General features: G+C 67.3%; 72 protein-coding genes and 1 riboswitch. Of the genes, 29 read left to right on the top strand and 43 right to left on the bottom strand.

The annotated features are described in order from the left end of the window. Positions 1-73: 73 nt before the first annotated feature. From ABD866_RS12300 to sucC, 8 genes are all read right to left on the bottom strand, one after another. A complete protein-coding gene (locus tag ABD866_RS12300; protein ID WP_345065402.1) occupies positions 74-553 on the bottom strand; it encodes a pilin in 480 nt (159 codons plus the stop codon). Between the two features lie 146 nt (positions 554-699). Beyond that, positions 700-1491 carry a 3',5'-cyclic-nucleotide phosphodiesterase gene (locus tag ABD866_RS12295; protein ID WP_345065399.1) on the bottom strand — a complete coding sequence of 264 codons (792 nt, stop codon included), beginning with the start codon at positions 1489-1491 and terminating at the stop codon, positions 700-702. A 9-nt stretch (positions 1492-1500) separates the two neighbouring features. Continuing rightward, entirely contained in the window at positions 1501-3801 is a 2301-nt protein-coding gene (locus ABD866_RS12290; protein ID WP_345065397.1) for a CHASE2 domain-containing protein, read from the bottom strand. A 7-nt stretch (positions 3802-3808) separates the two neighbouring features. After that, entirely contained in the window at positions 3809-4465 is a 657-nt protein-coding gene (locus tag ABD866_RS12285) for an FHA domain-containing protein (protein WP_345065394.1), read from the bottom strand. Positions 4466-4507: 42 nt separating this feature from the next. Further along, positions 4508-5299 (bottom strand): Stp1/IreP family PP2C-type Ser/Thr phosphatase, encoded by a 792-nt coding sequence (locus tag ABD866_RS12280; protein ID WP_345065392.1) that lies wholly within the window; start codon positions 5297-5299, stop codon positions 4508-4510. Between the two features lie 17 nt (positions 5300-5316). Beyond that, positions 5317-7770 (bottom strand): protein kinase domain-containing protein, encoded by a 2454-nt coding sequence (locus ABD866_RS12275; RefSeq protein WP_345065390.1) that lies wholly within the window; start codon positions 7768-7770, stop codon positions 5317-5319. Between the two features lie 385 nt (positions 7771-8155). After that, complete coding sequence (gene sucD / locus ABD866_RS12270) at positions 8156-9052, bottom strand: succinate--CoA ligase subunit alpha (protein WP_345065388.1); 897 nt, start codon at positions 9050-9052, stop codon at positions 8156-8158. A gap of 18 nt (positions 9053-9070) precedes the next feature. Next, positions 9071-10231 (bottom strand): ADP-forming succinate--CoA ligase subunit beta, encoded by a 1161-nt coding sequence (sucC, locus tag ABD866_RS12265; RefSeq protein ID WP_345065385.1) that lies wholly within the window; start codon positions 10229-10231, stop codon positions 9071-9073. Positions 10232-10405: 174 nt separating this feature from the next. Here sucC and argC point away from each other — a divergent pair, with 174 nt between their 5' ends. Further along, complete coding sequence (gene argC, locus ABD866_RS12260; RefSeq protein WP_345065382.1) at positions 10406-11344, top strand: N-acetyl-gamma-glutamyl-phosphate reductase; 939 nt, start codon at positions 10406-10408, stop codon at positions 11342-11344. A 175-nt stretch (positions 11345-11519) separates the two neighbouring features. Here the strand turns inward: argC and recX are convergent, their stop codons facing one another. Together recX and recA are read right to left on the bottom strand one after the other, a co-directional pair. After that, positions 11520-12038, bottom strand: a complete 519-nt coding sequence (gene recX / locus ABD866_RS12255; protein ID WP_345065379.1) for a recombination regulator RecX — start codon at positions 12036-12038, stop codon at positions 11520-11522. Between the two features lie 608 nt (positions 12039-12646). Then, a complete protein-coding gene (recA, locus tag ABD866_RS12250; RefSeq protein ID WP_345065375.1) occupies positions 12647-13714 on the bottom strand; it encodes a recombinase RecA in 1068 nt (355 codons plus the stop codon). A gap of 174 nt (positions 13715-13888) precedes the next feature. On the opposite strand from recA, the gene ABD866_RS12245 reads away from it, so the two are divergent. Continuing rightward, positions 13889-14440, top strand: coding sequence for a MarR family winged helix-turn-helix transcriptional regulator (locus ABD866_RS12245; protein ID WP_345065372.1), 552 nt, complete (start codon positions 13889-13891; stop codon positions 14438-14440). A 138-nt stretch (positions 14441-14578) separates the two neighbouring features. Next, positions 14579-15490: an N-formylglutamate amidohydrolase gene (locus ABD866_RS12240; protein ID WP_345065370.1), complete on the top strand. Its 912-nt coding sequence runs from the start codon at positions 14579-14581 to the stop codon at positions 15488-15490. 159 nt (positions 15491-15649) lie between these two features. Here ABD866_RS12240 and ABD866_RS12235 read toward each other — a convergent pair whose 3' ends face one another. Then, positions 15650-15952 (bottom strand): flagellar basal body protein, encoded by a 303-nt coding sequence (locus ABD866_RS12235; protein WP_345065367.1) that lies wholly within the window; start codon positions 15950-15952, stop codon positions 15650-15652. A 181-nt stretch (positions 15953-16133) separates the two neighbouring features. On the opposite strand from ABD866_RS12235, the gene ABD866_RS12230 reads away from it, so the two are divergent. After that, positions 16134-17750 carry an outer membrane protein assembly factor BamB family protein gene (locus tag ABD866_RS12230; protein WP_345065364.1) on the top strand — a complete coding sequence of 539 codons (1617 nt, stop codon included), beginning with the start codon at positions 16134-16136 and terminating at the stop codon, positions 17748-17750. Between the two features lie 101 nt (positions 17751-17851). Here the strand turns inward: ABD866_RS12230 and ABD866_RS12225 are convergent, their stop codons facing one another. Beyond that, positions 17852-18841 (bottom strand): LysR family transcriptional regulator, encoded by a 990-nt coding sequence (locus tag ABD866_RS12225; RefSeq protein WP_345065361.1) that lies wholly within the window; start codon positions 18839-18841, stop codon positions 17852-17854. Between the two features lie 152 nt (positions 18842-18993). Here ABD866_RS12225 and aptA point away from each other — a divergent pair, with 152 nt between their 5' ends. From aptA to ABD866_RS12195, 6 genes are all read left to right on the top strand, one after another. Next, positions 18994-20364, top strand: coding sequence for an omega-aminotransferase AptA (gene aptA / locus ABD866_RS12220; RefSeq protein WP_345065358.1), 1371 nt, complete (start codon positions 18994-18996; stop codon positions 20362-20364). A 135-nt stretch (positions 20365-20499) separates the two neighbouring features. Then, positions 20500-22017, top strand: a complete 1518-nt coding sequence (locus ABD866_RS12215) for a CoA-acylating methylmalonate-semialdehyde dehydrogenase (protein WP_345065355.1) — start codon at positions 20500-20502, stop codon at positions 22015-22017. 126 nt (positions 22018-22143) lie between these two features. Beyond that, on the top strand, positions 22144-23283 hold the full coding sequence (locus ABD866_RS12210; protein WP_345065352.1) for a sensor domain-containing diguanylate cyclase: 1140 nt from the start codon (positions 22144-22146) through the stop codon (positions 23281-23283). 182 nt (positions 23284-23465) lie between these two features. After that, positions 23466-25781: an NADP-dependent malic enzyme gene (locus ABD866_RS12205; RefSeq protein WP_345065349.1), complete on the top strand. Its 2316-nt coding sequence runs from the start codon at positions 23466-23468 to the stop codon at positions 25779-25781. A 369-nt stretch (positions 25782-26150) separates the two neighbouring features. Further along, a complete protein-coding gene (locus ABD866_RS12200; RefSeq protein WP_345065346.1) occupies positions 26151-26558 on the top strand; it encodes a guanyl-specific ribonuclease in 408 nt (135 codons plus the stop codon). A gap of 141 nt (positions 26559-26699) precedes the next feature. After that, on the top strand, positions 26700-27125 hold the full coding sequence (locus ABD866_RS12195; protein WP_345065343.1) for a barstar family protein: 426 nt from the start codon (positions 26700-26702) through the stop codon (positions 27123-27125). Between the two features lie 976 nt (positions 27126-28101). Here ABD866_RS12195 and rsmA read toward each other — a convergent pair. The 3 genes from rsmA to ABD866_RS12180 all read right to left on the bottom strand — a co-directional run bounded on the left by rsmA (position 28102) and on the right by ABD866_RS12180 (position 32767). Further along, on the bottom strand, positions 28102-28863 hold the full coding sequence (gene rsmA / locus ABD866_RS12190) for a 16S rRNA (adenine(1518)-N(6)/adenine(1519)-N(6))-dimethyltransferase RsmA (RefSeq protein ID WP_345065340.1): 762 nt from the start codon (positions 28861-28863) through the stop codon (positions 28102-28104). A gap of 64 nt (positions 28864-28927) precedes the next feature. Further along, entirely contained in the window at positions 28928-30319 is a 1392-nt protein-coding gene (locus tag ABD866_RS12185; RefSeq protein WP_345065337.1) for a peptidylprolyl isomerase, read from the bottom strand. Between the two features lie 6 nt (positions 30320-30325). Beyond that, the gene (locus tag ABD866_RS12180; RefSeq protein ID WP_425549590.1) at positions 30326-32767 is read right to left on the bottom strand and encodes an LPS-assembly protein LptD; all 2442 of its coding nucleotides are present in this window, start codon (positions 32765-32767) and stop codon (positions 30326-30328) included. Between the two features lie 53 nt (positions 32768-32820). Between ABD866_RS12180 and ABD866_RS12175 the strand changes: the two genes are divergently transcribed. The 3 genes from ABD866_RS12175 (at position 32821) to ABD866_RS12165 (ending at position 36160) form a co-directional block, all read left to right on the top strand. Then, positions 32821-33930 (top strand): aminoglycoside phosphotransferase family protein, encoded by a 1110-nt coding sequence (locus ABD866_RS12175; protein WP_345065335.1) that lies wholly within the window; start codon positions 32821-32823, stop codon positions 33928-33930. Between the two features lie 64 nt (positions 33931-33994). Beyond that, positions 33995-34774: a 16S rRNA (uracil(1498)-N(3))-methyltransferase gene (locus tag ABD866_RS12170; RefSeq protein WP_345065332.1), complete on the top strand. Its 780-nt coding sequence runs from the start codon at positions 33995-33997 to the stop codon at positions 34772-34774. A 225-nt stretch (positions 34775-34999) separates the two neighbouring features. Beyond that, positions 35000-36160 carry a GGDEF domain-containing protein gene (locus ABD866_RS12165; protein ID WP_345065329.1) on the top strand — a complete coding sequence of 387 codons (1161 nt, stop codon included), beginning with the start codon at positions 35000-35002 and terminating at the stop codon, positions 36158-36160. A gap of 19 nt (positions 36161-36179) precedes the next feature. Here ABD866_RS12165 and ABD866_RS12160 read toward each other — a convergent pair whose 3' ends face one another. Then, positions 36180-36773: a DUF3617 domain-containing protein gene (locus ABD866_RS12160; protein WP_345065327.1), complete on the bottom strand. Its 594-nt coding sequence runs from the start codon at positions 36771-36773 to the stop codon at positions 36180-36182. Positions 36774-36944: 171 nt separating this feature from the next. After that, entirely contained in the window at positions 36945-37391 is a 447-nt protein-coding gene (locus ABD866_RS12155) for an IPTL-CTERM sorting domain-containing protein (RefSeq protein WP_345065325.1), read from the bottom strand. Positions 37392-37711: 320 nt separating this feature from the next. Between ABD866_RS12155 and ABD866_RS12150 the strand changes: the two genes are divergently transcribed. After that, positions 37712-38032 (top strand): heavy metal-binding domain-containing protein, encoded by a 321-nt coding sequence (locus ABD866_RS12150; protein WP_345065323.1) that lies wholly within the window; start codon positions 37712-37714, stop codon positions 38030-38032. Positions 38033-38367: 335 nt separating this feature from the next. Continuing rightward, entirely contained in the window at positions 38368-39573 is a 1206-nt protein-coding gene (locus ABD866_RS12145) for an MFS transporter (protein WP_345065322.1), read from the top strand. Positions 39574-39578: 5 nt separating this feature from the next. Here ABD866_RS12145 and ABD866_RS12140 read toward each other — a convergent pair whose 3' ends face one another. The 4 genes from ABD866_RS12140 to otnI all read right to left on the bottom strand — a co-directional run bounded on the left by ABD866_RS12140 (position 39579) and on the right by otnI (position 45152). Beyond that, on the bottom strand, positions 39579-40520 hold the full coding sequence (locus ABD866_RS12140) for an alpha/beta hydrolase (protein ID WP_345065319.1): 942 nt from the start codon (positions 40518-40520) through the stop codon (positions 39579-39581). A gap of 20 nt (positions 40521-40540) precedes the next feature. Further along, a complete protein-coding gene (locus tag ABD866_RS12135) occupies positions 40541-42043 on the bottom strand; it encodes a M20 family metallopeptidase (RefSeq protein WP_345065316.1) in 1503 nt (500 codons plus the stop codon). Between the two features lie 133 nt (positions 42044-42176). Beyond that, positions 42177-44177 carry a methyl-accepting chemotaxis protein gene (locus ABD866_RS12130; protein WP_345065313.1) on the bottom strand — a complete coding sequence of 667 codons (2001 nt, stop codon included), beginning with the start codon at positions 44175-44177 and terminating at the stop codon, positions 42177-42179. Between the two features lie 159 nt (positions 44178-44336). Next, on the bottom strand, positions 44337-45152 hold the full coding sequence (gene otnI, locus ABD866_RS12125) for a 2-oxo-tetronate isomerase (RefSeq protein WP_345065310.1): 816 nt from the start codon (positions 45150-45152) through the stop codon (positions 44337-44339). Between the two features lie 132 nt (positions 45153-45284). Between otnI and ABD866_RS12120 the strand changes: the two genes are divergently transcribed. Together ABD866_RS12120 and ABD866_RS12115 are read left to right on the top strand one after the other, a co-directional pair. Continuing rightward, the gene (locus ABD866_RS12120) at positions 45285-45695 is read left to right on the top strand and encodes a MerR family transcriptional regulator (protein WP_345065308.1); all 411 of its coding nucleotides are present in this window, start codon (positions 45285-45287) and stop codon (positions 45693-45695) included. 130 nt (positions 45696-45825) lie between these two features. After that, positions 45826-46467 carry an NAD(P)H-dependent oxidoreductase gene (locus tag ABD866_RS12115; RefSeq protein ID WP_345065305.1) on the top strand — a complete coding sequence of 214 codons (642 nt, stop codon included), beginning with the start codon at positions 45826-45828 and terminating at the stop codon, positions 46465-46467. Between the two features lie 29 nt (positions 46468-46496). Here the strand turns inward: ABD866_RS12115 and ABD866_RS12110 are convergent, their stop codons facing one another. The 4 genes from ABD866_RS12110 to ABD866_RS12095 all read right to left on the bottom strand — a co-directional run bounded on the left by ABD866_RS12110 (position 46497) and on the right by ABD866_RS12095 (position 50377). Continuing rightward, positions 46497-47708: a glycerophosphodiester phosphodiesterase gene (locus tag ABD866_RS12110; RefSeq protein WP_345065303.1), complete on the bottom strand. Its 1212-nt coding sequence runs from the start codon at positions 47706-47708 to the stop codon at positions 46497-46499. 105 nt (positions 47709-47813) lie between these two features. Continuing rightward, a complete protein-coding gene (gene metW / locus ABD866_RS12105; RefSeq protein WP_345065301.1) occupies positions 47814-48398 on the bottom strand; it encodes a methionine biosynthesis protein MetW in 585 nt (194 codons plus the stop codon). Then, entirely contained in the window at positions 48395-49582 is a 1188-nt protein-coding gene (gene metX / locus ABD866_RS12100) for a homoserine O-acetyltransferase MetX (RefSeq protein ID WP_345065299.1), read from the bottom strand. The genes metW and metX overlap by 4 nt, the downstream gene beginning before the upstream one ends. 228 nt (positions 49583-49810) lie before the next feature. Further along, on the bottom strand, positions 49811-50377 hold the full coding sequence (locus tag ABD866_RS12095) for a TMEM165/GDT1 family protein (RefSeq protein ID WP_345065297.1): 567 nt from the start codon (positions 50375-50377) through the stop codon (positions 49811-49813). A 10-nt stretch (positions 50378-50387) separates the two neighbouring features. Then, positions 50388-50577, bottom strand: a riboswitch (yybP-ykoY riboswitch). 223 nt (positions 50578-50800) lie between these two features. Between ABD866_RS12095 and ABD866_RS12090 the strand changes: the two genes are divergently transcribed. Beyond that, complete coding sequence (locus ABD866_RS12090) at positions 50801-51169, top strand: RNA-binding regulator (RefSeq protein WP_345065295.1); 369 nt, start codon at positions 50801-50803, stop codon at positions 51167-51169. 276 nt (positions 51170-51445) lie between these two features. Beyond that, positions 51446-51934, top strand: coding sequence for an RNA-binding regulator (locus ABD866_RS12085; protein ID WP_345065293.1), 489 nt, complete (start codon positions 51446-51448; stop codon positions 51932-51934). A gap of 437 nt (positions 51935-52371) precedes the next feature. On the opposite strand, the gene ABD866_RS12080 is transcribed toward ABD866_RS12085, so the two are convergent. From ABD866_RS12080 to ABD866_RS12055, 6 genes are all read right to left on the bottom strand, one after another. Next, a complete protein-coding gene (locus ABD866_RS12080; RefSeq protein ID WP_345065291.1) occupies positions 52372-52692 on the bottom strand; it encodes a P-II family nitrogen regulator in 321 nt (106 codons plus the stop codon). After that, the gene (locus ABD866_RS12075) at positions 52689-53630 is read right to left on the bottom strand and encodes a sodium-dependent bicarbonate transport family permease (protein WP_345065289.1); all 942 of its coding nucleotides are present in this window, start codon (positions 53628-53630) and stop codon (positions 52689-52691) included. Before ABD866_RS12075 ends, ABD866_RS12080 begins: the two co-directional genes overlap by 4 nt. A 72-nt stretch (positions 53631-53702) precedes the next feature. Further along, positions 53703-54488: an SDR family oxidoreductase gene (locus ABD866_RS12070; RefSeq protein WP_345065286.1), complete on the bottom strand. Its 786-nt coding sequence runs from the start codon at positions 54486-54488 to the stop codon at positions 53703-53705. A gap of 56 nt (positions 54489-54544) precedes the next feature. Beyond that, complete coding sequence (gene lptC / locus ABD866_RS12065) at positions 54545-55156, bottom strand: LPS export ABC transporter periplasmic protein LptC (protein WP_345065284.1); 612 nt, start codon at positions 55154-55156, stop codon at positions 54545-54547. An 11-nt stretch (positions 55157-55167) separates the two neighbouring features. Beyond that, positions 55168-55749 (bottom strand): KdsC family phosphatase, encoded by a 582-nt coding sequence (locus tag ABD866_RS12060; protein WP_345065282.1) that lies wholly within the window; start codon positions 55747-55749, stop codon positions 55168-55170. Beyond that, positions 55749-56750 carry a KpsF/GutQ family sugar-phosphate isomerase gene (locus ABD866_RS12055; RefSeq protein WP_345065278.1) on the bottom strand — a complete coding sequence of 334 codons (1002 nt, stop codon included), beginning with the start codon at positions 56748-56750 and terminating at the stop codon, positions 55749-55751. The genes ABD866_RS12060 and ABD866_RS12055 overlap by 1 nt, the downstream gene beginning before the upstream one ends. 49 nt (positions 56751-56799) lie before the next feature. Here ABD866_RS12055 and ABD866_RS12050 point away from each other — a divergent pair, with 49 nt between their 5' ends. Further along, positions 56800-58785: a monovalent cation:proton antiporter family protein gene (locus tag ABD866_RS12050; protein WP_345065275.1), complete on the top strand. Its 1986-nt coding sequence runs from the start codon at positions 56800-56802 to the stop codon at positions 58783-58785. A 13-nt stretch (positions 58786-58798) separates the two neighbouring features. On the opposite strand, the gene ABD866_RS12045 is transcribed toward ABD866_RS12050, so the two are convergent. Beyond that, positions 58799-61882: an EAL domain-containing protein gene (locus ABD866_RS12045; RefSeq protein ID WP_345065272.1), complete on the bottom strand. Its 3084-nt coding sequence runs from the start codon at positions 61880-61882 to the stop codon at positions 58799-58801. 164 nt (positions 61883-62046) lie between these two features. Here ABD866_RS12045 and ABD866_RS12040 point away from each other — a divergent pair, with 164 nt between their 5' ends. Then, the gene (locus ABD866_RS12040) at positions 62047-62601 is read left to right on the top strand and encodes an adenine phosphoribosyltransferase (protein ID WP_345065269.1); all 555 of its coding nucleotides are present in this window, start codon (positions 62047-62049) and stop codon (positions 62599-62601) included. A gap of 28 nt (positions 62602-62629) precedes the next feature. Here the strand turns inward: ABD866_RS12040 and ABD866_RS12035 are convergent, their stop codons facing one another. The 7 genes from ABD866_RS12035 to rpmH form a co-directional block, all read right to left on the bottom strand. Beyond that, on the bottom strand, positions 62630-63601 hold the full coding sequence (locus tag ABD866_RS12035) for a hypothetical protein (protein ID WP_345065266.1): 972 nt from the start codon (positions 63599-63601) through the stop codon (positions 62630-62632). 97 nt (positions 63602-63698) lie between these two features. After that, positions 63699-64190 (bottom strand): Crp/Fnr family transcriptional regulator, encoded by a 492-nt coding sequence (locus ABD866_RS12030; protein WP_345065263.1) that lies wholly within the window; start codon positions 64188-64190, stop codon positions 63699-63701. Positions 64191-64313: 123 nt separating this feature from the next. Beyond that, positions 64314-65699 (bottom strand): tRNA uridine-5-carboxymethylaminomethyl(34) synthesis GTPase MnmE, encoded by a 1386-nt coding sequence (gene mnmE / locus ABD866_RS12025; protein ID WP_345065260.1) that lies wholly within the window; start codon positions 65697-65699, stop codon positions 64314-64316. A gap of 89 nt (positions 65700-65788) precedes the next feature. After that, positions 65789-67495, bottom strand: a complete 1707-nt coding sequence (yidC, locus tag ABD866_RS12020; protein ID WP_345065257.1) for a membrane protein insertase YidC — start codon at positions 67493-67495, stop codon at positions 65789-65791. 5 nt (positions 67496-67500) lie between these two features. Then, complete coding sequence (gene yidD / locus ABD866_RS12015) at positions 67501-67788, bottom strand: membrane protein insertion efficiency factor YidD (RefSeq protein ID WP_345065254.1); 288 nt, start codon at positions 67786-67788, stop codon at positions 67501-67503. Continuing rightward, a complete protein-coding gene (locus ABD866_RS12010) occupies positions 67785-68276 on the bottom strand; it encodes a ribonuclease P protein component (RefSeq protein ID WP_345065251.1) in 492 nt (163 codons plus the stop codon). The genes yidD and ABD866_RS12010 overlap by 4 nt, the downstream gene beginning before the upstream one ends. A 62-nt stretch (positions 68277-68338) precedes the next feature. Continuing rightward, positions 68339-68473: a 50S ribosomal protein L34 gene (rpmH, locus tag ABD866_RS12005; RefSeq protein ID WP_005798102.1), complete on the bottom strand. Its 135-nt coding sequence runs from the start codon at positions 68471-68473 to the stop codon at positions 68339-68341. A 507-nt stretch (positions 68474-68980) separates the two neighbouring features. Between rpmH and dnaA the strand changes: the two genes are divergently transcribed. The 3 genes from dnaA to gyrB all read left to right on the top strand — a co-directional run bounded on the left by dnaA (position 68981) and on the right by gyrB (position 74472). Next, positions 68981-70405, top strand: a complete 1425-nt coding sequence (dnaA, locus tag ABD866_RS12000) for a chromosomal replication initiator protein DnaA (protein ID WP_345065247.1) — start codon at positions 68981-68983, stop codon at positions 70403-70405. Between the two features lie 171 nt (positions 70406-70576). After that, the gene (dnaN, locus tag ABD866_RS11995; RefSeq protein ID WP_345065244.1) at positions 70577-71695 is read left to right on the top strand and encodes a DNA polymerase III subunit beta; all 1119 of its coding nucleotides are present in this window, start codon (positions 70577-70579) and stop codon (positions 71693-71695) included. Between the two features lie 155 nt (positions 71696-71850). Beyond that, a complete protein-coding gene (gene gyrB, locus ABD866_RS11990; RefSeq protein WP_345065241.1) occupies positions 71851-74472 on the top strand; it encodes a DNA topoisomerase (ATP-hydrolyzing) subunit B in 2622 nt (873 codons plus the stop codon). 322 nt (positions 74473-74794) lie between these two features. Here the strand turns inward: gyrB and ABD866_RS11985 are convergent, their stop codons facing one another. Next, positions 74795-75355, bottom strand: a complete 561-nt coding sequence (locus ABD866_RS11985; protein WP_345065238.1) for a hypothetical protein — start codon at positions 75353-75355, stop codon at positions 74795-74797. Positions 75356-75548: 193 nt separating this feature from the next. Between ABD866_RS11985 and ABD866_RS11980 the strand changes: the two genes are divergently transcribed. Together ABD866_RS11980 and ABD866_RS11975 are read left to right on the top strand one after the other, a co-directional pair. After that, on the top strand, positions 75549-77195 hold the full coding sequence (locus ABD866_RS11980) for a sensor histidine kinase (RefSeq protein ID WP_345065235.1): 1647 nt from the start codon (positions 75549-75551) through the stop codon (positions 77193-77195). Between the two features lie 16 nt (positions 77196-77211). Beyond that, positions 77212-77922, top strand: coding sequence for a response regulator transcription factor (locus ABD866_RS11975; protein ID WP_345065232.1), 711 nt, complete (start codon positions 77212-77214; stop codon positions 77920-77922). Positions 77923-77948: 26 nt separating this feature from the next. Here the strand turns inward: ABD866_RS11975 and ABD866_RS11970 are convergent, their stop codons facing one another. From ABD866_RS11970 to ABD866_RS11960, 3 genes are all read right to left on the bottom strand, one after another. Continuing rightward, positions 77949-78164, bottom strand: a complete 216-nt coding sequence (locus ABD866_RS11970) for a heavy-metal-associated domain-containing protein (protein WP_345065229.1) — start codon at positions 78162-78164, stop codon at positions 77949-77951. Positions 78165-78201: 37 nt separating this feature from the next. Beyond that, the gene (locus ABD866_RS11965; protein ID WP_345065226.1) at positions 78202-80493 is read right to left on the bottom strand and encodes a sensor domain-containing diguanylate cyclase; all 2292 of its coding nucleotides are present in this window, start codon (positions 80491-80493) and stop codon (positions 78202-78204) included. A gap of 123 nt (positions 80494-80616) precedes the next feature. After that, positions 80617-81945, bottom strand: coding sequence for a M48 family metalloprotease (locus tag ABD866_RS11960; RefSeq protein WP_345065223.1), 1329 nt, complete (start codon positions 81943-81945; stop codon positions 80617-80619). Between the two features lie 281 nt (positions 81946-82226). Here ABD866_RS11960 and ABD866_RS11955 point away from each other — a divergent pair, with 281 nt between their 5' ends. The 3 genes from ABD866_RS11955 (at position 82227) to ABD866_RS11945 (ending at position 84200) form a co-directional block, all read left to right on the top strand. Then, the gene (locus ABD866_RS11955; protein WP_345065220.1) at positions 82227-82979 is read left to right on the top strand and encodes a M48 family metallopeptidase; all 753 of its coding nucleotides are present in this window, start codon (positions 82227-82229) and stop codon (positions 82977-82979) included. 28 nt (positions 82980-83007) lie between these two features. Further along, positions 83008-83415: a YkgJ family cysteine cluster protein gene (locus tag ABD866_RS11950; RefSeq protein ID WP_345065214.1), complete on the top strand. Its 408-nt coding sequence runs from the start codon at positions 83008-83010 to the stop codon at positions 83413-83415. A gap of 371 nt (positions 83416-83786) precedes the next feature. Beyond that, positions 83787-84200, top strand: a complete 414-nt coding sequence (locus ABD866_RS11945) for a VOC family protein (protein WP_345065210.1) — start codon at positions 83787-83789, stop codon at positions 84198-84200. The last annotated feature ends 139 nt before the right edge of the window (positions 84201-84339 follow it).

Here is an 84339-nt window from a genome sequence, read left to right as displayed (position 1 = left end):
ATACGTCAGATTGTTCCAGAGAAAAAAGAAAGAGGCCGCGCAGGGCGGCCTCCTCGGATAGCAAGATCAGCAATCAAGCAGCCTTGCAGGAACCGGGCAGATACCTAGCGGGCATCGGATTCGTAGCAGCCGGACCACAACGCCATTCGGTGATCACTCGACCACCATCGTTCGTACCGTTGACGAGGTTGGCACCGATGTACGGCCGCAGCATAATCGAATTGGTAGTTGCCGACACGTTACCGCCGAGTGCTGTCGCACTACCAACAACCGTAATCACCCCGTTGGCGTCGGAAATACCGCTGACCACCATTTTGGTAGACGAAATCGCGCAGCCTTGAATAGCGGATCGCGCGTCAGCATTAGGAGACGTCTGCAGGGCTTCAGTGACGGTTGTACGGCACGACGACGCCGCAAGAATCACTTCGGATACACGTGCGCGCACCGTGTAGTCTTGATAAGCAGGCAGAGCCACTGCGGCCAGAATACCGATGATCGCCACCACGATCATCAGTTCGATCAGGGTAAAACCCTTTTGAATAGAGCGCTTCATGAATACCTCCTAGGATAGCTGCGAATGCGCTCAAGTCAGTGCAAATCGCATGCCTAGAGGCTCCTCTAGGGAGCAAGGTCTGCAGCCGGGGCGTGCTCGTCAATTTGTGGCACCCGCCCGAGATCTGATCGACAAAATTGTCCGTCTCAGACGTACATGACCTGACCAGCTGCCAGCATCTGGATGTCCACCGCACGACCGCCTTGCTGACGCTGACCAGCGGTGATGTGCCGAATTTCCTGAACGATGGGATCCGCTTCAGAGGGCTTCGTGTGGGAGATGAAGATCGGGTAGTCCGGATCACTAGGCCTACCGGCCAACTCCTGCGCCAGCGCGGGGGACGACAGATGCCCGCTTCGCTCCGCCAGCAAGGCCTCATTGCCGCTAAAGGCCGTTTCGATTACCAACACAGCGACGTCCATCCGCTGCAGTCGCGCCCAGAGTGCGGGGTTTCGCCCGGTGTCTCCACTGAAGACCCACCAACCCCGCTCACCGCGCAGGGCATAGCCCACTGCCGGCACTGTGTGCTTGGCAGGCAATACCTCGATCTCGAGACCATCCACGCTCATGCAAGCCCCGGTATCCAGAGGGCAGTACTGCAAAAATGGCCGGTCCGGGGAAGGAATCCGGGCGAAGTCTGGCCAAATCACGTTGTTGAAAACATGTGCCTTCAGAGCCTCCAACGTCGCCGATAACCCGTGCACCTGCAATGGCGCACGCAGGCGGGCACCGATGGCATCTAGCATCAGCGGCAAAGCGGCCACATGGTCGAGATGAGAATGCGTGAGAAAGACATGCCGCACGCACGCCATCTCATCCAGCGACAGGTCGCCGACTCCAGTACCGGCGTCAATCAGTATGGAGTCGTCTACGAGGAACGACGTTGTTCGACAGTCCCGCGCAATGGCGCCAGAACACCCCAGCACACGGATCTTCATAAGCAGCTCTCACTTGAAGTCCAGACGGGTGACGCCGTCCCAATCCACATCCAGCGTCTGATCGCGCAGCGCTTGGATACGTTGCGCATACAGCTCCAGCAACCCGCCAAAGGCAGTCACACCCTTCAGGTCGGCCATCAGCACATCGCATTGCGCCCACTCCTGATGGCGGTAGGCCACAAGCAAATCGCGCCACACCCTGGGAGCGTCATCATTCTGGGCCATGAATGGACGCGCGGGTGTGAAAATCTGCACGGGATCTTGCTTGCCCTTGACCTGCACTCGGTCCAATTCCATCCAGAGCTCGGCTTGGCAGAGACTCCGCGTCGCATCGCTCGCAACGATTGACACCCCATACAGCTTGCAAAGGCCCTCTAGACGCGAGCCCAGGTTCACCGCATCTCCGATGACGGTGTAGCTGAGACGGACGTCCGAGCCCATATCGCCTACACACATAGGTCCGGTATGCAGCCCGATTCCCACCCCGATGACTGGCAAGCCCTGTGCTTCATGCTCGCGGTTGATGTGCTCAACGGCCGCCACCATGTCCAAAGCGGCGGCCAGTGCGCGCTCCGCGTGGTCGGGCATGCTCACCGGAGCCCCCCAGAAGGCCATCACGCAATCGCCCATGTACTTGTCGATCGTGCCACTCTGGCGACTGATCGCGTGGCTCAGACGCGTGAACACCCGATTCAACAGTTGTTGTAAAGCCAAGGGGTCCATTCGCTCGGAAAGCGCCGTAAAGCCTCTCATGTCGCAGAACATCACCGTCAACTCAGCTTGACGCGCCTGCATGGAGTAACGCTCAGGCTCGAGCATCATCTGATCCACCAATTCAGGCGGGACATAACTTCGGAATCGTTCGGCCAGCCCCCGCTTGGCGCGGCGCTCCACCCAGTACCCCCAGGCGCTGTTGAGCAGGAACAGCATCAGGCACACTGCGACACAGGCGGCTGCGGGGAGGGCGAGACCCTGGTGTACAAACAAAAGGAAGTTTGCCCCGGCAAGCCCAGCGACCACGCACACTGTGGCTATACCCGCGGCCAAAGGTGCCATCCAGGGCAAGGCGATAGCCAGCGCACCCGCCACCAGGAGCTGCTGCACCAGGTCAACTCCCTGGGCATAGTCAGGCTGCACGACGGTCATACCGTCTAGCCAACCCGACAACAGGTTCGCATGGACCTCGACCCCCGGATAGACCCTGCCCGCCGGCGTCACTCTCAGATCCTGCAGCCCTGGTGCTGTTGAGCCCACCAGCACGACAGTCCCTGCCAAACTGCCTGGCGATAGCTTCCCATCTAGGATGGTGGCCGCCGATATGTATCGGAATGAACCGCCCTGGGGCCCACCAGCGCCCCGAAACGGAATCTGCACCGCCAACCGCGTATCGACCGGAATCTCAAAGCGCCGCTCACCACTGACCAGTGCCACAGCCCGAAGAACATCGAAAGACCCAGCGGGATGGTGCTGTGCATACAAGGGCTGCACGGCCGGTTGCTCCAGCAATTGCCTGAACATGGCCAAGGCGAGAGACTCGTAGTAATGGCCGCCGAACTCCGCTAGAACTGGTGTGGCTCGAACAACGCCGTCGCGGTCGCTGATCGCATTGAAGAAGCCTGCCCGGCCAGCGGCAGCCATCAGCTCTGGGAGATTGGCGCCAAACCCGTTCCAGTGCGTACTGGCCAAAGGCGGCCCGCGCAACTCACGGGACGTCATGACCGGTGTGGGCAAGGTGCCACGGGCGTATCCCTCTCGGTCGCTTGTGAAGTAGTACCCCAACACCACTGGTCGCGACGCGATCGAGCGCGCAAACCGTGCATCGAAATCGAGCGTGGGCGCCAGCGTACGCCATTCAGCCAAAAAAGCTGCACTGTCCCGCAGCGGCCCGGAGGCGAGCTTTTCCAGATGGCGCAGACCCGAGCTACCGTCAGGCTCCGCAAATAGCACGTCGAAGCCGACCAGTGCAGCACCCTGGCGATCAACGAGCTCCTCTACCAGCGCCGCCAAACGGTCTCGCCCCCATGGCCAATGCCCAATCTGGTTCAGACTGGACTCATCAATGTCAACGATGACGATCCGCGGGTCCAGGCTCTTGGGGGCCTGCAGGGACCAACGCACGTCGTACCACCACAAGTCCAGCTGCTCCAGAGCAGGCTGCGGCAACACCCCCAACGTGTCCAATACCCCAAGGGCCACGATCGCGAGGCCTGCAAGCATTCGGGTAGCGCGCAGGCGCAACAACCGCCACATCGCCATACCGCCCGTGCGCAGCGGACCCCGATCGACCCGGAAGACGTCCGGGCGTTTCATTTCCAGCTCAGAGCTGTTCGAACTGCATGGCTGTGCCCGCCAGCTCCAGGCGGTCGCCGGTCTTCAGCGGCACGGGAGAGGCGCCAATCGGCGCCCCGTTCAACGATGGCATCTCGGGCCCTTCCACGTGCGCCAGCACAAAACCCTGGTGCCTGCGGGTGATGGAGGCTACAGCGACCCCTGGCTTGCCAATTGTGGTGACCACCTTCTGAAGAGAGACCTCCCGCCCAGCCGCAGCCCCAGAAAGCACCCGAATAACCGCCTGAACGGGGGCGGCTCCCAGAGGGGCAGGACGGGAGTTGCTCACTCCTGCAGCCACCGCAGGCGGCACCATGCCCGGTTTGAAGACCATCGTCTTTTCAAAGTTCTCCGCATCCTGGTCTTGCAGGAATCGGATCTTGTACTTGCCCACTTCGATCATGTCGCCATTGCGCAAGCCCTGCCGCTTGATAGATCGGGCGTTCACATATGTGCCGTTGGTGCTTCCCAGATCTTCGATCTCCACTGCATCGCCCTGCATGTGCAGCACTGCATGTTCGCCGCTGACAGCCAGGTTATCGATCACCACGTCGTTGTATGGGCGTCGACCCAGTGTCGTACGCTCTTTGGTCAGCGCCACTTCCTTGATGACGACGCCGTCGATGGAAACAATCATTTTCGGCATGGTCTACTCCTGCATTGGTGTTTTTGGGTGTATCGGTTGGCCTCAGGCTTGGCCCAAGAGGCGTGACATCAATCCGCGCCGCTTGCCGGGCATACCGCTGGCCTGCACCAGCAGCACGCTGACATTGTCGCGACCGCCGTATGCGTTGGCAGCGTCTATCAGGTGCGCCGCTGTTTCTTCGAGGGGCGCGGCCCGTCGCACCATATCGGCGATGTCATCGTCGGCCACCATATCGGTCAAGCCATCAGAGCACATGAGAAAGAGGTCTTGCGGCAGAACCTCGAACTCGTTGACTTCGAGCTGCACCTCGGGCTCGACACCGAGCGCGCGCGTCACCAGATTGCGGTTGGCAGACACGGCAGCTTCCTCAGGGGTCAGTAGGCCCGCATCAATCTGCTCCTGCAGCCAGGAGTGGTCGCGCGTGATCTGCTGCAGTACTCCCTCGCGCAAACGGTAGCAGCGCGAGTCCCCGATGTGTCCAAGGATCAACCGTGAACCCAGAAAGGCACCCACGACCAAGGTGGTGCCCATGCCAGAGTACTGGGGATTGGACAATGCGGCCCCGAGGATCGCATGATTGGCATTGTCCACGCAATTCTCCAGAGCCTGTCGGAGCTCTGTAGCCGTTGGCTCCGTACGAGACTCGTTGAGCCAACGCACCATTTCCGTCCGAATGAAGGTTGTTGCCATGCCACTGGCCACCTCGCCGGCGTTGTAGCCACCCATGCCATCGGCCAGTATGGCAAGCTGCGCGTCTCGGTCCACGGCCACCGCATCCTCGTTGTTGCTGCGCACGCGGCCGCGATCGGTTTGGGCGAAGAACTCGTAAGTCATGGAGGCTGCGGCTTGCGTCATGGAGCGCCGGTCAAGGAAGTGTGGAGGGTGCCGCGGTCTGCGGAGCGCGACTCCATCACGGTTTCCTGGAAATCGGCGGAGCCGTCGCTGCCGGGCGAACCGTGCTGATCATAGTCGACCGCAGCCCCGTTGCTGTCTCCGGATATCGGCTGAACAGAGCCGATCACCGCCTTCAATGCCTCCGCCATCGCCCGCCCTGTCTGAAACCGAGATTCGGGTGATTTGGCCAGCGCTTGGCTTAGCACCTGGGCCAATGCCTCGGGAAGTTCGGGGCGGATGTCGCGAAGATCCGGCGCTGGCTGTTCCACGATGGCCTGCAACAGTTGCGGCAAGCTGTTGCCCTGCAGCGGCAAACGTCCGGTGAGCAACTGAAAAAGCGTGACTCCCAAAGCGTAAAGGTCTGAGCGGCCGTCGATGCGCACGCCCTGAACCTGCTCGGGCGACATGAAGCTGGGCGTTCCCAGGACCAGCCCCGTGCGGGTTCGAAGTGCATCGGTGAGCCGAGCCACGCCGAAGTCCACGACCTTGACCTGCCCAGTTTCAGGATTCCAGCGCAGATTGGCTGGCTTGATATCGCGATGCACCACCTGGTGCTCATGGGCGTAGTCGAGTGCGAGCGCGACTTCTACGCCCAGTGCAATCACCCGATCGGTCGGCAACAGGTGCCCAGGCACTGCCCTGGCAGCCAGATCGCTCCCGGGCAGATACTCCATCGCGATGTAAGCCACGCCCTGTTCCTCGCCTGCACCGAACACCGTAACGATACCCGGATGCAGCAATCGCCCCGCCGCCTTGGCCTCACGGAAGAATCGCGCCCGGGCTTCTTCGAGCGAGACACCTTCAAACTCACGAGACAGCGCCAGGGTCTTGAGCGCGATAGGACGACCGACCTGCGCGTCGTGGGCTCGGTATACCGCCCCCATCGCGCCCTGACCCAGGAGGGCGTCCACGCGGTAAGGTCCGATCTGGGTGGGCAGAGGGGCTACTGCTGGCACAGCTTCGCCAGATGCAGCGAGTCCATGCCCTGCCGCCTCCTCCTTCAGGCGCGCACGCAGCGCCTGGTACCGCTTGCGACCCTCACGGTGATGCCGGTCGCGCCGCAAAAGAAACTCGTAAACCTGCCGGGCCTGGGGCCAACGCTGTTGCCGCTCCAGATCTAGAGCGAGGTGCAGCACATTGTCGAGCAATGCTGGTGTCACCGGCGCACGCTGGTAATGCTGAAGGGCCCCCCTCCAGTCACCCTGGCCTTGCCGAACCAAACCGAGCATGCGTTCGCTGTCGTCCGACTGACCCTGATGGCTGTTGCGCAGAGAGGGCGCGATCTTGAGCAGACGGTCCACAGAACCCAACACAACGCCACCCACTGCGCCACCCAAAAGCATCAGCGGCACCGCCAGTGCTGTTGGAAACGACCAACCCGACTGCTGGAAACCGAGCCACGGCGCTCCCACACCCGCCACAGTGAGCAGCCCCAAGCCCGACCAAGCCGCCCCGGCAGATCGCCCCAGCAGCCGGGGCCAATACAGCAAGCCTGCCGCAACGAACATCAATGCAAGGCCGGTCACCCATCGCCCCCAGGAGGGTACGCTGACCACCGCTCCATGCCGCATTGCCGATACGACCTGGGCCAGCGCCTCGGCTTCCGATACTTGGCGCCCATTGGAGAGACTGACCAGTGCAGCACCTGTCCCGGTACGACTCGCGGTCACGATGGCCGTACGGTCTTCCAGTAGGCTTCGGTCCACCACGCCATCCATCACCGCAAGCGCCGCCACAGGTTGGGATGGTTCGCCCCACAGAGGGCGCAGCTGGCCATGCGCATCCACCGGGAGCTTGACCGCCCCGAGTTGCAGTTCGGCAGGTGTCGCCACGCGCCGCACATCGCGCAGACCGAGGTGCCAGTGCCCCAGCGCCGCCACGAGCGCAAGACTCGGGATGCCCACGGAATCATGGCGCCATAGCAATGGAACGCTGCGCAACTGGCCATCGACATCCGCTGGCGCAGCCCAGGGGGCAGCGCCAGCGGACAACGACAGCCAGACGTCGTCCGGATACTTCAACGGCGGCGCGGCAGGCGCGAGAGCCCCAGGGTCCGGCAGCGCAGTACGCCTTTGCAGGGCGGACAAAGGAAGCGCACCGGACACCGGCGCTGTGACCCGCGATGTCTCGATGCGAAGCCAAGTGACCCCGGAACGCTGAAGCGCCTGCTCCAAGGTTGGCGATACCAGACTCTCAGCGCTGCCACCCGACGCATCGCCCCCTGGCGCAGGCCCGTTGAACGGGGTCGATGGTGTCGCAGCCGTGGGCAGAGGCGCGAGATACAGCACCTGACGCACACCCGCCTCCGTCAGGCGCTGGAGCAACTTGGCATGTGCCTCTGGCAAGACCGGGGCAGCCCCCCAATCGACTACCGTCGCCACAGAAGGAAGTGCCACGGCGGAATGGGACATGGCATGGTCCTCAAGTGCCTGCGTGGCCGAACCCAGCAGGCCGGACGCAAAGGCTGCTGCGGCCAGCACTGCGCCGGACGCCAGCGCCCACAGTCCCTGCCGCCCCTCCCTCCACTCTCCCGAAGGGCCCTGATTCGCCACTCGTGTCCCACCCACTGCGTGCCTGTGTACTCAGAAGTTATGGGCTGTGTTTTAGCAATAATCAAGCCCAATCTCCGGACCGTGGCGCACGCCTGCGCAAGCCCCTCTGGCCGCCGCAAGCTGTCACCATCGCGCCAAACGGCGGCTCTTCGAACACGCCTGTCCTGACTTTTTTGTCACAGAAAGCACAAAGGCGCTCTGGCCGAAGCCAGAGCGCCTTCGAGGTCGATGCCGCAGGACCGAATCAGCGCAGCTGGGCCTTGAGCAGCTTGCCCAGTTCCGACGGGTTGCGCGTGACCACAAAGCCGCACTCTTCCATGACGGCCAGCTTGGCGTCGGCCGTGTCGGCACCACCCGAGATGAGGGCGCCGGCGTGGCCCATGCGCTTGCCCGGAGGGGCGGTGACGCCCGCGATGAAGCCAACCACGGGCTTCTTCATGTTGGCCTTGCACCACTGGGCGGCTTCGGCTTCGTCAGGACCGCCGATTTCGCCGATCATGATCACGGCGTCCGTGTCCGGATCGTCGTTGAAGGCCTTCATCACGTCGATGTGCTTGAGACCGTTGATCGGGTCACCGCCGATACCCACGGCGCTCGACTGGCCCAGGCCCACTTCCGTCAGCATGGCCACGGCTTCGTACGTCAGCGTGCCCGAACGGCTCACCACGCCGATGCGGCCCTTGCGGTGGATGTGACCCGGCATGATGCCGATCTTGATTTCGTCGGGCGTGATCAGGCCGGGGCAGTTGGGGCCGAGCAGCAGCGTCTTCTTGCCGCCAGCGGCTTCCTTGGCCTTCATCTTGTTGCGCACTTCCAGCATGTCGCGCACCGGAATGCCTTCGGTGATGCAGATCGCCAGGTCCAGGTCCGCTTCCACGGCTTCCCAGATGGCGGCTGCAGCGCCGGCGGGCGGCACATAGATCACGGACACAGTAGCGCCTGTCTGCTGTGCGGCTTCCTTGACCGTGGAGTAGATCGGAATGTTGAAAATCGACTCGCCCGCCTTCTTGGGGTTCACGCCGGCCACAAAGCAGTTCTTGCCGTTCGCGTACTCCTGGCACTTTTCCGTGTGGAACTGGCCGGTCTTGCCCGTGATGCCCTGGGTGATGACCTTGGTGTCTTTGTTGATGTAGATCGACATGAGTGTTCTCCGGGCTACTTACTTGACGGCGGCCACGATCTTGGTGGCGGCTTCGGCCATGGTGTCGGCAGCAATGATGGGCAGGCCCGACTCGGCCAGCATCTTCTTGCCCAGCTCTTCGTTCGTGCCCTTCATGCGCACGACCAGCGGCACGTTCAGGTTCACGGCCTTGCACGCGGTGATCACGCCGGTGGCGATCGTGTCGCACTTCATGATGCCGCCGAAGATGTTGACCAGGATGCCCTCGACCTTGGGGTTCTTGAGCATGATCTTGAAGGCTTCGGTGACCTTCTCGGGGGTGGCGCCGCCGCCCACGTCCAGGAAATTGGCCGGCTCGCCGCCGAACAGCTTGATGGTGTCCATGGTAGCCATGGCCAGGCCCGCGCCGTTCACCAGGCAGCCGATGTTGCCATCGAGGCTGATGTAGGCCAGGTCGAACTTGGAGGCTTCGACTTCGGCCGGATCTTCTTCGTCCAGGTCGCGCAGGGCCACGATTTCGGGGTGGCGGAACAGCGCGTTGGCGTCAAAGTTGAACTTGGCGTCCAGGGCGATCAGGTTGCCCTTGCTGTCGCAGTTCAGGGGGTTGATTTCCACCAGCGACGCGTCGGTGTCCATGTAGCACTTGTACAGCTTGGCGAACAGGTCCACGGCCTGGTCGACCGAAGCACCGCTCAGGCCAATGGCCGCGGCGATCTTCTTCGACTGGTCGGCAGTGATGCCGGTCAGCGGATCAATGTACTCGGTGATGATCTTCTCGGGGGTGGCATGGGCCACTTCCTCGATGTCCATGCCGCCTTCGCTCGATGCGATGAAGGCCACCTTCTGCGTGGCGCGGTCAGTCACCAGCGACACATACAGCTCGTTCTTGATGTCGGCGCCGTCTTCGATGTAGAGGCGGCGGACCTTCTGGCCTTCGGGGCCGGTCTGGTGCGTGACGAGTTGCATGCCCAGAATCTGCTCGGCCAGCTTCTTGACGTCGTCAATGCTCTTGGCCACCTTCACGCCGCCACCCTTGCCGCGGCCGCCTGCGTGGATCTGGGCCTTGACCACCCACACCGGGCCGCCGAGTTTTTGAGCGGCTTCCACGGCCTCTTGCACCGTGAAAGCGGGAATGCCACGGGGTACGGGCACACCAAAACTGCGCAAGATTTCCTTGCCTTGGTATTCGTGAATCTTCATGAGGTCTCTCTCAGAAAGGGTGGTTGGGTCCCGTTTGCCATCAATGTCTGGCCCCGGGCTTGGGACATGGCAACCCACGACTGTATCATGCTGCATCGCACCATCCCTTGTGCCAAACTTACAGGCGCACAGCGGCGCAGCCCCCCTTTTCCACCGGATCCACAGGAGCACACCATGTCCAAAGTCTTCATCGACGGCGAAGCCGGCACCACGGGTCTGCAGATCCGCGAACGCCTGGCCGGCATGGCGGGTGTGGAGCTGGTGAGCATTGCGCCCGAGCGGCGCAAAGACCCGGCCGCCAAGCGCGCGCTGATGGCCGAGGTGGACCTGGTCGTGCTCTGCCTGCACGACGACGCCGCGCGCGAATCGGTGGCCATGGTCGACAGCATCGAGGCCGAAACCGGCCGCCGCATCAAAATCATCGACGCCAGCACGGCGCACCGCACGGTGACCGGCTGGGTGTACGGCTTCCCAGAACTGTCGGCCGAGCAATGCGCCGCCGTGACCACCGCCCAGCGCGTGGCCAACCCTGGCTGCTACGCCACTGGCGCCATCGCGCTGCTGCGTCCGCTGGTGGATGCCGGGCTGCTGCCTGCCGACTTCCCCGTTGCGCTGCCCTCGGTCAGCGGTTACTCGGGTGGTGGGCGCACCATGATCGAAGCCTACGAGGCCGGTACCGCGCCGCTGTTCGAGGCGTATGCCCTCACGCTGCAGCACAAGCACCTGCCCGAGATCATGAAGTACACGGGCATGACGCGCCGCCCGATCTTCGTACCGGCCGTCGGCAACTTCCGCCAGGGCATGCTGGTGCAACTGCCGCTGCACCTGGATCTGCTGCCCGGGGCGCCCAAAGCCGCCGACCTGCACGACGCGCTGGCCGCCCACTACGCACGCAGCAACACCCCACAGCAATGGGTGCGTGTGCTGCCGCCCACCGACGACGGCAAGCTCGACGCCACCGCGCTCAACGACACCAACGGCCTAGAGCTGCGCGTGTTCGCCAACGAAGCGCACCGCCATGCCGTGCTGATTGCGCGGCTGGACAACCTGGGCAAGGGCGCGAGCGGCGCGGCCGTGCAGAACCTGCAGCTCATGCTGGGCCTCAAGGGCTGACAGCCGCCGCGCCGCAGGGCCGCCACTTGGCGGCACACTGCGCCACCGGGCGATCGCCCACGCAAGGCGGCGGGCCAACACCAGTGCCGCCTTGCCCGACTCGCCCGCGGCGGCAGAACAGACGTTCGCGGGGCTGCCGCCCAGGCGCCAGCAGACCTGAGCCAGCCGACAAGACCTACCAGTCGCCTGCGCCGTCGCCGCCGTGCGTGCCGTCCAGTTCGGCATCGTCGGCCTTTGTGGTGCAGCGGGGCACCGTGCGGTAGGCAATGGCCGAAGCGAACCCCCGGGCGATGAGGAAACGCAGCTGACGCGCCCGCTCGGCGGCATCGCGGGGAGGCTCTCCAAAGCGGCGCTGCCAGGCGGCCTGCGCGCGCTCAGCCTCGGTGGCCTGCAGCGCGCTCACGGCCTCGCCGACCAAGGCGGCGTCTACGCCCTTGGCTTGCAGTTCCTGCCGGATGCGTGCCGCGCCGCGACCGGGAGCCCGGCGATACACCAGCGACGCCACCGCCCGCTCGTCGCTCACAAACCCCTTGTCCTGCAATTCGCGCAGCAGGGCATCGAGGTCGTCGCCCTCCTGCAGGTGCGGCTGCAGCTTGCGCGCCAGCTCGGCGCGCGAATGCTCGCGCTGGCTCAGCAGCCGCAAGGCGCGGCCCTTGAGCGACAGCGATGGTGCAGATGGACGGGATGGCGGCATGTACCCTGAGGGATATTGCTATTATTTCTATAGCTGCTCGTGCTTATCAAACAAGCACGAACAGCCAAAATCGCTGCGAACGTCGGCCGGACTGCCCCACCGCGGCCGCCCGGTTGCCCGGTTGCCCGGCAGGCTGCGCGCGGCAGCCGAGGCAGACAGGGCATGCGGCAGGCCGTGCGAAGGTTCAACGCCGTTGCGGCCCGGCTCGCGCCTCGACACCTGCACCGGCTTGCATCAGTGCAGGTGACAGCAGGGCGATGCCCAGCTGCTCTCGCACTTTGTTTTATCGAACCTGCAGCGAACTCGGCTTGCGCCTCGTCTGCCGCCTCCTGCGTCGGCAGCAGGGGAATCGCAAGCGATTCCCGGACCTTGTTTTTTCGAAGCAGCGGCCCCGCTCGGCTTACGCCTCGTCACCTGCACCGGCTTGCGCCAGTGCAGGGGGCAGCTGGGCGATGCCCAACTGCTCTCGCACTTTGTTTTATCGAACCTGCGGTCGAACTCGGCTTACGCCTCGTCACCTGCACCGGCTTGCGCCAGTGCAGGGGGCAGCTGGGCGATGCCCAACTGCTCTCGCACTTTGTTTTATCGAACCTGCGGTCGAACTCGGCTTACGCCTCGTCACCTGCACCGGCTTGCGCCAGTGCAGGTGGCAACTGGGCGATGCCCAGCTGCTCTCGCACTTTGTTTTCAATCTCTCGGGCGAGGTCGGGGTTTTCGCGCAGGAACTCGCGGGCGTTGTCGCGGCCCTGGCCGATCTTTTCGCCGTTGTAGGCGTACCAGGCGCCGCTTTTTTCGATGATGCGGGCGTTCACGCCCATGTCGATGATCTCGCCCTCGCGGCTGATGCCCTCGCCGAACAGGATGTCGAACTCGGCCGTCTTGAACGGCGGGCTGACCTTGTTCTTCACGACCTTGACCTTGGTCTCGTTGCCAATTGCGTCTTCGCCCTTCTTGATCGTGCCGGTGCGGCGGATGTCGAGGCGCACCGAGGCGTAGAACTTCAGCGCGTTGCCGCCCGTGGTGGTTTCGGGGCTGCCGAACATCACACCGATCTTCATGCGGATCTGGTTGATGAAGATGACCATGCAGTTGGTCTTCTTGATGGTGGCGGTGAGCTTGCGCAGTGCCTGGCTCATCAGGCGGGCCTGCAGGCCGGGCAGGGCGTCGCCCATTTCGCCTTCGATTTCGGCCTTGGGCGTGAGGGCGGCCACCGAGTCCACGATGATCAGGTCCACGGCGCCCGAGCGCACCAGGCTGTCCACGATCTCCAGCGCCTGCTCGCCAGTGTCGGGCTGGCTGATCAGCAGGTCGGGCACATGCACGCCCAGCTTTTGCGCGTACTGGATGTCGAGCGCGTGCTCGGCATCGACGAAGGCGCAGACGCCGCCCTGCTTTTGCATTTCGGCCACGACTTGCAGCGTGAGCGTGGTCTTGCCCGAGGATTCCGGGCCGTAGATTTCGATCACGCGGCCGCGCGGCAGGCCGCCCACGCCCAGCGCGATATCGAGGCCCAGCGAGCCGGTGGAGACGACCTGGATGTCCTCGATCGCCTCGCCCTCGCCCAGGCGCATGATGGTGCCCTTGCCGAACTGCTTTTCGATCTGGGCCAGCGCGGCCTGCAGGGCCTTGGCTTTTTCCGAATTGGCGGCCAGTGCGCCGTTGCTCTTGGTGTCCATGAAGCGCTCCTTGAAGGATGAATGCGGTGCGGCAGCGGGCTGCCGGGGCGCCTGCGGTTAATCACAGGCTGTATGCGTGGACAGTAGTTTAGAGGCGACTCGTTCGCCCAGAACGATTTATTTGGTCAGTTTGCCTGACAATTGGCAGCAGCTGCAAACTGCCAGTGCCACACCATGCCCCGCTCCATCCCCCTGCGCCCAGCCCGAAACCCTGCCTCGGTGACTCAGGCCCAGGGCGGCAAGCCGCCACACGGAGTCGCCGCCGGCGACGGCTGGCGCCTGACCCACCTGGGCCGGCTGCTCGGCCATGCGATGCGGCGTTTTGATGCGCGGGTGCTGCAGCTCATGGCGCGCAATGTCGAAGTGCCGCTGGCGTTGTCGCACCTGGCTGCGCGCGAGCAGGTGACGGCCGCGCACGTGCACATCACGCGCCACCTGTCGCTGACCGGCGACCGGCTGACCGACCTGGCCGACCGCGCGGGCATGACCAAACAGGCCATGGCGCAGGTGGTGGACCAGTGCGAGGCCTGGGGCCTGGTGCAGCGCACGCCAGACCCGCACGACGCCCGCGCGCGCCGCGTGCAGTTCACGCCCACGGGGCTTGCCTGGCTGCAGGCGTTCCGCGACGCCGTGGCCCAGGCCGAGGCCGAGTTTCGCGACGCGGTGGGCGAGGAGATTGCCACCGTGGTAGCCATCGGACTGGAGGCGTATGCGAGCGGCGGCTGAAGCGACACCCTGCCCTGTGCACAGGCAAGGCCGCTATAGCGGCAGGCCCGTCGACCGCGAGGCCTGCACTGCACCCGGTGCATCCAGCGCGCTCCACACACGCGACGCAGCCGACGCACAATGCAGGCTGTGACCTCCATGACCGACGACGACCGATCCCCACACCAGACCTCGGCCGCCCGCACGGCGCTGGAAGGCGGCTTTCCGGCCCCGGCCGTGACCGCCGTGCCCGGCTCCACCCCGCTGGTGCTCGACTCGCCGCACAGCGGCACCCACTACCCGGGCGACTTCGGCGCGGCCCTGCCGCTGGCCACGCTGCGCCGGGCCGAAGACACGCATGTGGAGCAGCTCTACGCCTTCGCGCCCGCGCTGGGCGTGGCCTGGGTCGAGGCGCATTTCCCGCGCATCTACCTCGACGCCAACCGCGATGTGACCGAAATCGACGAGCAGATGCTGGACGCCGCATGGCCCGGCCCGCTGGCCACCGACGAGCGCGTGCGCGCCAAGGTGCGGCTGGGCAAGGGCCTGGTATGGAAGTTCACCGACGAGGGCGTGCCCATTTACCAGCGGGCGCTCTCAGTGGCCGAGGTGCAAGCGCGCATCGACCGCTGCTGGCGCCCCTACCACGCAGCCGTGGCCGCCGCCATCGACGCCGCCCACGCGCGCCACGGCTACAGCCTGCACATCAACTGCCATTCGATGCCCGCCGTGTCGGCCAGCCACGCAACAGACTTCCCGGGCCTGGTGCATGCCGACTTCGTGGTGGGCGACCGCGACGGCAGCACGGCCACCCCCGCGCTGTCGGCGCTGGTGTGCGATCACCTGCGCGCGCGCGGCTACAGCGTCGAATACAACCACCCCTACAAGGGCGTGGAACTGGTGCGCCGCTACGGCCGCCCGGCCGAGCACCGGCACAGCATCCAGCTGGAAATCAACCGCAAGCTCTACATGGACGAGGCCACGCTCGCGCCGCTGCCTGGCGGCATGGCGCGGCTGCAGGCCGACCTGCAGGCGCTGGTGCGCATGCTGCTGGCCACCGACCCGCGCTGAGATCCGCTGGTCAGCGCGCCTGACCGTGCGCCTGGCCCTGGACTTGACGGGCCAGGCTGGCCGCAGGCCCCAACAAAAAAGCCGCGCCAGAAGACGCGGCTTGATCGCGGACGATCGTGACCGACCGCTCGCCCGGGCGAGTCTCCGCGCCCTTCGTGGTCAGGCCTTCACGTCCAGCAACGCACCCATCATCCGGTCCTGCGTACGCAGGGTCTGCAGATTGGCCTTGAAGGCGTAGGTGGCGGCCATCTGGTCCACCGCCTCCTGCTCCAGGGCCACACCCGGGGTGTCGGCCTTGCGCAGCGACGCCTGCACCCCCGCCCCACCCGGCGCCTCGGTCTGCACCACTTCCTGGCGGCGGAAGTTGCCGGTGTTCACATTGGCCACGTTGTGCGCGGCGCTGTCCAGGCGGAGCTGGGCGGCTTGAAGACCGGAACTGGCAGCTGTGATGAGGTTACCCATGGATATCTCCGTTGGCGCTTGCATTTGGTCGAACCGAAATCGCCAGTCATAAGCGTAGTGAGCACGCGACAACCATGCAATCGTCTGGTCCGCTGATTCGAAGACGGGCGATAGCTGGAACCTACAATCGTCTTCCCTGCGCGATGCAGGAAATATATCGACAACCAAGAGGGAGGACTCCGTGAAACATATTGCGTTATTACTGGCGTTGGTTTTGGCTGGCTGTGGCGGCGGGGGCGGAGATACAGCCACGCCAAGTCCTGCACCGTCGCCTGCCCCAAGCCCAGCACCAGCACCAGCACCAGCACCAGCACCAGCACCAGCACCAGCACCCAGCGTTTCCCTGTCTTTCTTGCCGACGGTACTGAACCTCACCACATTTGAGGGAGAGCCCAAGACGGTTTCTATTGCGGCAAAAGTAAGCCAAGACATAGACGACGCCATGTTTGCGTCGGTATCTTACCTAACCGATTTTGAGGCACCTGCCTCACCAATACCCATCAATAGCCTTGATTTCCAGATCAGGCTTCGCACTTCGCCATCGCTGAAAGCTGGAATTAAAACCGGAGCAATCAACGTTGTCTTGATCGCCAGTAAAACCGGCGTGATCCATCGGGCACAGTTGCCTTACCGAATCGAAGTCGTTGCCGCACAACCTGGGCCATCAGCCCTGCAACAGCTTGATGGCGCAAGCCATTGGTCGTCGAGACATGGAAACGCCGGCAATACTGGATATGTGGCGACGTCCACCAAATTGAATCCAGCGTCGTTTCGGCTCCGCTGGCGGACTGCTGATATCGTGTACAACCTACACCCCGTGGCGAGTGGTGGACAAATTTTTCTCCAAAACGGTGGGCAAATGGAGGCTGTCCGCGAAATTGACGGAGCAAGCCTATGGAAAACCCAATCCAGCATCCAATCCACTGACGAAGCCGTTATCGCATCTAGCCGAGTATTCGGAAATGATTCACGAAACGGTGTTTATGGCTACGCGTTCAACAGTGGAGCCCGGGATCTCTTACTGCCGCACAGAGCGGGACGCCCTCAGACGGATGGGAACACCGTTTACATGGGAGCGCCAGCAGCTAGCGGTTCCGGCAGCATTATCTCTGCATTTGATGCTCGCACTGGAAGTCTGCGCTGGACGACACCTACAGACGTCTCTTCGTCCATTTCTGCCTATCAGAGATTTGCAGTCGATGGGCAACACCTCTATTCCTTCTCATTTAATAAGCTACGCGCTTATCGAGTGACCGATGGCGCAGAAGCGTTGACGATCCCTCACAACCTTGGCGAGACTTCTATTTCTCGGCCATTGACTGCGATCGCGTATGGCAATCAGAAGGTGATCGGCGGCTATTACACCTGGAGTCAGGCGTATTTGGCAGCATTCTCGATTCCAGACAAAAAGCAGAACTGGGAAGTAAGGGATGGATTTCGTAGCCTACCAAGCGTTGCTGACGGCTTGTTCTACATCGCAGCGGCTCAACCAAACACTAATACTGTGATGCCAGTGTTGCAGGCCCGTTCTCTCGATACCGGTGCTGTGGTCTGGAGCGCCGCACTACCTGACGACAAAGAGAGCACACGCGACGAAAACTATGAGGTCGTCACCGTCGGCAATATGATCTTTGTCTCATCGGATCGCATCGCCGGCGGCGCAACATACGCGATTGATCGCGATTCGAAGCGGGTTGTATGGAGCTATCCAGTTAACGGGCAGCTCGCTGTCACAGCTTTCGGTACCTTGTTGATCAAAACCATCAACGGCAATATTTTTGCGATTGCTTTGCAGTAGTCGAGCTGCAGGCCACGTGTCTGGCAATGCTCGGCAAGTTGCAGATCCTTGCCCTCTTATCGCGGCAACATAAACCACGCAGTCTTTGACCAAAGGGCCGCTCACGCCCCCCCATGCGCGGCCACCAGGCACTGCGCAAAGGCCTGCGCCGCGCGCGTGGGCTGGGGGGAGCGGCGCAGCACGCTGACGAACTGGCAGCGGTAGAAAAACAGCGCCGGGTGCACGGCCTGCATCTGGCGCTGGCGTTCGAAGCTTTCGGCGTAGTGGTCGGGCAGAAAACCGAGGTAGCGGCCCGAGAGGATCAGCGTGGCGATCGATTCCTGGTCGAAGCCGGTGGCCTTGCGCGGCAGGCGGGCGCCGTGGCTCAGCTCCATGTTGGGCGAGTGGTAGCCCAGCCCGGCGAACTGGTAGGCGCGCAGCGACTGCCAGGTGAGCGCCGCGTGGTCTTGCCCGAACAGCGGGTGGCGCGCGCCGCAGTACAGGCGCATGGTTTCGTCGAACAGGTCGGCATACACCAGGCTCTGCGAGCTGCGGTGCGCCGGAATGATGCCCACGTGGAAGCTGCCGTCGATGAGCCCGCGCTCGATGGCCGGGATGGAGGCCACGTGCATCTGCAGGCTCACTTCGGGCGCGGCCTGCGCAAAACGGGCGATGGCGTCGCCGATGCGGGCGGCCGGGTTGCTGGCGGTCTTGTCGAAGATGGCGACTTCGAGCCGCCCGCCCATGCGGTGGTGGATGTCGTCGATGCTGCTGCGGAAGGCCTCCACCGCGCTCAGCAGGCGCAGGGTTTCGTCGTACACGCGCTGGCCCTCGGGCGTGAGCGCAAAGCCCGCGCGGCCACGGCGGCACAGGGTCAGGCCCAGGCGCGTTTCCAGGTCCTTCATGTGGCGGCTCACGGTGCTGGTGCCGATGTTGAGCTCCAGCTCGGCCGCGGCCATGCCGCCGCACTCGACCACGCTTTTGAAGACCTGCAGCAGGCGCAGGTCCATGTCGCTGAGCTGACCCAGCACAGCGCGCTGGCGGGGCGTGGGGGCGGCAGCAGTGGCCACGGGTGCGGCCAGGGCCGGGGCGGGCGGGGCTTTTACTTGCATAAACCGTCAAGTAAACATTGATATTGGGCTATTGGAGAGATTAACACCGCCCTCCACAATGCCACGCATGGCCGCCGCTGCCGCAGTGCGCCACCCTGTGTGCCGCCAGACGTGTCTGGCTGCGCGTTTGATGCCCCAGAGGAGATGCTTCCATGAGTTTTGTGGACCTTGACGCCCCCGCCAGCCCCGCCCCCGCCGACACCGCCTTGCGCATGGACCCGGCCTGGCTGGAGGCGCACTGGATGCCCTACACGGGCAACCGCAACTTCAAGGCCAACCCGCGCATGATCGTGGAGGGCAGCGGTGCCTATTACACCGACGCCGAAGGCCGCAAGATTTTTGACGGTCTGTCGGGCCTGTGGTGCGCGGGCCTGGGCCACGGCCGCCGCGAGATCGCCGAGGCGATTGGCCGCCAGGCCATGAAGCTGGACTACTCGCCGGGCTTTCAGTTTGGCCATCCGCTGTCGTTTGCATTGGCCAACCGCATCAAGGACCTGATGCCCCAGGGGCTGGACTACGTGTTCTTCACCGGTTCGGGCTCGGAGTCGGCCGACACCTCGCTCAAGATGGCGCGCGCCTACTGGCGTGCCAAGGGCCAGGCGAGCAAGACGCGCCTGATCGGCCGCGAAAAGGGCTACCACGGCGTGAACTTTGGCGGCATTTCGGTGGGCGGCATCGTGGGCAACCGCAAACTGTTTGGCCAAGGCGTCGAAGCCGACCACCTGCCGCACACGCAGCCGCCGGCCGGCTCGTTTCACAAGGGCATGCCACCCACGGGCAAAGAGCTGGCCGACCGCCTGCTCGACGTGATTGCCCTGCACGACGCAAGCAACATCGCCGCTGTGATCGTGGAACCGTTTTCGGGCTCGGCCGGGGTGGTGATTCCGCCCGTGGGCTACCTGCAGCGCCTGCGCGAGATCTGCACACAAAACAACATCTTGCTGATTTTTGACGAGGTGATCAGCGGTTTTGGCCGCAGCGGCGCCTGGACAGGGGCCGAGGCCTTTGGCGTGACGCCCGACATCCTGAACTTTGCCAAGCAGGTCACCAACGGCGCGCAGCCGCTGGGCGGCGTGGTGGCCACCAAGGAGATCTACGACACCTTCATGGCCGCGGGCGGGCCCGAGTACATGCTCGAATTTCCGCACGGCTACACCTACTCGGCCCACCCGGTGGCCTGCGCGGCGGGCCTGGCGGCGCTCGACATCCTGGAGCAGGAGGACATGATCGGCCGCGTCAAGGCCCTGGCCCCGTACTTCGAACAGGCTGTACACAGCCTCAAGGGCGCCAAGCACGTGCTCGACATCCGCAACTTTGGCCTGGCGGCGGGCTTCACCATCGCGCCGGTGCCGGGCGAGCCGGCCAAGCGGCCCTACGAGATCGCCATGGCCTGCTGGAAGAAAGGCTTCTACGTGCGCTACGGCGGCGACACCATCCAGCTGGCGCCGCCCTTCATCAGCACGCAGGCCGAGATCGACCGCCTGGTCAGCGCGCTCGGCGACGCCCTGGCCGAGGTGGCCTGAGCGGCCGCACAGCATGCCCGCAGGCGGGCCCACCGCAGCCCGCCTGCCATTCCATCGCAGACGCTACAACTTTGATAGCTGCTTGTGCTTGATTTTTAAGCACGAGCAGCCAATTTGACCCCAAACCCGATTGCCATGAACCACGACAAGAACGTCACCACCACCATCGGCCACTGGATCGACGGCCAGACCGTTGCCGACACCGCGCGCACGCAGCCCGTGTTCAACCCCGCCACGGGCCAGGTGTCGGCCCACGTCGCACTGGCCAGCCAGGCCACGGTGGAGGCCGCCATCGCTTCGGCCGAGGCCGCCTTCCCGGCCTGGCGCAACACGCCGCCGCTCAAGCGCGCCCGCGTGATGAGCAAGCTCAAGGTGCTGCTCGAAGAGCACGCCGACCAGATCGCCGCGCTGATCACCGCCGAGCACGGCAAGGTGCTGGCCGACGCGCACGGCGAGCTGCAGCGCGGCATCGAGAACGTGGAGTTTGCGAGCTACGCGCCCGAGTTGCTCAAGGGCGAGCACAGCCGCAACGTGGGCCCGGGCATCGACAGCTGGAGCGAATTCCAGGCGCTGGGCGTCACCGCGGGCATCACGCCCTTCAACTTTCCGGCCATGGTGCCGCTGTGGATGTGGCCCATGGCGGTGGCCTGCGGCAACACCTTTGTGCTCAAGCCGTCGGAGCGCGACCCGAGCAGCGCCATGTTCATCGCGCAACTGGCGCTGCAGGCGGGCCTGCCGCCCGGCGTGCTCAACGTGGTCAACGGCGACAAGACGGCGGTGGACACGCTGCTGCGCGACCCGCGCGTCAAGGCCGTGAGCTTCGTGGGCTCCACGCCCATTGCCGAATACATCTACGCCGAAGGCTGCAAGCACGGCAAGCGCGTGCAGGCCCTGGGCGGGGCCAAGAACCACGCCGTGCTCATGCCCGACGCGGACGTGGACAACGCTGTGAGCGCCCTGATGGGCGCAGCCTACGGATCGTGCGGCGAGCGCTGCATGGCCATTCCGCTGGTGGTGGCCGTGGGCGACGCCGTGGGCGACGCGGTCATCGCGGGCCTGAAGGCTGAAATCGCCAAGATGAAGGTCGGGCCCGGCACCGACAACAGCAACGACATGGGCCCGCTGGTGACCAAGCCGCACTTCGAGAAAGTGAAGGCCTATGTCGACAGCGGCGTGGCCGAAGGCGCGACGCTGGTGGTGGACGGCCGCAGCGTGCAGGTGGCGGGCCACGAGGAGGGCTACTTCCTGGGCGCCTGCCTGTTCGACCATGTGAAGCCCGACATGAAGATCTACCAGGAAGAAATCTTCGGTCCCGTGCTGGGCGTGGTGCGCGTCAAGACGCTGCAGGAAGCCATGCAGCTCATCAACGACCACGAATACGGCAACGGCACCTGCATCTTCACGCGCGATGGCGAGGCCGCCCGCTACTTCACCGACCACATCCAGGTCGGCATGGTGGGCGTGAACGTGCCCCTGCCCGTGCCGGTGGCTTATCACTCGTTTGGCGGCTGGAAGCGCAGCCTGTTCGGCGACCTGCACGCCTACGGGCCGGACGCCGTGCGCTTCTACACCAAGCGCAAGACCATTACCCAGCGCTGGCCCAGCGCAGGCGTGCGCGAAGGCGCGGTGTTCAGCTTCCCCAGCAGCCGCTGAGCGCGCCGCACCACCGGCCGCGTGTTGCCAGCGTGGCAACACCGCGGCCCGGTGGCACTTGAAGGCTTGGTGGTGGTCGGGGCGACTGCTACATTCAGTTACCACCTGCGCTCCCCACCGCCCCGCATGACCGCCGCCCCCGACGACGCCGCCCCGCGCCCCCACTGGGCCGTGCGCATGAACCGGCGCAACCGCAGCGTGTTCTTTGCGCTGCTGGCGGGGGTGATCGGCGTCCATCTGTTCGAGCACCAGGCCCCGACCAGCGCCTGGCTGGCGTTGGCGTTGCAGTTTGCGCTGTACCCGCAACTCGTGTATTGGCGCGCCCTGCGGCACGCGCAGCCGCGCGAGGCCGAGGTGCAGAACATGATGCTCGACGGCTTCTGCTTCGGGCTCTGGTCGGCCGGGCTCGGGTTTCCGCTGTGGATCAGCTTCATCCTGTTCGCGGGCGCCTGCGTCAACCTCACGGTGTTCATGGGGCTGCGCGGCGGCCTGATGGAGACCGCCGTGATGGCTGCGGGCGGCCTGCTGGGCACCCTGCTGCTCGGCCCCGTCACCTGGAAGCCGGGCACCAGTCTGCTGGTGAGCTTTCTGTGCATGGCCGTGCTCACCGGCTTTCTGGTGGTGTTTGCGCGGGACGGCTTTCTGCGCGCCCGGGACCAGTACGAAAGCCGTGCCCAGACGCTGCGCCAGCTCGAAGAAATCCGCCTGCTGCAAAGCAGGCTGCAAGACCTGGCCCTGCGCGACCCGCTGACCGGCCTGTTCAACCGCCGCCACCTCGATGAAGCCCTGGCCGCGGCGCTGTCGGCTGCGCAGCGCTCGGGGCAGCCGCTGGCGCTGCTGATGATCGACATCGACCACTTCAAGCAGATCAACGACACCCACGGCCACCCCGCGGGCGACGCCATGCTGCAGGCCCTGGCCACGCTGATGCAAGACCAGGTGCGACCGGACGACCTGGCCTGCCGCGTAGGCGGCGAGGAGTTTGTGCTGGTGCTGCGCAACACCTCGGCAGAGGCCGCCCAGGCCATCGCCCAGCGCTTGCGCCTGGGGTTTGAGGGGCTTGCGGTGGCCCACGGCGGCGCGATGCTGCAGGCCACGCTGTCGTGCGGCATCGCCTGCTTTGCGCAGCATGGGCGTGACGCACGGGCCCTGACCGCTGCGGCCGATGCCGCGCTGTACGCCGCCAAGGTGGCGGGCCGCAACCGCGTGGTGGTCGCACCGCCGGTAGGCCCTCAAGACGCACCGGCCGCTGCGTACTTCGCCTGAGCCCCTTCCCCGATAGACGCCACCGCAGACGCCGTGGCGGCAAAGCCCGCAAGGCAGGTGAAACTGTTTTGCCTCTATACGCAGATTCGCTGACTAGGGTTTCTACTCTACCAGCCTACAATCCGGCACCCTCGACAAAGCCGCGCGGGTCGCGGCATACCTTCAAAGCAGGAGACGATTGCATGTCCGAGACGAATACGGCCCCGAATTCCCAACCCGACAAGCGCGCCCTGCTGCGCCGTGCGGCGCTCGAATACCACGAGTTTCCGAAGCCCGGCAAGATCGCCCTGGCCGCAACCAAGCAGATGGTCAACCAGCACGACCTGGCACTGGCCTACTCGCCCGGGGTGGCTGCGCCGTGTGAAGAGATCGTCAAAGACCCGTCGGCCGCCTTCCGCTACACCAGCCGCGGCAACCTCGTGGGCGTGGTGACCAACGGCACCGCCGTGCTGGGCCTGGGCGACATCGGCCCGCTGGCCGGCAAGCCGGTGATGGAAGGCAAGGCCGTGCTGTTCAAGAAGTTCTCGGGCATCGACGTGTTCGACATCGAGATCGACGAGAAGGACCCGGACAAGCTCGTCGAGATCATTGCCAGCCTGGAGCCCACGTTTGGCGGCATCAATCTCGAAGACATCAAGGCCCCGGACTGCTTCTACATCGAGCGCAAGCTGCGCGAGCGCATGAAGATCCCGGTCTTCCACGACGACCAGCACGGCACGGCCATCGTGGTGGGCGCGGCCATCCTCAACGGCCTGAAGGTGGCCGGCAAGAAGCCCGAGGATGTGAAGCTCGTCACCTCGGGCGCGGGCGCGGCGGCGCTGGCCTGCCTGGGCCTGCTCGTCAAGCTGGGTATTCGCCGCGAAAACATCTGGGTGACCGACCTGGCCGGCGTGGTCTACGAGGGCCGCACCGAGCTGATGGACGAGGACAAAGCGCAATTTGCCCAACCCACCAGCGCGCGCACGCTGTCCGAAGTGATCGAGGGCGCGGACGTGTTCCTGGGCCTGTCGGCCGGCGGCGTGCTCAAGCAGGACATGGTGCGCAAGATGGCCGCGCGCCCGCTGATCTTCGCACTGGCCAACCCCAACCCCGAGATCACGCCCGAAGACGTGAAAGCCGTGCGCGACGACGCCATCATCGCCACGGGCCGCACCGACTACCCGAACCAGGTCAACAACGTCCTGTGCTTCCCGTATATCTTCCGCGGCGCGCTTGACAGCGGCGCGACCACCATCACGCTGGAGATGGAAATTGCCGCCGTGCACGCCATTGCCGAGCTGGCCCAGGCCGAGCAGAGCGAAGTGGTGGCCGCGGCCTATGTGGGTGAGCAGCTGGCCTTTGGCCCCGAATACCTGATCCCCAAGCCGTTTGATCCGCGTCTGATGATCAAGATCGCGCCGGCCGTGGCCCAGGCTGCGGCCGACAGCGGCGTGGCGCGCCGGCCCATTGCCGACATGGACGCCTACCGCGACCACCTGCAGACTTTCGTCTATGCCTCGGGCACGATGATGAAGCCCATCATCTCTGCGGCCAAGCGAGCCGCCAAGAAGCGTGTGGCCTACGCCGAGGGCGAGGAAGAACGCGTGCTGCGCGCCGCGCAGATCGTGGTGGACGAGCGCATCGCTCGCCCCACGCTGATCGGCCGCCCATCGGTGATCGCCCAGCGCATCGAGAAATTCGGCCTGCGCCTGCAGGAAGGGCGCGACTACGACGTGGTGAACGTCGAAAACGACCACCGCTACCGCGACTTCTGGCAGACCTACCACCGCATGACCGAGCGCAAGGGCGTGACGGTGCCCATCGCCAAGATCGAGATGCGCCGCCGCCTGGCGCTGATCGGCGCGATGCTGCTGCACAAGGGCGAGGTGGACGGCCTGATCGCCGGCACCTGGGGCCACACCACGCTGCACCTGAACTACATCGACCAGGTGATCGGCAAGCGCGCGGGCGTGAACACCTACGCCGCCATGAACGGCCTGCTGCTGCCCGACCGCCAGGTGTTCCTGGTGGACACGCATGTCAACTACGACCCCACGGCCGAGCAGCTCGCCGAGATCACGGTGATGGCGGCCGAGGAGATGATGCGTTTCGGCATCAAGCCCAAGGCGGCGCTGCTCTCGCATTCCAACTTTGGCAGCAGCAACCAGCCCAGCGCTGTGAAGATGCGCCAGACGCTGGAACTGCTGCGTGTGCAGGCCCCCTGGCTGGAGGTGGACGGCGAAATGCACGGCGACGTGGCCCTGGACGGCAAGGCCCGCATGGCCTTGATGCCCCACAGCGACCTGATCGGCGACGCCAACCTGCTGGTGCTGCCCAACATCGACGCGGCCAACATCTCCTACAACCTGCTCAAGACGGCGGCGGGCGGCAACATCGCCATCGGCCCGGTGCTGCTGGGTGCCGCCCAGCCGGTGCACATCCTCACGCCCAGCACCACGGTGCGCCGCATCGTGAATATGACGGCCCTCACCGTGGCCGACGCCAACGCCGCACGCTGACGGCCGGGCCTGTTCACGCCCTTCGCCCCACCGGGGGCGGAGGCGGCGGCGCACAGCCGGTGCCGAACCGGCCTCGCGCTGTAGCGCTGTGGCGCTGCAGCAGCCCTGCCGCGCAATAGACGGCTTTGATGAAGCTCTGGTCGTCCATCGTGCAGCACAGGCCGCTCTGCGCATGCCAGCGCATGGGCCGCACGGCCTGATCTAGAGAGCAAGCGGATTCCGACGAGAGCAACCGCTCACAAACCCTCTTGTACCCTCCCTGCGGAGGCTGCCCAAAGTTTGGGCAAATGCTTGCTTTTTCGGGGGGCTTGCGTCACACTACCGGCTCGAAATTTCGGGTTAACCCGTAGTTTCTGAAAGGTGTCCTGGATGCTGAAGGCTGTTGCCGCCCGTGCGCGCAAAACAGGTTTTTTGTGGGTATTGGGTGCAGCACTGGTCGGAGTCCCGGCCTGGGGCGTGGCACGCACCATGGCCCCGGATGCGCCGCCCATCGGCAAGATCGCACTGTCTGACCTGCCCCGCGAAGGACGTGCCACCTACGCCCTGATCCGCGAAGGTGGCCCTTTTCCCTACGAAAAGGACGGCACGGTGTTCGGCAACCGCGAAAAACTGCTTCCCTTGCACAAGCGCGGCTATTACCGTGAGTACACCGTCAGAACACCGGGCTCGCGCGACCGGGGCGCCCGGCGCATCGTGTGTGGTGGCCCGCCCCGAACCCCGGATGCGTGCTACTACACCCGGGACCACTACGCGAGTTTCCGCGAGATCGTGGAATGACATGGACGCATGGCAGACCGCCCCTGGGGTGGCCCGCCATGCCGCTGCCTTTGGAGTGGGGATGACCCCGCCCGCGCGATGCACGGCAGACCGTGCACGCGATGCCAGAAGTTTTGGACTTAGTGAGAAAGAGTAGCGCAGATGCAGACGCCACTTCGCAAAGACCTCGAGACGCCGCTGCGCGGCGTGCGCTCCAACATCGTGCAGTCCATTCGCGCATTCCGCGTGCAGGACCTGCAGGAGACGGCGCGCGCCATGGGGCACCACTTCCTGTACGCCAACCTGGCGCACGCCCAGTCCAAGCAGGACGTGCTAGACCTGATCGCCGAGCAGTTCACCTTTCCGTCGCACTTCGGTAAGAACTTCGACGCGCTGTACGACTGCATGACGGACCCGCTGCACAAGTCGGGCCCGCAGCCGGGCTTCATCGTGGTGCTGGAGCAGATCCCGACCACGGCCAAGTTCGACAAGGAAGCGCGCGAGCAGTTGCTGGACATCTTCCGTGACGCCGCCGACTACTGGGGCGACCGCAAGATCCCGTTCCGGTGTTTCTATTCTTTTCTGTAGCCCGTTCTGCATCCACCAGCCAAGCAGAACGGGCGAACGAGGCTTGCGACGCCCCGGCCGCCGTGCAGGGGATCGAACTGCCCTCGGAACCGGCTGACAAGATGCCCACCGACAAGCTCGTGGACGTCTCCCCCATGGCCCTGCGCATGAGCAGCCCCTTCAATGCGGGGTACTGGCTGTCGGCGGCTTGAACTGGTCAGCGACATCCCCCTGAGGCGCTGCGCGCCTTCCCCCTTCTCTCGAACGGCTGCGCCGTTCGGGAAGGGGGACGCAGCCCTCGCTGCGGGGCGGCCCTTGCTTGGCTGCCTTGGCCTGGGGCCGCGCCGGTTTTTTTGCCGCCATGACGAAGCGGGCGCTGTGGGGTGCCAGGCTTCGCCGGCCCGAGCGGTGCAGCCGCCCTCCCGAACGTGACGTGCCGTTGTTTGCGTCAGAGCGCTGGAACCCCCGCCGGGCCGAGCGCAGCAATGGCCCGCTCCACCCCCCTTCAGGATGCGCCGAGGAGCGGAGCGCCTGGGGTGGCCTGCGTGCCGAAGGACACGCAGGCTTCGTCAACTGACTCGCCGCATTTGTCCGAACGCAGCGCCCCAGGCGCGAAGTGAGTTATGCGGCGCACCCCAGGCGCGAGCACCGCAAGTTGCCCCGCGCGCACGCCAGTGCGCGTGGGGACGCAGCCTGTAGGGTCGCCTTCTTTTGCCTTCTTTTCTTGGCGAGACAAGAAAAGAAGGTGCGCCGCCGGGCGCACACCCCGGCCTCGGAACACAGCACAAGCCCAGCAGCGAACTACCGCCAACCACCAAATGCCATGACTTCCATAGCTGTTCGTGCTTGATGGCTCGACCTCCGCGCTGGTTGTTCGAGCATGAAGCAGTAACCGCGGCCAGGTGCGGGGCTTAGCCGTCCCGCAGGCAAAAGCCCTTGGAATATATGCCCCAATTGCCCGCTCGTGCTTATAAATCAAGCACAAGCAGCTATCAAATCAGGAGCATTGCTGAGCCAGGGCCACGAAGTCGGCCACGGGCACCTCTTCGGCGCGGCGCTGGGTGTCGAAGTCGCCGGCGAAGCCGCGCTGCTCCAGCCAGCGGCCCAGGGTGTGGCGCAGCAGTTTGCGGCGCTGGCTGAAGGCGACCTGGACCAGTTCTTCGAGCACGGCCACATCCAACGGCGCGGGGACGGCGTGGGGCGCCATGCGCACCACAGCACTGTCCACGCGCGGGGGCGGGTCGAAGCTCTCGGGCGGCACGAACAGCACGTCTTCCATCGCGTAGCGCCACTGCAGCATGACCGACAGGCGCCCGTAGGCGGCCGTGGCGGGCTCGGCCACCATGCGGTCGATCACTTCCTTTTGCAGCATGAAGTGCTGGTCTTGCACCACGTGCACATGCGCGAGCAGGTGGAACAGGATGGGCGTGGAGATGTTGTAGGGCAGGTTGCCCACAATGCGCAGCCGCGGCGCGCCCAGGCGCTGGGCCAGGGCGGTGAAGTCCACCTTGAGCACGTCGCTTTCCACCACATCGAGCTGGCCGTGGCCACGCAGGCGCGCGGCCAGGTCGCGGTCGAGCTCGATGACGGTGAGGCGGCCCAGGCGTTCGACCAGCGGCTGGGTGAGCGCGGCCAGCCCCGGGCCGATCTCGACCATGGGATCGCCCGGCGCGGGTGCGATCGCGCGCACGATGGCGTCGATGATCCCGGTGTCCGACAGGAAGTGCTGGCCGAAGCGCTTGCGCGGGATGTGCTTCATGCCGCGCCCCCTGCCAGGTCGCAGGGGACGGCCGGATGTGCGCCGCTCGCCAGAAAACGTCCGCTCATTGCGGCGGCTCGCGGTACTCGACGTAGGCGCGTGCGCGCTGCTCCTGCACCCAGGTGGCAAAGGCTTCGTCGAGCTTTTTCTCGCGCACGGTGTCGCGCGCCATGTCGCGCAGCTCGCGCTGGGTGGGCGCGGCCTCGCGGCGGTCCACGAGCTGAATCAGGTGCACGCCGAAGCGCGAGACCACGGGCTCGCTGATTTCGCCCGGCTTGAGTGCGTTCAGTGCCTGCTCGAACTCGGGCACGTAGCGGCCCGGGCCTGCCCAGCCCAGGTCACCGCCCTGCTTGGCACTGCCGTCCTGCGAATACTCGCGGGCCAGTGCCGCAAAGTCGGCCGTGCCCGATGTGACGCGGCGGCGGAAGTCGGCCAGGCGCGCTGCGGCCGCGGCTTCGCTGAGCTGCGGCGTGGTGCGCAGCAGGATGTGGCGCGCCTGTTGCTGCACCACGGTGCTCGGCAGGCCGGGCGTGACGCGCTCGATCACCTTGAGCACGTGAAAGCCTGCGGGCGAGCGGATGGGGCCGACGATGCTGCCCAGCGGCTGGCCGCGCGTGGCGTCCACAAACAGCTCCGGATAGCGGTCGGTCGGGCGCAGGCCCAGCTGGCCGCCGGCATTGCGCGCCTCGGCCCCTTCAGAGAACTCGCGCGCCACGGCGGCAAAGTCGTCCCCGGCGCGGGCCTTCTCGGCAGCGCGCTTGGCACGCGCTTCCAGTTCGGCCACGCGGGCGGGCGGGGCGTTCTCGGGGACGATGACCAGCACATGGCCCAGGTTGATCTCGGCCGGGCGGTTCTGCGCGGCTTCCTGCAGCTCGCGCAGGTACTGGTCGATGTCCAGATCGCTCACGCGCACGCGGGCCTCGACCTCGCGCTCGCGCACGCGCTGCAGCAGCAGCTGGTTGCGCACCTCTTCGCGGAAGCGCTCGCGGCTCAGGCCGTCACGCTCCAGCCGGGCGTAGAGCGTCTCCAGCGTCATGTTGTTCTGCCGCGCAATGCCTTGTTCGGCCTGGCCCAGCGCGTAGTCGTCCACCCGGATACCGGCCTCGCGCGCCTGCTGCAGCTGGATGCGTTCGACAATCAAGCGCTCCAGCACCTCGCGCAGCAGCACGTCCTGCGGGGGCAGCGGCGTGCCCTGCTGGCCCAATTGCTGGCCGATGCGGGCCGCGCGGATGCGTACCTCGTTGTTGGTCACCGGCTCGGAGTTGACCACGGCCACGATGTAGTCGGCCGAGCGCAGGGTGCCGGGCGCCGGTGCGCTGGGCAGGGGAGCTGCCGGGGCGGCCGCCGCGCGGCCGAGGCCGGTGCCCTGCGGGGGGCGCAGGCCCTGGGCCTGTGCGGCCAGCGCCAACAGACCGGCCAGGGCCAGGGCAGACGGAGCAACAACGCGAAGCTTCATAGGGGTTCAGTCGTATTGGCTAAAACGGCTGGGCGCGCGCGCGGGCGCGCCCAGGGGCTGGTAGCGGGGCACTTGCTGCTTGAGCGTGTCGAGCGGGCTGGCGCCCAGGCTCAGGCGCGAGAAGCCCACGAACTCGATCTGGAACAGCAGGCGCGTGGTGGCGGTGGTCACGCCGCTTTGCAGGCGTTCCAGCACCACGCGGCCGATCCAGCAGCAGCTGTCGTATTCGACGCCGACCACGGTGTCCACGAGCTTGCGGTCCTGCAGGCTGTAGTTGAGCCGGCCCACCGCATACCAGCGGCCGCCAGCCTTGGCGCGGCTGATGGGGTCGGCACCGGGCTCGGCACCGCCGGTCAGCGGCCACTGCCAGCCCAGGTCCAGCAGCTCGCTGGTGCCGCGCTGCAGGCGGTAGGCGGCGCTCACGGTGCGGTACGGCCCCGGGTGGTAGCGCGCGCCAATCGTCGAGCGGATGGAGCGGCCGGTCTTGGGGTTGTACTGCACGGTCGAATCGACGCCCCAGTCCTGCGTCCACTGCACGCTGCCGCCCACCAGCACGTCGGACAGACGCTCGCTCACGGGCGCGCCGCCGGGCAGGGTCACGGTCTGGTCGGAAAAGCGCAGCCGCTGGGCGATGCCGAAGCGCGCGGCCTCGGCGCCCGTGGCCGGGTCGAGCAGGCGGGTGGTGACGCCCAACGTCAGCAGGTTGTTGTCGGCAATGCGGTCCTGCCCGCCAAACGCGTTCTCGGTGTAGATGGTGGCGAAGTTGAAGTCGTTGGCCGCCGTGTCGTACACCGGCAGCGCGCTCTGGTCGCGCCGGGGCGTGTAGGTGTAGAAGGCGCGCGGCTCCAGCGTCTGCAGCAAGCTGCGGCCCAGGTACTGCGCGTCGCGCTCGAACACCAGCCCGCTGTCGAGGCTGAAGGTGGGCAGCGTGCGCTGCGCGCTGCGCGCGCCGGTGCGCAGCGGGCTGTCAAAGCTGTACGTGGTGCTGTGCAGCTGCAGGCGCGGCGTGACAAACGCCCCAGGCGACAGGAAGGGCCGGCTCACCTGCGCGAGCAGGTAGCTGCGCTGCGCGTTGGGCTGGCCGGTGAGCGCGCGCGCGGCTTCAAAGCGGGTGGTGTCCAGCTCCACGCTCGCGTCCAGGCCCGCGCCCAGGGTCTGCGGGTGGTAGCGCCACTGCAGCTGGGGCATGCGGTCGTAGGGCGGCACGATGGGCGCGGTCGGGTCCTGCAGCGTCTGCCACTTGAGCGTGCGCAGATGCCCGCTGAAGTCGCCCTGTGCCCAGCTGAGCATGCCGTCGCTGGGCAGCAGGCGCTGGCGCAGCGCCTCGGTGGCGCGGCCGAAGTCGCGCCAGTAGTTGTCGTCGCTCACGCGGTTGAGGTTGAGATTCAGCCCCAGGCCGCCCACGGGCGTGTCGAACCGGCCGGTGTGCTGGGCCGAGTAGCTCCAGCGATTGCGGTCGCGCAGGCGGTCGCCGGGCATGTAGTCGCCGCTGATCTGGCCCTGGTAGGTGGGTTCGAGGTAGCGGAATTCGCCGCCCAGGTTGGCACCGCGCTTGGTCATCACCGCCGCACGCAGCGTGGCGTCGCGGTTGGGTGCGATGTTCCAGTAGTACGGCTGCGCATAGGTCACGCCGTCGCGGCTGTCCACGCTGATGGTGGGCGGCAGAAAGCCCGACTTGCGCTTGTCCGACAGCGGAAACGTGAGGTACGGAATCGGCAGCACCGGCACGCCCTTGAAGCGCAGCACCGCGCCTTCGGCCGTGCCCACCTGCTCTTCGTTGTCGATGCGGATGCGCTCGGCGCTGAGCACCCAGTCGGGCTCCCAGGTGCTGCTGTCGTCCTTCTGGCAGGTGGTGTACGAAGCCTGGTGGACGATGGCGCGGTCGCGGTCCAGAAAGTTCACGCGGCTGGCGTCGCCGTGGGCCTGGTTGGCCAGCAAGCGGTAGCGCGCGTCGGTGAAGAAGCCTTCGAACGCCTCCACGCGCAACTCGAGCTGCGAGCCCTCGTACAGGTTGCCCGCCTTGTTGATGCGCACATTGCCGCGGGCCTTGGCCAGGTCATTGGGCAGCGTGTATTCGACGCGGTCGGCACGCAGCACCGTGTCGCCGCGGCGCAGCTCGGCATCGCCTTCGATGACGGCGTTCAGATCGGTCTGGCCGCTGATGCGCTCGCCCGAGACGAACACGGGCATCTGGCTGCGCGCCTCGTTCGGAATCTGTTCCTGCAACTGCGGCGATGCCCGCAGCCGCGGCGGGGCGTCCCAGCCGCTGGCGGCCGGGGCTGTGTCCTGCGCCTGGGCCAGCACCGGCAGGGCCGTGCCCGCCAGCGCCCAGGCCAGCGCGCGCACCAGCGGATGCAAGCGCCCGGGCAGGTCGCGACCGCGGCGCGCCGGGGCGGACGAAGGGGCCAAGGCGGCGGGGCGGCGGGGCGCGGAAGAGGTAGTCTGCACGGGCGTTGGAACAGGGGCCCCGAGGGGGGCGCGTTTGTAGAATCCGATTATCCATGAGCGCCTTCAGCCCCCCCACCGAATCGCCCGCCACCGCAGCCGTTGCCTGGGCCGACCCAGCCCGCGCCGCACACTTTGACGCGTGGCTCGCCCCGCTGGCCGCGCAGCATGGGCTGCTGCCCGCCACGCTGCGCCCGGCATCGGCCGATGCGAGCTTTCGCCGCTACCTGCGCATCGACGACGCGCAGGGCCGCAGCCGCGTGGTGATGGACGCGCCGCCCGACAAGGAAAACTGCCGCCCCTTCGTGCATGTGCAAGGCCTGATGGCCGCGGCCGGCCTGCGCGTGCCCGAGATCCTGGCCTGGGACGAGCCGCTGGGCTTCATGCTGCTGTCCGACCTGGGGCGTGAGACCGTGATCGAACGGCTCGACCCCGCCCGGCCTGAAGCCGCGCACGCCTGGTATCTGCAAGCCGTCGATGCCCTGCTGCTGTGGCAGCAGGCCTCGCGCCCCGACATGCTACCCCCGTACAACGACGCGCTGCTGCGCCGCGAGCTGGGCCTGTTCCCCGAGTGGTACGTGGGCCGCCACCGCGGCATCGTGCTCGACGACGCGCAGCAGGCGGTGCTGGCGCGCAGTTTTGACGCCATCGTGGCGCAGAACCTGTCGGCCCCCAGCGTGTACGTGCACCGCGACTTCATGACCCGCAACCTGATGGTGCCGCCCGAGGGCGCAGCCCTCGGGGTACTGGACTTCCAGGACGCCGTGTACGGCCCCATCACCTACGACATTGCCAGCCTGCTGCGCGACGCCTTCATCAGCTGGGACGAGGAATTCGTCATCGACGTCACCGTGCGCTACTGGGAAAAAGCCCGCCGCCTGGGCCTGCTGGGCGCGAAAAGCGCCAGCGGCTGGGGCGAAGACTTTGGCGAGTTCTACCGCGCGGTCGAATGGATGGGCCTGCAGCGCCACCTGAAGGTGGCGGGCATCTTTGCGCGCCTGACGCTGCGCGACGGCAAGCCCCGCTACCTGGCCGATGCGCCGCGCTTCATCGCCTACCTGCGGGCCACCGCCGCGCGCTACCGCGAACTCGCGCCGCTCTTGCGCCTGCTGCACCAGATCGAAGGCACGCAAGAGGCCGGCGGCTGGGCCTACGGCCGCATGTGACTCCAAGCCAAATTGCCCGTTCGTGCTTATTTAACAAGCACAAACAGCTACCAAAAACATAGCAATGCCCCGATTTCACTGTCCCGTGCTGCTGGCCCCCGGGCTGGAGCTGGACCTGCCCGATGGCGCCGCCCGCCACGTGCAGGTGCTGCGCATGCAGCCGGGCGAGACCGTGACCCTGTTCGGCAGCGACGCCGCCGGTGGCCCCGCGGGCGAGTTTGAGGCCACCATCCTGCGCATGGGCCGCAGCGACGTGCGCGTGCGCGTAGGCGCGCACACCCCCGCCGACCGCGAAGCCCCGCGCACCGTGCACCTGCTGGCCGGCATCACTGCGGGCGACCGCATGGACTGGCTGGTGGAAAAGGCCACCGAACTCGGCGCGGCCAGCATCACCCCGCTGCTGGCCGAGCGCAGCGTGCTGCGCCTCAAGGGCGAGCGCGCCGACAAAAAGCGCGCGCACTGGCAGGCCGTGGCCGTGGCCGCCTGCGAGCAGTGCGGCCGCAACCGCGTGCCCCCCGTGCCCGCCGCGCAAGAGCTGGCCGCATGGGTGCAGGCGCACGGCCCAGCCCCCACCGCCACGCCGACCGACACCGGCACCCCTGGCGCCGCCCCGCTGCGCCTGCTGCTGTCGCTGGGCGACGGCACAGTGCCCCTGGCCCAGGCGCTGCAGGCCGCGCCCGCGCAAGCGCCGGTGGTGTTTCTTTCGGGCCCCGAAGGCGGCCTGAGCCCGGCCGAAGAAGCCTGCGCCCGCGCCGCCGGCTTTGTGCCCGTGACGCTGGGCCCGCGCGTGCTGCGCGCCGAAACCGCCCCGCTGGCGGCGCTGGCCGCCATCACCCTGGCCTGACACGCCCCTGCGCCAGCGCGCGGGCGGGCGGCCCGCTTACCGTCCATCAAGCCCTGGCGGTCTGTGCAGCGCAGCCCCGAGCAGCGCGCGCTGCTGCACGGCCACCGGCGCGGCACATCCCCAGCGTGCACAGGGGCGCGGTGCTCCGTAGAATGGACTGCACACCCCCGCACAAGCACGGGCCGGCGGCCTTCGCGTCTGGCCCCAACGCAGGAGACACCCGCCGTGGACGCACGCCGCGCCTGGCAGCAATGGACCGACTGGGTTCTGACCACCGACCCCGCGCAGCGCCTGCGCCTGTCGATGGCGGGGCTGGCCGCGCTGCTCATGGTGGCCTGCATGCTGGTGATGAACGGTGTGGCCTGGGCGGGGCTCACGGCACGCACCCCGGTGCTGGTGTGGTCGGTGCTGTGCAGCACGGGGCTCGTGGTGGTGTATGTCGCCATCCGCAGTGGCTGGTCGCAGCGCTGTGCCGACCCTTCGCTCACGCTGCCGCAAATTGTGTACGCCATGGCCTGCAACGCCGTGGCCTACACCATTGCCGGGCCCGCGCGCGGCGTCACGCTGCCCATCCTGGCGGTGATCCTCATGTTTGGCATCTTCGGCCTTTCCACCCGGCAAATGCTGGGGGTGCTCGTGTATGGCCTGGTGGCCTTTGGCACGGCGCTGGGCGTGGTGGCCTGGCGCCACGAGGCCGGACATGAACCCGCGCTGGAGATCGCCCACGCCGCGATGATCGTGGTGGTGCTGCTCAGCGGCACCTTTCTTACGACCCGCGTGCAGGCCACGCGCCAGCACCTGCGGCGGCAAAAGCACGAACTGACGCTGGCGCTGGAGCAGATCCTGCGGCTGGCCACGCGCGATGCGCTCACCGGCCTGTTCAACCGCCGCCACATGCTGGAGCTGCTGGAGCGCGAGCTCGGCCGCACCGCCCGCCCGCCCCGCAGCATCGTGCTGGCGCAGCTCGACATCGACCACTTCAAGGCCATCAACGACCAGCACGGCCACGCCGCGGGCGACAAGGCCTTGCAGACCTTTGCCGACGTGGTGAGCGCCAGCGTGCGCCAGAGCGATGTGCTGGCGCGTTGGGGCGGTGAGGAATTCGTGCTGCTGCTGTGCGACACACCGCTGGGCGAAGCGCAGCAACTGCTGGAGCGCGTGCGCACCGCGGTGGCCCAGGCTGCGCCGCGCGATGCGGGCGACGGGGTGGCGTTCACCGTGTCTATCGGCGCTGCCGTGCACACGCCGGGCGAGGCCGCAGAGCGCACCCTGGAGCGCGCCGACCGCGCCCTCTACGCCGCCAAGGCCGCGGGCCGCAACCGCGTCGTGCTCTGCCCGGGCTCGGCGGCGGAATCGGCCACGACGGCGGCACCGCCCCCGGCCTGAGCGGCCACGCGCCCGGCGCTCAGCGCTGGATGGGCTTGAGCGTGCCGCAGTCGGCCGACACCCAGCGGGCTTTTTGCGTCATCTCCATCGTCTCGGCCTTGCCCTGCACCGTGCTCTTCATGCGGTAGCTGCCGGTGTAGGCCTTGGGGCCGTCCATGGTGATCGTGCCCTCGCCGCTCATGGGCTCGGGTTTCTGGCACTGGAACGACATGCGCAGGCTGCTCGGCCCCGTACGCGTAAGGTTCTGCGTACAGCCTTCGCGCTGCGGCACCTGGTCGAGCGCGGCGTCGCGCTCGCTCAGGCAAATGCGCACCGTCTGAGTGCCGCCGCCGCCCTGGCCCATCACCACGCCCTGCTGGGCCAGCATCTGCTCCATCTGGCGGCGCTGCTCGGGCGGCATCGCGGCCAGGCTCTTCTGCATCTCGGCCATGGCCGCCTCCATCTGGCCGCTTTGCGTCTTGAACTGCGACGCCATCTCCCACAGCCCCGGCTGCAGCTTGGTCTGCGCGATGGCAGGCAGCGCCACGCTGGCTAGGCACAGCGTGGCCACAGCCGCAGCCGCCGCAGCAGGGCCGCGGCGGCGCGGCAGGCATTCAGGGGTGATCGGTGGCATGGCGGACTCCTCCCGGCAGTGGTTCATGTGGGGCAGGCCGCATAGGCGGCCGCAGATTCCAGTATCGGCCAAGCGCAGCGGCGGCACCAGAGGGGTGGCGGTGGGGAAGCAAGCGGGATATGGCCCAACCGCGAGGGGCCTTGCGCCGTGCGCAATGGCGTGCCGGTCCCGTCAGCGCTTGCGCCGCAAGCCTGCGACCGCCGCGGCACTCAGAGCCACTCCCGTCAGCACCAAGCCGAGATGCGACAGCGTCGGCACGGGCTGCGCCGCAGGTTGCACTACCGTGATGTTGAACGTCGTGCCGAACCCGGTTTGTGCGACGGTCAGCGCGGTGGTACCGATCGCTGCCAGGGTGAAGGTCTTCGTGGAGCCGATGTTGATGGAGGAAGGCGCCGGGAACGTCACCACGCCCGCTGTCGTGGTGTTGACGAAGCACCCCCCTCCGCCCGCCACCAGGGACTGCACGGTGAAGGTGTCGCCAATGACCCCCGTCAGGTTCTGGGTGAGGTTGGTGCCCGTAGGCCCGCACGACGCCGTGAAGGCCCCCAAATCGGCCGCGTGCACATGGGCTCCGGCCGCAACAAGGGCGCCTGCTGCGATGGCTTTGAGAAAGTGCATGTCAGATGTCTAGGGCAAGTGACGGATGGAACAACGTGCAAGCGACCAGCAAACCTAGGCGCCGATGCCAGTGTAGCCCTTGTGCTGTGACGCCCACCCTGCCCTGCGGGGGCGCGCACCATCAAGGCTGCTGGCCAACGGCCCCTGCCCCAACGCGCAATGGAGGACACCTGCCGTAGTACCCCGCAGCGCCTGGTCACCACAGACCGGCCAATTCGGGCGGCGGGGAGGCAAAAGAGGCACAACCCGACCCCGACACCACTATGGAACACGAGACCGATTTCTAATGAGCAACTCGTCACACCCTCAGGAGTCCCGCCATGCTCGTCACCACCACCCCCACCGTCGAAGGACGCAAGATCACCCAATACCGCGGCATCGTGACCGGAGAGGCGATTCTGGGCGCCAATGTGTTCAAGGATTTGTTCGCAGGCATTCGCGACATCGTGGGCGGCCGGTCGGCCACGTATGAGCGCGAGCTGCAACGCGCCCGCGACATCGCGCTGGCAGAGCTGCAGGAACGGGCCGCCCAGATGGGCGCGAATGCGGTGGTGGGCATTGACCTCGACTACGAGGTGCTCGGCCAGGGCAACGGCATGCTGATGGTGTCGGCCAGCGGCACCGCCGTGGTGCTGGAGTGAGGCTCTGCACGGGCCTTGAGGGCTGGCACCGACCAGGCCCTGATCGCCCGCTTGTGCTTGCCAGCGCTGGGCCAGCACATCAAAAAGCATAGCAAACGGGGCCACGCCACACCGCGCAGCACCGCCTGGCAACGGCAGGCGGCGCCATCCGGCACCGGCAGATGCCACACACCATCGCTGCGGGAAATGTGCGGATCGCCCGCGCAGCACACCGCCCCCCCGCCAGGGGGCGGCCCCGGCCGCGGGCGCACAATGGCGCTGGCTAAGCCCGCCCCGCAGCGCCGCCAGCCCTGACCAGCCCTGGCGGCTGGCCCTGATGCCTGACCGAGCCCCCCATGAACCACAACCTGTGGCTGCTGACCCTGTGCCAGGGCCTATTTCTCACCAACAACGTGGTGTTCATCGCCATCAACGGGCTGGTGGGCCTGCAGCTGGCGCCCTACGGCTACCTGTCCACGCTGCCGGTGATGGGCTATGTGGTGGGCGGCGCGCTGTCCACTCCGCTGGTGGCGCGCAGCCAGGCCCGCTGGGGGCGCAGCGTGTCGTTCCAGATCGGGCTGGGCGTGGCCATGCTGTCGGCCCTGCTGTGCGCGGTGGCGGTCACCACGCGGCAGTTCTGGCTGCTGTGCCTGGCCACGCTGGTGGCGGGCTACTACAGCGCCAACGGGCAGCTCTACCGCTTTGCCGGGGCCGAGCTGGCCGCGCCCGCCGCCCGCGAGAAAGCCATGTCGCTGGTGCTGGCGGGCGGGCTGATTGGCGCGATTGCCGGCCCCAACCTGGCCAACCATTCGCGCGGCTGGAGCAGCGTGCCCTTCGCCAGCACCTACCTGGCGCTGATGGGTGTGGCCCTGCTGGCCTGGCTGTGCATGCGCGCCATCCGGTTTGACGCCCCGGCCAGCGCGGCCCCCACCGCCAGCGCCACGGCCGCCCCCCCGCCGCCTGCAGGCCCGGGCCGCAGCGTGGCGCAACTGCTGCGCGAGCCCGCCTTTGTGGTGGCGGCCATTGGCGCGGCCCTGGGCTATGGCGTGATGAACCTGCTGATGGCCGCCACGCCGCTGGCCATGCAGGTGTGCGGCTACGACTTTGCCGACGCGGCGCTGGTGCTCGAATGGCACGTGATCGGCATGTTTGCGCCGGGCTTTGTCACGGGGCACCTGATCCAGCGCTTCGGGGTGCTGCGCGTGATGGGCGCGGGCGTGGTGCTCAACCTGGGCTGCGTGGCCGTGGCGCTGTCGGGGGTGGAGCTGCACCACTTCACGCTGGCCCTGCTGCTGCTGGGCGTGGGCTGGAACTTCCTGTTCACGGGCAGCACGGCGCTGGCGATGCAGGCCTACCGGCCTGAAGAGAAAGACCGCGCGCAGGCGGCCATCAATTTCGGCGTGTTTGCGACCATGGCGGCCACCTCGTTTGCGTCGGGCGCGCTGGTCACCACGCAGGGCTGGGCCTTGCTCAACCTGGGCTCGCTATTGCCGGTCGCGCTCACGGGCGCAGCGCTGCTGTGGCTGGGCGCGCAGCGCGCCCGGGCCACACGGGGGGCCTGACGCGGTCAGCCCGTGGTGCCGGTGCGGCGGGCGCTGCGCGCAGGGCGGCTGGCCGCGCGCGCAGCGGGCTGCGTGTCGAGCCAGGCGCGCACCCAGGCCTGCAGGCGCATGAACACGGGCCGAGCGTCGGCCTCGTTGAACAGCTCGTGGTACAGGCTTTCAAAGCAATGCGACTGCACCACCGCCGGTGGCACGCTGGCCGCAAACTGTGCGCTGCCAGCAGGGTTCACCAGCCGGTCCTGCCCGGCCCACAGCAGCAGCGTGGGCACAGTCCATTGCGGCGCACAGGCCACGGTCGCAGGGCCCGCTTCGGCAATGAAGCGGGCCAGCCGTCCGCTGATGCGGTCGTGGCACAGGGGGTCGGCCAGGTAGGCGCGCGCCACGGCGGCGTCGTGCGAAAGGTAGTCGGCGTTGAGCCCGTTGCCCACGCGCAAGTCGGGCAGCAGCCGCGGCAGGGTGGAGACCAGCAGCTTCTGCACGGCCGACAGCCCGGCGTCGAAGGCGGGCGACGACAGCACCAGCCCATCGACCGGGCGCAGGCCCAGCGACACGAAGCGCGCGGCCACCAGCCCGCCCATGCTGTGGCCCACCAGTAGCAGGGGCTGGCCCGGGGCCATGCGGGCGCGGGTGGCGTCCACGATGTCGGCCAGGTCGTCGAGCAGGCGGGTGTCGCTGCTCAGCCCGCCGCGCGGGCCGGCCGATTCGCCGTGGCCGTACTGGTCGTAGCCGCGCACGGCCAGGCCGCAGCCGTGCAGCGCCTGCGCCACATGGGCATAGCGGCCCACGTGTTCGCCCAGGCCGTGCACCAGCAGGGCCTGGCCGAGCTGGGGCACGCCCGGGGGCAGGGGCCAGTCCTGCACGGCAATGTTTTCGCCATCGCTGGCGGTGAAGGGGCTCAGCGTGGAGACGGGTGCTTCGGCCGCAGCCGCAGGAAAGGCAGGCGTCATGGCATGCGTCCTGCGCCCGCTCAGGCCGCGGCGGGGGCCGAAGCCGAAGCTGGAGCCGCGTCGCGCGCCATGGCCGCGATCACATGCGCCACCGAGGCCGTGAGCCGCTTGGCGTAGGGCACGTGCAGGAACTCGTTGGGCCCGTGGGCGTTGCTCTTGGGGCCCAGCACGCCGCACACCATCATTTGCGCTTTGGGGAAGCCCGCGCTCAGCATGTTCATGAGCGGAATCGTGCCGCCCTGGCCGATGTAGCCGCAGGGCGCGCCAAAGTGCGCCTGCGAGGCCTCGTGCAGCGCGCGCTCGAACCACGGCGTAGTGGCCGGGGCGTTCCAGCCTGTGGCGGCGCTGGCGGCCTCGAAGGTCACGCGCGCCTGGTAGGGGGCGTTGTCTTCGAGCAGGGCCTTGAGCTCCTGCACGGCCTGCGCGGCGTCCACCAGCGGGGGCAGGCGCAGGCTGAGCTTGAAGGCGGTGTAAGGGCGCAGCACGTTGCCCGCGTCCTGCAGGCTCGGAAAGCCCTCGGCCCCAGTCACGCTGAGCGTGGGCGTCCAGGTGCGGTTGATCAGCGCCTGCACCGGGTCGGTGGTGGTGGGCAGCGCGAAGGTGGTCGAGCCGCCGCAGTCGTAGTGCGCCCAGGGAAAGCGCTTGTACACCTCGTCGCCCAGGATGGCGGCCGTGGCCTGGGCCTGGGCCAGGCGGTCGGCGGGCACTTCGCAATGGAAGCTGGCGGGCAGCAGGCGGCCGGTTTTGCTGTCTTCCAGGCGGTCGAGCACCTGGCGCATGATGCGGAAGGACGAGGGCACGAGGCCCGAGGCGTCGCCCGAGTGGATGCCTTCGGTCAGGATCTGCACCTTGAGCGTGCCGCTGGCCATGCCGCGCAGGCTGGTGGTGAGCCAGAGCTGGTCGTAGTTGCCCGCGCCCGAATCGAGGCACACGACCAGGGCCACGTCGCCCAGGCGGGTGCGCAGCGCGTCGATGTAGGGCAGCAGGTCGCGGGAGCCGCTTTCTTCGCAGGTTTCGATCAGGCCCACGATGCGCGGGTGCGCCACGCCCTGGCGCTTCAGTTCCTGCACGGCGGCCACGCTGGCGTACACGGCGTAGCCATCGTCGGCGCCGCCGCGGCCGTAGAGCTTGCCGTCTTCGTACTTGGGCGTCCAGGGGCCGAGGTCGCTGCGCCAGCCGGCAAATTCAGGCTGCTTGTCGAGGTGGCCGTACATGAGCACGCTTTGCGTCACGCCCGGGGCCGTGCCTTCGATTTCAAAGAACAGCACCGGCGTGCGGCCGGGCAGGCGCACCACTTCGAGCGTGAGGCCGGGCACTTTCTGCGCCTCCACCCAGGCGGCGGCGTTGCGCACCACGGTGTCGAGCAGGCCCTGCTCGGCCCAGTCGGCCGCGAACATGGGCGACTTGGCGGGGATGGCGATGTAGTCGGTGAGCTGGCGCACCAGGTCCTCGTCCCAAGCCTGGCTGACGCGCTGCAGGGCCAGGGCGGGATCAAGGGCGGAGGAAGGAACACGGGCGTTCATGGAGGAAGCTTTCTCGCGGTCGTGGGCGAAGGAAAAGCAGCATTCCATCACAACGCGCGGCCGCATGCCAGCACAGGCTGCGCGCCCCGGCGCACACCGCAGACAGCGGCCCAGGCCTGGTGACGGGGCGGTGTCAGCCGTGCGGCGCAACCAGGGCCGCCGGTGCAGGCCCGGTGGGCAGGGCTGCTGCGGTGGCGCTGCCCACGGGCAGGCGGAACACCTGCACGGCCGTGGCCAGCCGCGTGGCCTGCTCGCGCAGGCTTTGGGCGGCGGCGGCGCTTTGCTCCACCAGCGCGGCGTTCTGCTGGGTCATCTGGTCGAGCTGGTTGACGGCGGTGTTGACCTGGCCGATGCCGTCGGACTGCTCGGACGACGCGGCGGTGATCTCGCCAATGATGTCGCCCACGCGCTGCACCGAGCCCACGATCTCCTGCATGGTGGCCCCGGCATGGCTCACGAGTTCGGCTCCGGACTCCACGCGTTCGACCGAGGTCTGGATGAGCTGTTTGATTTCGCGCGCAGCCTCGGCGCTGCGCTGGGCCAGGCTGCGCACCTCGCCGGCCACCACGGCAAAGCCGCGGCCCTGCTCGCCAGCCCGCGCGGCTTCCACGGCGGCGTTCAGCGCCAGGATGTTGGTCTGGAAGGCGATGCCGTCGATCACGCCGATGATGTCGGCAATGCGGCGCGAGCTTTGGTTGATCTCGCCCATGGTGGTGACCACGTCACCCACCACACGGCCACCGCGCTGCGCCACCTCGGCCGCCGAACCCGCAAGCTGGTTGGCCTGGCGGGCAGCATCGGCCGACTGCCGCACGGTGGCGGTGAGCTGGTCCACGCTCTGCGCGGTTTCGGCCAGGCTGCTGGCGGTGTTTTCGGTGCGGGCCGACAGGTCCTGGTTGCCACTGGCGATCTCGGCGCTGGCGGTGGTGATGCTGTCCACCGCGGTGCGCACCTGCTGCAACATCTGCACGTAGCGCTGGCGCATGCCCTCGACCTCGCTGACCAGGGCACCGATCTCGTCGCGCCGCGTGGTGGCAAAGCCTTCGGTCAGGTCGCCCTGGGCCACCCGGGTAATGGCCTGCGTGAGTTCGCGCAGCGGTTGGCTCACGCCGCGGCGCACCATGAAGAGCAGGCCCACGCCCAGCAGCCCCACGGCCAGCGCCATGAGCGCCCAAACCGCCCAGGTCACGCGGCGCTGGCCGGCCATGGCCTGGTCGTCGGGCACCTCGGCCACCACCCACCAGCCGTCGGCCTGGGTCTTGCGCACCAGCGCCCAGGCGTCGGTGCCCGCGGGCTGCAGCAGCGGCATGGCGTCGCGCACAAAGCCCCCCTCGGCCGCAGCCAGTGCCTCGAGGAAGGGCCTGGCCTGCGGGTAGGCGTCGAGCACTTTCTTGCCGCGGGCCTGCGGGTGGGCCAAAAACACGGCCTGGTCCCACGCGGCACCGGGCGCAATCGCATAGGCGCCGCCGCTGCCAAAAAAGCGCGTTTCGTTGACCTGGCGCTCCAGCATGCTGTCGAAGAGGCCGATGTCGTTGCCAATGAACAGCACGGCCACCACCTTGCCCGCGGCGTCGCGCGTGGGCAGGTAGTAGCCCATGTAAGGCTTGCCCTGCACGCGCGTGCGGCCGATGTAGGGTTCACCGCGGCTGAGCTGGGCATAGGCGGGGCTGGCGCGGTCGAGCGGCGTGCCTTGTTCGCGCTCGCCCTGCGCGTTTTTGACTGAGGTGGTCACGCGGATGAAGTCTTCGCCCTTGCGCGCAAACACCGTGGCCACGCCGCCGGTTTCGGCCGCGAACTTGTCGACCGAGCCGTAGTCGCCATTGACCAGCGCGCCGTAGCTGCGCAGCTCGCCCGCGGCCTCGTCGAGCTGCATGGTGGCCTCGAAGTAGCGCTGGAAGCCCTTCATGGTGAGCTGCACCAGCTCGCGGTTGGCGGCATCGGCCGCGTCCACGGCCTGCGCCAGCGTCTGCGCGGTGTTGCCCACGCTGGCCACCACCTGGGCGCGCGTGCTGCGCTCGGTCAGCACCGCAATCGCCAGGCCCACCAGCACGAGCACGGCCGCCACCAGGGCCAGGGCCGCCAGCGTGACCTGCCGGGCCACCGAACGTTGGGATGTGGGGGTGGCAGCGGGCATGGTGGAGTCTCCTCAGGGTGCGTGGCGGGGCAGCCCGCGGCGGCGTCTGCGCGCGGCGCGTCGGGCTCGGCCCACTCTACGCCCGGCGTCCGTGCCAGCCATCCACGCATTCCCTTACGCAATGCTGCGTAACCCCGGGGCGGCCGGGGCGCACGCGCGTCAGCCCGGCAGCCAGGGCGCGCGCCAGCCCAGCCCGGCGCGCGTGCCCGCGGCCGGGCGGTATTCGCAGCCGATCCAGCCCTGCCAGCCCAGCTGGTCGATCAGCTCGAACAGGTAGGAGTAGTGCAGCTCGCCGCGGTCGGGCTCTTGGCGCTCGGGAACGCTGGCCACCTGGATGTGCGCCACGCGGCCCGTGGGCAGGTAGCGGCGCAGCTTGGTGGCCACGTCGCCTTCGACGATCTGGCAGTGGTACAGATCCATCTGCACCTTCAGGTGGGGGCTGTCCACGGCGTCGAGCAGTTCGTGCGCGTGGTCTTGCCGGTTGAGGAAGTAGCGCGGCATGTCGCGCAGGTTGATGGGCTCGATCAGCAGCGTGCGGCCCGCGCGGCCGGCCTGCTCGGCAGCCCACTGCAGGTTCTCCACGCACAGGCCCTTGAGCGATTCGCGCTCCACGCCCGGCGGCACGATGCCCGACAGCACATGGATGCGGGGGCAGTCGAGCACCTCGGCATCTTCCAGCGCCTGCAGCACCCCGGCGCGGAATTCGGCCTGCCGCCCGGGCAGGGCCGCGGTGCCGCGCTCGCCCTGGTCCCACGCAGCGGCCATGGCCGCGCGGCCCAGGCCCGCGGGCGGGGCGTTGAAGAGCACTTGCTGCAGCCCGTGGGCCTGCAGGCGCGCGCGCAGCGTGCGCGCGTCCCACGCATAGGGAAACAGGTATTCCACGGCCGTGAAGCCGTCCTCCGCCGCGGCCGCAAAACGGTCGAGGAAGGGCAGCTCGGTGTACATCAGGCTCAGGTTGGCGGCAAACTGGGGCATGGCAGCAAGGACAGGCGAACACGGCAGGCCCCGAGCGTACCGCGAAGCGCCGCCGAGGCCCGCGCCCGGCAGCGCCGCCAGAACCATAAGTCAAATCGGCCGCTTGTGCTTACGAAACAAGCACGAGCAGCTATGAAAGATATAGCAATCATGCAAATCGGTGAACTCGCCCGGCTCACCCGCACCACCCCGCGCGCACTGCGCCTGTACGAGGCCCGCGGCCTGCTCGGCCCGGTGCCGCGCCGCGGGCGCTACCGGCACTACCACGCAGGCCATGCAGCCCAGGTGCGGCTGGTGCGCCAGGCCCTGGCGCTGGGCCTGCGCATGGCCGACCTGGCCCGCCTGCCCCAACACACCGGGGCCGATGCGCTGGCCCAGGCCGCCGCGCTGCTGCAGGCGCGGCGCGCCCAGGTGCAACGCGAGCTGCAGCGCCTGCGGGCGCAGGACGATGCGCTGGCCGCGCTCGAACACGCGCTGCTGCACTGCCCTGAGGCCGACCCCACCGGCAAGCGCCCCCTGGCGCTGGACTGCGCACCCGCCTGAGCCTGCACCGGACTCAGGGCCCTGGGCCGCAGCCGCCCACGCCGCGGTGTGCACGGGGTTTGACGATCGCGCTTGACTCTGCCCCATGGGTCAGACGCAGCATGGCGGCATTGCCACTGCTCGCACTGCCATGACCGACACCTCCAGCCCTGCAGAACCCAGCACACAGCCCCCCACACGCATCCTCGTGGTGCTGGGGCATCCCGATGCGCGCAGCCTGTGCGCGGGCCTCGCCCAAGCCTATGCCGCGGGGGCCGAGGTGGGCGGCGCCGCCGTGCGCACGCTGGCGCTGGGCACGCTGCAATTCGACCCGCTGCTGCACGCCGGCTACCGGGGCGCGCAGCCGCTGGAGCCCGATCTGCAGCGCGCGCAGGCCGACATCACCTGGGCCACGCACCTGGTGTTCGTCTATCCGATCTGGTGGGGCGCGATGCCGGCCCTGCTCAAGGGCTTCATCGACCGCGTGTTCCTGCCCGGCTACGCCTTCAAGTACCGCCAGGATTCCCCGATGTGGGACCGGCTGCTGAGCGGCCGCAGCGCCGAACTGCTGGTGACCATGGATTCGCCGCCCTGGTACTTCCGCTGGTTCACGCGTGCGCCCGGGCACCAGCAGATGCGGCGCGCGATCCTGGAGTTCTGCGGCATCCGCCCGGTGCGCATCCGCAGCCTGGGGCCGGTGCGCAGCGCCAGCGACGCCCAGCGCGCCGCCTGGGTGGCGCAGGCGCGTGGCTGGGGCGAGGCCGCAGCCCGCACGCCTCCGAAGCCACGATGAACCGGCCGCGCTGGGTTGTCGACTTCGGTTCAGCGCCGCGCGGCCCAGGCCTGCACGGCAGCGCGGCCGCTGGCCGGGTCGTCGGTGAAGAAGCCGTCCACCCCGGCGCGCAGAAAGGCCAGCGCCTCGGCCTCGGCGTCGCCCCGGCGTGTGCCGTCAGTGGCCGGTGCCGCGCGCAAAGCGGCGGGCAAAAAGGCGTTTTCGGGCCGCAGCGTCCACACATGCACGGCCAGGCCCGCGGCATGGGCATGGCCCACCAGCGCCGTGGGCGTGCCCAGCGCGCCGCCCTGCACGGGCAGCACCAGCGATTTGTGCGGGCCCAGGCCGTCGGCGTAGCGGGCCACCTCGCGCAGGCCTTCGGGGGTGATCAGGTCGGCGTAGCCGCGCGTCTCGGCCGCGCCGCGGGCCACAAAGTCGTACGGGCGGCCGGTGGCCGCCACCAGTTGCACCAGGCGCACGCGGGTGCGCGGGCGCAGGTCCTGCAGGTTGGCCACTTCAAACGACTGGATGAACACCGGCGCGTCGCGGTGGTTCCAGCCGCTGCGCTCCAGCACTGACAGCAGCGCGGGCTCCAGCGGCAGGCCAATCGACTGGAAGTAGCTCGGGTGCTTGGTTTCGGGGTAGATGCCAATGGTGCGGCCCCGGCGGCGGCCCTCGGCCTGCGCCAGCGCGATCACCTCGTCCAGCGTGGGCACCTCGAACTGGCCGTTGTAGGCCACGTTGGCGGGGCGCTGCGCAGGAATGCGCTCGCGCGCCCGCAGGGTCTTGAGTTCGGCCAGCGTGAAGTCTTCGGTGAACCAGCCGGTGATGCTCTGCCCGTCGATGCGCTTGGTGGTCTTGCGCGCCGCGAACTCGGGGCGCTCAGCCACGTCGGTGGTGGCTTCCTTGATCGCGCCGTCGGGCCCGACGATGGCGATGGCGTTCTCGTGCCGGGCCACGAGCACGCCGTCGCGGGTGATAACCAGGTCGGGCTCGATGATGTCGGCCCCATCGTCGATGGCCTTCTGGTAGGCGGCCAGCGTGTGTTCGGGCCGCAGGGCCGATGCGCCTCGGTGCGCGATCACCGTGGGCCGGGGCGGCCACGCGGGTGCGGGCTGAGCGCCAGGCGAGGGCGCGGCCGCCGGCTGGGCGCAACCGGCCAGCCACCAGCCGCCGGCCAGGGCCGCGAGGCAGTGGCGGCGCGGCAGGCCGCGGGCGTGTTCAGCGCTGGGGCCGGGTTGCGTTGGAATGGACGGGGTCATGGCAGGCTCCTGGTGCAAGGTCCACAAGAGTGGGGACGATACGCCACGCGCATGACGCCCGCATGGCGGCCCGCTGTGCCGTTGTGCCGCTGGGGTGCCTGCAGCTCAGGCTCGCTCGAAGTGGAACACCGCCGTGCCCGCGCGCGCGTTGGGCAGCCAGCGCACGGCCTGCCCGCCTTCGAGGCCAAAGGCATCGAGGATGCGCAGGCTGTTCTTGGTGGCCAGCACCTCGAAATCCTTGAAGGTGCCCACGCGGATGTTGGGCGTGTCGTACCACTGGTAGGGCAGGCGGCGCGTGACGGGCATGCGCCCGCGCAGCACCGACAGCCGATTGGGCCAGTGCGCAAAATTGGGGAAGGCCACGATGCCGGTGCGGCCCACGCGGGCGGTCTCGCGCAGCATCACCTCGGCGTTGCGCAGGTGTTGCAGGGTGTCGATCTGCAGCACCACGTCAAAGGAGTTGTCCTCGAACATGGCCAGGCCTTCGTCGAGGTTGAGCTGCAGCACCTGCACGCCCCGCTGCACGCAGGCCAGCACGTTGGCGTCGGCAATCTCCACGCCGTAGCCGGTGCAGCCGCGCTCGCGCTGCAAGTGGTCGAGCAGCGCGCCGTCGCCGCAGCCCAGGTCGAGCACGCGCGAGCCCGGGGGCACTAGGCGGGCAATCGCTTGCATGGCAAAACGGTCGGTCATGCGAACTCCTGGGCAATGCGTTGGAAGTAGGCGCGCATCACCTGCATGTAGCGCGGGTCGTCGAGCAGGAAGGCGTCGTGGCCGTGCGGCGCGTCGATCTCGGCATAGCTCACGCTGCGGCGGTTGTCGAGCAGCGCCTTCACGATCTCGCGGCTGCGCTGGGGCGAAAAGCGCCAGTCGGTGGTGAAGCTCACGAGCAGAAAACGCGCCTGCGCCTGGGCCAGCGCCCGGGTGAGCTGGCCGCCGTGGCGGCGTGCGGGGTCGAAGTAGTCGAGCGCGCGCGTGATCAGCAGGTAGGTGTTGGCGTCGAAGTATTCGCTGAACTTGTCACCCTGGTAGCGCAGGTAGCTCTCGATCTGGAATTCGATGTCCTGCGTGCTGTAGCGGTAGCCCTCGGCACTGGGCGCGGGGGCGTCGCCACTGCTGCCCGCAAAGGGTTGAGCGGCGTCGAGCACCCGGCTGCGCAGCTGGCGCCCGAACTTCTCGTTCATCACGTCGTCACTCAGGTAGGTGATGTGGCCGATCATGCGGGCGATGCGCAGGCCGCGCTTGGGCACCACGCCGTGCTCGTAAAAGTGGCCGCCGTGGAAGTCGGGGTCGGTCACGATGGCGCGGCGCGCCACTTCATTGAAGGCAATGTTTTCGGCCGTGAGGTTGGGGGCGCTGGCCACCACCACGGCGTGGCGCATGCGCTCGGGGTACTGCAGCGTCCAGCTCAGCGCCTGCATGCCGCCCAGGCTGCCACCCAGCACCGCCGCCAGCTGCGTGATGCCCAGGCGGTCGAGCAGCCGCGCCTGGGCATTCACCCAGTCCTCCACCGTGACCACCGGAAAGTCGGCCCCGTAGGTGCGGCCCGTGTCCGGGTGGCGGTGCATGGGCCCGGTGGAGCCAAAGCACGAGCCCAGGTTGTTGATGCCGATGACGAAGAAGCGGTCGGTGTCCACGGGCTTACCCGGGCCGATCATGTTGTCCCACCATCCCTCGCTTTTGGGCTGCCCTTCGTACACCCCCGCCACGTGGTGCGAGGCATTGAGCGCATGGCACACCAGCACCGCATTCGAGCGGTCGGCGTTGAGCGTTCCGTAGGTTTCGTAGGCCAGGTGGTAGTCCCGCAGCTGCGCGCCGCTTTGCAGCGGCAGCACCTCGGGAAAGTGCATGGACTGGGGCGTTGCAATGAAGGACATAGGGCAGACAACCGGGCCCCGGGGGCTCCACCGCCTGCGCGGGGGCTCCGCGAGGAGCCGCTTTTTTGCCGGGGGCAAGCATCGGCAAAAAAATACCCGGCGTCGCTAAAAACGAGGCCGGGTCGGGTGTCGGTCGGGTCTTTAGCTGAACTTGTAAAGCGCCCGCAAGCGGTGGCAAATCGGCGCTGCGCGTGACTATACCAAACCGCTTGCGCTGCAGCCGCACGCCTACAGCGCTGGACCGAAGATCGCCCACAGGCCCAGCACCACAAAGATGAGGGCCGAGACCATGTGCACCGCCCGGATGGGCACGCGCCGCGTGATGCGCTCGCCCAGCCACACCACGGGGGCATTGGCCAGCATCATGCCCAGCGTGGTGCCCGCCACCACCCAGAGGTAGGCGTTGTACTGGGCGGCCAACATCACCGTGGCAATCTGCGTCTTGTCGCCCATCTCGGCCAGAAAGAACGCCAGCACCGTGGTGCCGAACACGCCCAGCCGCGGCGCAGTGCGCGTGTCGTCGTCGTCCAGCTTGTCCGGAATCAGCATCCACACGGCCATGGCGATGAAGGACACGCCCAGCACCCAGCGCAGCACCTCCGGCCCCAGCACCGTGGTGACCCAGGCACCCACCGCGCCCGCGAGCGCGTGGTTGGCCAGCGTGGCCACCAGAATGCCCAGCACGATGGGCCAGGGCTTGCGAAAGCGGGCGGCCAGCACCAGCGACAGCAGTTGGGTTTTGTCGCCCATTTCGGCCAGAGCGACCAGGGCGGTGGAGACAAGGAAAGCTTCCATGTGGGGTTCCATAGGCGGCCGGAAGGTGACAAACGCATTGACCGTGCGCGGACTCCGGCCAAGGGATCCGTACACAGCCAATGGTCTCGCCCAACCGCCAAGCCGCATGCACCATAGGCCACAGGCCCAAGTCTGTTGATGCATGCCCCGGCGCCTTGCGCGCCGGGCGGGCTACTCCCCAAAGACGGACGCGATTATAGCCCCGCACCGCACGGGCTTTTTTGCCACGCGCGGCGCGGCCGGGCGAGCCCGCCCGCGAAAAAACCGCCCGCGTCGGGCAAACGGCCCCATAATGGGGTCGCCCGGAGGGATTCTCCGGGCATTGGTGAGCGGTGATTGGTCAGTTTCGCGTCTTTGAAGTCGTCACAGGTTTGTTGATTGCGTCGGGCTCCATCGCGTTTTCTTTTTTTTCAGGAGTCCTTCATGGGCAACAAACTCTACGTGGGCAACCTGCCCTATTCCTTCCGCGATTCCGACCTCGAGCAAACCTTCAGCGCCTACGGCACCGTGGGCAGCGCCAAGGTCATGATGGAGCGCGACACCGGCCGTTCCAAGGGTTTCGGCTTCGTCGAAATGGGCAGCGATGCCGAAGCACAAGCCGCCATCCAGGGCGTGCATGGCCAGAATTTCGGCGGCCGTGACCTCGTGGTCAACGAAGCCCGTCCGATGGAACCCCGCCCCCCGCGCAGCGGCGGCTTTGGTGGTGGCTACAACGGCGGTGGCCGCAGTGGCGGCTTCGGTGGTGGCCGTGGCGACGGCGGTGGCTACGGCGGTGGCCGCAACAGCTACTGATGGGCGCTCGATCCGGCTGGCCGGATCGGCACCACGCACAAGGGAGCCTTCGGGCTCCTTTTTTGTTTCCGCCCCCTTGCGACATTGACACCACATGGTGTATTGCCGCTTGCTTTTTTTTAAAAGATGTGGCGCATAATGGTTCGGCAGGTTTTTGGCCTGTCTACAGGTTTGCGGTGTCCGTCAGTTTCGCGCGCATAGAGCGTCATTTGAGATCAGCTGGCTGCGTTTTCGGGACTCCATCGCTTTATTCATGTGTTTTTGAGGAGTCCCGTGATGGGCAACAAACTGTATGTCGGCAACCTGCCGTATTCCGTGCGTGATGGCGATCTCGAGCAGGCCTTCGGCCAGTTCGGCGCCGTGACCAGCGCCAAAGTGATGATGGAGCGTGACACGGGCCGCTCCAAGGGCTTCGGCTTCGTCGAGATGGGCAGCGATGCCGAGGCGCAGGCCGCGATCAACGGCATGAACGGTCAGTCCCTCGGTGGCCGCAGCATTGTGGTGAACGAAGCCCGCCCGATGGAACCTCGCCCGCCCCGCAGCGGCGGCTTTGGTGGTGGCGGTGGCGGCTTCGGCGGCGGTGGCCGCAGCGGTGGCTTTGGTGGCGGCCGTGAAGGCGGCTTCGGCGGCGGTCGCGGCGACGGTGGTTACGGTGGCGGCCGCAGCGAAGGCGGTTTCCGCAGCCCCTACGGCTCGGGCCCGCGCGGCGGTGGCCGCAACGGCGGCGGTGGCGGCGGCTACGGTGGTGGCAACGGCGGCTACTGATCGGCCCGCTTGCCCCACACAGGGCGCCCGCTGTGCGCCCACACAATCCAAAGCCCCTGCACAGGGGCTTTTTTCATGGGCCACCGACACCGCATCGCCCCCACGCCCTCGGCAACGCAAAACGGCCGGCTGTGGCGCGGGATACCCCGCCCCGCAAACGGCCCCCAACCGCCCCCTCACGCCGCACCGCACGCGCCGGGCCCGACAGGCATTTCAACGCACACCGCGTCCGTCAACGGGTCGCAAGCCGGCGGCAGCACAAAAAAAGGCACCGGGGATCTGCGCACACCACCTGTCGCGCCCCACAGCAGCCTCTGCCGACACGCCCGAGCCTGTACGGTGGGCAGGTCTGCACGCGCTGCCCTCAGCGCCGACCACCAGGGGCACCGCATGGGCGGCCAGGCGGCGCGCACCGCCGCCAGGGCGGCACCGCCTGCCTAGCGCGGCTGCCCGTACTTCTCGGGCCGCAGCACCGCCACGTCGGCAAAGTACAGCGTGATGCCGTAGTGGGGCGCGTAGGTGGCCATGACATGCGTGGCAATGGCGTCGGCCACCGCCTCGTCGCACACCACCTGCAGTTCGACCGTGCGGTCGGCCTCCCAATGCCCTTCGCGCACGGCGTGGATGCTGCCGCCCCGCACGTCGTGTGCGGTGTAGCCCAGCGCGCCCAGGCGCATGACGTCGGCCACCAGGCGTTTTTCGATGGCGGCCTCGGCGATCAGGACGAGCAGTTTCTTGGGATGCTTGGGCACGCTCATGACAGGGCCTGTGCGATGCGGTGGTACAGCGGAATGCCGAACACCAGGTTGAAGGGGAAGGTGATGCCCAGCGCGGCCGTGATGGACAGCGCGGCGTTGGCCTGCGGCAGGGCAATGCGCATGGCCGTGGGGGCTGCGATGTAGCTGGCGCTGGCGGCCAGCACGCCCATCAGGGTCATGCCACCTTCCGACAGGCCCAGCAGGCGGCCGGCGAGCACGCCCAGCACCGACAGGCCCACGGGCGCGCAGACGGCGAACACCAGCAGCTTGAGCCCGTAGCGGCGGAACTCGCCCAGACGGGCCCCGGCCACCAGGCCCAGCTCCAGCAGAAACAGCGCCAGCACGCCCTTGAACAGGTCCATGAACACCGGCTTGATCGGGGCCGTGCCCTGCTCGCCCATCACCGCGCCGATCAGGATGCCGCCTGCCAGCAGCAGCACCGACTTGCCAAAAAAGACGTCGTGCGCGAGTTCACCCCAGCGCACCGCCGGAGCCTGCGGATCGCGCGAGCCCAGTCGCGCCAGCAGGATGCCCGCCACCAGGCCGGGCGCTTCCATTAGGGCCACCCACAGCGCGGCGTGCGACTCGGCCGGGATGCCGCGGCGTTGCAACCAGGCGCTGGCCACAGCAAAGGTGACCACGCTGACCGAGCCGTAGTGCGCGGCCAGGGCGGCGCTGTCCACCGCGCTCAGGCCCATGCGCCGCAGAATGGGCACGAGCAGGAACGGAATCGAGAACCCCAGCGCCACGCACAGCGCAATCTGCGGCATGAGCACCGCCAGCGGCTGGCGGCTCAGTTCAATGCCGCCCTTGAGGCCGATGGCCAGCAGCAGGTAGATGGAGAGCGTTTCGTACAGCGCCTCGGGCAGCCGCAGATCGCTTTTGACCAGGCGCGCCACCACGCCCAGCAGGAAGAACAGAACAACAACGTCAAGCATGGGCCGCGATGCTGGCAGCGTTTGTGCAGTGCGGCAACCGGGAAGTCCCCACGCTGCCAGGGGGCAAACGCTTCAGCGGCCCTCGCCCTCGCGGTGCTTGCGCGGGCGGCCCGCCAGCAGCCGGTCAAACAGGGGGTTGGGCAGCAGGCGCAGCAGCTTGGCCACCACGCCCATCTGCCACGGAATCACGCGGTAGCTGGCACCAGCCGCAATGGTGCGAAAGGCCTGGTCGGCGAAGTCTGCAGCCTGCATCAGAAAGGGCATGCTGTAGCGGTTCTGGCGCGTGAGCGGCGTGTCGATGTAGCCCGGTGCGATGGTGACCACGCGCACGCCATGCGGGCGCAGCTCGCCACGCAGGCTTTCGCAGTAGCTGATCACGCCCGCCTTGCTCGCGCAGTAGGCCCCGTGGCCGGGCAGACCGCGAATGCCCGCCACGCTGGCCACGCCCACCAGCGTGCCGCTGCCGCGCGCCACCATGCCCGCGATGAACGGGTGGAAAGTGGCGGCCAGCCCCACGTTGTTGGTGGCCAGGGTGCGCACCAGCACGTCCAGATCGCCGCGCACGGCGGTGTCCATGCCCACGCTGATGCCTGCGTTGGCGATCACCAGGTCGGGCAGGCCCTGGCGCTGCAGGCAGTCCTGGCCTGCAGCCACGATGCTGTCGATGTTCGACACATCAGCGCTATAAATTTGATAGCTGCTCGTGCTTAGATTACAAGCACGAGCCCATTGTTCGACCTCAGACGTTCGCCGGGCCACCAGGGCCAGGCGGTAGCCTGCGCGGTGGTAGCGCTCGGCCAGTGCCTGGCCGATGCCGCTGGAGGCACCAGTGATGAAAACCAGGGGGGCAGCGGTCATGGGGCGGTCTCCAGGAAAAGTCGGCCAGACGCCAGGCGCAAAGGCGCGCGTCGAGGTCAGCGCGCGCGGCCTGGCTGCAGCACGCCCTGCACCCGGCCCTGCAGTTGCAGCACCTGGGCGACGTGGTCGTATTCGAGCCGGTCGGCGGTAAAACGATCCGCCCCGCGGGTGAGCACCACAGGCCGGTCGGAGGTCACGCGCTCGGCGCGTGTGAAGGCGTGCAGGAACTCCCCGCGAAACTCCAGCACCGGTTGGGGGGTCTGCCCGGGCCGCGGGGGCAGCGGCTGGCGGGTGACGACGGCATTGCCAAAGAGTTGCACCTCCGAGCCGTCGGCGTTGCTCAGGGCGCGGTCGGCGGTGGCCACGGTCACGCGGCCATCGGGGCCAATGCTGCGCATGCGCACGCGGTCGATCTCGACGGTGTTGGTGCGCGGGTAGTGGCGGGCTTCCTCGCCGCGCACTTCGCTCTGCAGCCGGCCGCTTTCGTCGAAGTGACGCACCGAGAAGCTGCGCATGGTGTAGTCGGGCTCGTCACCCGGGGCGGTGGCGGCGGCCGGCGACAGCGGCGTGGGCGCATTGCGCACCAGCCACCAGGTGCCCAGCGCGAGCAGGCCCATGAGCAGCACCGGCAGGTACAGCGAGAGCCGGTCCCAGGTCTGGCGCCACATGGCCGAGCCCCTCATGCGCCGTGGGCGGCCAGCAGGCGCGCGTACTGGCCCGAGGCCACCAGCAGCAGGTCGCACCACTCGCGCGCCGCGCCCTGGCCACCCGCACGCTGGGTGACGTAGTGCGCGCAGGCCAGCACCTCGGCCTGGGCGTTGGCCGGGGCGCAGGCGATGGCACAGCGGCGCATCACGGGCAGGTCGGGCCAGTCGTCGCCCATGGCGGCCGCCTGCTCCCAGCCCAGGCCCAGCGTGGCCAGCATCTGCTCGGCCGCCGGGCGCTTGTCTTCGGTGCCGAACACCGCGTGTTCGATGCCCAGCGCCTTGAGGCGCAGGCGCAGCGCAGGCGAGTCGCGGCCCGTGATGACCGCGGGCACGATGCCCGCCTGCTGCAACAGCTTCAGGCCATGGCCGTCGAGTGTGTGAAAGCGCTTGAGCGTCTCGCCCGACTCGCTGAAATACAGGCCGCCGTCGGTGAGCACCCCGTCCACGTCGAAAAACGCCACGCGCACGGACTGGGCGCGCAGCAGCAGCTCGGGAGCGTGCTGGAGCACGGGCTGCAGGGGCGGCAGCGCGGGGGCGGGGGTGGATGCAGCCATCAGATCACCTTGGCGCGCATCAGGTCGCCAATGTGTACCACGCCAATGAGCCGCTCGTCGGCATCGACCACGAGCACGCTGGTGATGCCATGGGCTTCCATCATGTCGGCCGCGTCGGCGGCCAGCGCGTCGGCCGCGATGCGGCGCGGGCGGGGGTGCATGATCTCGGCGGCCGTCATCGCGCGCAGGTCGGTGCCGGCCTCGATGCAGCGGCGCAGGTCGCCGTCGGTGAAGATACCGACCGGGCGGCCGTTGTCGTCCACCACGGCGGCAGCGCCCAGGCCCTTGGCGCTCATCTCGCGCATCAGGTCGCTGAAGCCCGTGTGCGGCGCCACGCGCGGCACCTGATCGCCGCGGCGCATCACATCGGCCACATGGGTGAGCAGCTTGCGGCCCAGCGATCCGCCGGGGTGCGAGCGCGCGAAATCCTCCGGGCGGAAGCCGCGCGCGTCCAGCAAAGCCACGGCCAGGGCGTCGCCCATGGCCAGTTGCGCCGTGGTGCTGGCCGTGGGGGCAAGCTGCAGCGGGCAGGCCTCGCGCTCCACGCCGGTGTCGAGCACGATGTCGGCATGCCGCGCGAGCGTGGACTGCGGCCTCCCGGTCATGGCCACCAGCGTCGCGCCCAGGCGCTTGATCACGGGCAAGAGCGTGGTCACCTCATCGACTTCGCCGCTGTTGGACAGCGCAAGCACCAGATCCACCGACTTGATCATGCCCAGGTCGCCATGGCTGGCTTCGGCCGGGTGCACAAACATGGCCGGCGTGCCGGTAGAGGCCAGCGTGGCCGCGATCTTGCGGCCGATGTGGCCGCTCTTGCCCATGCCCATGACAACCACACGCCCACGCACGGCCAGCATGGCCGATACGGCGCGGGCAAAGGCGTCGCCCGTGCGGGCCTTGAGCCCCAGCACCGCGGCCGCCTCGATGTCGAAGGTTTCGTGGGCCAAGCGCAGGGCGCGGGCAGCGTCCAGGGTCGGGGGCGCGTCGGGGGCAGCGGTCATGCAGCCGATTCTATCGACCGGGTGCGGGGCGCTCGGATAGCATCGGAGCATGTCCTCACTCGCGCTCACGCTGCTCTACCTGCTGGCCGCGGTGCTGGGCGTGGTGGTGTGCCGCAGCCTGAAGCTGCCGCCCATGCTGGGCTACCTGGCAGCGGGCATCCTGATCGGCCCACACGCGCTGGCGCTGGCGCAGAACTCCGAGGCGGTGCGCCACCTGGGCGAGTTCGGTGTGGTGTTCCTGATGTTCGCAATCGGGCTGGAGTTCAGCCTGCCCAAGCTGCGCGCCATGCGCCGCCAGGTGTTCGGCCTGGGCCTGCTGCAAGTGCTGCTGACCATGGCGGTGCTCACCGCAGGCGGCCTGGCGCTGGCACACACCCTGGGCGGCGTGTGGACCATGGGCTGGCAAAGTGCGCTGGCGCTGTCGGGCGTGCTGGCCATGAGCAGCACGGCCATCGTGGTCAAGCTGATGGCCGAACGCGCCGAACTGGAAAGCGAACACGGCCGTCGTGTGATGGGCGTGCTGCTCTTTCAGGATCTCGCGGTGGTGCCCTTGCTGGTGCTGATCCCGGCGCTGGGCAGTTCGCCCGACGACCTGCTGGCGGCGCTCGGCCTGGCACTGCTCAAAGCGACGGTGCTGGTTGCGCTGCTGCTCACCGGCGGGCAGCGGCTGATGCGGTGGTGGCTCACGCTGGTGGCGCGGCGCAAGAGCGACGAGCTGTTCATGCTCAACCTGCTGCTCATCACGCTCGGGCTGGCCTGGCTGACCGAACTGGCCGGGCTGAGCCTGGCGCTGGGCGCTTTCATTGCGGGCGTGCTGGTGTCCGAAACCGAATACCGCCACCAGGTGGGCACCGACATCCGGCCGTTTCACGACGTGCTGCTGGGCCTGTTCTTCATCACCATCGGCATGATGCTGGACTGGCACATCCTGATCGACCGCTGGGGCATGGTGCTCGGCCTGCTGCTGGTGCTGATGGGCCTGAAACTGCTGCTGATCCTGCTGCTGGCGCGGGCCATGGGCGCCACCACCGGCGTGGCGCTGCGCACCGGGCTGTACCTGGCGCAGGCTGGCGAGTTTGGCTTTGTGCTGCTGTCGCTGACCCAGCAGCGCGGACTGGTGGAGCCCGCGCTGATGAACCCCATCCTCGCGGCCATGGTGTTGTCGATGCTGGCCACGCCTTTTGTGGTGATGCACAGCAACAGCATTGTGATGAAGCTGGTCTCCAGCGACTGGTTGCAGCAATCGCTGCAAATGACGAGCATCGCGCGCAAATCCATCAACAGCAGCGGCCACGTGATCATCTGCGGCTACGGCCGCTGCGGCCAGAACCTGGCGCGCATGCTCGAGCGCGAGCAGATTCCCTACATGGCCCTGGACCTGGACCCGGACCGGGTGCGCCAGGCGGCAGCGGCCGGCGATTCGGTGGTGTACGGCGACGCCACGCGGCTGCAGGCCCTGATGGCCGCAGGCCTGGTGCGCGCGCGCGCCGTGGCCGTGACCTACATCGACGTCCCGGCGGCGCTCAAGGTGCTGGCGAACACCCGCGCCCACGCGCCGCAGGTGCCCGTGATCGTGCGCACCCAGGACGATCTGCACCTGGACAAGCTGCAGTCCGCTGGGGCCACCGAGGTGGTGCCCGAGGCCATCGAAGGCTCGTTGATGCTGGCCAGCCACGCACTAGCGCTGGTGGGAGTGCCCATGCGCCGCGTGCTGCGCCTGGTGCAGGACCAGCGCGACGCGCGCTACAACCTGCTGCGGGGCTACTTCCACGGGGCCGACGATGACACAGTGGCCGAGCGCGATCAGGAACGGCTGGCGACGGTCAGCCTGCCTCCGGGCGCCTATGGTCTGGGCCAGCCGCTGGGCTCGCTGGCACTGAGCACCATGGGCGTGCAGGTGGTGAACCTGCGGCGCAGCAACGGCCGCATGTGGGCGGCACAGGACGATACGGTGCTGTCCGCGGGCGATACGCTGGTGCTCTCCGGGCATCCGGCGGCACTGGCACTGGCCGAGGACAAACTGCTGCGCGGCTGATTCGATGGGGGGCTCAGGAGGCGGGCTGCACCCAGTCTGATATCGGGGCCGGCCGGCCGAACAAGTATCCCTGGAACTGCCGACACCCATTGCGCAACAGAAAGTCGCGCTGGCCGTCGGTCTCCACCCCTTCGGCCACCACCTCAAGGCCCAAGCTCTGGGCCAGGGCCACGATGGTGCAGGCAATCGCGGCGTCGTTCGGATCGGTCAGCACATCGCGCACAAACCCCTGGTCGATCTTGAGCTGATCGAGCGGCAGACGCTTGAGGTAACTGAGGCTGGAATATCCGGTACCAAAGTCGTCGAGGGAAAAACCGACACCCCGCTCGCGCAGTGTCTGCATCTTGGTGATGCTTTCTTCCACATCGTGGAGCAGCAGGCTCTCGGTGAGTTCAAGCGTGAGCCGCCGGGCATCTGCGCCCGTGTGCTCCAACACCTGCAGCACCCCCCCCACGAAATCCAGGTGCCGGAACTCCTGGGCGCTCACGTTCACCGCCAAACGCCAGTGTCTGCGCATTGGATCGGCCGCCCATTGCGCCAGTTGCGCGCACGCCAGGCCCAGAACCCGCTGCCCCAGCGGCACGATCAGGCCCGTTTGCTCGGCCACGGGGATGAAGTCGCCCGGAGACACCAGCCCGCGTTGCGGATGCGACCACCGCACAAGCGCCTCTGCGCCCTGCACCTGGCCGCGCGCATCGACCACCGGCTGGTAATGCAGCAAGAATTCACCACGTTGCAGGCCCTGGCGGATGTCGGCCTCAAGTGCTGAGCGCGCGCTGGCAGCCGCCTGCATGGCCGGGTCGTAGAAGCACAGCGTATTGCGCCCCTGGGCTTTGGCCTGGTACATGGCAAGGTCCGCGCGCTTGAGCAGCTCTAGCACGGGATGCTGCCGGTCTGAAAACAATGCCAGCCCGATGCTGGCCGTGCTGTGCGTCTCGGCCCCGCCCAGCAAATAGGGGCGGTTGAGCTCGGCCAGAACCTTGAGGGCCACGCCTTCGGCCTCGCTGGCCGCTTGTTCCGTCTGTGCATGCAAGTGGGCCAGCACCACGACGAATTCGTCCCCCCCGAGGCGGGCCACGGTGTCGCTCGCGCGCACACACTGCCCCAGGCGCTGGGACGCCTGCACCAGCAGGCTGTCGCCCCATTCGTGGCCCAAGGTGTCGTTCACATGCTTGAAGTTGTCGAGGTCCAGGAACAGCAATGCCGCATGGCGGCGCTCGCGTTCACACCGCACGCCGACGCGCTCGATACGGTCAAGCAACAAGCGCCGGTTGGGAAGCCCGGTCAGTTCGTCGTAGAACGCCAGACGCTGGATTTCCGCCTCGGCACGTTTGCGCTCCGTGATGTCACGTGCCACACCGCGGTAGCCCCGGAACCCGCCTTCATCGTCAAAAATCGGCTCGCCACTGACAGACAGCCATACTGGGCGGCCCTCTGCGTCCACCCGGCACATTTCGAAGTCGTGAAAGGTCTCGCGCGCTTCCAGCTGGGCCCGGTGGGCACGCCAGTGGCTCTCGTCCTGCTGCGCCTCGGGAAATTCCCAGCGGCGCCGGCCCAGCAAGGCGGCTTCGTTGAGCCAGGACTGCCGTTCGTTGGAAGGTGCATCCACGCGCACGAAGCGCAGGTCGGCATCCTGCTCCCAATACCAGTCCGACGAGAGCTTGGTCATGCTGCGCCAGCGCTCCTCGCTTTCCCGGAGCGCATCCAGCGCCCCCAGATAGTCCGTGACGTCGGTGAACGTGCGCACCCGGGTGCCGTTGGGCAGAAAGCGCGTGCGCACTTCGATATAGCGCCCGGTATGGGTCCGGCGGACATATTGGTCCGGCACCTCGGCCTGCCCCCCCTTGATGGCATAGCTCTGGGCCACCAACCGGCGCGTCCGGGGATCGAACAGGGCGAATCCATCGCCAAAGTCACCGCGCTCCGCCTGGAACCGAACGACCTCCTCCGCAAGAGGCTGCCCGGCCAACAGGGACTCGGGCAGATCGAGCAGTTCGAGATAGCGCTGGTTGTAGACGAGGATGCGCCCTTGCGCATCGACGTTGCTGATCCCCTGGGACACGCTGGCCAGCGTCACCTCGAGGGCCTGGGTTTTCTCTGCCAGCAATTCACTCGTCTGAGCGAGCTGCGCTTCGATCGATTCGCGCACCTGTGCAGCACGGCGGGCCAGTTCGAGTTGCGCGACGGCGTTCAGCAGCGGAGCAAGAAACGCGATCTCGGAAGAGGGGTAGCCTCCGGGTCGATCGGCCAGCCCTACGAACGCCACGATTTCCCCCGCCGCGAGAATGGGCAGCCCAAGAAAGTTGGACAGTGGGCCCCGCCGCTCCGCAAGCCCTGCACTGCACAGGCGACCCGGGGCATGGTTGAGGATCTGCGGCTGCCCACCCATCAGCGTCTGGCCGATCAAGGTGTCCGGATCGTCGCACGCCATCCCTCCCAGATCGGACGGGCGATGGACGGAATCCGCTTCAGTGCCAGCGCCCACCATAGGCCTGCGATCAAGCCAGGCATGCAGCTCCAGCCGCATGGGCCCGTCTGCAGCGCGGTGGACGGGCCCGATGAGTCCGAACTGGCTGCCGGTCAGATCCATCAGCTCCTGGAGCAAAGCGTCGAAGGCTGCCGCAGGGGTCGCATGGGCAATGAACAGCGATTGCGCCCGGGTGATGGCCTGCAACAGGCGATGCTGGCGTGCGAGAGCGTTCTCGGCCGCAAGCCTGGCCCGCGAGTTCTCTGCTCGCTCCAGTACGGCCTCAATCTGCGCGGGCAGCGTCAGTAGGTGGTCACCATGCGGATGCCGGACCACGAAATCCGCAAAACCATGGCGCATGGCCAGCGCTGCGTCGGCTTCGGCCCCCTGCGGCACAGCGATCAGGGCTGGCACGCCTCGCAGCGGTGTCAGCACATCGTAGGCGGTGCCGTCCGTCAGCCGCTGCGCTGCCAGCACGGCGTCGACCCGGTGCTGCTCCAGGACCTCCAGCGCTTGGGACACCGTGGAGGTGGACAGTACCTTCCATCCTAGCCAAGCGTCGCTCAGCGCCTGCACCACGGCCTGGGCATGGTCAGGATCGCTTTCCACCAGCAAGACTGAAATGGACATGGTCGTCGTGAGGCCGCCCGGAACAGGAGCGGGAAGGGCTGCGGCAGAGCGCTTCCATCGTGCTTCCATTATGGGGGCCAAGGCCGCCGCTGACAGCACTGGTGTGCACGCGTATGTCGGTGGATACACTCGGGCCCCTCTCCGTCCCGCAACTCCTCCTCGCTATGCAAGCTCTGAGCGTCAACGACTACCTGCGCCAACACATCCGGACTGTTCCAGACTGGCCGTCTGCGGGTGTTCAATTCCGCGACATCACTCCCCTGCTTCAAGACCCCAAGGTGTTCCGGGTGCTGATCGACGCCTTCGTACACCGCTACATGGACCGCGGGATGCGCCCGGATGTGGTGGCTGGGCTGGACGCACGGGGCTTCATCCTGGGTGCGGTCGTGGCCTACGAGCTGAATGTGGGCTTCGTGCCCATCCGCAAAAAGGGCAAGCTGCCGTTCACCACCGTCGAGGAAACCTACGAGCTGGAATATGGCAGCGCCACGGTCGAGCTGCACACCGATGCAGTACGGGCGGGTGATCGTGTGCTGCTGATCGACGACCTGATCGCCACCGGCGGCACCATGATGGCTGGCAAGAAGCTGCTCGAAAAACTCGGCGCCACGGTGTTCGAGGGAGCGGCCATCGTGGATCTGCCAGAACTGGGTGGCTCGGCACGGCTGCGGGCGGGTGGCTTGCCGCTGTACACGCTGGTGGACTTCGCGGGCCACTAAGGGCCGCCCATACCCCCCCGCCGGCAGGTCAGCGCAGTTCGCCGTACTGGGTCGAGCTCAGGTCTGGCCCCCGGTGCTCGGATTCAGGCATTTCCGTGTCCTCGAAGCCGGTGGACTCGGGCAGAGGCAACAACGGCCCGCTGCGCACAGCCACGCCTGGCTGCGCCGCGGCGGCGCTGCCGGCAGCAGAACGTCCGGCCGCCTGTGCACCTTGGCCCGCCAGGGCGCGCTTGAAGGCCGCCACCTCGTCCGCCTCGATCGGTTCGAAGGGTGTGCTGGTCCTGGGAGGCAGCAATGGCGCGCGCTTGGACTCCGGGGCAGCGGGTGCAACCGTACGGGGCTGGGCCGGAGGGACAGACGCAGCGGACACGGGTGCGGGTGCACCAAGGTTCGCAGAGTGCCCCGATGGAGCGCCCGTGGCAACCGCAGACCCCAGAGGAGCGGGCGAGGAAGCGGGAGTACTGCGTTCCGGTCGCTGAGGACGTACGAATCCGGTAGCGGGTCGCGCGGCTGCAGGCTCTGCGGGAGCGGCCGCCCCCAAGGGTTTGGCCGGGGCGCTGACAGCCACTTGCTCATGGATGCGCCAATACACCGCCGTCACCAGGATGTCATGTCGGGCCTTGGCCGTTTGCGCGATCAGGACCTCCATCTCGCTGAGACGGTTTGTGTCACCGCCATATTCACGGGCCAGATCTATCATCACGAGGAACTGACGACCTCGCTGGTCGAGCGACAGCACCTTGAACTTATAGCCCGCCGTCAGCACACTGGCACGCACCATCGCGTCGCGTACGACGGCATACAACATTTCCCGTCGCTCCATGCGCTCGTTGCGCGGACCGGCAGCGGGCTCAGCGGAACGAGCGGACGGTGATGGTGGGAGTCGGCCCGGGTTGAGGGGTACCGTCGCGTCGGCCTGCAACAGGCCCTGTGCGGGCTGATGCCCCCCTGGGGACTGGGTGGGTTGCGACTTGCGGCGGAACCAGCTGAACAGAGACATAGCGGGCTTTCAGGAGAAGGCGCGAGGGGTGAAAGTGTAAAGCGGCACCGTGGGCCACCTGCTGGGGTTGCCCGGTGTGGATCTGTACAGCGCACGCTCAGGTGGCTGCAACGCGACGCCGACGGTTGCCCAGGCGTTTGGCCAGCACCGCACCGGCCGCCATGGCCACGCCTAGGGCGATCGCGGGCTGGCGATTGGACAGCTCGGCAAAGCGAAGTGCCGTCAGGCTCCAGAGTCTGCAGACTCCTGCGGCCTGTACCGTCGCGCTGCGAGGGCGATGCGAGAAGAAAGCGCCCTCGCCCACCACAGAACCGGGGCCTACGATGGCCAAGCGAAGGCGCTCTTTGTCGTCCTGGTAGTGGACGCTCAAAGTGCCGCTTTCTACGAGATAAAGGGTCCGGTCGGTCGCCCCCTGATTGAACAGGATCTGGCTGGCAGCCAGCGTACAGGGCTGCAGGTAAGGGGTCAGGATCTCCCACTGTGCAGGCGTCAGCGGGTTGGTCATGCTGTCTTCCGCGCTCGCCTGCGCAATGGCATCCAGCAGACCCTGGAGTTCATGCTTGTGGAGGCCGGGTGAAATCGCGTTCATGGTGGCCCGAAGCTACTCTGCTGCGCAGTCCTGCACAAGCGCCGCTTACGCGCGTTTACAACTTGAGGGGGTCAGCGGGCGGCTCAGACCGACCGACGGCCCCCCCGGCGTCGCCTACCCGCATCATTTGCCGATGCAAAAGCTGGAGAAGATCACGCCCAGCAGGTCGTCTGCACTGAACTCGCCGGTGATGGTATTGAGCGCCTGCTGGGCCTGCCGCAGCTCCTCGGCCAGAAGATCCAGCGCTGGCTGGCGCGCTTGCAGGCACGCCGCGCTCTGCGTCAGATGGGCCTGCACCTCCTGCAGGGCGCGCACATGGCGCTCCCGGGCAATAAACAGCCCCTCGGGCACAGCCTGCCAGCCGGCCAGCTGCAGCAGGCGCTTGCGTAAGGCCTCCAGTCCCTGGCCCGTTCGAGCAGACAGCCATACGTCCTCGCTCGCGCCCGCGTGGTTAGCACTCGGGATGCAATCGGTCTTGTTCCAGACCTGCAGCACCGGCACATCCGGCCCCAGATGGCGTTGCAGCTGGTCCGCAATCGCGGCATCCGCAGCTTGGTACAGCGGGTCTTCCCTGCGGGACAGGTCGTGCAGAAATAACACGGCATCGGCCTGGCGTATCTCGCTCCAGGCGCGCTCAATGCCTATGCGTTCGACCTCATCCGTCGCGTCCCGCAGGCCAGCAGTGTCGATGACGTGCAGTGGCACACCTTCGATCTGGATGGTCTGTTGCACAGTGTCGCGGGTGGTGCCCGCAATGGGCGTGACGATGGCCAGCTCTGCGCCGGCCAGTGCGTTGAGCAGCGAGCTCTTGCCTGCGTTCGGCTGCCCGGCGATCACCACCTTGATGCCTTCGCGCAAGAGCGCACCCTGTCGTGCGCGTTGCTGAAGTTGCCCCAATGTCTGCTGCAGCCGCTCCAGCTGGCCCTGCGCATCGGCCTGCTGCAGGAAGTCGATGTCTTCCTCCGGGAAGTCGAGCGTGGCTTCCACCAGCATGCGCAGGTGCACCAGGGCTTCTCGCAGCCGCTCCACTTCGCGCGAAAAGTCCCCCGAGAGCGATCGGCTCGCGCTGCGTGCTGCGGCTTCGGTGCTGGCGTCGATCAGATCGGCAATGGCCTCGGCCTGCGCCAGATCGATTTTGTCGTTGAGAAACGCCCGCTGCGTGAACTCGCCCGGCTGGGCCACGCGCAGGCCCAGCGCAGCCCCCGCCTCTAGGCAGCGCGCCAGCAGCAACTGCAGCACCACCGGACCGCCATGGGCCTGCAGTTCGAGCACATCCTCGCCGGTGTACGAGTGAGGGGCTGGAAAGTGCAATGCCAGCCCATGGTCGATGGGGCTTCCATCGGCCGCTCGAAAGGGCAGGTACGTGGCCTCCCGGGGGCGCAGGGCGCGCCCACAGACGGCGTCGATCACCGGCTGAACATTGCGGCCAGACACGCGCACGATGCCGACAGCACCCCGTCCCGGGGCGGTGGCAATCGCGGCAATCGGTTCGTCAAAGCGGGCAAGCATGGGGCGATTGTCCTCCGGGCACAGGGCGATGGGCCATCAAGCAAAAGGGCCGCAGATGCGGCCCTTTTGCGAGGGGTGATCCCACCAGCCTATTTGAACTTCGGCAGGTTGAACTGGGGCGGCACACCCATGCGGGTGTTGATGATCCACTGCTGCGCGATCGACAGGATGTTGTTCGTCAGCCAGTACAGCACCAAGCCCGCCGGGAAGAAGAAGAACATCACGCTGAAGATCAGCGGCATGAACCACATCATCTTGGCCTGCAGCGGATCCGGCGGCGCGGGGTTCAGCGCCGTCTGCAGCAGCGTGCTCAGGGTCATAAGCAACGGCAGGATGAAGAAGGGGTCGGGCGTGGACAGGTCGTGGATCCAGCCGATCCACGGCGCGTTGCGCATTTCGACGCTGGACAGCAGCACCCAGTACAGCGCGATGAACACCGGGATCTGGATCATGATGGGGAAGCAGCCCCCCATCGGGTTGACCTTCTCCTCGCGGTAGATGCGCATCATCTCCTGCTGCATCTGCTGGGGCTTGTCCTTGAGGCGCTCGCGCATCTCCATGATCTTGGGGTTGATGGCCTTCATCTTGGCCATGCTGGCATACGCCTTGGCATTGAGCCAGTAGAAGGCGATCTTGAGCAGGAACACCAGCGCCACGATCGCCCAGCCCCAGTTGCCCAGCACCTTGTGCAGCTGGTCCAGCAGCCAGTACAGCGGCTTGGCCAGGATGGTCAGCCAACCATAGTCTTTGACCAACTCCAGACCGGGTGCGAGGTCTTGGAGGGTGGTCTCGACCTGTGGACCGGCGAACAGGCGGGCTTCGACGGTTTTGGTGGCACCTGGCTCCACGGTGCCCAAGGGAGTGATCATGCCCACCGAGTACAGGTTGTTGTCGACCTTGCGGGTGAACAGTTCACGCGTCACGCCGTCGCCCAGAAGCCATGCACTGGCAAAGTAGTGCTGCACCATCGCCACATAGCCGTTGGTCGCGTCCTTCGGAATATCGACCTTGTTCTTCTCGATGTCCGAGAACTCGATCTTTTGGTACTTCTTGGCGTCGGTGTACACGGCCGGGCCGGTGAAGGTCGAGTAGAACGAGGATTCGCCCGGCGGCTTGTTGCCATCGCGCACAAGCTGCAGGTACAGCTGCGGGGCCACAGGGTCGGTACCCGTGTTGACCACGTCGTGGCGCACTGCAATGTCGTAAGCACCACGGCGGAAGGTCCAGGTTTTGACCAGCTTGACGCCGCCTGTCGCAGCCGACTCGAAGCGCACGCTCAGCTCCTGATCGCTGTCGCCCAGGCTGCGCGGGCCAGCCACCAGGGTCATCGGGGTTTTGTGGGTGGGGAAGCTGCCGCCGATCAAGCCACTCTGGGGCATGTAGGCACGCATGGCGCTCTCGTCAAACAGCACAAAGTTGCGCTCTTTGTCGGCCATGTCGCGGTGGTTGAGCAGTTCGGCGCGTACCAGGGTGCCGCCTTCGGTGTCGAATTGCAGGCGGTACACATCGGTCGTGACTTCCACACGCTCACGCGTTGCAGCTGGGGTAGCCGGAGGCTGCCCTCCGGGCACGGCGGCAGCGCCTGCCGCAGCAGTGGGCAGTGGCGCGCTGGAAACCGGCACGCTGCTGTTCGCGCTCGCAGGTGCGGACGCAGACGCAGCTGCCGGTGCCGAAGCCGTGGAGGGCGTTGGGAAGAAAGTGGCCTGCTTGCCGTTGTGCAGCTGCCATTTGTCCCACAGCAGGACCATGGAGAAGCCAAAAATCACCCACAGGATGGTGCGGCGAATGTCGTTCATGAAGACTACTTCTTGGAGGAAGAGGGTGGGGGGCAGGACGGTACCAGCCGCGAAAACAACCCCAGACCGCGCGGGAGTTCGTCGGGCACGGGGTCAAGGCCACCGTCGCACCACGGATGACAGCGCGCGAGACGACGCAGCGTGAGGTAGCTGCCCGCCGCGGCACCATGCCGCTCGAGGGCTTGCAGCGAATAGACCGAGCAGGTGGGCTCAAACCGGCAGGCAGAGCCCAGCCAGGGACTCAACAGAAGGCGGTACGCCCGCACGATGCCTATCAACAGTGCGCGCATCATGGTGCTGCCTCCTGGGCAGACACAGCCACCACCGGCTGGACGGTGCGGCCTACGCGGCGGACCGCACCGCCGAAAAGCTGCAGCAGCTCGTCGCGCACCGCGCGGCGCAGCGGGTCGGACACGGCACTCACGAACACCTTGCGATCAAACCCGCTGCGCAGCCGCACCACGTGTGCTGCCCCGGGCAATTGCGCCTCAAAACCAGCGCCCACGGTGTAGATCTGGCGCTTGATGGCGTTGCGCGTAACCGCGCGGCGCGCCCAGCGCTTGGGCACCACCGCCCCGAGCCACACATCGTCCACGCCAAACAGGGCCTGCGACGCCCGCCTTGAAGGCGAGCCATCGGGCCCTGAGAGGGGAGGAACGCTGTCGACAGCGGCGACTGATGCGGACAGATCCAGGCGGTGCAGCGCAAAGTGCGCAGTGCGGGAGACGGTTTGCCCCCCCATGACGGCCTGGAATTGCGCGCGGGTCTTGAGCCGTTGCATGCAAGCGCCCCGACGGAGACCTGTCGGCATGGGCCAGAGCAGGTCGCGGACCGGGAACGGCCTCAGACAGCCAGGCGCTTGCGGCCCTTGGCGCGGCGTGCGTTGATCACGGCACGGCCGCCGCGGGTCTTCATGCGCACGAGGAAGCCGTGGGTGCGGGCGCGGCGGGTCTTGGAAGGCTGGTAAGTACGTTTCATGATGAGATTCCTTGGAGGTTCAGTCGGGTCCGCTGCTGAGGCTGAACCCCGCACGGGTACGCTGCAACCGGGGCATGGCGGACGTCACGGCCCGGGTTGCGAAGCAAGTGCGAAACGCAACTTGCCGGTTCAGATTGCCCTGAACGCTTTTCAGGGAACCAGAAATTATCGCAGCCTTCGCTTGAACTGGCAATTGTCCGGGGTTAGGATGCGCGCCCGGCGCTGGAGGATGCGCCCTCAGACACCGACCGGCGACCACATCACGACCGGAGACCTTGCGGTCGCCCGCAGGGCGGCGCCACACGGTTTGCCGCCCGCGCCGAGGGCGCAACGGCATAAGGCACACCGGCATACCGCTGCCGCACGCGACACTGCCCAGCACAGCCATCACACCGTGCCGCGCGCATGCCACGCCAGGGCCTGCCGCAAATTGTGGATAACTTTTTGACAAGCTACAATCCGCGGCCAGGCTTCGTTCCTCCTATCCACAACAAGAATCGCTTTGCAATGACCGAGGAACTCTCCCGCCGGCCCGCTGACGACACCGATGCCGATGCGGGCCAGGCCCTGTGGCAAGCCTGCGTGGAGCAGCTGGCACAGGACCTTCCGGAGACGCAGTTCAACACCTGGATCAAGCCCCTGGTGGCCCAGGTCGCTCCGGACTTCTCCAAGCTCACGCTGCTCGTGGGCAACCGCTTCAAGCTCGACTGGATCCGCGCGCAGTACGCGGGCCGGATTGCGGCGCTGCTCGAATCCATCTACGGCCAACCCGTGACCTTGGAGTTAGCGCTTGCTCAGCGGGAAAGCGTTGCCCGCACGTATGTGCGCCCGGTTGCGGCCGAGCCGGCCCCGGTGGCCAGCGCCGCGCCCGAGGCCGCCCCGCCGGCCGACGCCCCAGCCGTGAGCGGCTTTCGCAACCGGCTCAATCCGGCGCTCACGTTCGAGACGCTGGTGGAGGGCACGGCCAACCGCATGGCGCGCTCTGCGGCCATGCACGTGGCGGGCTCGCCCGGGCACCTGTACAACCCGCTGTTCATCTACGGCGGGGTGGGCCTGGGCAAGACCCACCTGGTACACGCCGTGGGCAACCGGCTGCTGCAGGACAAGCCCGACGCCAATGTTCTCTACATCCACGCCGAGCAGTTCGTTTCGGATGTGGTTAAGGCCTACCAGCGGCGCACGTTCGACGAATTCAAGGCGCGTTATCACAACCTGGATCTGCTGCTGATCGACGATGTGCAGTTCTTTGCCAACAAAGACCGCACGCAGGAAGAATTCTTCAACGCGTTCGAGGCGCTGCTGGCCAAAAAGAGCCACATCGTCATGACTTCGGACACCTATCCGAAGGGCCTGGCCAACATCCACGAGCGGCTGGTGTCGCGCTTCGATTCGGGCCTGACGGTGGCGATCGAGCCGCCCGAGCTCGAAATGCGCGTGGCCATCCTGATCAACAAGGCGCGGGTGGAAGCAGCCGAAATGCCCGAGGAAGTGGCGTTTTTCGTGGCCAAGAACGTGCGCTCCAACGTGCGCGAGCTCGAGGGCGCTCTGCGCAAGATCCTGGCGTACAGCCGCTTCAACCAGAAGGAAATCTCCATCCAGCTCGCGCGCGAGGCGCTGCGCGACCTGCTGTCGATCCAGAACCGGCAGATCAGCGTGGAGAACATCCAGAAAACGGTGGCCGACTACTACAAGATCAAGGTGGCCGACATGTACAGCAAGAAGCGCCCGGCCAGCATTGCGCGGCCGCGCCAGATTGCGATGTACCTGGCCAAGGAGCTCACGCAGAAAAGCCTGCCCGAGATCGGCGAGCTGTTCGGCGGGCGCGACCACACCACCGTGCTGCACGCGGTGCGCAAGATTGCGGCCGAACGCCAGCAACTCACCGAGCTGAACCAGCAGCTGCATGTGCTGGAGCAGACCCTCAAGGGCTAGCCATGCGACTGCCGGGCACGCTGGTTGGCACATCCCCCTGCCGGGCCGCCGCCACCGGGGCGAAAGCGCCCCGCCGAGCGGGCAAAATGGCAGGCTGTGCACCCCGGGGGAGGCAGGGCCCAGCAGGCCGCTGTCTGCGCACCAAACCCATCACCACAAGAGGTTGTTGAGATGATCGTCCTGAAGGCCACACAAGACAAAGTGCTCGCCGTGCTGCAATCGGTGGCAGGCATCGTGGAGCGCCGCCACACGCTGCCCATCCTGGCCAACGTGCTGATCCGCAAGACGGGCAATGCGCTGCAGTTCACGACCAGCGACCTGGAGATCCAGATCCGCACCACGGCCGAACTGGGCGGCGACACGGGCGACTTCACCACCACCATCGGCGCGCGCAAGCTCATCGACATCCTGCGCACCATGCCCGCCGACCAGACGGTGAGCCTGGAGACCCAGCAGGCCAAACTCATGCTCAAGGGCGGCAAGAGCCGCTTCACGCTCACCAGCCTGCCGGCCGAAGACTTCCCGCTGGTGCAGGAGTCGGCCTCGTTCGGCCCGGTGTTCAGCGTGCCGCAGAAGGTGCTCAAGGGCCTGCTGTCGCAAGTCTCGTTTGCCATGGCGGTGCAGGACATCCGCTACTACCTCAACGGCATCCTGTTCGTGGCCGAGGGCAACACGCTGAGCCTGGTGGCTACCGACGGCCACCGCCTGGCCTTTGCCAGCGCCACGCTGGACGTGGAAGTGCCCAAGCAGGAAGTCATCCTGCCGCGCAAGACGGTGATCGAGCTGCAGCGCCTGCTGTCGGACGCCGGCGGCGAGAACCAGCCGCACATCGAGATGCAATTTGCGAACAACCAGGCCAAGTTCACCTTCGGCGGCATGGAGTTCGTCACCAAGCTGGTCGAGGGCAAGTTCCCCGACTACAACCGCGTGATCCCGCGCAACCACAAGAACAGCCTGATCCTGGGCCGCGCCCCGCTGCTGGCCAGCCTGCAGCGCACGGCCATCATGACCAGCGACAAGTTCAAGGGCGTGCGCCTGAACCTGGAGCCCGGCACCCTGCGCGTGGCCGCCAACAACGCCGAGCAGGAAGAGGCCGTGGACGAGCTCGACATCGACTACGGTGGCGACACCATCGAGATCGGCTTCAACGTCACCTACCTCATCGACGCGCTGGCCAACATGGACCAGGACATGGTGAAGATCGAGCTGTCGGACGGCAACAGCTCGGCGCTGCTGACCATCCCCGACAACGACCGCTTCAAGTACGTCGTGATGCCCATGCGCATCTGATCGCCCCGCCCGCCGAGCGCTATGATTTTCATAGCTGCTCGTGCTTGATTAATAAGCACGAGCAGCCAATTTCTTCAGATTCTGTTTTTGACGGACCGATCCACCGGATCGCCCCCCGTGGAGCCCACCGGCCCCACCGACCCCAAGGCCTTGCCATGACCGCTGCTGACCACACGCTGCCCGAAGAACCCACCACCCCCGGTGCCGGCGAAAGCGCGCAACCCAAGATCGACGCCCACCAGCCCGGCGCCTCGGAAGGCTACGGCGAAGGCGCGATCCAGATCCTGGAAGGCCTGGAGGCGGTGCGCAAGCGCCCGGGCATGTACATCGGCGACACGTCCGACGGCACGGGCCTGCACCACCTGGTGTTCGAGGTGGTCGACAACTCCATCGACGAAGCCCTGGCCGGCCACTGCGACGACATCGTGGTGACCATCCACACCGACAACTCGATTTCCGTCACCGACAACGGCCGCGGCATCCCCACGGGGGTGAAGATGGACGACAAGCACGAGCCCAAGCGCAGCGCGGCCGAGATCGCGCTGACCGAACTGCACGCCGGCGGCAAGTTCAACCAGAACAGCTACAAGGTGTCGGGCGGCCTGCACGGCGTGGGCGTGAGCTGCGTGAACGCCCTGTCCAAATGGCTGCGACTGACGGTGCGCCGCGAAGGCAAGGTGCACCAGCTCGAATTTGCCAAGGGCGCGGTGCAGCACCGCCTGATCGAGACGGTGGACGGCTTCGAAGTCAGCCCCATGAAGGTGACCGGCCCCACCGAAAAGCGCGGCACCGAGGTGCACTTTCTGCCCGACACCGAAATCTTCCAGCAGAACAGCGAGTTCCACTACGAAATCCTGGCCAAGCGCCTGCGCGAGCTCTCGTTCCTGAACAACGGCGTGCGCATCCGCCTCAAGGACGAGCGCAGCGGCAAGGAAGACGACTTCTCGGGCGCTGGTGGCGTCAAGGGCTTTGTCGATTTCATCAACGCCAACAAAAAGGTGCTGCACCCCACGGCCTTCCACGCCACGGGCAGCCGCCCGGCCGACACCTACGGCGGCATTCCGGGCACCGAAATCGGCGTGGAAGTGGCCATGCAGTGGAACGACGGCTTCAACGAATCCGTACTCTGCTTCACCAACAACATCCCGCAGCGCGACGGCGGCACCCACATCACCGGGCTGCGCGCCGCCATGACGCGCGTGATCGGCAAGTACATCGAAAGCAACGAGCTGGCCAAGAAGGCCAAGGTCGAAGTCAGCGGCGACGACATGCGCGAAGGCCTGTGCTGTGTGCTGAGCGTGAAGGTGCCCGAGCCCAAGTTCAGCAGCCAGACCAAGGACAAGCTCGTCTCCAGCGAAGTGCGCGCGCCGGTCGAAGACATCGTGGCCAAGGCGCTGACCGACTACCTGGAAGAACGCCCCAACGACGCCAAAATCATCTGCGGCAAGATCGTGGAAGCCGCCCGCGCCCGCGAAGCCGCGCGCAAGGCCCGCGAAATGACCCGCCGCAAGGGCGTGCTCGACGGCATGGGCCTGCCCGGCAAGCTGGCCGATTGCCAGGAAAAAGACCCGGCGCTGTGCGAGATCTACATCGTCGAGGGCGACTCCGCCGGAGGCTCGGCCAAGCAAGGGCGTGACCGCAAGTTCCAGGCCATCCTGCCGCTGCGCGGCAAGATCCTGAACGTGGAAAAAGCGCGCTACGAAAAGCTGCTCACCAGCAACGAAATCGTCACGCTCATCACCGCCCTGGGCACCGGCATCGGCAAGGCCGCCGTCGAATCGGGCAAGAGCGGGGCCGACGACTTCGACGTGGCCAAGCTGCGCTACCACCGCATCATCATCATGACCGACGCCGACGTGGACGGCGCGCACATCCGCACCCTGCTGCTGACCTTCTTCTACCGCCAGATGCCCGAGCTGGTCGAGCGCGGCCACATCTACATCGCCCAGCCGCCGCTGTACAAGGTCAAGAACGGCAAGGAAGAGCTGTACCTGAAGGACGCCGCCGCGCTCGACGGCTTCCTGCTGCGCGTGGCCTTGAAAGACGCCGCCGTGCACACCGGCGGCAGCGCCCCGCAGGTGCTGGCCGGCGACACCCTGGCCGACCTCGCGCGCAAGCACCAGGTGGCCGAAAACGTCATCGCGCGCCTGTCGGCCTTCATGGACCAGGAAGCCCTGCGCGCCATTGCCGACGGCGTGAGCCTGAACCTCGACACCGTGCAGGACGCCGAAGCCAGTGCCGTGCAACTGCAGGCCAAGCTGCGCGAGATCAGCACCACCGGCATCCCGGCCGAAGTGGCCGGTGAATTCGACGCCCGCACCGACAAGCCCATCCTGCGCATCAGCCGCCGCCACCACGGCAACATCAAGAGCAGCATCATCACGCAGGACTTCGTGCACGGCGCCGACTACGCCGCCCTGGCCGAAGCCGCCAACACCTTCCGCGGCCTGCTGTCCGAAGGCGCCAAGGCCGTGCGCGGCGAAGGCGAGAAGGCCAAGGAGGAAAAGGTGGCCGACTTCCGCCAGGCCATGGCCTGGCTCATCAGCGAAGCCGAACGCACCACCGCCCGCCAGCGCTACAAGGGCCTGGGCGAAATGAACCCTGAACAGCTGTGGGAAACCACCATGGACCCCACCGTGCGCCGCCTGCTGCGCGTGCAGATCGAAGACGCCATCGAGGCCGACCGCGTGTTTACGATGCTCATGGGGGATGAGGTGGAGCCGCGGCGGGACTTTATCGAGACGAATGCGCTGCGCGCAGGCAACATCGATGTGTGAGGGAGTTTTCACCATCACACGCGGAGATGCCGCATTTGGATCTCATGGCGACCACTGAGAAGCCCTAGGGCTCGCTTCAACACAAAGGGCCAGCAAGGCAACCTTGCTGGCCCTTTTGCTTTGTGAGACGCAGCGCTTCGAACGAACCCCGCAAGACCTCTCGGTGTACGACCACCTCCGCGGCCACTCCCGTGCATCAAGTGCCACGAACCCCAGCCCGCGGCGGAAATGGGCCATCGCCAGGGGGAAGGGAAAACCCAAGGCCCTGTTCACACCTGTGTGCGCTGGCTGAGCAGGCCGCAAGCGCCTGCCCTGTGCCCCCTCAACTCGCCGTGTACGGCAGCGACGAGTGGTGCACCACGATGCGCAGCTTGCCTGCGTCGTCCTTCACGAACTTCCAGGTCTTGTCCACGGTGGTGACCTTGCCGCTCTTGTCGGTGATCATCACATTGCCCATGGTGGTGGCCGAGTCGCCCGAGATGAACACAGCGGCGTTCTTGGATTCGCACTGCGTCCAGCCCTTGAGGGCAAAACCCGTGTCCTTGGGGAAGGCGGCGTCACCGCCCACAAAATAGGCCAGCGCGCCCGCACGGGTGGTGCGGAAGGTCTGGGGCGCCACGGTGAGGGTGGGCTTGAACAGCACGGCACCCATCTGGTAGCCGTAAGCACCGTCGATCACCTTCTCGGCCAGGGCCTTGGCGGCGGCTTGGCCGCTGGTGGCATGGGTCTGGCTGATGTCCACCAGGGCCTTGCACCACGCCTTCTGCGCCTGCAGCACTTCGGCTTCGGAGATGGCCTGGTTGACCACGGTGGCCGATGCGGCGCTGCCCAGCGATGCCAGGGCCAGCGCAACGGGGATGAGGACTCGGGGCTTGTTGGTCATGCGATTTCTCCTTCTGTTGGAATAGACGACGCGCACCTGGCGGCGGTGCTGTGGCTGCCACCGCTGGCACACCGCACGATTGGACGCGGGGCGCTTGAACAGGGATTGACACCCGCATGAGCACGGCCTGACGCGCAGATGAACGCCAGATGACAAAGCCACCGCCACGCGCGGTGGGCCGACAATGCAGGCCATGTTCCGCCGTCGCCTGAGCTGGGTCTTGATCGTGCTGGCCGCCTGCGTGGTGCTGCAGGGCCTGGGCGCCGTGTGGGCGCTGCGCGAGGCCGAGCGCCAGGTGGTGCGCGGGCGGATTGCCAGCGACATCCTGCAGCGCTTTGTGGAGCTGTCCGCCACCAAGCAACGGCTGCGCTCGTGGCTCACGCAGCACCAGATCGGCGCGGGCGGCGACCTGGCCGAGCGCGATGCGCTGGAGCTGCGCATGCGCACCCTGCTCGATGAGCTGCTGGCGCTGGCGCAAGCCGCCACCGCGGCAGGCCTGGACGCAGCCGACCGCAGCGAACACGAAGCGCGGACGGAGGCGCTGCAGGTGTTGCGCCACAGCGTGAACACCCTGGGCCACGCGATCCGCGAAGCCCCACCGCTGTCGCCCGATGCGCAGGCGGGCGAGGCCTGGGATGCGCTGGCCGATGTGTTTGAACGCGCCGAAGGGCGCGAGCTGCGCCCGCTGATTGCACAAAGCATTGCGCGCGAGCACTCCGCCATGGCGCGCGAGCGCGCGGCGGCCGATACGTCGCTGGCCCGCATGCAACTGCTGTGGATCGGCATGGCCCTGGCGCTGGCTCTGGCGGCACTGGGGGCCACGGTCTACTTCGGACGCGCGCTGCGCCGCCCGCTGGATGCGCTGGTGGGCGGTGCGCAGGCGCTGCGCGCTGGGCAGTTGCAGCACCGCATCGCACTGCCCGGGCGCGATGAGTTTGCCGATGTGGGCCGCAGCATGGACGCCATGGCCGAAGAGCTGGAACAGCACCGCCAGCGCGAGGCCGCACAGCGCCACCTACTGGAAGCGCAGGTGCGCGAACGCACCGAAGACCTACACCGCGCCAACGAGTCGCTGCAGCGCACCGACCTGCGCCGCCGCCAGTTGCTGGCCGACATCAGCCACGAGCTGCGCACGCCCACCACGGCGATCCGCGGCGAGGCCGAAGTCACACTGCGCGGCCCGGACCGCCCGGCCACCGAATACCGCGACGCGCTGCGCCGCATTGTGGACACCTCGCGCCAGCTGGGCTCTGTGATCGACGATTTGCTCGCCATGGCCCGCAGCGACCTGGACACACTGAGCCTGGTGCGCGAGCGCATACCGCTGCAGCAGCCGCTGGACGACGCCCTGCGCCAAGCCACGGCCCTGGCAGCGGCCAGCCAGGTGCACCTGGTGGCACAGGGCCCGGGGGCGGACGGCCTGCAGGTGGACGCCGACCCGCAGCGCCTGGCGCAACTGCTGTTGCTGCTGCTGGACAACGCGGTGCGCTATTCGCACCCGGGGGGCATCGTGCACTGGAGCGTGCAGCCCGACACAGCGGGCCGCATGGTGGAGCTGCGCGTGCAGGACGAGGGCATCGGCATTGCGCCCGATGAACTGCCGCAGGTGTTCGAGCGGCACTTCCGCGGCGCGGCAGCGCGACGCCACCGGGCCAGCGGCAGCGGCCTGGGGCTGCCGATTGCCCGCGCACTGGCACAGGCACATGGCGGCACGCTGGTCCTGATCAGCCCCGCACCGGCCGGCGAGGCCAGCCCCGCCGGAGGCACCTGCGCCGTGCTGAGCTTGCCGCTCGCGCGTGATCTGCCCAACGAAGACCCCGCAGCCCCGGGTCGGACATGAACCGCCTTTCCTTCCCATGAACATTCTGCTGATCGAAGACGACCCGCGCATTGCCGACTTTCTGCTGCGCGGCCTGCGCGCCGAAGGGCACCAGGTGCAGCGTGCGGCCCACGGCACCGAGGGCCTGGCCATGGTGCAGGATGCGGCACGCCAGGCGCAGCCGGGTGACCCGCCTACGGTGGTGGTGCTCGACCTCATGCTGCCCGGCATGAACGGCATGGAGATCTGCCAAACGCTGCGCGCGGCGGGCGTAGCCCTGCCCATCCTCATGCTCACGGCCTTGAGCACGCTGGAAGACCGCGTCAGCGGCCTGCGCATGGGCGCAGACGATTACCTGTGCAAGCCCTTCGAGTTTGAGGAGCTGCTCGCGCGGCTGGAAGCGCTGGCACGCCGTGCCCGGCCGCTGCAGCCGGGTCGTGCCGTGCGCCTGCAGGTGGCGGACCTAGAGCTGGACCGCGAGCGCATGCGCGCCAGCCGCGCAGGCCAGCCCCTGGCGCTCACGGCCCGCGAGCTGGCACTGCTGGAGCTGCTGATGAGCGCGCCCGGCCGCCTGTTCAGCCGCGAGCGCATTCTGGCCAGCGTGTGGGGCCACAGCGAAGACCCACTGACCAACGTGGTGGACGTGTACATCCGCCGCCTGCGCAGCAAGATCGATGAGGGCCACACGGTGCCGCTGATCCACACCGTACGGGGGCTGGGCTACCGGCTCGAAGCCACGCCGCCCTGAGCGCAGGACGCGCCGGACGCGCAGCCTCAGCCGTCTGTGGGCACGGCGTCGTAGCCCGCCTCGGCCAGTGCGGCCGCAATGTCTTCGGGGGCGATCATGGCTGTGTGCTGCACCCAGGCCGTGCGGGCGGGCAAGTCCACATCGGCGATGCTCACGCAGGGCAGGTCTTGCAGCTCGAACATCACGGCATCGGCGTCGGCCTGGGTCTGCATCGCAGGAATGTGAAAAGTGGTTTCGGGCATGGGGCTCGGTGGTCGCAACAATGGCAGCGGACAAGGCTCAGCGCTGGCGCTTGCGGGCGTACATGGCCCGGTCGGCGGCGGCCAGCAGCTCGGCGGGGTCGGCCGAGTCGTCGGGCGCGTAGGCCACTCCAAAACTCGCGCCCACTTTGACGATGGCACCGTCGGTCAGCACGATGGGGGCGCTGATGAGGGCCTGCGCGCGCTGCAGCACCGGCTGTGCGTCGTCGGGTTGCGCGATATGGACGAGCAGCACCACAAACTCGTCGCCGCCGAGCCGGGCCACGGTGTCGGAATCGCGCACGGTGGCCATCAGGCGACGGGCCACGCAGGTCAGCACTTCGTCGCCCGCTGCGTGGCCATGCCGGTCGTTTACCGACTTGAAGCCGTCCAGGTCGGCAAAGCACACCGCCACGCGCGTGCCATGGCGCTGTGCTGCCGCCAACGCGCGCTCCAGGCGGTCCAGCAGCAGCACGCGGTTGGGCAGACCCGTGAGTGGGTCGCGGAACGCCAGCAGTTCCATGCGGCGCTGGTAGTCCTTGCGGGCGGTGATGTCCAGCACCATCCACAGCGCTTCGCCGCCGCCCGGCACGAGACGGCTGCCGCCCACGTCCACCCACAGACGCTCGCCGTCCTTGCGCACCATCTCGACCTCGGTGCGGTAGCTGCCACCGCCTTCGAGCGCGGCGTAGGCCTCGCGGCCCACGCGTTCGTAGGTGTCGTCGTCGGCGTAGCTCAGCCGGGTGTCGGTGCCCACCAGCTCGCCAGACCCATAGCCCATCATGCGCTCGAAGGCACGGTTGGCCCACAGCACCGTGCGATCGCGGGTGCGCACAATGCCCACCACTTCGTTGTCGAGCATCAGCTGCTGTTCGTGGTTCAGGCGCGCCAGGGCCTCGTTCTGCTGCGCCAGCGCAGCGGCGGTGCGCTTGCGCTCGGTAATGTCTTGCAAGAAGGCGGCGTACAGGTGCCCGTGCTGGTGCGAAGACAGCTGCGTGATGGTGAGTTCGCACGCAAAAGTGCTGCCATCGCGGCGCAGCGCGGGCAGCTCCAGGCGTTGATCCAGCACACGCGCTACGCCCGTGCGGGCCATGCGCTCCATGCCACGCTGGTGCGCGCCGCGCATGGCAGGCGGGATGATGAGCGCGTCCAGGCTGCGGCCAATCGCCTCGCTGCGCGTGAAGCCAAACAGGCGCTCGGCCTGGCGGTTCCATTCCACCACCAGACCCTGCAGATCCACGCAGATGTAAGCGTCGTGCGCATGCGTGAGCACGGCCTGCAGGTCCGCGCGGCTTTCGTGCAGGGCCTGCTCAGACGCCTGCAGTTGCCGGATGGTCTCGGCCAGACCCGTGTTGGCGCGTCGCAGCTCATCGGTGCGCTCCTGCACGCGCTGCTCCAGCTGGTGTCGCAGGCTGCGCAGAGCATCCTCGGCAGAGCGGCGCTGGGTGATGTCCTGCACCAGTGACAAAAAGTACTGCGGCACCCCCAATCCATCGCGCACGAGTGTGACCGTGAGCTGCGCCCACACCAGGCCTCCGTCGGGGCGCAAGTAGCGCTTCTCCAGGGTGTACGAGGAACCATGACCGGCCATCAGCTCGCGCAGATGACCTTGGTCGAGCGCGACGTCGTCCGGATGTGAAAGATCTTGAAAGCGCAGGCTGCGCAGCTCGTTGGCGCTGCGGCCCAGGATCTCGCAGAACTTGGGGTTCAGGCGCAGGCAACGGCCGTCCATGCCCACATGGGCGATGCCCACACCGGCCAGGTCGAAGGTGGTCTGGTACAGCTGCTCCTGTGCATCGGCCTTCTGCTGCGAATGCACGGCGACGGCTCGCGCACGGCCCGCCTGCTCGCGGGACTGCACTTCTCGCGTGGCCAGTACCGCCAGGTCGCGCAGCTGCTGCAGCTGCTCGGGCGAGAACTGGCGCGGACGGCGGTCGATGGCGCAGAGGGTGCCGATCGCCATGCCGTCGCTGGTGCGCAGCGGCACGCCTGCATACGCGCGGATGTGCGGCGCCCCGGTCACCAACGGGTTGTCGGCAAAACGCGGGTCTTGCTGTGCGTCCGAGATCACCAGCGGGCCGTCGCCCAAAATGGCATGCGCACAGAAGGCGGCGTCGCGCGGCGTTTCGGAAACGTCCAGCCCCAGTTGCGACTTGAACCACTGGCGGTGCAAGTCCACCAGCGACACCGCCGCAATCGGCACCTGCAGCACCGATGCGGCCAGGCGCGTGAGTGCATCGAACGCAGGCTCGGGGGCGGTGTCCAGCAGTTGCAGCGCATGCAAGGCCTGGAGCCGGTCGGTCTCTTGGTGCGGAAAGGGAGCAGCGGTCATGGCGGAGGCCGCGACGGCCAGACCCGGCGGGCCTGCGAGCGCGTAGGGCTCTCATTGTGGGGCAAGTGGCCGGATGTGGCCGCCACCGGGGGCGGCGCACAGGGCCTTGCGGGGACTTTCGGCTCAGCGCCTGCGCGGTACCGGGGCCGCCAGCCGCTGGTCGATGGTTGCGGCCGGTGTGGCATCTGCCCACGCGTCCAGTCGTTTGCCCAGGGCGCGCTCCAACTGGTCCAGCCGCAAGCGGCTGGCCGGGTGGGCATCGGCGTAGGGCAGATCGCTGTCGCCCAGCGCATTGACCTGTACCAGCGCAGACACCAGGCCCAAGGGGTCCAGCCCTGCGCGCGCGGCAATCAAGACGGCCTCGCGATCGGCCGCGTATTCCGCCTCTGCCCCGGCGCCCACAAGATAGACGTGCCGCGTCAGGGCCGCCCAGGTGGCAGTGCCCCCCGCGCCCTGCAACGCCCGCTGCAGCGCTTGCAGATGGTGGCGGTTCACCCCGTGGGCGATCTCGTGCGCGAGCAAGCCGGCCAGCTCGGCCTCGTCCGCACACCGATCGATCAAGCCGCGGGTGACGGCCACCACGCCTCCGGGCAGGCTGAACGCCAGAAACTCGGACTCGTCAATCACAACAAACGCCCAGGGCAGGCCGGGGCGCGCGGACTGCAGACTGAGCCAGCGGCCCAGCTGGTTCACATAACGCTGCAGGCCGGGTGTGGGGTCCATCGGACGGCCCGCCAGGAGTTGGGCCGCCATCTGCCGCCCCAGTGCCACCTCCTGGGCCTCGGTGATGGCGTCAACCGATTGGAGCAGCGTCCCGGGGTCTGCGCCCACAGTGGCGCCTGCTGACGCCCCGGCTGCGGCGCTGCCCGACGCAGCGGTCGCCACTGGCCCCCCCGGCAGGGACTCGACAGCGCGCACGTGCAGGGCCGCGGCCTGCGCAAAGGCCCGGGCTTCGTCGGCGGCAGTGTGGGCTTCGTCAAGGTGGCGCAACACATCGGTGTGTGCCGCACCGGTGCGGCCCGCCCCGGTGGCACGCGCGACGTCGCCTTCGCCCAGGCCGCGGATGCCCGCGGTGCTGGTGGCAATGCCCACGGGCCCGCTGGGTCCGCCCACGAGGCCGCCCACGGCACGCAGGCTGCTGGTCGCCGCACTCTCACGGGTGGCTGTACCGATGTCAAAGAGGTGTAGCCAGCCGGTGGCGCCCGCCGGCGTTCGCACCTCCAGCCATGCGCCCTGGCGCTTGCCGGTGCGCGTGACCGCAACGCTCTGGGCCAGCTCGGCCACACTGGCGGCGCCATCGCTGGGGCTGGCGCGCAAGGCCGTGGCGCGCTTGAGCACAGACTCTTCCTGCGCCTGGGCGGGCAGCGACAGCCCCCCCCAGGCCAGGGTGCCCAGGGCCCAGACCGTCAACGGCCTGCCAAAGTGCCACAACAAGTGCCGCAGGAAGTGCATCGTGTTCGTCCAAAGGGAAATGGCATCCGGTTCCGTGCCAGGCCCGCGGGCCCAGGCAGCCGGGTCGGCATTGTTGAGCCATTCCGCACCCTGCGGCAAACCCATATGTTGCACGGCCGCCGCAGCGTGGGTGTCTGGTGCGCAGCCCCGGCGTCCGTTCGTGAAGTTTTCCGCACCGCCGGTTCCTCTCGCGCCATGCCCACGGCGTCCGCTGGCTACAGTGCGCGCTGACCGGCCGCCGGCCGCCCATTGCCCCCAACCCTTCACCGGAGAGACACACCATGAACCGTCGCGACCTGATGACCCTTGCCACCCTGGCCTCCGGCATCAGCGCTGTCAGCCCCGTGTGGGCGCAGTTCAACTTTGGCAAAGCCCTCGAAGCGGGCCAAGACCTCGTCAAGGCAGAGTCGATCACGGACGAAGAGCTGAAGAAGTACTTTGACCAGGTGGCCGAGCAGATGGACAGCCAAAGCACGGTGGCCCCCGCCAGCAATGCCTACGCCAAGCGGCTGTCCAAGATGGTGGCGGGCCTGCAGACCCATGACGGACTGCGCCTGAACTTCAAGGTTTACGTCACCCCCCAGATCAACGCGTTTGCCATGGCCAACGGCACGATCCGGGTCTATTCCGGCCTGATGGACCAGTTCAGCGACGATGAAGTGCGCTATGTGATCGGCCATGAGATTGGGCATGTGAAGGCCGGCCACTCCAAGTCGCGCATGCAGGCGGCCCTGCGCACGAGCGCGCTGCGCAAAGGGGTGCAGTCGTCGAACACCCGGGCGGGCGCGCTGGCCAGCACGGAACTGGGCGACCTGTTCGAGAAGGTCATCAACGCACAGCACTCGCAGTCCAACGAACGCGAAGCCGACGACTACGCGCTGAAGTTCATGAAGGCCAAGAAGTACAACGCCCAGGCCTGCGTCACGGCCCTGGAGAAGCTGGCTGCGCTGTCGGGCGACGCATCCAGCAGTTTCCTGTCCACCCATCCGGCTCCCAAAGACCGCGCCGCCCGGATGCGCCAGCAACTGGCCTGAACCCCATACCGGCACGCCCCCGCACCCGATGAAAGCTCGGATCCGCCTCGTGGACGTTGACCGTCTGGACACCTGGAGCCGCTGGCGCCCCGGCCTGTGCGACAGCTGCACCGCCAACTGCTGCACCATGCCGCTGGAAGTGCGCCTGCCCGACCTGGTGCGCCTGCAGCTGGTGGACGCCTTCGAAGCCGAGCACGAGGAGCCGCGCCGCATCGCCAAGCGGCTGCAAAAGGCCGGGCTGATTGACCACTTCAACCACAAGCACGGGCTGTTCACCATCGCACGCCGCGCCAGCGGCGACTGCCACTTTCTGGACGCCAGCACGCGACGCTGCACGGTGTATGCGCTGCGCCCCGATACCTGCCGCCTGCATCCCCAGACCAAGAGCCCTCGGCCCGGCTGGTGCGCGTATGAGGCCAAGGCACTGGTGCGCTGAGTCGGCCGCTTGGCGAGCGATGCTCCTGATTTAATAGCGGCTCGTGCTTATAAGGCAAGCACAACCGGCCATTTTCGACCTGGCTGTTGGTAGCAGCCATGCCTGTGTCGCAACGGTCGCCCCGGGTGATGCACCAGGGCGGCTGCACGTCGGCCATCGGGCTGTGGCACCGGCGCCCCGGCGGGCCGGGCAGAGGGCCTGGCCAAAGAACACCCGCACAGCTGAAATGCCGATGACCGCTGGCCGTGGTGGTGCGGCGGGCACGGTACACGCCGCGGGCAGACCGCACCCGCGGGAGCTTGCCAGCAATACTGTATAGATATACAGTTTGTCGCCGCCGCCCTGGCAGACCATTCCCACAAGGAGCCCCCATGCTCGACCACATGACCTTCCGCGTCACCGACATCGCCCGTGCCAAAGCCTTCTACAGCGCCGCGCTCGCGCCACTGGGTTACCGCCTCATTTTTGAGGGCCAGTACGGTGCAAACATCCTCGGTTTTGCCTACCCCGACGCGTCCGAGCCGGACGGCCAGAAGGCCGATGTGTGGTTCATTGACGGGCCGTCGCCCTACGGTGGGCCAGCCGCCACCACAGGTTGCCACCTCGCCTGGCGGGCGCAGACACGCGCAGAGGTGGACGCCTTCTACGCTGCCGCTTTGGCCGCGGGCGGCCGCGACAACGGCGCACCTGGGCTGCGGCCCGACTACCACGCGCACTACTACGGCGCATTCGTCATCGACCCCGAAGGCAACAACATCGAAGCGGTATGCCATCGGCCCGAATGAACGATCAGCCCACCTCGGAAGCGTTCAGCGCTAGGGGGGGCTCGTGCTTGGCGCCCTCAAATCTGAAGTGCAACACCTTCCAGAATGAGGCCATCATGATCAACAAGAAAAGCTACGAGCAGATCGGCGAATCCGAGCG

It is taken from the genome of Acidovorax lacteus (assembly GCF_039540375.1).
Taxonomy (GTDB): domain Bacteria; phylum Pseudomonadota; class Gammaproteobacteria; order Burkholderiales; family Burkholderiaceae_C; genus Acidovorax_G; species Acidovorax_G lacteus.
This window is presented reverse-complemented; position numbering and strand designations above follow the sequence as displayed.

Bases quoted from the DNA above. Each gene is read 5' to 3' on its own strand.
- ABD866_RS12300 (WP_345065402.1), bottom strand. From the start codon at position 553: ATGAAGCGCTCTATTCAAAAGGGTTTTACCCTGATCGAACTGATGATC.
- ABD866_RS12295 (WP_345065399.1), bottom strand. From the start codon at position 1,491: ATGAAGATCCGTGTGCTGGGGTGTTCTGGCGCCATTGCGCGGGACTGT.
- ABD866_RS12290 (WP_345065397.1), bottom strand. From the start codon at position 3,801: ATGAAACGCCCGGACGTCTTCCGGGTCGATCGGGGTCCGCTGCGCACG.
- ABD866_RS12285 (WP_345065394.1), bottom strand. From the start codon at position 4,465: ATGCCGAAAATGATTGTTTCCATCGACGGCGTCGTCATCAAGGAAGTG.
- ABD866_RS12280 (WP_345065392.1), bottom strand. From the start codon at position 5,299: ATGACTTACGAGTTCTTCGCCCAAACCGATCGCGGCCGCGTGCGCAGC.
- ABD866_RS12275 (WP_345065390.1), bottom strand. From the start codon at position 7,770: ATGTCCCATTCCGCCGTGGCACTTCCTTCTGTGGCGACGGTAGTCGAT.
- sucD (WP_345065388.1), bottom strand. From the start codon at position 9,052: ATGTCGATCTACATCAACAAAGACACCAAGGTCATCACCCAGGGCATC.
- sucC (WP_345065385.1), bottom strand. From the start codon at position 10,231: ATGAAGATTCACGAATACCAAGGCAAGGAAATCTTGCGCAGTTTTGGT.
- argC (WP_345065382.1), top strand. From the start codon at position 10,406: ATGTCCAAAGTCTTCATCGACGGCGAAGCCGGCACCACGGGTCTGCAG.
- recX (WP_345065379.1), bottom strand. From the start codon at position 12,038: ATGCCGCCATCCCGTCCATCTGCACCATCGCTGTCGCTCAAGGGCCGC.
- recA (WP_345065375.1), bottom strand. From the start codon at position 13,714: ATGGACACCAAGAGCAACGGCGCACTGGCCGCCAATTCGGAAAAAGCC.
- ABD866_RS12245 (WP_345065372.1), top strand. From the start codon at position 13,889: ATGCCCCGCTCCATCCCCCTGCGCCCAGCCCGAAACCCTGCCTCGGTG.
- ABD866_RS12240 (WP_345065370.1), top strand. From the start codon at position 14,579: ATGACCGACGACGACCGATCCCCACACCAGACCTCGGCCGCCCGCACG.
- ABD866_RS12235 (WP_345065367.1), bottom strand. From the start codon at position 15,952: ATGGGTAACCTCATCACAGCTGCCAGTTCCGGTCTTCAAGCCGCCCAG.
- ABD866_RS12225 (WP_345065361.1), bottom strand. From the start codon at position 18,841: ATGCAAGTAAAAGCCCCGCCCGCCCCGGCCCTGGCCGCACCCGTGGCC.
- aptA (WP_345065358.1), top strand. From the start codon at position 18,994: ATGAGTTTTGTGGACCTTGACGCCCCCGCCAGCCCCGCCCCCGCCGAC.
- ABD866_RS12215 (WP_345065355.1), top strand. From the start codon at position 20,500: ATGAACCACGACAAGAACGTCACCACCACCATCGGCCACTGGATCGAC.
- ABD866_RS12210 (WP_345065352.1), top strand. From the start codon at position 22,144: ATGACCGCCGCCCCCGACGACGCCGCCCCGCGCCCCCACTGGGCCGTG.
- ABD866_RS12205 (WP_345065349.1), top strand. From the start codon at position 23,466: ATGTCCGAGACGAATACGGCCCCGAATTCCCAACCCGACAAGCGCGCC.
- ABD866_RS12200 (WP_345065346.1), top strand. From the start codon at position 26,151: ATGCTGAAGGCTGTTGCCGCCCGTGCGCGCAAAACAGGTTTTTTGTGG.
- ABD866_RS12195 (WP_345065343.1), top strand. From the start codon at position 26,700: ATGCAGACGCCACTTCGCAAAGACCTCGAGACGCCGCTGCGCGGCGTG.
- rsmA (WP_345065340.1), bottom strand. From the start codon at position 28,863: ATGAAGCACATCCCGCGCAAGCGCTTCGGCCAGCACTTCCTGTCGGAC.
- ABD866_RS12185 (WP_345065337.1), bottom strand. From the start codon at position 30,319: ATGAAGCTTCGCGTTGTTGCTCCGTCTGCCCTGGCCCTGGCCGGTCTG.
- ABD866_RS12175 (WP_345065335.1), top strand. From the start codon at position 32,821: ATGAGCGCCTTCAGCCCCCCCACCGAATCGCCCGCCACCGCAGCCGTT.
- ABD866_RS12170 (WP_345065332.1), top strand. From the start codon at position 33,995: ATGCCCCGATTTCACTGTCCCGTGCTGCTGGCCCCCGGGCTGGAGCTG.
- ABD866_RS12160 (WP_345065327.1), bottom strand. From the start codon at position 36,773: ATGCCACCGATCACCCCTGAATGCCTGCCGCGCCGCCGCGGCCCTGCT.
- ABD866_RS12155 (WP_345065325.1), bottom strand. From the start codon at position 37,391: ATGCACTTTCTCAAAGCCATCGCAGCAGGCGCCCTTGTTGCGGCCGGA.
- ABD866_RS12150 (WP_345065323.1), top strand. From the start codon at position 37,712: ATGCTCGTCACCACCACCCCCACCGTCGAAGGACGCAAGATCACCCAA.
- ABD866_RS12145 (WP_345065322.1), top strand. From the start codon at position 38,368: ATGAACCACAACCTGTGGCTGCTGACCCTGTGCCAGGGCCTATTTCTC.
- ABD866_RS12140 (WP_345065319.1), bottom strand. From the start codon at position 40,520: ATGACGCCTGCCTTTCCTGCGGCTGCGGCCGAAGCACCCGTCTCCACG.
- ABD866_RS12135 (WP_345065316.1), bottom strand. From the start codon at position 42,043: ATGAACGCCCGTGTTCCTTCCTCCGCCCTTGATCCCGCCCTGGCCCTG.
- ABD866_RS12130 (WP_345065313.1), bottom strand. From the start codon at position 44,177: ATGCCCGCTGCCACCCCCACATCCCAACGTTCGGTGGCCCGGCAGGTC.
- otnI (WP_345065310.1), bottom strand. From the start codon at position 45,152: ATGCCCCAGTTTGCCGCCAACCTGAGCCTGATGTACACCGAGCTGCCC.
- ABD866_RS12120 (WP_345065308.1), top strand. From the start codon at position 45,285: ATGAAAGATATAGCAATCATGCAAATCGGTGAACTCGCCCGGCTCACC.
- ABD866_RS12115 (WP_345065305.1), top strand. From the start codon at position 45,826: ATGACCGACACCTCCAGCCCTGCAGAACCCAGCACACAGCCCCCCACA.
- ABD866_RS12110 (WP_345065303.1), bottom strand. From the start codon at position 47,708: ATGACCCCGTCCATTCCAACGCAACCCGGCCCCAGCGCTGAACACGCC.
- metW (WP_345065301.1), bottom strand. From the start codon at position 48,398: ATGACCGACCGTTTTGCCATGCAAGCGATTGCCCGCCTAGTGCCCCCG.
- metX (WP_345065299.1), bottom strand. From the start codon at position 49,582: ATGTCCTTCATTGCAACGCCCCAGTCCATGCACTTTCCCGAGGTGCTG.
- ABD866_RS12095 (WP_345065297.1), bottom strand. From the start codon at position 50,377: ATGGAAGCTTTCCTTGTCTCCACCGCCCTGGTCGCTCTGGCCGAAATG.
- ABD866_RS12090 (WP_345065295.1), top strand. From the start codon at position 50,801: ATGGGCAACAAACTCTACGTGGGCAACCTGCCCTATTCCTTCCGCGAT.
- ABD866_RS12085 (WP_345065293.1), top strand. From the start codon at position 51,446: ATGGGCAACAAACTGTATGTCGGCAACCTGCCGTATTCCGTGCGTGAT.
- ABD866_RS12080 (WP_345065291.1), bottom strand. From the start codon at position 52,692: ATGAGCGTGCCCAAGCATCCCAAGAAACTGCTCGTCCTGATCGCCGAG.
- ABD866_RS12075 (WP_345065289.1), bottom strand. From the start codon at position 53,630: ATGCTTGACGTTGTTGTTCTGTTCTTCCTGCTGGGCGTGGTGGCGCGC.
- ABD866_RS12070 (WP_345065286.1), bottom strand. From the start codon at position 54,488: ATGACCGCTGCCCCCCTGGTTTTCATCACTGGTGCCTCCAGCGGCATC.
- lptC (WP_345065284.1), bottom strand. From the start codon at position 55,156: ATGTGGCGCCAGACCTGGGACCGGCTCTCGCTGTACCTGCCGGTGCTG.
- ABD866_RS12060 (WP_345065282.1), bottom strand. From the start codon at position 55,749: ATGGCTGCATCCACCCCCGCCCCCGCGCTGCCGCCCCTGCAGCCCGTG.
- ABD866_RS12055 (WP_345065278.1), bottom strand. From the start codon at position 56,750: ATGACCGCTGCCCCCGACGCGCCCCCGACCCTGGACGCTGCCCGCGCC.
- ABD866_RS12050 (WP_345065275.1), top strand. From the start codon at position 56,800: ATGTCCTCACTCGCGCTCACGCTGCTCTACCTGCTGGCCGCGGTGCTG.
- ABD866_RS12045 (WP_345065272.1), bottom strand. From the start codon at position 61,882: ATGTCCATTTCAGTCTTGCTGGTGGAAAGCGATCCTGACCATGCCCAG.
- ABD866_RS12040 (WP_345065269.1), top strand. From the start codon at position 62,047: ATGCAAGCTCTGAGCGTCAACGACTACCTGCGCCAACACATCCGGACT.
- ABD866_RS12035 (WP_345065266.1), bottom strand. From the start codon at position 63,601: ATGTCTCTGTTCAGCTGGTTCCGCCGCAAGTCGCAACCCACCCAGTCC.
- ABD866_RS12030 (WP_345065263.1), bottom strand. From the start codon at position 64,190: ATGAACGCGATTTCACCCGGCCTCCACAAGCATGAACTCCAGGGTCTG.
- mnmE (WP_345065260.1), bottom strand. From the start codon at position 65,699: ATGCTTGCCCGCTTTGACGAACCGATTGCCGCGATTGCCACCGCCCCG.
- yidC (WP_345065257.1), bottom strand. From the start codon at position 67,495: ATGAACGACATTCGCCGCACCATCCTGTGGGTGATTTTTGGCTTCTCC.
- yidD (WP_345065254.1), bottom strand. From the start codon at position 67,788: ATGATGCGCGCACTGTTGATAGGCATCGTGCGGGCGTACCGCCTTCTG.
- ABD866_RS12010 (WP_345065251.1), bottom strand. From the start codon at position 68,276: ATGCAACGGCTCAAGACCCGCGCGCAATTCCAGGCCGTCATGGGGGGG.
- rpmH (WP_005798102.1), bottom strand. From the start codon at position 68,473: ATGAAACGTACTTACCAGCCTTCCAAGACCCGCCGCGCCCGCACCCAC.
- dnaA (WP_345065247.1), top strand. From the start codon at position 68,981: ATGACCGAGGAACTCTCCCGCCGGCCCGCTGACGACACCGATGCCGAT.
- dnaN (WP_345065244.1), top strand. From the start codon at position 70,577: ATGATCGTCCTGAAGGCCACACAAGACAAAGTGCTCGCCGTGCTGCAA.
- gyrB (WP_345065241.1), top strand. From the start codon at position 71,851: ATGACCGCTGCTGACCACACGCTGCCCGAAGAACCCACCACCCCCGGT.
- ABD866_RS11985 (WP_345065238.1), bottom strand. From the start codon at position 75,355: ATGACCAACAAGCCCCGAGTCCTCATCCCCGTTGCGCTGGCCCTGGCA.
- ABD866_RS11980 (WP_345065235.1), top strand. From the start codon at position 75,549: ATGTTCCGCCGTCGCCTGAGCTGGGTCTTGATCGTGCTGGCCGCCTGC.
- ABD866_RS11975 (WP_345065232.1), top strand. From the start codon at position 77,212: ATGAACATTCTGCTGATCGAAGACGACCCGCGCATTGCCGACTTTCTG.
- ABD866_RS11970 (WP_345065229.1), bottom strand. From the start codon at position 78,164: ATGCCCGAAACCACTTTTCACATTCCTGCGATGCAGACCCAGGCCGAC.
- ABD866_RS11965 (WP_345065226.1), bottom strand. From the start codon at position 80,493: ATGACCGCTGCTCCCTTTCCGCACCAAGAGACCGACCGGCTCCAGGCC.
- ABD866_RS11960 (WP_345065223.1), bottom strand. From the start codon at position 81,945: ATGCACTTCCTGCGGCACTTGTTGTGGCACTTTGGCAGGCCGTTGACG.
- ABD866_RS11955 (WP_345065220.1), top strand. From the start codon at position 82,227: ATGAACCGTCGCGACCTGATGACCCTTGCCACCCTGGCCTCCGGCATC.
- ABD866_RS11950 (WP_345065214.1), top strand. From the start codon at position 83,008: ATGAAAGCTCGGATCCGCCTCGTGGACGTTGACCGTCTGGACACCTGG.
- ABD866_RS11945 (WP_345065210.1), top strand. From the start codon at position 83,787: ATGCTCGACCACATGACCTTCCGCGTCACCGACATCGCCCGTGCCAAA.